The organism is Pseudomonas sp. B7(2017) (genome assembly GCF_002112745.1).
GTDB classification, from domain to species: Bacteria; Pseudomonadota; Gammaproteobacteria; order Pseudomonadales; family Pseudomonadaceae; genus Aquipseudomonas; species Aquipseudomonas ekonensis.
The window spans coordinates 57,672-143,879 of the sequence record NZ_NEIP01000015.1 but is presented as its reverse complement, the minus strand read 5'-3'; the positions used below and the strand labels follow the sequence as shown (position 1 = coordinate 143,879).

The following is an 86,208-nucleotide window of genomic DNA, read 5'->3' as shown; positions in this document are numbered from 1 at the left end:
GCAAACTGGCCCGGATCGTATTCGCCCTGCTCAAAGGACAAAGCGAATATGAACCGAAAGCAGGCTGAGGGCTTTGCCTCAACCATAGAATCTCCCACAATGTCATGCACGGCACGGAACATGTGGAACCGGCCTGCTGGCGACAGCGTCGCTGAAGGCGTCGTTCAGGCCGAACCGACGGGCATATTCATATGCCCTTTCGATCTAGTTGGCGCCCTGATTAGAAGCAGGGCGCTGTGCTAGGATTCGGCCCTCGAACACGGCCCGCTGGCCGTTCATAAGAAAGCTTTCGTGAGTAGCCATGGTCGACAAACTGACGCATCTGAAACAGCTGGAGGCGGAAAGCATCCACATCATCCGCGAGGTGGCCGCCGAGTTCGACAATCCGGTGATGCTGTACTCCATCGGCAAAGATTCCGCCGTGATGCTGCACCTGGCACGCAAGGCGTTCTTCCCGGGCAAGCTGCCGTTTCCGGTGATGCACGTCGACACCCAATGGAAGTTCCAGGAGATGTACAGGTTCCGCGACCGCATGGTCGAGGAAATGGGCCTGGACCTGATCACCCACGTCAACCCGGAAGGCGTGGCGCAGGGCATCAACCCGTTCACCCACGGCAGCGCCAAGCACACCGACATCATGAAGACTCAGGGCCTCAAGCAGGCGCTGGACAAGCACGGCTTCGACGCGGCCTTCGGCGGCGCCCGCCGCGATGAAGAGAAATCCCGCGCCAAGGAGCGCGTGTACTCGTTCCGCGACAGCAAGCACCGCTGGGATCCGAAGAACCAGCGTCCGGAGCTGTGGAACGTCTACAACGGCAAGGTCAACAAGGGCGAGTCGATCCGTGTCTTCCCGCTGTCGAACTGGACCGAGCTGGACATCTGGCAGTACATCTACCTCGAAGGCATCCCGATCGTGCCGCTGTATTTCGCCGCCGAGCGCGAAGTGATCGAGAAGAACGGCACGCTGATCATGATCGACGACGACCGTATCCTCGAACACCTGAGCGACGAGGAGAAGGCACGCATCGTCAAGAAGAAAGTGCGTTTCCGTACCCTTGGCTGCTACCCGTTGACGGGCGCGGTGGAGTCCGAGGCCGAAAGCCTGACGGACATCATTCAGGAAATGCTGCTGACGCGGACTTCCGAGCGCCAGGGCCGGGTCATCGACCACGATGGCGCAGGCTCGATGGAAGACAAGAAACGTCAGGGCTATTTCTAATTAGGGTCGAACCATGTCGCACCAATCCGATTTGATCAGCGAGGACATCCTCGCCTACCTGGGCCAGCACGAACGCAAAGAGCTGCTGCGCTTTCTGACCTGCGGCAATGTCGATGACGGCAAGAGCACCCTGATCGGGCGCCTGCTGCACGACTCCAAGATGATCTACGAAGATCACCTGGAAGCGATCACCCGCGACTCGAAGAAGGTCGGCACCACCGGTGACGACATCGACCTGGCGCTGCTGGTCGACGGCCTGCAGGCCGAGCGCGAGCAGGGCATCACCATCGATGTCGCCTACCGCTACTTCTCCACCGCCAAGCGCAAGTTCATCATCGCCGACACCCCGGGCCACGAGCAGTACACCCGCAACATGGCCACCGGCGCGTCCACCTGCGACCTGGCGATCATCCTGGTCGACGCCCGCTACGGCGTGCAGACCCAGACCCGCCGCCACAGCTTCATCGCGAACCTGTTGGGCATCAAGCACATCGTCGTTGCCGTCAACAAGATGGACCTGAAGGACTTCGACCAGGGCGTGTTCGAGTCGATCAAGGCCGACTACCTGCAGTTCGCCGAAGGCCTGAAGATGAAGCCGTCGAGCATGCACTTCGTGCCGATGTCCGCGCTCAAGGGCGACAACGTGGTGAACAAGTCCGAGCGTTCGCCGTGGTACACCGGCCAGTCGCTGATGGAAATCCTCGAGACCGTGGAAGTGGCGGGCGACCGCAACTTCACCGACCTGCGTTTCCCGGTGCAGTACGTCAACCGTCCGAACCTGAACTTCCGCGGTTTCGCCGGCACCCTGGCCAGCGGCATCGTGCACAAGGGCGACGAAGTCGTGGTGCTGCCGTCGGGCAAGAGCAGCCGCGTCAAATCCATCGTCACCTTCGAGGGCGAGCTGGAGCACGCAGGTCCAGGCCAGGCCGTGACCTTGACCATGGAAGACGAGATCGACATCTCCCGCGGCGACCTGCTGGTGCATGCCGACAACGTGCCGCCGGTCACCGACAGCTTCGAGGCGATGCTGGTGTGGATGGCCGAAGAGCCGATGCTGCCGGGCAAGAAGTACGACATCAAGCGCGCCACCAGCTACGTGCCGGGCTCGATCGCCAGCATCGTCCACAAGGTGGACGTGAACACGCTGGAGGAAGGTTCGGCGAGCGCGTTGCAGCTCAATGAGATCGGCAAGGTGAAGATCGCCCTCGATGCGCCGATCGCCCTGGACGGCTACGACAGCAACCGCACCACCGGCGCGTTCATCGTCATCGACCGCTTGACCAACGGCACCGTCGGCGCCGGCATGATCGTCGCCCAGCCGGTGAGCCACGGCACCGCCACGCAGCACGGCAAGTTGGCCCATGTAGCGACCGAGGAGCGCGCCCAGCGCTTCGGCCAGCAGCCGGCCACCGTACTGTTCAGCGGCCTTTCCGGCGCGGGCAAGAGCACGCTGGCCTATGCGGTCGAGCGCAAGCTGTTCGACATGGGCCGTGCGGTGTTCGTGCTGGACGGCCAGAACCTGCGCCATGACCTGAACAAGGGCTTGCCGCAGGACCGTGCCGGCCGCACCGAGAATTGGCGCCGAGCCGCCCATGTGGCGCGTCAGTTCAACGAAGCCGGCCTGCTGACCCTGGCCGCGTTCGTCGCGCCGAGCGCCGAAGGGCGCGAGCAGGCGAAGGACCTGATCGGCAAGGAGCGTCTGCTGACGGTCTATGTCCAGGCATCGCCGACCGCCTGCGCCGAGCGTGATCCGCAGGGCCTGTACGCGGCGGGTGGCGACAACATTCCGGGCGAGTCCTTCCCGTATGACGTGCCGCTGGATGCCGACCTGGTGGTCGATACCCAGTCCGTGTCCCTGGAGGAGGGCGTCAAGCTCGTGCTGGATCTGCTGCGCGGCCGCGGCGCGATCTGAGCCTTGGCCTGAAACGCAAAGCCCGCCGATGAGCGATCATCGGCGGGCTTTTCGTTTGGGCTGTCCTGATCTCCTGATTCTGCGGGGCTTGGACCGACGTCATCGCCAGCAGGCTGGCTCCCACAGAGGATTCGGCTGAATGCAGAGCCTGCGGCCAACGCAATCCATGTGGGAGCCAGCCTGCTGGCGATGGCGCCGGTCAAGGCGCCGCAGGAACGGAACCTATGCATCGCACGGTCAGCGGCGCCCAGGAAACTCGCGGTTCAACTGCTCCAGCAACGCATCCTTGTCCAGCCACATCTGATTGATCCAGCCCTGGAACTGCAGGCGGTATTCGCCGTCCTGGTCGTAGTTGCGGCCGACGAACTGCGGCGGCACCTTCAGTTCCTCGACATGCACCACCACCTCCTTGACCCGGCCGCACAGCAGGTCGCCGAAGCCGGGGCGCCCGCCCGGGTAGTGGAGGGTCACGTTGACGATCGACTCCAGCTGTTCCCCCATCGCATCGAGCACGAAGGCGATGCCGCCGGCCTTGGGCTTGAGCAGGTGCCTGAACGGCGACTGCTGCTGGGCATGCTTGGCGGCGGTGAAGCGCGTGCCTTCGACGAAGTTGAAGATGCCCACCGGGTTGTCGCGGAACTTCGCGCAGGTCTTGCGGGTGGTCTCCAGATCCTTGCCTTTCTTTTCCGGATGCTTTTCCAGGTAGGCCTTGGAGTAGCGCTTCATGAACGGAAAGCCCAACGTCCACCAGGCCAGTCCGATCACCGGCACCCAGATCAGCTCTTGCTTGAGAAAGAACTTCAGCGGCTGGATGCGCCGGTTGAACACGTACTGCAGCGCCAGGATGTCGACCCAGCTCTGATGGTTGCTGGTGATCAGGTACGAGTGCCGGTAGTCCAGGCCCTGCAGGCCGCTGACGTGCCAGCGGGTGCGGCAGACCAGGTTCATCCAGCCTTTATTGAGGCTGATCCAGGCTTCATGGGTGTGGCTCATCAGCCAGCGGGTCAGGCGTTGGGTGAAGGCGAACGGCAGCACCTTGAACAGCGCCACCACAAACAGGAACGAGCACAGCAGGATCGTGTTCAGCGCCAACAGCAGCGCGGCGATGACGCCGCGCAAGGGAGCGGGAAGAAAGGCCAGCATCGAGTCAGATATCCAGGGTTCGGTTGGCGGCTTGGATCGCGGTCAGGGCAATGGTGTAGACGATGTCGTCGACCTGGGCGCCGCGCGGCAGGTCGTTGACCGGCTTGCGCAGGCCCTGCAGCATCGGGCCGAGGCTGACGCAGTCGGCGCTGCGCTGCACGGCCTTGTGGGTGGTGTTGCCGGTGTTCAGGTCAGGGAACACGAACACCGTGGCGCGGCCGGCCACCTGGCTGTTCGGCGCCAGTTGCCGGGCCACGGTCTCGTTGGCGGCGGCGTCGTACTGCAACGGGCCGTCGATCAGCAGCGCGCGTTGCTGCTCGTGGGCGAGCAGGGTGGCTTCGCGCACCTTCTCGACTTCCTCGCCACTGGCCGATTCGCCGCTGGAGTAGCTGATCATCGCCACCCGCGGCGTGATGCCGAAGGCCGCCGCCGAGTCGGCGCTCTGCAGGGCGATCTCGGCCAGTTCCGCCGCGCTCGGGTGCGGGTTCATCACGCAGTCGCCGTACACCAGCACCTCTTCGGGGAACAGCATGAAGAACACCGACGACACCAGGGTGCAGCCCGGCGCGGTCTTGATCAGTTGCAGGGCCGGGCGGATGGTGTTGGCGGTGGTGTTGATGACACCCGACACCAGGCCGTCCACCTCATCCAGCGCCAGCATCATGGTGCCGATGACCACGGTGTCTTCCAGCTGCTGCTCGGCCATCGGCGCGTTGAGGCTTTTGCTCTTGCGCAGGGCCACCATCGGTTCGACGTAGCGTTCGCGGATCAGGTCCGGGTCAAGGATCTCCAGGCCCGGCGGCAGTTCGATGCCTTGGGCGCGGGCCACGGCCTCGACGTCGGCGGGCTTGGCCAGCAGCACGCAACGGGAGATGCCGCGCTCCTGGCAGATAGCGGCGGCCTGCACGGTGAGCGGTTCGCTGCCTTCGGGCAGGACGATGCGCTTGTTGGCCACCTGGGCCCGCTGGATCAGCTGGTAGCGGAACACCGCCGGCGACAGGCGCATCTCCCGCGGGGTGCCGCAGCGCTGGTGCAGCCAGTTGGCGTCGAGGTGGCTGGCGACGAAGTCGGTGATGATCTCGGCGCGCTCGCGGTCGTCGACGGGGATTTCCTTGTTCAGGCCGTTGAGCAGGTTGGCGGTGTCGTAGGAGCCGGTGCTCACCGACAGCACCGGCAGGCCGGCCTGCAAGGCGCCGCGGCACAGCTCCATGATGCGCGGGTCGGGCAGGGTGTCGCTGGTCAGCAGCAGGCCGGCCAGCGGCACGCCGTTGATGGCCGCGAGGCTGACGGCCAGGATGATGTCGTCGCGGTCGCCGGGGGTCACCACCAGCACGCCGGGCTTGAGCAGGTCCACGGTGTTGCGCATGGTGCGCGCGCAGATGATGGTCTTGGTCATGCGCCGGGTTTCGTAGTCGCCGGCGTTGAGCACCTGGGCGCCCATCAGGTCGGCGACGTCGCGGGTGCGCGGGGCGTTGAGCTCGGGCTGGAACGGGATGCAGCCCAGCAGGCGGAAATCGCCGCTGCGCAGCAACGGCGAATGTTCCTTCAGGCGCGCGGCGAAGGCGTCCATGCTCTCGTCGGTCTTGACCTTGTTGAGGATGACGCCGAGGACCTTCGGATCCTTCGGCCCGCCGAACAGCTGCGCCTGCAGCTCCACCCGGCCGGACAGCTCGGTCAGCACTTCGTTTTCCGGCGCCGAGACCAGGATCACCTCGGCGTCCAGGCTCTTGGCCAGGTGCAGGTTGACCCGTGCGGCGTAGCTGGCGCTGCGGGTCGGCACCATGCCTTCGACGACCAGCACGTCCTTGCCGACGGCGGCCTGCTGATAAAGGGTGATGATCTCTTCCAGCAGCTCGTCGAGCTGACCGTCGCCGAGCATCCGCTCGACATGGGCCAGGCCCAGCGGCTGCGGCGGTTTCAGGCCGTGGGTGCGGGCCACCAGCTCCGTGGAGCGTTCAGGGCCGGTGTCGCCGGGGTGCGGCTGGGCGATCGGTTTGAAGAAGCCGACCTTCAGGCCGGCCCGTTCCAGCGTACGCACCAGCCCGAGGCTGATGGAGGTCAGGCCCACGCCGAAATCGGTGGGCGCGATAAAAAAAGTCTGCATGCGGATTCTCTGAGGGTGCATGGCAATGGCGATCAGCGGCTTTGGGCGATCTGCCTGAATTCAGTCGCCAAGGTTATCGCTAACCGAGCCCTGCGCGCACCAACCGCACGCGAAGGGCCGGCCTATTTTTTCAAGGCGTTGCGCCGGATCCAGCACCCACGCCCGCGACTGCCAGGGCGGCTGGTGGCGCAGGTGCTGGGTATGGCCGCAGGACAGCTCGGCGACCCAGTGGCCGTCCTCGTCCTGGTGGAAGCCGGTGACCGTCGCCGGGGGCGTTTGTTCCCGTCTGTCCGGGTTGTGTTCGCTTTCGGGCAAATCCTTGTTTAGACTTGTCCGTTCTTCATTCTTATGCAAAAGGTCCCGCCTCATGCTGATCGCCGCCAACAAGGCTGTCTCCATCGACTATACCCTGACCAACGACGCTGGTGAGGTCATCGACAGCTCCGCCGGCGGCGCACCGCTGGTTTACCTGCATGGCGCAGGCAACATCATTCCGGGCCTGGAAAAAGCCCTGGAAGGCAAAGGCGCCGGTGACGAACTGAGCGTTTCCGTCGAGCCGGAAGACGCCTACGGCGAATACTCGGCCGAACTGGTCAGCACCCTGAGCGCCAGCATGTTCGAAGGCGTCGACAAGCTGGAAGTCGGCATGCAGTTCCACGCTTCGGCGCCGGACGGGCAGATGCAGATCGTCACCATCCGCGACATCGACGGCGATGACGTCACCGTCGACGGCAACCACCCGCTGGCCGGTCAGCGCCTGAACTTCAAGGTCAAGGTCGTCGCCATCCGTGACGCCAGCCAGGAAGAGGTCGCTCATGGCCACGTCCATGGCGAAGGTGGCCATCACCACTGATTTTCTGCGCTAAGCTTTCGAGTACTGGAGAGGCGCCCTGAGGGCGCCTTTTTAGTCTGCGGCTGTCCTTGGCGCGCTGCCAAGCGGCTGTTTCAAGGGGAACACGGGAATCTGGAGTCCGTCATGAGTGCTTTTCACGACCTTAAGTTGACAGCCCTGGATGGCCAGGAGCTACCGCTGGCGCCCTTCAAGGGCCAAGTCGTGCTGGTGGTCAACGTCGCCTCCAAATGCGGGTTGACGCCACAGTACGCGGCATTGGAAAACCTTCATCAGCAGTACAAAGGCAAGGGCTTCAGCGTGTTGGGCCTGCCGTGCAACCAGTTCGCCGGCCAGGAGCCTGGCTCCGAACAGGAGATCCAGGAGTTCTGCAGCCTGAACTACGGGGTCAGTTTCCCGTTGTCGAGCAAGCTTGAGGTCAACGGCCACGAACGGCATCAGCTCTACCGCTTGCTGGCGGGCGAGGGGGCCGAGTTCCCCGGCGACATTACCTGGAACTTCGAGAAGTTCCTGCTGGGCAAGGACGGCCGCGTACTGGCCAGGTTCTCGCCGCGCACGGCGCCGGACGATCCGGCCGTGATCACCGCGATCGAAAAGGCATTGAGCTGAAACACGAAAATCGCAGCCATCGGACTGCGATTTTTTTTGCCTGCCTTTTGACCCTAAATCATTCAGATCAATAATGCTTTCATGTGGGTGGCGTCACGCATATTATCGCCGTCATATGGCCTCGTGCCTGTCGACAACGTTTTCGTGGAGCTTCCCGATGCCCGTCCAAGCCCTGTTCAAACCGTTCCAGTTAGGTGCCCTCGAACTGCCGACCCGCGTGGTCATGGCCCCCATGACCCGCTCGTTCTCGCCGGGCGGCGTGCCGAACAGCAAGGTCATCGAGTACTACCGTCGCCGTGCGGCGGCCGGGGTCGGCCTGATCATCACCGAAGGCACCACCGTGGGCCACCAGGCCTCCAACGGCTATCCGAACGTGCCGCACTTCTATGGCGAGGCGGCGTTGGCCGGCTGGAAAAAGGTCGTGGACGCGGTGCACGCCGAAGGCGGCAAGATCGTTCCGCAGCTGTGGCACGTGGGCAATGTGCGGCGCCTGGGCACCGAGCCGGACGCCAGCGTGCCGGGCTATGGCCCGTCGGAAAAGCTCAAGGACGGCCAGGTCGTGGTGCACGGCATGAGCAAGCAGGACATCCAGGACGTGATCGGCGCCTTCGCCCAGGCCGCCAAGGATGCGCAAAGCATCGGCATGGATGGCGTGGAGATCCACGGCGCCCACGGCTACCTGATCGACCAGTTCTTCTGGGAAGGCAGCAACCAGCGCACCGATGAGTACGGCGGCGACCTGGCCAACCGTTCGCGGTTCGCCATCGAACTGATCCGCGCCGTGCGTGCGGCGGTCGGCGAAGGTTTCCCGATCATCTTCCGTTTCTCCCAGTGGAAGCAGCAGGACTACACCGCGCGCCTGGTGCAGACCCCCGAGGCGCTGGGCGAATTCCTCAAGCCGCTGGCCGACGCCGGCGTGGACATCTTCCACTGCTCGACCCGCCGTTTCTGGGAACCGGAGTTCGAAGGCTCCGAGCTGAACCTGGCCGGCTGGACCCGCCAGCTGACCGGCAAGCCGACCATCACCGTCGGCAGCGTCGGCCTGGACGGCGAGTTCCTGCAGTTCATGGTCAACACCGACAAGGTCGCGCAGCCCGCCAGCCTGGAGAAACTGCTGGAGCGCCTGAACAACGACGAGTTCGATCTGGTGGCGGTGGGGCGTGCGTTGCTGGTGGATCCGGACTGGGCGCAGAAAGTCCGCGAAGGCCGCGAGCAGGAGATTCTGCCGTTCAGCCGCGAGGCGTTGATGACGCTGGTGTAGGCGGCGCCTTCACTGGCGCCATCGCCAGCAGGCTGGCTCCCACGAAGGGCTCGGTGGCCACCGGGCACCCGAGAAGCCTGTGGGAGCGACCTGGCTTCGGGCGGCGATCCGACGAATAGGGCTGCCCGGATCAGGGCAATGTCTGCGCGTTCGGCATCGCCTGCTCCCCTGAGCACGCCCCGCGCAGATGCCCTTCGAACTGCTCGACGATCGTCGCCCAGCCCTGACGGCTGGCATGCTGGCGCGCATTCAGGCGCACGGAGCGCAGGGTTTCCCGCTCTTCCAGCAACCATGCCGCCGCCTCGCAGAACGCTTCCTCGTCGCCCGGCATCGCCAGCACGCCGTTGTAGCCATGGCGGATGTGCTGCGCCGCCGCAGCCTGGTCGTAGGCCACCACGCCCAGACCTGAGGCCAAGGCTTCGAGCACCACGTTGCCGAAGGTTTCGGTGAGGCTGGGGAACAGAAAGATGTCCCCCGACGCATAGTGCGCCGCCAACGCTTCGCCGCGTTGCGAGCCGCAGAAGATCGCCTCGGGCAGCTGCTTTTCCAGGGCGGTGCGCAGCGGACCGTCGCCGACCACGATCAGCTTCGCGCGGCGTTGTGGATAAGTGCTGCGCAGCCGTTCGAAGCTGCGTCCCAGCAAGCCGAGGTTTTTCTCGGCGGCCAGTCTTCCGACGTAAATCACCGCGATGTCCTGCTCGCTCAGACCCCACTGCGCACGCAAGGCGTCCAGGCGTTTGGCCGGGTGGAACAACTGGCTGTCCACCCCCCGCGACAGCAGCGCCAGCCGGTCGAAGTGCCGGCGCTCCAGTTCCAGGCGTTGGCTGACGCTGGGCACCAGCGTCAGCGCCGAGCGGTTGTGGAACCAGCGCAGGTAATGGGTCAGCAACCGCGTCAGCACGCTGAACCCGTACTGGTGGGTGTACTGCTGGAAATTGGTGTGGAAGCCGCTCACCACCGCGATCCCCAGGCGCCGTGCCGCTCGCAGCGCCGACAGCCCGAGCGGGCCTTCGGTGGCGATGTACAGCACGTCCGGGCGCTGGCGTTTCCAGCGGCGCAGCAGCTTGTGCATCGACGATTGTCCCCATTGCAGCCCGGGATAACCCGGCAACGGCCAGCCCCGGCACAGCAGCACCCCGTCGTCTGCGCTGCGCTGGGGATCGTCGCCCTGGCGCGGGCGCACCAGTTCCACCCGGTGCCCGCGCGCGCGCAGGCCTTCGCACAGGCGACCCAGGGTATTGGCCACCCCGTTGATTTCGGGAGGGTAGGTTTCGCTGATCAGGGTGATGTGCAGAGCTGTCGTCATGGCCCCAGTGTCGGCTGGGGCCATGTCGCGGTTGTGACATCCGGATGATGGATTTGTGACCGACCGCAGCCCGGGTCAGGCAGGGGTGGCCAGACGCTCGGCGCCGCGCTCGCGCACCCAGAACAGCGTCGCGCCGGCCACGGCCGCCGGCATCATCAGGATGTTCACCAGCGGGATCATCAGCGCCAGGTAGACGACCCCGCCGAAGCTCATGCTCTGCCAGCGCTTGTGCCGCAGCCAGGCGAGCATTTCGTTCCAGCCCAGCTTGTGGTTGTCCGCCGGGTAGTCGATGTACTGGATCGCCATCATCCACACCCCGAACAGCAGCCACAGGGGCGCTGCGACGATGTTCACCACCGGAATGAACGAAAGGATGAACAGCCCCACCGCCCGGGGCAGGAAGTAGCCGAGCTTGCGCATCTCCCGGGCCAGGGTGCGCGGCACCATGGCGATCAGTTCGCCCCAGCTGAAGGCCGGGAAGTCGTCGGTGCCGCGCACCACCACTTCGACCTTCTCCGCCAGGAAGCCGTTGAACGGCGCCGCGATGACGTTGGCCAGCATCGTGAAGGTGAAGAACACCATCAAGGCCACCAGCACCACGAACAGGGGCCACAGGATATAGCTGAGAAAGCCCAGCCAGTCGGGCAGCGATGGCATCAGGGCGTCGACCCACAGGCTGAACTGATGGCCGGCCAGGTAGATCAATCCGACGAACAGCACCAGGTTGATCGCCAGCGGCAGCAGCACGAACAGGCGCAGGCCGGGGCTGAGAACCAGCTTCAGGCCTTTGCGCAGGTATTGCGGTCCGGACAGGACAGGGGCGGGCATATCGGGCTCCGAGCAAGGGAAAACGCGCCGACCTTACCGGCTTTGCCCGGCAGGCGAAAGCGCGGCGGTGGGATCGACATTCACTGTAACAAAGACGGCCGGCTCGTCAGCGTGTCCGCATAGAGACCACCTATGAGCTGGATTGTTAAACCGTATTTCCTTAATCTTGCCCCCCTCGATACGCTGCACCCAACTTTTTGCAGGACTGTCGAGCCCATGCCTTCCCCAAGGTTATCCACAGTCCTTTTTTATTCCCGCCGGCAGTCCGGCGTCCGCGCCAGTGGTTCTGGCCGGTCAACAGGAGCAGGTCCATGTCTGAAGTCCGTCATTCGCGAGTGATCATCCTCGGTTCCGGCCCTGCCGGTTACAGCGCTGCGGTGTACGCGGCCCGTGCCAACCTCAAGCCGCTGCTGATCACCGGCATGCAGGCCGGCGGTCAGCTGACCACCACCACCGAGGTGGACAACTGGCCGGGCGACGTCCACGGCCTGACCGGTCCCGTGCTGATGGAGCGCATGCGCGAGCACGCCGAACGCTTCGAGACCGAGATCGTGTTCGACCACATCAACGCCGTGGACTTCGCCTCCAAGCCTTACAGCCTGACCGGTGACAGCGGCACCTACACCTGCGACGCCCTGATCATCGCCACCGGCGCCAGCGCCCGCTACCTGGGCCTGCCGTCGGAAGAGACCTTCATGGGCAAAGGCGTTTCCGCCTGCGCGACCTGCGACGGTTTCTTCTACCGCAACAAGCCGGTGGCCGTGGTCGGCGGCGGCAACACCGCTGTCGAAGAGGCGCTGTACCTGGCCAACATCGCCAGCAAGGTCACCCTGATCCACCGCCGCGACACCTTCCGCGCCGAGAAGATCCTGATCGACAAGCTGCACGCCCGTGTCGCTGAAGGCAAGATCGAGCTGAAACTGAACGCGACCCTGGACGAAGTGCTGGGCGACAACATGGGCGTGACCGGCGCCCGCCTGAAGAACAACGACGGCAGCTTCGACGAAGTGAAGGTCGACGGCGTGTTCATCGCCATCGGCCACACCCCGAACACCTCGCTGTTCGAAGGCCAGTTGGAGCTCAAGGACGGTTACCTGGTGGTGCAGGGCGGCCGTGACGGCAACGCCACCGCGACCAGCGTCGAAGGCGTCTTCGCCGCCGGCGACGTGGCCGACCACGTGTACCGCCAGGCCATCACCTCGGCCGGCGCCGGCTGCATGGCGGCCCTGGACACCGAGCGCTACCTGGACGGTCTGCAGAACGCTGCGCACTAACACCGCAGAAACGAAAAAACCGGCCTTGGCCGGTTTTTTTGTGCCCGCGATTGCTTGGGCGATGCAATCCCGATGTGGCGGATGTTGCTCTGCGGTGGCTTGACTGACGCCATCGCCAGCAGGCTGGCTTCCACAGGGATAGTGTCTTTCGGGACTCAGCGGCGGGTCAGGGGCTGGGCTTCGAACCTCACGCCGGCCAGGCCGTGCTTGATCAGCGCGCGGATGTTGCCGTGGTCGCTGCCTTCCGGAGTCGCGACCACCGAACGGTAGTGCTCGCCGAACGCCAGCAGCGCCTCTTCGTCGCTCAAGCCTTCCAGCAGCGCCAGGCCGAGGGTCTTGCAGGAACCTTCGTTCTGCCCGGCTGCGTTTTCCACGCCGCCGTTGTTGAAGGCCTGCTGGCGATAGTCGTAGCCGGCGTCGATGAACGCCAGGGTGTCGGCGAAGGCGTGTTCGCCGCTCTTGAAGCTGGCGCGCAGGGTGTTCAGGTCACTCATTGGGTTTTCCTTTGGCGAACGCCGCCTGTTGTTCGGCGCTGGCTTCTTGCTGATAGTGGGCTTTCCAGTCGGCGTACGGCATGCCGTAAACCACTTCGCGGGCGTCATCGAGGCTCACCTCGATCTGGCGCTCGTCGGCGGCGGCCTTGTACCACTTGGACAGGCAGTTGCGGCAGAACCCGGCGAGGTTCATCAGGTCGATGTTCTGCACGTCCTTGCGGCTGTCCAGGTGGGCGACCAGCCGGCGGAAGGCGGCGGCTTCGAGTTCGAGGCGTTGTTGCTCGGTCATGATGGGCTCTGTGCAGTCAAATCGTGGCGCGGATGATAAAAGCCTGGCGCCCGATGCGCCAGTTACGCTCAGCGGCTGGCCGCCAGGGTGATCGACACCGATTCGGCGAACCGCAGCGCATGGGGCTTGTCGACCTCGACCTCGGCGTACTGCACCGCCGTGTTGGCCATCACCAGATCGAGCAGCTCCTGGGTCAGGCGTTCGAGCAGGGCGAAGCGGTTGCCTTCCACGTGGGCGATGATGGCCTTGGTGATGGTGCGGTAGTTGAGCGCATGGTCGATGTCGTTGTCGCGCACCGCTTCCTGGGCGGCGTACAGGATGGTCAGGTTGATCAGCACGTCCTGCTTGTTGAGGATCTCGTCCTCGTTGATCCCGATGAAAGTGCGCAGGCGCAGATCCTTGACCCGGATGCGCGCCGTTCCCGGCTGAAGTTGTGGCATTTACGTGCTCCGTCCAATCAATTGCAGGAACTCCTGGCGGGTGTTGCTCGACTCGCGGAAGGCGCCGAGCATGACCGAGGTGTTCATGGTCGAATTCTGTTTTTCGACACCGCGCATCATCATGCACATGTGTCGGGCCTCGATGACCACCGCGACCCCTGCGGCAGCGGTGACCTGTTCGATGGCCTCGGCGATCTGCCGGGTGAGGTTCTCCTGGATCTGCAGGCGGCGGGCGAACATGTCCACCAGCCGTGCGACCTTCGACGGCTCCAGCACCCTGCCTGTCGGAATATAAGCCACATGGGCCTTGCCGATGAAGGGCAGCAGGTGATGTTCGCACAGCGAGTACAGCTCGATGCCGGGCACGATGACCATCTCGTCGGTGTCGGAGGCGACCAGCGCACCGTTGACGATGGCCTCGACGCTTTGCCCGTAGCCGTCGCACAGGTAGCGCATGGCCTTGGCCGCGCGCTCGGGCGTGTCGAGCAGGCCCTCGCGGTCGGGGTCTTCGCCGAGGCCGACGAGGATTTCGCGGTAATGGCCGGACAGGGAAGGCGTCATGGTGATCCTCGCGGGCGCTTATTTGACGTGCCGCCCGCCGTTGACGGTCAGGGTGGTGCCGGTGACGTACGGGTTGTCGAGCAGGTAGCGCAGGCTCTGGTAGACCACCTCGCTGCCGGGCTCGATGCCCAGCGCGGATTTGGCCAGTGCCTTGGCGCGGTACGCCGCGTCGTCGTCCGGGTTGAACAATAGCAGGGCCGGCGCGATGCCGTTGACCTTGATGGCCGGCGCGTAGCGTGCGGCGAAGGACAGGGTCAGGCTGTCGAGGCCGGCCTTGGTGGCGCAGTAGCCGATGTGCTTGCTGCTGCCTCGGCGGGTCACGTCGTCGCTGATATGGACGATGTCGGCCGGGCCGGACCTGCGCAGCAGTTCCTCGCAGTGCAGGTTGATCAGGTACGGCGCGAGCATGTGCACGCCGAACATCCGCGTGAAGTCCTGGCCCTGGCGGGCGTCGCTTTCCTCCAGCCATTCGGAGGCGTTGTGCACGATGCCCCGCAGGCTGTCGGTGCGGGTCTTCAGGTCAGCGATGAAGCTCAGAATGGAGGCTTCGTCGCAGAAGTCCGCCTGCAGGCCGATGGCGCCCAGGTCGCGCAGCGCCTGCACGCCGGGGCGTTCGGTGCGGTAGGTGAACAGGACGCGGTGGCCGTCTTCGAGCAGGCGCTGCGCGCAATGCAGCCCGACACGCTGGCCGGCGCCGGTGATGAGGATCGGGGCGGAGGTGGAGGTCATGAACGGCTCGCGTCGGGGGGAGAGCAAAAACTATAACAGCGGCGCGGGCCCAGACCTACGCATGGATCGGCAGGAGCGGGCCGGCCCGCCCCTACGCCGGGGGTTACGGGTTCTGGGTGGAGGGGGCGGCGGGGGCACGGCGCGCCGGCGTGCCGCTCAGCCAGTTGGCCAGCAGCCTCGTCGACAGCGGAATGAAGAAATAGACCATCAATGGCGTCAGGCACAGCGTGCTGACGAACACCCGCGGCAGCAGGCTCATGTCGGCGAGCAACGGGCCCAGCACGAAATTGAACAGCAGCGACACCGGAAAGAACGCCAGCCAGATCGCCACCGCTTGCTTCCAGCGTGGCGGCCGTTGTCCGGCGGCGCCGAACCAGCCTTCGATGCCGCTGACCCGGTGCTCCTTCGGATGGGCGAACAGATCGCTGCCGCGGGCAAGCCAGGCGGTGCGCGACGCGGAGTGCTCCCAGGCGTGCAGCGTCTGTTCGTCGGCGAAGCGGAAGATGATCTGGAATTCGTTGTCGTCGGGCGGCGGGGCGAGCACGCCGGAACCCAGGTAGCCAGGAAAGTCGGTGGCCAGTTGTTCGCCTTCGCGCAGCCAGGCGATCAACTCCTGATAACGGCCTTCGGCGACGCGGCGGGCGACCATCAGCGTGACGGGTGAAGCAGACATTTTGTATCTCCGTATTACAGATGCGTCGCTCCGGATAGGGGCAACGCCTGAACGCGGCGCCGGGGTGGTGGGCCGCGTTTTTCGACAAGCAAGGATTATTCCGGATTTCCCCGATAAAACCAGCCACATTCGTCGCCGTTCACGGCTTGAACCGGCACCGGGCATCGGGGGTAGAATGGGATCCAACTTTGCAGCCAACGCCAACAAGGACGTGCGCCCGCCAATGCCTGTCATCAACGAGCTTCGCCTTGCCTCGCAGGCCTCTGCCGCGCTCGAGCGCGAAGAGCTGTTCCCCATACGCGAAGTGGCTCGGCTGACCGGCGTCAACCCGGTCACGTTGCGTGCGTGGGAGCGACGCTACGGCCTGATCCAGCCGACACGCACCGAAAGCGGGCACCGCCTGTACTCCGTGACCGATATCGAGCGCGTGCGCAGCATCGTCGATTGGATCGACCGCGGCGTGTCGGTGAGCAAGGTCGGCAAGATCCTGGCCAGGACCGAGCCGAGAAAGGCGTTGGCGCACATCATTCCCGACGAACTGGTGCAGACCGATTACCTTCAGTGGCAAGAACAGGTGCGCCGGGCGGTCAGCTCGTTCGACGATCAGGAGCTGGACCGTGTCTACGGCCAGATCTTCTCTTCCTATGCGTTGCCCGTGGTGTTCCAGGACATCCTGATGCCGCTGTGGCTGCAGATGCTGCAGCGTCAGGACGCGTTCGGGCAGACCAGCGAATGGCTGTTCCTCGATGGCTTCCTGCGCGCCCGGGTGCTGCAGCGTGTCGTCATGCTGCGTGGCTCGCAGCCGCGCAAGGTGATCGTCAGCGCCCTGGCCGGGCAGTGCCGCGAACTCGAACTGCTGGTGGCGGCGCTGTTCCTCAGCGACAGCGATGCGGGGGTGCGGGTGCTGACCACGGGGCAGCCGTTCGACGAACTCACCCTGGTCTGCGAAAAGATCAAGCCTCAGGCGCTGGTGCTGTTCTCCAACCACGCGCCGTCGCCGGAGCTGCCGCGGCGCCTGAACCGCCTGGCCTTGAGCCTGGATTGCCAATTGATGCTGGCCGGTGACGCCGCGGACCTGGCGCAGGACAGCCTGGCAGGGTCGTCCATCGGTTGCCTGGGCAACGAGGGCGCGACCATGCGTCAGCGGATGGTGCAGTTCCTGGCGGGGAACCTGGATACCTGAACCTCAGGTGTGCAGGGCGGGGTGCGACAGACGATGCTGCTGCAGGATGAACTGGCGCAGGCGCTCGGTCTCGTCGGCGTCGCTCTGATTCAGCGCGTAGGCGTAGAAGCCTTGCTCGGTTTCCCGCTCGAAGGTGCCGCGCAGCGAGATCCGCTCATAACCCGACGGGCTGAACCACAGAGCGAAGTGCTTCGGCGGCTTGGTCTTGTTGCGCACTTCGAGCAGGACGCCCTTGTGCGAAACCTCGTGCACCCAGAGCATGCCCGGCTGCCCCTTGGCGTTCTCCAGCGCCACCGGCTCTTCGAGGGCCAGGCGCCACGGACGCACCATGGGGCCGTCCTCGTAGATGCTCGGCACGCCCAGGCGAAGGTGCAGGGCGTGGAACTCATCCTCGACCAGATGCAAAGGGAAGGTCATCTGCTGGTTTTCGAAGTTGGCCTGGATGGTCACCTGCTCATGGGCCGCCAGGCGCGTGAGCAGGTCGCGGATCTGCGAACCGCCGTTGACCATGAGACTCGACGTCGCATCCCGCACGTTCAATTGCGGGTTGTGTTGCATGGTCTGGATGAAATCCAGCTCATCCTGGGTCAGGAGGGCGTCGCGTTGCATGGCTAACTCGAAATAAATAATTACAAAGTCATTGGTGATTGTAGTTAATGACCATTAGTTCGCCGCTTTGTTTGAACCGTTCGTCGCTTTCAGGGCGGCGAGCTCGGCCTCCAGCGCGGCCACCTGGGCCTCCAGCTGGATCACCCGCTGCTGCGCCTTGACCTGAACGGTCACGTCCTTCTGCACGCCGACGAAATACGTCTGCCCGTCTTCGGCGCCCTTGACGGTCGACAGGGACAGCTCGTTGTAGAACGGCGTGCCGTCCTTGCGGTAATTGCGCAGGATCTCGCGGCACGAGCCGCCGTCCCTGAGCGCGTTGCGGATCAGCGTCAGGTTGTCCTGGTCACGGTCGCCGGACTGCAGGAAGCGGCAGTCCTGGTAGAGGATCTCTTCGCTGGTGTAACCGGTCAGGCGTTCGAAGGCCGGGTTCACGTAGATCAGGATGTTGTCCTGTTCACCTTCGCGTTCGGCCACCACGATGCCGTCGTTCGACGCGTTGATCACCATTTGCAGCAGGTTGGCATTGATCATGGTTGAATCCTTTCAGGGTTGTCGACCGCTCGCATTCTAGAAGATCGCCGGGCGCTGTCTACTGGCCATCAGCGCTTGTTGAGAACCAATCGCAGCGTTGTGCGTCCGGCTGTTACTATCGCCGCTCATTTTTCAGTTTCGGGATCAGATTGATGAAAGTCGCCATTCTCTCCGGTTCGGTCTACGGCACCGCCGAAGAAGTCGCCCGCCACGCCCAGAGCCTCATGAAGGCGGCAGGGCTTGAAACCTTCTACAACCCGCGCGCGAACCTGGCCGACCTCCAGGCGTTCGGCCCTGAAGCGCTCCTGGCGGTGACCTCGACCACCGGCATGGGCGAGCTGCCGGACAACCTGCAACCCTTGCATTCGGCGCTGCGCGATCAATTGCCGGCGGCCTGGCGCGGTCTGCCCGGCGCGGTGATCGCCCTGGGCGACGCCAGCTACGGCGAGACTTTCTGCGGCGGCGGCGAGCAGATGCGCGAACTGTTCGCCGAGCTGGGCCTGCGGGAAGTGCAGGACATGCTGCGTCTGGACGCCAGCGAAAGCGTCACCCCGGAAACCGACGCCGAGCCGTGGCTTGAAGGGCTGATCGCCGCACTCAAGGGCTGACCGCCCGCTCGCGCAGCAGCGCCAGCCAGGCCTGCGCCGCTTTCGACAGGTAGGCGCCGCTGCGCCAGATGAACGCGATGTCCCAGCGCAGGGTGTCCGGCGCCCGCAAGGTCAGGCGCACCACGCCCGGGCGCTCCAGGGCGCGGGCCACTACGCTTGGCAGCAGCACCACGCCTTGGCCGGCGGCGACCAGTGCGGCGAGAAAATCCGCCTGGCCGCTGCGTCCGCCTTCCTTCGGGGTGAAGCCCAGTTGCTGGCAGGCCTGAAGCAGGCGGTCGTTGAGCACGAAGCTGCGCTGATACAACAGGAACGGCGTGTCCGCCAGTTCCTCCAGGCCGATGTCTCCCTTGCCGGCCAACGGATGGTCCACCGGCAGCAAGGCATCCAGCGGTTCGTCGCAGAACGGCTGGAAGTCGAACTGCGGATCTTTCGGCAGCAGGCTGCCCCCCAGCTCCAGTTCGCCGCTGAGCACCGCCTGCTCGACATGGCGGCTGCCGCCCTCCAGCAAGTGAATGGCGATGTTCGGATAGCGCCGCCGGTACTCGGCGAACAGCCCGGCGAACAACGCGTCGCTGCCCAGCAGGGGCAGACCCAGGCGCAGCTCGCCGCGGGCCAGTTGGCTGAGGTCGTCCAGTTCGCTGAGCAACTCGTTGCGCAGGCGCAGCATGCCTTCGGCCCGTTGCAGCACCACGCTGCCGGCGGCGGTCAGGCGCAACTGCGATCCGAGCCGTTCCAGCAGCGCCGTGCCCAGGCTCTGCTCCAGCTGGGCGACTTGCTTGCTCACCGCGGACTGGCTGATGTGCAAGGTCTTGGCGGCCTGGGTGAACCCGCCCTGATGCATCACTTCGACGAAACTGCGCAGCTGTTTGAATTCCATGGCCTGATTCCGAATTGGAATGGCTGTGAGTCTAACAATTCGCTTCGGAGATGGCAGGCCGCTTCGTAAAATGGGCGCCTGCGAGGAGCGAAACCATGATCAAGCGTCTTTCCCGTCTATTGGCCGAACTGGCCGTGCTGCTGGGCCTGTATCTGCTCGGCTGCCGGCTGGCCGCGTGGCTGGCTTGGCCGATTCCCGGCGGGGTGATCGGCATGGCGCTGTTGCTGCTGGCGTTCGCGTCCGGCCGGGTCAAGCCGGCGGCGTTGCAGCTGGGCGCCGGGCTGCTGATGGCCGAGATGCTGCTGTTCTTCATTCCCGCGCTGATGAGCCTGCTGGATCACGGCGCCTTGCTGCGCGACGACGGCTGGCGGATCGCGCTGGTGATCGGCGCCAGCACGTTGATGGTGATGCTGGTGACGGCGTTCACCGTGGAGCTGGCCGTGCGCCTGAGGCCTTCCCATGACGTATGAACCGATGCCGATGTTCTGGCTGGCCTTCACGCTGCTCGCGTACCTGTTCAGCCGTTGGCTGTACCGGCGCACCGGGCGCTACGTGCTGTCGCCGCTGATCCTGGTGCCGGCGCTGCTGCTGGCCCTCGCGGTGCCGCTGCACACCGCCTATGCCGAGTACTCCCGCGACACCCGCTGGCTGATGCAGGTGCTGGGGCCGGTCACCGTCGCGTTCGCGGTGCCGATCTGGCAGCAGCGGCGCCTGTTGGTGCGGCATTGGCCGGCCCTGTTGCTGGGCATGCTGGCCGGCAGCGCGGCGTCGGTCGCGACGTCGTTCGGGCTGGCCCGGGCGCTGGCGCTGGACAGCTCGGTGACGCTGTCGCTGGTGCCGCGCTCGATCACCACGCCGTTCGCCATGCCGTTGGCGCAGGATCTGGGCGGCGTGCCGGAGCTGACGGCGGTGTTCGTGATGTTCACCGGGGTGTTCGGGGCCATGCTGGGTGGCGTGCTGCTCAAGTGGCTGCCGCTGCGCAGCGCCCTGGCGCGCGGTGCGCTGTTCGGGGTCGGCGCCCATGGCGCAGGCGTCAGCCGGGCCCGGGAAGTGGGGGGTGAAGAGGGCTCCGTGGCCGGGCTGGTGATGGTGCTGACCGGGCTGCTCAATCTGTTCGCCGCCCCTTTGCTGGCGTCGGTGCTTTGACATGGATCCAAGGCCCTGGCCTTTCTGACCCGCTCAGTCATCAAGCTGGCTACCAATGCAACTACACGATCTTCGGCGGCTGACTAGACTGCTGTCACGTGCAGAACAATAAGAACGCAGAGGTGCATACAGTGAGCGTAGCCCCCGTCCCGTCGTCCCAGAATGTCAAAGACCAGGTCAGTGCCGCGGAGTGGCAGACCCGGGTCGATCTTGCCGCCTGTTACCGTTTGGTCGCCCTGCATGGCTGGGATGACCTGATCTTCACCCACATCTCCGCCAAGGTGCCCGGCACCGAAGATTTCCTGATCAACCCCTTCGGCCTGATGTTCCATGAGATCACGGCGTCGAGCCTGGTGAAGGTCGACCTGGCCGGCCGCAAACTCATGGACAGCCCCTACGAGATCAATCCCGCCGGCTACACCATCCACAGCGCCGTGCACGAAGTGCGGCACGACGTGGCCTGCGTGCTGCACACCCACACCGCGTCCGGCGTGGCGGTGTCGGCGCAGCGGCAGGGGGTGCTGCCGATCAGCCAGCAGTCGCTGTTCGTGCTGTCCAGCCTGGGCTATCACGCCTACGAGGGCGTGGCGCTGAACCACGAGGAAAAGGCCCGGCTGCAGGCCGACCTGGGGGACAGCAGTTTCCTGATGCTGCACAACCACGGCCTGCTGACCTGCGGCGGCACCATCGCCGATACCTTCCTGATGATGTTCACCTTCCAGCGCGCCTGCGACATCCAGGTGATGGCCCAGGCCGGCGGCGCCGAGCTGATTCCCATCGAACCGCAGATCCTGGCCGGTGCCCGGGCGATGATCGCCGGCGTCACCAAGAGCGCCCAGGGCATGGGCGGCGCGCTGGCCTGGCCGGCGCTGCTGCGCAAACTCGATCAACACGACGCGGGATACCGACTCTGATGCCTCTGACCGAGATTCCGCTGAGCGTCTGGCGCAAGCGCAGCCGCACGTTTGTCTTCCGTGGCCAGCCGATCCGTTACTGGACGTGCGGGCAGGGCGAGCCGCTGCTGCTGATCCATGGCTTTCCGACCGCCAGCTGGGACTGGCATTACCTCTGGCAGCCGCTGGCCCAGCGCTACCGGGTGATCGCCTGCGACATGCTCGGTTTCGGCGATTCGGCCAAACCCCTGAACCACACCTACAGCCTGCTGGAGCAGGCCGACCTGCAACAGGCGCTGCTCGCGCACCTGAAGGTCGAACAGCCGATCCACGTGCTGGCCCACGACTACGGCGACAGCGTCGCCCAGGAATTGCTCGCCCGGCACGGCGACGGCCTGATCGAGGTGGCCAGTTGCGTGTTCCTCAACGGCGGCCTGTTCCCGGAGACCCACCGGCCGGTGCTGATGCAAAAGCTGCTGCTCAGCCCGTTGGGCTGGATGATCGGCCGTGCGTTCAGCCGCGAAGGCCTGGCGAAAAGCTTCCGGCAGATCTTCGGGCCGCAGAGCCGTCCCAGCGAAAGCGAGCTGGATGACTTCTGGAGCCTGATCGAGAGCAACCGCGGGCGGCGGATCATGCACAAGCTGATCGGCTACATCCCCGAGCGACGGCTGCAGCGCGACCGTTGGGTCGCGGCCATGCAGCGCGGCGACATCCCGTTGCGAGTGATCGACGGCGAAACCGATCCGATCTCCGGCGGGCACATGGTCGAGCGCTACCGCCAGCTGATTCCGGACGCGGACGCGGTGCTGTTGCCGGGCATCGGCCATTACCCCCAGACCGAAGCGCCGGCGCTGGTGCTCAAGCACTACCTGGCGTTTCGCGACCACCTCGCGCTGCCGCCCCTCAAGGCCGCGTGCTCCTGAACGCCGCGCAGCGGCGCGCGTGCTGCCGCTCGCTGCGCCGCAACGCAAACGCTCCCGTCTGATCATCCTTGCGCCTTATCGGCCGCCATTCAGCGCCAGCCGTGTTCGTTGTGACCGCAGCGCCTGTGCCTGACACTCGGGCTCTCTGTCCCTCAGGCCTGCTGGAGTCCCTGCCATGAATGAAGCTGTGCGTTTCGAAGACAAAGTCGTGATCGTCACCGGAGCCGGCGGCGGCCTGGGGCGGGCCCACGCGTTGCTGTTCGCCAAGCAGGGCGCCAAGGTGCTGGTCAACGACCTCGGCGGCTCGACCCAGGGCGAGGGCGCCAACGCGTCGGCGGCCGACCGCGTGGTTGCGGAGATCCGCGCGGCCGGCGGCATCGCCGAGGCCAACCACGATTCGGTCACCGACGGCGACAAGCTCGTGCAGAACGCGCTGGATGCGTTCGGCCGCGTCGATGTGGTGGTCAACAACGCCGGGATCCTGCGCGACAAGTCCTTCCACAAGATGGAGGACGCCGATTGGGACCTGGTCTACCGCGTCCATGTCGAAGGCGCCTACAAAGTCACCCGCGCTGCCTGGCCGCACCTGCGCGAGCAGAATTACGGACGGGTGATCTTCACCGCGTCCACCTCCGGCATCTACGGCAACTTCGGCCAGTCCAACTACGGCATGGCCAAGCTCGGCCTGTACGGCCTGACCCGCACCCTGGCCATCGAGGGCCGCAAGAACAACATCCTGGTCAACGCCATCGCCCCCACCGGCGGCACCCGCATGACCGAGGGCCTGATCCCGCCGCAGGTGTTCGACCAGCTCAAGCCCGAACTGGTCAGCCCGCTGGTGGTGTACCTGGCCAGCGAGAACTGCCAGGAGACCGCAGGCCTGTTCGAGGTCGGCGGCGGCTGGATGGGCAAGGTGCGCTGGGAGCGCAGCCTGGGCGCCGGGTTCGATCCGAACGCGGGCTTCTCGCCCGAGGATGTCGCGGCGCACTGGCAACAGATCTGCGACTTCGAAGGGGCGGCGCACCCGAAGGACAACATCGAGGCGCTGAAGGAAATGATGGGGAATCTGCAGAAGTATTCGTTGTGATCCAAGCCGGCCACCGGGGTGATCCCTGGTGGCCGTTTGCTGTTGCGCGTACCGGTCGTTCAACATGAATGTTGGCGTTGTCCGGTTCTGCCCCTCCCGCTGACCTGTGCACCCTTCTCAAAAGGCGTCGCGTAGGTTTTCAGCCGTTCACCGCTTGCATTGACCTCGTGCCGTTGGCGTCCGGACATTCTGTCCGGCGACGCCACGGCGGAGCCCCTCCCTGAACACAACACCGATTCCTGCTCACGGGTGCTGAGACCGAACGTGTCCGGTGTGGCAGGAGGACTGATCCGCAGACAAAAAAAAGGCCGCTGCATCAGCAGCGGCCAAGGTAAGACGTTGGATCAAGGAGCTACAAATCAACGTCAGTGAACAGCGGGTCGAGGGAGCGCAAGCGTTGCGCACCGTCTGAAAACGGTTGCCGATGGCCCTCAGGCTACGGACTTCTGGCTTCAAGGCTGTTCGCCTTGAAAGCCCGTTCAGAATAAGCGCACGGGCCTGTGGGAAAAATACCGATTCCGGACATGCACTGTTGCGGGGCATGCAACAGTCCGGTGCACCGCGATGAGCATCATGCCCGGCATTGATCGTAGACCATCCAGCCCGTTCATGATCGGCGAAGAGGCCTGCCCGGCAAAGGCATTCATCCTTTCGGGCGACAGCGTGAATACCTCCTTGGTGCGCTTATCGGGCGCGGCCGCCGGGCAGTAGGGTGGAGCCTCCTGTCACTCACCGGGGAAGACGCATGACAAAAACAACAATGCGCGCCATCTTCACACCGCAGGCGTTGGCCGTTGCGGTGGCCATGGGATGCTGCGCCCAGGCGCAGGCGGTTTCGTTCAACATCGGGGAAATCGAGGGCACGTTCGACTCGTCGCTGTCGGTCGGTGCGAGCTGGGGCCTGCGCGATGCCGACAAGTCGCTGGTGGGGACGGTCAACGGCGGGACGGGGCAGTCCTCGACCGGGGATGACGGGCGCCTGAACTTCAAGAAAGGCGAAACCTTCTCCAAGATCTTCAAGGGCATCCACGACCTTGAACTCAAGTACGGCGACACCGGTGTGTTCGTGCGCGGCAAGTACTGGTACGACTTCGAGCTCAAGGACGAGGACCGCGAGTTCAAGCCGATCAGCGACAAGGGCCGCAAGGAGGGCGCCAAGTCCTCGGGCGCCGAGATCCTCGACGCCTTCGTCTACCACAACTATTCCATCGCCGACCTGCCGGGCACCGTGCGCGCCGGCAAGCAGGTGGTGAGCTGGGGCGAGAGCACCTTCATCGGCAACTCGATCAACAGCATCAACCCCATCGACGTGTCGGCGTTCCGCCGCCCTGGTGCGGAGATCAAGGAAGGCCTGATCCCGGTGAACATGCTGTTCGCTTCCCAGGGCCTGACCGACAAGCTCACGGTCGAAGGCTTCTATCAGCTGGAGTGGGATCAGACGGTGCTGGACAACTGCGGCACGTTCTTCGGCGTCGACGTGGCGGCGGACGGCTGCACCACCGGCTACACCGTCGGCAACCCGGCGATCGCGCCGCTGGCGCCGTTGGCGGCGGCGTTCGGGCAGCCGATCCAGGTGGCCCGCGAAGGCGTGGTGATTCCCCGGGGCGGCGACCGCGACGCGCGGGACTCGGGGCAGTGGGGCACGGCGCTGCGCTGGCTCGGCGAAGACACCGAGTACGGCCTGTACTTCATGAACTACCACAGCCGCACGCCGACCGTCGGCACCACCACCGCCGGGCTCTCGACCCTGGCGGCGTTGCCGGGGATGGTCGGGATCGCCAACGGCATCGCGCCGGGCGCCGGCTCTGGCCTGGCCCAGAGCGTGATGCTCGGCCGCGGCCAGTACTACCTCGAATACCCGGAAGACATCCGCCTCTACGGCGCGAGCTTTTCCACCACGCTGCCCACCGGCACCGCCTGGACCGGGGAGATCAGCTACCGGCCCAACGCCCCGGTGCAGGTCAATACCAACGACCTGACCCTGGCGATGCTCAACCCCATCGCCGGCGGCGCGGCGTCGCCGCTGGCCACCCGCCCCGGCGCCGACAACAAAGGCTACCGGCGCAAGGAAGTGACCCAGGTGCAGAGCACCCTGACCCACTTCTTCGACCAGGTGCTGGGCGCCGAACGCCTGACCGTGGTCGGCGAGGCGGCGGTGGTGCGGGTCGGCGGGCTGGAGCCGCGCAGCAAGCTGCGTTACGGCCGCGACTCGGTGTACGGCCAGTACGGTTTCGGCGGCGACACCGGCGGCTTCGTCACGTCCACCTCGTGGGGCTACCGGGCCCGGGCGATCCTCGACTACGCCAACGTGATCGGCGGCATCAACCTCAAGCCCAACCTGTCCTGGTCCCACGACGTCGCCGGGTACGGCCCCAACGGGCTGTTCAACGAAGGGGCCAAGGCGGTCAGCGTCGGGGTCGATGCCGACTACCGCAACACCTACACCGCGAGCCTGAGCTACACCGACTTTTTCGGCGGCGACTACAACGTCCTCGAAGACCGTGACTTCGTGGCCCTGAGCTTCGGCGTGAACTTCTGACCTGCCCGAATAAGGATGAATCCGATGCGCAAGATGATTCTGCAGTGCGGCGCCCTGGCCTTGAGCCTACTGGCGGCCAACGTGATCGCGGCGGTGTCGCCGGAAGAGGCGAACAAGCTCGGCACCAGCCTGACGCCCCTGGGCGCCGAGAAGGCCGGCAACGCCGACGGCTCGATTCCGGCGTGGACCGGCGGCATCCCGAAGAACGCCGGGGCGGTGGACAGCAAAGGGTTTTTGGCCGATCCGTTCGCCGGCGAGAAGCCGCTGTTCACCATCACCGCCGCCAACGTCGAGCAGTACAAGGGCAAGCTCTCCGACGGCCAGGTGGCGATGTTCAAGCGCTACCCCGAGACCTACAAGATCCCGGTCTACCCGACCCACCGCACCGTCGCCGCGCCGCCGGAGATCTACGAGTCGGCCAAGCGCAGCGCGCTGAACGTGACGACCATCAACGACGGCAACGGCCTGGCCAACTTCACCGGCAACCGCTACTACGCTTTCCCGATCCCCAAAAACGGCGTCGAGGTGCTGTGGAACCACATCACCCGATACCACGGCGGCAACCTGCGGCGGATCATCACCCAGGTGACGCCGCAGACCAACGGCAGCTACACGCCGATCCGCTTCGAGGAAGAGATTGCGGTGCCGCAGTTGATGAAGGATCTGGATCCGGAGAAGGCGGCCAACGTGCTGACCTTCTTCAAGCAGTCGGTGACCGCCCCGGCGCGGCTGGCGGGCAACGTGCTGCTGGTGCACGAGACCCTCGACCAAGTGAAGGAGCCGCGCCTGGCCTGGATCTACAACGCAGGCCAGCGCCGGGTGCGCCGCGCCCCGCAGGTGGCCTACGACGGGCCGGGCACGGCGGCGGACGGCCTGCGCACCTCGGACAACTTCGACATGTTCTCCGGGGCGCCGGACCGCTACGACTGGAAACTGATCGGCAAGAAGGAAATGTACATCCCCTACAACAGCTACAAGCTCGATTCGCCGAGCCTCAAGTACGACGACATCATCAAGGCCGGGCACATCAACCAGGACCTGACCCGCTATGAGCTGCACCGGGTCTGGGAGGTGGTCGGCACGGTCAAGCCGAGCGAGCGGCACATCTACGCCAAGCGCCACATGTACCTGGACGAGGACAGCTGGCAGGTGGCGCTGGTCGACCACTACGACGGCCGCGGCCAACTGTGGCGGGTGGCCGAGGGGCACGCCCAGTACTACTACGATCACCAGGCCCAGGCGTACACCCTCGAAGCGCTCTACGACATCATCGCCGGCCGCTACATCGCCCTAGGCATGAAGAACGAAGAGAAGCACAGTTTCGAGTTCGGCTTCGACGCCAAGGCCGCCGACTACACGCCGTCGGCCCTGCGTTCGGAGGGCGTCCGGTAACGGTCGCGATACACAAGGCGTACAAAAGGCGACCGGGCGGTCGCCTTTTTTATGGGGGCCGATCAGCCGCTTGAATACTTATCAACAAGCGCGCGGGACAGAGCTAGGGTGACGGCACAACGATAAGAAGGCTCGCACGATGACCGCCATGACGCCGTGTCTGGATTCGCCCCGTTTTCTGCCCAGGCTGTCTGCCCATCACCAGTTGCGCAGCCGTCTGAGCGGGCCGCTGCTGGAGACCACGGCACGCATCCGCTTGCTCTGCGCGCCGCCCGGCAGCGGCAAGACGGCGTTGATGAGCGAATGCCTGTTGCAGGCGCCGGCGGGCTGCACGGTGCATTGGCTGCCCTTGGCGGGCGCGGCGTTGTCCGTCGACGGGTTCTGCCGGCGGCTGGCCCAGGCGCTGGGTGCGCAGGGTTCGGACGAGGCTGCGCTCACCGAGGAACTGGCCCGCTGGCGGTCGCCGGCCTGGCTGATGATCGATGACTATTGCCGCCAGCCGGATCCGTTGCTGGACGCCTTGCTCGACCGTTTGCTGGCGGCCAGCGCCCCGACGCTGATCTGGTGGATCGGCACCCGCCGGCGTCCGTCCTGCAATTGGCCGCGCCTACTGCTCGACGACGCGTTGCATGAGTGCGAGGCGGCGGCGCTGGCGCTCACGCCGCAGGAACTGGCCCCGGTGCTGCGGCACCTGCCGCCGGAGCAGGCGGGGCTGGCGGCCGAGCGCATCGTGCGGCGCACCGGTGGCTGGTGTGCCGGCGTGCGCATGGCGTTGCTGCAGAAGTGCGACTGGTCGCAACGGGAACTGCCGCAGCAGCGTGCCGACACCTTGCTCGATTACCTGCAGCGCGAACTGTTCAGTGGCCTCACCCCCGAGCTGGCCGAAGCCTGGCGGGTGCTGGCGCATTTTCCACGGTTCAATGCCGGGCTCTGCGATCACTTGTTCGGCGCCGGGGAAGGCACGCAGTACCTGAGCGACTTGCAGGCGCTCGGTTGCTTCATCGAACCCTGGCAGGGCTCGGCCGACTGGCTGCAGGTGTTCCCGGCGCTGTCCCGGTTGATCATTGACGAGCACTGGCCCCAGGGGCGTTCGTGGCATCGGCGGGCCTGTCAGTGGTTCGCCGCCGAACAGGACTGGAAGTCGGCCTTCGAACAGGCGTTGCTCGCCGAGGAGTTCGAGGTGGCGGTCAGCCTGTTGCAGCATTTCACCTTCGAGCACCTGTTCGAGGACCGGGCCGTGGTGCTCCTGCTGAGCCTGCACGAGCGCCAGGGCGAGGCGCTGATGCTCGGCTCGCCGCAACTGATCGGTCTGATGACCGCCGCCTTGCTGTTTGCCGGGCGATTCAGCCAGGCGACGGCCTGGATCGGGCATCTGGGGCGCTTCCTTCCCCAACCGTCGGCGGTGCGCCAGCAGCAATTGATCGCCCGCTGGCAGGCGCAGCAAGGGTGGCTGCTGCACTTGCAGGGGCACATGGACGCCGCCCGCGAACATTTCGAGCAAGCGTTGGCGGCGTTGGCGGATGACGCCTGGCCGGCGCGCTTGCTGTGCCTGTCCGGGCAGACGCAACAGGCGCTGCTGTGCGCCGAGATGGATCGTGCGCAGGCGATCAACCGCGAGGCCCTGCGTCTGGCCCGGGCCTGCGGGTCACTGCTGTTCGAGGGCTTGCTTGAGCTCGATCACGCCCAATGGCTGGAGCAGCGCGGCGCGCCGGGACGTGCCGACAGCCTGTTGGCGCAGATGGAGCAATTGTTGAGCGCGCGGGACGAACGTCCGACGCCCTTGCTGGGGCGCATCGCCTTGCGGCGGGGGCGGTTGGCGCTGGGCATGGGGCAGCAGGCGCAGGCCGCCGAATGCTTCCGGCAAGGGCTGGACGATTGCCTGCGCAGCCACGACAAACGCGTGCTGTATGGCTTTCTCGGCCAGGCGCAACTGGCCGCCAACGGTGGGGACTATGCCCAGGCCTTCGAACGATTGCGCGACGCGGAACGGCTGATGCAGCAGCGGCAGATTCCGGACACGGTCTACCGCGGCGCGCTGCTGCAGGTCAGCAGCCATTTCTGGTTGCAGCAGGGGCGGGCGGAGCTGGCGTGCGAAGCCTTGAGCCGGGTGCTCAGGCACTATCGCGGCCCGCAGGCATTGCAGGCTCCGCCGGCGACGCTAGAGCTGATTGCGCGGATCGAGTATTTACTGATCCTCGCCATGACCAGATCGCTGTCGGCACCGAGCGATGCGGCGGCGCAACTGGAAGGCTTGATGAACCGGGCGCAGGCGCGGGGCATGTGGGCGCTGTTCACCGAGCTGCAGCTGGCGACGGCCGAACTGTTGTGGGTGGAGGGTCGCCCAGCCGACGCGAAAGCGCGGCTGCGCGAAGGGATGGACAGCGTGACCAGGTACCAGGGGCAGCAGGCGCTGAGCGAACTGCGCCTGCGCGTACCGGCATTGCTGCAGGCCTGCCACGAAGTGCGGGGTGAGGAAACCGACGCGCTGTCGGATCAGGCAGGCACGTTGAGCCAACGGGAGCGGCAAGTCCTGAAGCTGATCGCGCTCGGCCATTCCAATCAACAGATTGCCGATGCGCTGTTCATTTCTCTGCACACCGTCAAGACCCATGCCCGGCGGATCAACGGCAAGTTGGGGGTTCAGCGCAGGACGCAAGCGGTGGCCAAGGCGAAGTCGACGGCGCTATGGCAATGAGCGGGCCAGCCTTTGCGGCGGCGGTGGCCGGATGCTGAAAGGCTGAGTCAACCCTTCAGGCCGTCGCCCTGATAGCCCATCCGCCAGCTCACGGCCCGCGCCGCCGCCAGCAACCGCCGGGCCGCCGGGCCGTTTTCGTCGGCGTGGAACAGCGAGGTCGGGCCGACGATGGTCAGCACGGCGGCGATCTGCCCGACCGCGTTGAACACCGGGGCCGACAGCGCGTCCACCCCCGGCATCAGCAAGCCGTGCACGTGGTGCAGGCCCCGTGCGCGGATCTGCTGGCACAGGTCCGCATAAGCCTTCTCATCCGCCAGCGGATGCTCATCGACAGCGGTTTCCCGCTCGCGCAGTTCGTCGGTTTCGCGGTGCGGCAGGTAGGCGCTGAAGACCAGGCCGGTGGAGGAACTGAGCAGCGGCAGCACCGAGCCCAGTTGCGTCACCACCGTCACCGCCCGCACCGCCGGCTCGATGTGCACCACGGTTGCGCCCTGGTTGCCCCAGACCGCCAGAAAGCAGGTTTCGTTGAGTTCGTCGCGCAGTTCCGACAGCGGCAGGGCGGCGACCTTGAGCACGTCCATGCTGTTGAGGGCGGCCAGGCCCACGCGCAGCGCCTCGCGGCCCAGCCCGTAGTGGTTGGTGGCGGCATCCTGCTCGGCGAACCCCGAGGCGATCAACGCCTGCAGGTAGCGGTGCACCTTGCTCGCCGGCATCTGCACGTGCTCGGCCAGGCGCGACAGCGACGTGGCGGGCGACAGTTCGGCCAGCGCCTTGAGGATGTCGGTGCCGACCTCGGCGGAGCGCACTTTCTGTTTGCCGTTGCTGTCGCTGGTTTTTTCCATGGTGGCGCCGTGTCCCGGATCGAATGGGCGTCTTTATAGCTTGACGCTGGATAGCGAGCAAATTACGTTATGCGTAATCGAATTACGACAATAACAACCCCGGCGTGCCAGCACCTCTGATCCAGAGCGACGGGCCATGCCGACTCCCTGTTCAGGAGGCTCCATGAACCTCGATTCAGCCCTGGCGTACCAGTCGGGTTTCGGCAACGAATTCAGCAGCGAAGCGTTGCCGGGTGCTTTGCCCGTCGGCCAGAACTCCCCGCAGAAAGCCCCCTACGGCCTCTACGCCGAACTGTTTTCCGGCACCGCCTTCACCATGGCCCGCAGCGAAGCGCGGCGCACCTGGATGTACCGGATCAACCCGTCGGCCAATCACCCGGCGTTCGCCAAGCTGGAGCGGCAACTGGCCGGCGGCCCGTTGGGTGAGGTCACGCCCAACCGCCTGCGCTGGAACCCGCTGGACATTCCGTCCGCCCCCACCGATTTCATCGACGGCCTGGTGAGCATGGCCGCCAACGCCGGCGCCGAAAAACCGGCCGGCATCAGCATCTACAGCTATGCCGCCAACCGCTCGATGGAGCGGGTGTTCTTCAATGCCGACGGCGAGCTGCTGCTGGTGCCGCAACTGGGGCGCCTGCGCATCGCCACCGAACTGGGCGTGCTTGAGGTCGAGCCGCTGGAGATCGCCGTGCTGCCGCGGGGCCTGAAGTTCCGCGTCGAGCTGCTGGACGCCCAGGCCCGCGGCTACGTCGCCGAGAACCACGGCGCACCGCTGCGCCTGCCGGACCTGGGGCCGATCGGCAGCAACGGCCTGGCCAACCCCCGTGACTTCCTGACCCCGGTCGCCGCCTACGAGAACCTTCGGCAGCCGACCACCCTGGTGCAGAAGTTCCTCGGCCAGCTGTGGGGCACCGAGCTCGGACACTCGCCGCTGGACGTGGTCGCCTGGCACGGCAACAACGTGCCGTACAAATATGACCTGCGCCGGTTCAACACCATCGGCACGGTCAGTTTCGATCACCCGGATCCGTCGATCTTCACCGTGCTGACCTCGCCGACCAGCGTGCACGGCCTGGCCAACCTCGACTTCGTGATCTTCCCGCCGCGCTGGATGGTGGCCGAGAAGACCTTCCGTCCGCCGTGGTTCCACCGCAACCTGATGAACGAGTTCATGGGCCTGATCCAGGGCGAGTACGACGCCAAGGCCGAAGGCTTCGTGCCCGGCGGCGCGTCCCTGCACAGCTGCATGAGCGCCCACGGCCCGGACGGCGAGACCTGCACCAAGGCCATCAACGCTGACCTCAAGCCTGCGAAGATCGACAACACCATGGCGTTCATGTTCGAGACCAGCCAGGTGCTGCGCCCGAGCCGTTTCGCCCTCGACTGTCCGCAACTGCAATCCAATTACGACGCCTGCTGGGCTACGCTGCCTGTCACGTTCGACCCGACCCGGAGATAACCCATGACTCAGACTTCCATCGCCCGCAGCTGGGTCGCCTCGGCCAACGGCCACGCGGACTTCCCGCTGCAGAACCTGCCGCTGGGCGTGTTCAGCGCCGACGGTTCGGCCCCGCGCAGCGGCGTGGCCATCGGCGACCGCATTTTCGACCTGGAGGCGGCGCTGGACGCCGGCCTGTTCGAAGGCGCCGCCCGCGCGGCGGCCGAAGCCACCCGCGGCGGCCAGTTGAACGCCTTCTTCGCCCTCGGCCGCGAGGCGCGGGTCGCCCTGCGCGCACGCCTGCTGGAGCTGTTCAGCGAAGGCAGCGCCCTGCAGGCGAAGATCGAAGCCCCGGGCGCCAAGCTGCTGCCGCTGGCTGCCGACTGCCAGATGCACCTGCCGGCGCGGATCAGCGACTACACCGACTTCTACGTCGGCATCGAGCACGCGCAGAACGTCGGCAAGCTGTTCCGCCCGGACAACCCGCTGCTGCCCAACTACAAGCACGTGCCGATCGGCTACCACGGCCGGGCGTCCACCGTCCGCGCCTCCGGCACCGATGTGCGCCGTCCGAAAGGGCAGACCCTGCCGGCCGGCGCCAGCGAGCCGACCTTCGGCCCTTGCGCCCGCCTGGACTACGAACTTGAGCTGGGCATCTGGATCGGCCAGGGCAACGAGATGGGCGAGCCGATCGCCATCGGCGACGCCGCCGAGCACATCGCTGGTTTCTGCCTGCTCAACGACTGGTCGGCCCGCGACATCCAGGCCTGGGAATATCAGCCGCTGGGGCCGTTCCTGTCCAAGAGCTTCATCACCAGCGTCTCGCCGTGGGTGGTGACCGCCGAAGCGCTGGAGCCGTTCCGCACCGCGCAGCCGGCGCGTCCGCAAGGTGACCCGCAGCCACTGCCGTACCTGCTCGACAATCGGGATCAGGCCGGCGGCGCGTTCGACATCGAACTGGAAGTGCTGCTGCTCACCGAGGCCATGCGCGAGCAGAACCTGCCGGCCCACCGCCTGACCCTGAGCAACACGAAATACATGTACTGGACCGTCGCACAGATGGTCGCCCACCACAGCGTCAACGGCTGCCAGCTGCAGGCCGGCGACCTGTTCGGTTCGGGCACCTTGTCGGGGCCGGAAAGCGGCCAGTTCGGCAGCCTGCTGGAGATCACCGAGGGCGGCAAGAAACCGGTCGAGCTGGCCACCGGCGAAGTGCGCAAGTTCCTTGAGGACGGTGACGAAATCATCCTGCGCGCCCGTTGCGCCCGTGACGGTTTCGCCTCCATCGGCTTCGGCGAGTGCCGGGGCAAAGTGCTGGCGGCACGCTGACAGGAGCGGCTCATGGATCTCTACACCTACTACCGTTCCACCTCGTCGTACCGGGTGCGCATCGCCCTGGCGCTCAAGGGGCTCGACTACCGGGCGCTGCCGGTCAACCTGATCGCGCCGCCGGGGGGCGAGCACCGGCAACCGGCGTACCTGGCGATCAATCCGCAGGGCCGTGTGCCGGCCTTGCGCACCGATGACGGCGAGCTGCTGATCCAGTCGCCGGCGATCATCGAGTACCTGGAGGAACGTTATCCACAGGTGCCGCTGCTGCCGGAAAACCTTGCCGCCCGCGCCCACGTGCGCGGCGTGGCGTCGGTGATCGGCTGCGACGTGCATCCGCTGCACAACGTCAGCGTGCTCAACCGGCTGCGTCAGTCGGGTCACGACGAATCCCAGGTGACGGAGTGGATCGGCCACTGGATCGGCCAGGGGCTGGCGACGGTGGAGCAACTGATCGGCGACGAAGGCTTCTGCTTCGGCGAATGGCCGTGCCTGGCTGACGTGTACCTGATCCCGCAGCTGTACGCCGCCGAGCGCTTCAACGTCGCGCTCGACGCTTACCCGCGCATCCGCCGGGTGGCGGCGTTGGCCGCTGCGCATCCGGCGTTCGTCAAGGCCCATCCGGCGAACCAGCCGGACACCCCTTGAGGCCTGGCGCCGCTCAGCCGTAGGCGCCGATCTGCTGGCAATCGCGACCTGTCGGATTCATCCGGGATGACTGACATGCCGCCATCGCCAGCAGGCTGGCTCCCACAAGTAACACCGGTTCTGTCGCAGCAAACAACCATAAGAACAAAACAGGTACCTTGCGATGCACAACCAGATTGCCAGCTTCCGGGCGGCGCTCGACGCCCGTCCTGTGTCCCGTTTCCAGTGGTCGCTCCTGATCCTGCTCGCCTTGCTGCTGGTCACCGACGGCTACGACGCCCAGGTGCTCGGCTATGTGGTGCCGGCGCTCGCCCAGGACTGGGGGCTTGAGAAAGCCGCGTTCGGCCCGGTGTTCAGCGCCAACCTGCTCGGCCTCACCCTGGGGTCGCTGGCCGTGACGCCTTTGGCCGACCGCTTCGGCGTGCGGCGGATCCTGCTGGCCTGCGTGCTGATCTACGCCAGCCTGACTGTGCTGATGATGTTCGCCGATTCCCTGGACACCCTGATGGTCGCGCGCTTCATCTGCGGGATCGGCATGGGCGGGGCGATGCCCAGCGCCATGGCGCTGATGTCCGAATATTCACCGCCGCGCCTGCGCACCTTGATGGTGACACTGGCCGCCTGCGGTTTTTCGTTCGGCGGCGCGGCGGGCGGGTTCGTCGCCGCCGGCTTCATCGACCGCTTCGGCTGGCAGGCGGTGTTCCTCGCCGGGGGCGTGACGCCATTGCTGCTGTTCCCGTTCCTGTGGTGGCTGTTGCCCGAATCGCTGCCGCGGCTGCTGCGCGATGCGCCGCCTTACGCACGCCTGCGCAAGGTCACTGCGCGGATGCTCCCGGACTGGCAGCCGCCGGTGGCGTCCGTTGAACAGAACGAGCGCGAGCAGGGCAGCAAGCTGACCGTGGTCGAGCTGTTCCGCAACGGCTATGCACGGCCGACGCTGCTGATCTGGTCGACCTTTTTCGTCAGTCTGATCCTGCTGTATTTCATGATCAGCTGGCTGCCGTCGCTGCTGCTGGAAAGCGGGCTGGCGCTCAAGGAGGCGAACCTGGTGACGTCGATGTTCCTGTTCGCCGGCACCGTGGGGGCGATCTGCATGGCCTGGTTCGCCGACCGCCTCAAGCGCAAGGTGCGCCTGCTGTCCGGCGTGCTGGCCGGGGCGGCGTTGTGCACGGTGCTGCTGGGGCTCAACCACGACAATCCCCGCTATCTGGTGGCGTTCGTCTTTGCGGCCGGGTTCTGCATCATCGGCGGGCAACTGACGCTCAACGCCTTCGCCAGCAACTTCTACCCGGCGCACGTGCGCGCCACCGGCACCGGCTGGGCGCTGGGGGTCGGGCGCTTCGGTTCGATCCTAGGACCGCTGTTCGGCAGCCTGCTGTTGGCGATGCACATTCCGGTGCAGCAGATTTTCTTCTTCTGTGCGGTGCCGGCGGTGATCGCCGCACTGCTGATCATCCAGGTGCGCTCGCCCGCCGAGCCCACCCGATCAGATGTGGGAACCCGCCTGCTGGCGAAGAACGATAACGCGGTTTGACTGACAGTCCGCGGCGCCTGGAATCGCCAGCAGGCTGGCTCCCACAAAGGCTTGCGCCTATAGGGTTCAGTGGACGATGGCGTTGGGCGGCAGGTGGCCCAGGCGTTCGGTCAGGCGCAGCCGCTGGATCGGGTCGTCGCTGAGCAGCAGCGCACGCTCCAGGTCGAAGCGCTCGGCGTTGGGGCAGTCGAGGCGCTGGTACAGGCTGGCGCGGGCCAAGTAGTCGGCGGCGTTGGCGTTGCCCAGTTCGAGCACGCGTTCGGCGTCGATCAGGGCGGCGATGAAGTCGTCGTGGGTCAGGTGCAGCTGGCGCAGGTTGCGCGACAGACGCTGCAGCATCTGCAGCGGCTCGGCGGTCTGCAGGTGCTCGGCGTTCAGTTTCATCTCAGGCCCGTACTGGCGGTGCAGCAGGTCGCGGCAATCGTTGGGGTAGAGCCGACGTCCGCCGCAGGGGTCGAGCAAATGGTCGGCGCCAGGCACCCGCAGCAGGAAGTGCCCGGGAAAGTTGACGCCGGCCAACGGGATGCCCAGCCCGCGGGCCAGCTCCAGGGCGATCAGCGCCAGGGCCAGCGGCTGGCCGCGACCGGTCTGCAGCACCTTGTGCAGCAACGCCGCCTGGGGGCGCAGCGGCGAGAAGTCGTCCTGGGCGAACCCCAGGTCGTTCATCCGCCGCAGCAGCGGCTGCGCCAGTTCGCCGGCCGGCAGCATCGGCAGGCCGGCGCCGACCTTTTGCTGCAGCTCCCTGAAGTCCCGCAGCAGTGCTTGGGGATCGACGCCGTTGTCGTGTTCGGCCGCGATCCACAGCGCGGCTTCGAACAGCGCGGGCGGCGAACGGTACAGGCAGTCGAAGAAACGTTGGCGCGGGTTCATCACAATCTCCGTCGGATGCCTCGTTGTAGCCCCGTCCTCGCCATTCGTCCAGTGCGCCGCCGCTCTGGCGCCGGGTTATGCCGCGAAACATCGGCGCACGCCCGCGCTTATTCCGGCGCGCTTCAGCAATTTTCAGGCGCAAGCCTATACTGGCGACTACCGCAAGTGATTCGGGAGCCCGTCGATGTTCGCTCTCATGCAAAGCACTCGCCTGGAATCGCTGCACCTCAGCGTCGACCCGCAATCCGGGTTGAAGGCGGTGATTGCCATCCACAACAGCCGCCTGGGGCCTGCCTTGGGCGGGTGCCGTTACTTGGCCTACCCCAACGACGAGTCCGCGGTCGAGGACGCCGTGCGCCTGGCCCGGGGAATGAGTTACAAGGCCGCCCTGGCCGGCCTGGCCCAGGGCGGGGGCGTGGCCGTCATCGTGCGGCCGGCCCATGTGGAAAACCGCGCCGCGCTGTTCGAGGCCTTCGGCCGCTGCATCGATCAGTTGGACGGCCGCTACATCACTGCCATCGACAGCGGCACGTCGGTGGCGGACATGGACTGCATCGCCCAGCACACCCAGCACGTCACCAGCACCACGTCCGCCGGCGACCCGGCGCCCCATGCCGCGATGGGCGTGTTCACCGGCATCCGCGCCACGGCCATGGCGCGGCTGGGCAGCGACAACCTCGAAGGCCTGCGTGTGGCGATCCAGGGGCTGGGCAATGTCGGCTTCGCCCTGGCCGAGCAACTGCACGCCGCCGGTGCGGAGCTGCTGGTCAGCGACATCGACCACGGCAAGGTGCAGTTGGCGATGGAGCAGCTCAACGCCCATCCGATCGCCAACGACGCGCTGCTCAGCACCCCGTGCGACATCCTCGCGCCGTGCGGCCTGGGCGGCGTGCTCAACAGCCACACCGTGCCGCAGCTGCGCTGTTCGGCGGTGGCGGGCTCGGCGAACAACCAGTTGTCGCACCTGGACATGGCCGACCAGCTGGAGCGGCGGGGCATCCTGTACGCGCCCGACTACGTGATCAACGCCGGCGGGCTGATCTACGTCTCGCTCAAGCACCGGGGCGAGGAATTGCCCACCATCACCGCGCACCTGTCGAAGATCAGTTCGCGGCTGACCGAAGTGTTCGCCCACGCCCAGGCGGAAAAGCGCTCCCCGGCGCGGGTGGCCGACGAACTGGCGGAAAGGGTGCTCTACCGTTGAAGCTTGGGTTTGCCCGGACATGAAAAGGCCCCCGGACCGTTCGGTCCGAGGGCCTTGTTCAATTCGGGCTGCGGTTACTTGGCGGCCTTCGCTGCCTTGACCGGCTTGGCCGGCGTCTCCACCGGTTCGGCCGCTTCGCTCGGTTCGGCCTCCGGGGCTTTCCCGGCGGGCGCCGCCGGCGCGTTGATCAGTTCCGACAGCGCATCGGGCTGGCTCTTGAACGCCTTGGCGAACACGTCGCGGTTCTTCGCCATGTAGATCCCGACTTCTTCCACTTGCTGCTCGTTCAACGACGGAACGGCCTTCTGCAACACTTCGGACAGCAGTTCCGCCAGTTCGAGCATCTTGTCATGACGGTCAGCTTCGGCTTTATCCATGAACAAGCGCTCCAGGTCTCGGCTGCTGCGGTATACCACTTCGACGGCCATTCACCACCTCACATGCCTTCACGTTGGTTGTACTGTATCTATATACAGCGAAAAGGATAGGCGAATCCCTTCGCTTTGGGTAGTGGCTTTTCAATGTAGACCGGATCCGGTGATTTTCCCGGGCGCAAACGCAACGACCCGCCGTGGGCGGGTCGTCGGGCAGGAAGGGGCCGGGTCAGAACTTGCCGCTGGCGTACCCTCCGTCGATGGGCATGATCACGCCGGTGACGTAGGACGACTGGTCGCTGAGCAGCCAGAGCACCGCGTTCGCCACTTCGTCGGCGGTGCCGAAGCGCTTCATGGAGGTGACGTTGATCTTGCGCTGGGTGTTCTCCGGCGCGGCCTGCAGGCGGGCCTCGCTGTTCATGCCGCCGAGGATCGGGCCGGGGGCCACCGCGTTGACGCGGATGCACCCGCCGTCCGCCAGCCGGGCGTTTTCGATGGACGCCACCTGCGTCATGCCGTTGATCGCCTGCTTGCTGGCGACATAGGCCACCTGGCCGCCGATCGGCACCACGCCGGCGCAGGACGACGTATTGACGATGGAGCCCCGGCCCTGGTCGACCATCAGCCGCAGTTCATGGCGCAGGCTGTGGTAGGTGCCGTTGACGTTGATGCTCATCACTTTCGCCCAGTCGTCCGGGCACGACTCCGCCACGGCGCCGTAGCGGGCCGTCACGCCGGCGTTGTTGAAGGCGCAGTCGAGCCGGCCGTAGAGGGTGCGGATGCGCCCGAAGGCCTGTTCGACCTGCGCCGGGTCGGCGACGTCGCACGGGATGAAGCGGCAACGCTCGCCCAGCCGGTCCGCCACCTGCGCCCCCTTTTCCTCGTCCCGGCCGAACACGATCACTTCGGCTCCGGCCTTGATCAGGCGTTCGCTGACGGCTTCGCCGATCCCGCTGGTCCCGCCTGTCACCAGGCACACTTTTGCTGTGAAGTCGTACATGGTCACGTCCTTATGCCAACGAAGGCCTCAAGTATTTGGGGTTCACGCAGCAATACACCCGGTCCAGGCGCGGATTGCTCTTGTCGCTGAAGCACTGGCTGTCCCAGCGGCATTTGTGGATCTCGGCCGAACGGCCCTGCAGGGTCTTGTTGATCAGGTCGTTGTCGGCGAACAGCGCGCGGGACATCCCCACCCAGTCGCACACGCCTTCGCCCAGCAGGCGTTCGGCCTTGTCCAGGCCGTCGGTGAACCCGGCGTAGCCCACCGGCACCGTCGACACGGCCCTGATCGCCTTGACCCCGGCCTGCAGGTAGTCGTCCATGGCCGAGGAGTGATGGATCAACTGGCCGAAGGTCGCGCCGATGCACATCGAGCATTCCAGCGCCGCCACGCCGGCCTGGCAGAGGGCCTGGACGGTTTCCTTGATGTCCGGGTATTGCAGGCCCTCGTCACCCAACTGGTCGTCGATGCCCAGCCGGATGGTGACGATCAGCTTGCCCTGGGTGCGCTCGCGGATGGCGCGGACCACGTCGAGCAGCAGGCGCGCGCGGTTTTCCTGGCTGCCGCCGTAGCGGTCCGTGCGCTTGTTGGTGTGGGGCGACAGGAAGCTGCTCAGCAGGTAGCCGTTGGACGCCTGCAACTGCACCAATTGCGCACCGTTGATCCAGGCCAGCCAGGCCGAGTGGGCGAACTGCTCGATCACCTGGGCGATGTCCGCTTCGTCCATGACCCGCACCCGGTAATCCGGATCGAGCTTGGACACCCGCGGACAAGGCACGCCGCTGGGCGTCAGCACGGGCACCCCGGTGTTGGTCGTGGTGCCCTGGCCGCCGTAGTGCTGGAGCTGGACGCCCACCGGAGTGCCGACGCGTTCGGCCATCTCGAACATGGCCTTGAGCGATTCGCCCTGGTGCGGCTCGAACAGGGCCAGGCCGGTGCTTTGCAGGCGGGACTGGGGCGACACCGTGGCGTTGCACAGGAACGCCATCGAGCAGCCGCCCTCCATGATGCCCTGGTAGAACTCGACCATGGCGGGCGTCACGCAGCCGCTGTGGTCGGCCAGGTCCACGCCCATCGAGGCGAAGAACAGCCGGTTGCGCAGCGTCAGCCCGCCCTTCAGGTGCAGCGGTTCGAGCACGTTGGGGTAGTGGACGGTCATGGCTCTGTCCTCTGCTCGGGCATCGCCGACGTCGGGTTCAGGTTCATCCACAGCGGTTGCCCGAACTCGGCGGGCGCCACGGTTTCCTCATGGGAGAAGTAGGTGAACTGCTTGAGCACCTCCCGCCACTTGAACCGCAGCTGGGAATCCAGCTCCGCCAGCTGCAGCCGCAGCAGTCCGTCCGTCGAGGCCGCGTGGGCCCTGACGGTCTGCACCGGCAGGCAGACCATGCCTTCGTTTTCCAGGTACAGGTACGCGTGGCCCTGTGCGGGAGCGTCGATCGGGCTGTCGCTGCGCACTTGCAGGCCGCCCATCGACAGCAGCTCCAGACGTCCGGTCAGGTGGCGGCCGGACTCCAGGCGCACCAGCACTTCCTGGCGGATGCCCTTGAGCGGCCGGAACCACAGGGACGGGTCGATTTGGATGTTCCGCATGCGCTTGAACACGGGCATCTTGATGACTTCGCCGTGGAGCCGGATGTCGGCCACCAGTTCGCCGCGCTGGTAGAACCGCGCGCGCTTGTCGACCTTGCGCGCCCGGGCCGGCGCGAGCCCGTCGTAGTCGCCCACCAGCACGTCGACCTGGAAGGACGACTCGGTGTAGCGGGGGAAGCTGGATATCAGGTCGACGATGGAGATCGACACCTCGCCCCGGGCATAGCCGCTGTGCTCGTAGAAGTGCGCGTACATGGCCTGCCGGGCGACTTCGATCAGCATCAGGCCGGGCACGTGCTCGTGGTGCTTGCGGTAGAAGAAGTAGTTGGCGGTGTCGTTGAACAGGGTGAAGCACTGCAAGCCTTGCTGCGGACAGCCGTCCAGCTGCTTGAGCACGTCATGCACCCGCCGCTTCTGGCCGACGTCCAGCGGCGCCTCGCAGCCCGGCAACTGCGCCAGTTTGGCTTCGGTGCTTTCCGGTATCCAGACGCCCGTCAGGATCAGGTGGTCGGTGGCCTTCTCGTAATGGAGCAGCAGCTCCGGGAGTTCCGCCGACAGGCCGGCCTGCTCCAGCTCGTCCAGGCCGACCACCGTCGGCAGCGAGCGCAGCACCAGCCGGTCGCTGTCGGCGCGGTACGCCAGGTCCACGGCCTCGCTCTGCGCCGGCCCCAGGTTCGCCCGTGCGACGATCCCGGCATCCAGCCAGGCCGGCAGCAGGTGGCGGGCGTCGTATATCAGCACGTCGTCATCGTGGCCCTTGTGCACGATGTCCTTTGCGACTTTCCTTTCCATGTCGATCATGATCATCCCTCAGTGTTGAACGTAGGTTTTCGGCAGTTGCTATCCATGTCGCAAGTTCGATCCACACCGACAGGAACCGTTGGGCTCGTTACAGCGGCTTGCTGGGTTTCTTGTTGACTCGGGGCCTCACTGCACCGTGATGCAGCAGGCGCCCAGGATCCGGTTGTCGACCGCCCGGGGCGGCGCCAGCCATTTGAAGTCGATGCCGCCGCGCCGCAGCAGGCGCCCGACGGCAAGCGGGGACACCGACACCAATTGGGAAACGCCGCAGGTGCGGGCGTAGTCCAAGGTGGCCATGAACAGGCCCACGGTGTTCTCGTCGGACATCATCTGTTCGTCCCGGCCGGTCTGGGTGTCCAGGTCCAGGGAGGTGAAGCGCGACAGCTCCCAGATGTCGTCCCGGCTCGGTGCGGGCACATCGTCCAGCAACGAGGTGAACACCTCGCTCAGCAGGTACGGCTGGGTGGTGGGCAACAGGCGGGCACAGCCCTTGATGTTGCCGTCCTCCTCTTCGGCGACGATGTAGTGGGTGCCGCTGTGGTCGAACTGGTCGAACTCGAAGTCGGCGGGCGTCGACAAGTCCCAGCCGAGCCGTTCCACAAACACCTGATACCGATAGTGCGCCAGGCGCTGACGCCCGGCGGGCGTCAATTGGTCGTAACGTCCGGACAAGTAATCCATCACAGTTTCCTTTTAGTGATTGGGCTGGAGTTAATTAGAAGGCACAGCGAGTTCACGAACTACCTGTCACCCTTGACAGCTATCGCAATATTTTGAAATATGTTATGGGCGCCGGCACGAAGCCGCTTGCAATAAGTATGAGAAAGGAATCTCTATGTCGCACTGGCAGGCTGAACTGTTGGAAAAGGCTATGTCCGCCACGGATGTCGAAGTATTGTTCGACAATCTAACCAGCGTGGCCCGACAGTTGGAATTCGATTATCTGGCGTATGGTTCCAGAAGACTTTTCCCGATCACCAAACCCCGTCTTTTTCTCGTCAACAACTATTCGCCCGCCTGGCAGGCTGCCTATTCGGACAATCGTTACCTGGAGATCGACCCGTACGTCATCCGCGCGCTCAGAAGCGTGAAGCCGGTGCTGTGGGACGCCGAACTCAAGGCCCGGGCGCCGGATTTCTGGCAGGAGGCGCACAGCCACGGGCTCTCGGAAGGGTGGGGGCAAACGCTGCTCAACAGCGAGGCCCAGGGGCTGGTGACATTCGCCCGGGGCAGCCAGCCGATCAGCGCGCTAGAGCTTCAGACCAAGCAGGCCGAGCTGTCCTGGCTGGCGCAGATCACCCACCTGGGCCTCACCCGGCTGCAGCTTTTGGGCGCCGAATCGGTGCAGCCGGTGCCCATCGAACTGTCGCAGCGGGAGAAGGAAATCCTGCAGTGGACCGCCGACGGCAAGTCGTCGGACGACGTGTCCATCATCCTCGGCATCTCCAAGCGAACGGTCAATTTCCACATCAACCACTGCCTCAAGAAGCTGGGTTGCCAGAACAAGATCGCGGCGGCGGTCAAGGCCTCGCTCATGGGATTGTTATGGAACTAATGTTAAGTGCCGCACAGTTTTATGGCAGCGCCGATAGTGTGATCTTCCCTCTGCGTCATATCGGTGCATGGCGAAACTAAGTATTGGACGCTTGATCAGTTTTTTATTGAATAAACTTATGCCGTAATCGTATTGGCCGTCGGATGTCATGTAACCGTAAGCCGGATGAAGTTACAGCTTCACAATTAATCAGGCCCGTTTCTCTGTAAATATTTGTAATGGAAACCGGTGTTGCGCCGAACGCCGGTTCAAGTTCGCTGCACATGTTTGCCGTGCGCGGCGCAATGTTCGGCCCTCCCGTTTGCCTCTTCCCGCCACGCCTTTCGCTTCGGCGTGGCCCGGTGCGACCAAACGCCACGGCGCGGGTTTGCCCGCCGCTCGCCATGATGCGTGGCCCTGTTTCTGCATGGCTGGGGCCGCGTGCAGAAAAACCGTCATGTCGACCCCGCATCATCCGCTCGTACCGGGCTAAGGAACCTTCACCGTGAAAATCAACTGGGCCGAAAAACTGCGGCAGAACGTGCATCAACTGGCCGAGTCCCTGGGCAACCTGTTCGTCGAGACGTTCCACTACCTGGCGCTGTTCGCCATCGGTGCGGTGACCGCCTGGGCGGCGGTGATGGAGTTTCTGACGATGGTCGAAGAGGGCCACATCAAGATCGATGACATCCTGCTGCTGTTCATCTACCTGGAACTGGGGGCGATGGTCGGGATTTACTTCAAGACCAACCACATGCCGGTGCGTTTCCTGATCTACGTGGCGATCACCGCGCTGACCCGGTTGCTGATCTCCAACGTCTCGCACCACAACCCGCCGGACATGGGCATCATCTACCTGTGCGGCGGGATCCTGCTGCTGGCGTTCTCGATCCTGGTGGTGCGCTACGCCTCTTCGCAGTTCCCGTCGGTGAAGATCGAGCACCCGCACCGCAAGACCGGCGCGGGTTCCGGCGAACATCCGGAAGTCGAGAAGGGCGAGCTCTAAAGCCGGCTCGCCGGCCGCGCCGGGCCATTGCTGCGGGGCGGCGGCGCAGGCAGGGCGTCGCCGTGGGTCATCGCTTCGAGGATGGCCAGGGCGCTGTGGCCCTGCTCGATGGCGATGCCGAACTGAATGCTCTGCACCAGACGCGCGAGGCGTTTGGGGTCGTTGCGCTGCTCGGCGCTGATCATGCGCTTGGCCGCGACCCGGCCGTTTTTGGAGAGGGTCAGCATGATGCTGCCGTCCAGGCCCTGAATGCTCAGGTTGATCTGATAGTCCGGCGCGAAGGCATCGGTAATGATCTGAAAAGGATTGTCCATGATGCGTCACCGCCTGATTGAACGTGCAGTTGTTGACCGGCCGGGGTCGGGTTGGTTCGCCCGGCCAGACCGTCGGCCTGTCGCTCGCTTGCGTTTGCAAAGTCCGTTTGCAGCGCAAGGGCGGTAGCAAGGGACATGCCGGAACGCGTGCCGAACGCGGTTTGCGGGCAAAAAGAAGGCGAGCCCGGGGCTCGCCTTCTTTTTGGGTGGCCCGTTTCAGGGCAGGAACGAAAAGATGATCGCCGACAGTGCAATCAGGCCGACCAGCACCACGAACACGTTCGAGGCCTGGCCCGAGTACGGGCGCAAGGCCGGCACGCGGCGGATGGCGTACATCGGCATCAGGAACAGCAGGCAGGCGATCACCGGCCCCCCGAGGGTTTCGATCATCCCCAGGATGCTCGGGTTGAACGTCGCCACGGCCCAGCAGCTGAGGATCATGAACAGTGCGGTCGCGCGGTTCAGCCAACCGGCCGACACCGCCCGGCCGCGTCCGCGCAGGCTCTTGACGATCATGCCCTGGAAGCCTTCGCTGGCGCCGATGTAGTGGCCGAGGAAGGACTTGGTGATCGCCACCAGCGCAATCAGCGGCGCGGCGTAAGCGATGACCGGGGTCTGGAAGTGGTTGGCCAGGTACGACAGGATCGAGATGTTCTGCGCCTTGGCCGCCGCCAGGTCCGCCGGCGACAGCGCCAGCACGCAGCTGAAGCAGAAGAACATCACCGTCACCACCATCATGCCGTGGGCCATGGCCAGGATGCCGCTGCTCTTGCGTTCGGCCTGGGCGCCGTAGCGCTGCTTCTGGTCGAGGGCGAAGGCGGAAATGATCGGCGAGTGGTTGAACGAGAACACCATCACCGGGATCGCCAGCCACAGGGTCTTGAGGAACACCGACATCGGCATGGCGTCCTGGGCGCTGGCGAAGAACGCGCCGTTCCAGTTCGGGATCAGGCTCAGGCCCAGCAGCAGCAACGCGGCGACGAACGGATAGACCAGCACGCTCATGGCCTTGACGATCACGCCCTGGCCGCAGCGCACGATGGCCATCAGGCCTAGGATCAACGCCAGCGACAGCACCGCGCGCGGTGGCGGGGCGATGTGCAGCTGGTGTTCGAGGAAGCTGCTCAGGGTGTTGGTCAGCGCCACGCTGTACACCAGCAGGATCGGGAAGATCGCGAAGAAGTACAGAAGGGTGATCAGTTTGCCGGCCCCGGTGCCGAAGTGTTCTTCCACCACTTCGGTGATGTCGCCGGAGCGTCCCGACAGCACGAAGCGGGTCAGGCCGCGGTGGGCGAAGAACGTCATCGGGAAGGCCAGCAACGCCAGGATCAGCATCGGCCAGAAACCGCCGACGCCGGCGTTGATCGGCAGGAACAGCGTGCCGGCGCCGATCGCCGTGCCGTACAGGCCCAGCATCCAGGTGGTGTCGGCCTTGCTCCAGCCCTGGCGGGTGGCGTCGTTGTCGCGGGTAAGGTCTGCGGAGGGGTTTTCGGCAGCGGGTGTACGTACATCGGTCATCGTTTTTGCCTCGTTATTATTCTTGCTCGGGCTCACGGTTGGCCGGCCGCGCGAGGCGGCCGGCCGGGGCGGTCAGGGAAGGCGCGTCAGCACTCCACCCAGCTCACGGCCAGGCCGCCCCGTGAAGTCTCTTTGTATTTGTCATGCATGTCGGCGCCGGTGTCGCGCATGGTGCGGATCACCCGGTCGAGGGAAATGAAGTGTTTGCCGTCACCGCGCAGGGCCATCTGCGTGGCGTTGATCGCCTTCACGGCGGCGATGGCGTTGCGCTCGATGCACGGCACCTGCACCAGGCCGCCGACCGGGTCGCAGGTCAGGCCGAGGTTGTGCTCCAGGCCGATTTCGGCGGCGTTCTCCAGTTGCTCCGGGGTGGCGCCGAGCACTTCGGCCAGGCCTGCGGCGGCCATGGCGCAGGCCGAGCCCACTTCGCCCTGGCAGCCGACTTCGGCGCCGGAGATCGAAGCGTTTTTCTTGCACAGGATGCCGACGGCGGCGGCCCCCAGGAAGAACGCGACCACGTCGTCGTCCGACGCCTGCGGATTGAATTTCATGAAATAGTGCAGGACCGCGGGAATGATCCCCGCCGCGCCGTTGGTGGGCGCGGTGACCATGCGCCCGCCGGCGGCGTTCTCTTCGTTGACGGCGAGGGCGAACAGGTTGACCCATTCCATCGCCGACAGCGTCGAGCTGATCACGTTGGGCTTGCCGATCTCCAGCAGGCTGCGGTGCAGTTTCGCCGCGCGGCGGGGCACGTTCAGGCCGCCGGGCAGCACGCCTTCGTGGCTCAGCCCTTGCTCGACGCATTCGCGCATCACCGACCAGATGTGCAGCAGGCCCTGGCGGATCTCGGCGTCGCTGCGCCAGGCCCGTTCGTTGGCCATCATCAGCTCGGACACCCGCAGGTTGTGCTGCTTGCACAGGGCCAGCAGTTCGACGGCGCTGGAAAAGTCGTAGGGCAGGGTCACCTCGCCGGCCGCCGCCGCGCCGGACTCGACTTCGGCTGCTTCGACGATGAAACCGCCGCCCACCGAATAGTACGTTTGGCTGAACAGCTCGCCCGTCGCGGCAAAGGCTGTCAGCGACATGGCGTTGGGGTGGTAGGGCAGGCTCTCGTCCAGCAGCAGGAGATCGTGTTGCCAGTTGAAGGCGATCGACCGTTGGCCGGCGAGGGGCAGTTGGCCGGTCTCGCGCAGCCGCTGGATGCGCGGTTCGATGGTGGTCGGGTCGATGCTGTCCGGCCATTCGCCCATCAGGCCCATGACGCTGGCGCGGTCGGTGGCGTGGCCGACGCCGGTGGCGGACAGCGAGCCGTAGAGGCGCACTTCCACACGCTCGACATCGTTGAGCAGACGGCGGTCGGTCAGGGCCTGGACGAAGGTCGCGGCGGCGCGCATCGGGCCGACGGTATGGGAACTGGACGGACCGATGCCGACTTTGAACAGATCGAAAACACTGATAGCCATGCTAAACCCTTACAAGCAATGGAGTAGGAATCGCTGCCATTTTTTGTAGGACAAGCGCAATGTCGGCGATACTGCCTACCTAGGTTCAACGTGACCAACGAAACTTCCTAAGAAAGCCTTTAGCAGGACTAAACCATGAGTCGTCAATTGCATGCCCAGACTTACGTCTGGCTGCAGGTGTTTTCCTGTGCCGCCCGGCACCTGTCGTTCACCCGTTGCGCCGAGGAACTGCACATCACCCCGGGGGCGGTGAGCCAGCAGATCCGCCAACTGGAGGAACGCCTGGGACTGCGCCTGTTCCATCGCCGGGCCCGGGGCGTGGAGCTCAGCGCCGAGGGCCAGCGGCTGGCGATGACGGTCAACGAGGCCTACGGCAGCATCGACGCGGAGTTGCGGCGGCTCGATGCGGGCATGATCAGCGGGATCCTGCGGGTGCGCTCGATTCCTTCGTTCCTCAGCAAATGGCTGACGCCGCGCCTGCCGCGCCTGCAGCAGCGCTACCCGGACATCCAGCTGCGGCTGGTGGCGGAGGACAGCAGCGTGCCGCTGCACGAGGGGGATTTCGACCTGGCCATCGACCTGAACGACGGCAGCTATCCGGGGCTGTTGTCCACAGCCCTGCTCGACGAGCAGATCTTTCCGGTGTGCGCGCCGGGCCTGCTGCGCGGGCGGCCGCCGCTGCACGGTCCGGCGGACCTGGTGCATTTTCCGCTGCTGCACGACATCACCGCCTGGCGCGGCAGCTACGAATACGCGGAATGGGAGTTCTACCTCGACGCGATCGGCTTCGAGGGCGCCGATGTGAGGCGGGGGCATACGTTCAACCGCAACCACCTGACCATCGAGGCGGCCATCGCCGGTATGGGGGTGGCCATCGCCCGGCGCACCTTGCTCAACGACGAGCTGGAGCGGGGCACGCTGATCGTGCCGTTCGGCCAGTCGGTGCCCAACCACAAACGTTATGTGCTGCTCTACGCGCCGGGGGCGCTGAGCCATCCGGGCGTGCGTGCGGTGCATGACTGGCTGGTGGAGGAGGCGGGCATTTTCCGGGGCCTGCACCCGTTGAGCGACGGGAGTTTGTGACCGGATTTTTCAGCAAGGCGGGTCGAGGCAATTCCCGACCATACCAGTGCTTTTGCCCGTTGTCCGGCTTTTTTTGCGTACGGATATTTATCTTTTTCAGGGGGTTGAAATGTTCGGCGCACGGGCCGATTGTTGTCATCAAGAGGTCACGGAAATCCTGTTCCGGGCCTCTTGAGAGCAAGCTGAAATAAGGGATGAACTATGCAAATCCAAGTCAACAGCGACAACCATGTTCAAAGCAGCAAGCGACTGGAGGAGTGGGTACGTACAACCATTGAGAGCACGCTCGAACGTTATGAGGAAGACCTGACCCGCGTCGAAGTCCATCTGGGCGACGAGAACGGCGACAAGCCCGGTCCCCATGACATGCGCTGCCAACTGGAAGCGCGGCCAAAAGGCCATCAACCGATTTCCGTGACCCACAAAGCCGATACGCTGGAACAGGCGATCGAAGGGGCCAGCACCAAACTGGAACATGCACTGGAGCACCTGTACGGCAAGCTGCGGGCCAAACGCGCCAATGTGGTGAGGCTCGAACGCGGCACCCATGCCGACCGGCTGCTGGAGGAAGAATTCCTGGAGAACGAACAGGCAGCGATCAACGGCTGATCCGCTGATTCACCTATCCACCCAACGAAAACGGGCCTGCGATTGCAGGCCCGTTTTTTTTGCCCTGTCTGTCAGGGCAAACGGCTGCCTGGCCATGAACCGTGGCGAGGGCGTTTGCTGCGGCTGGGAAGCGCAGCAGCCCCGATCCCGTCCATGTGCAATCACCCTGTCGGACGACTGAAGTCCGCCACACGGAAATCGACCTCCTTTGCACATGAGAATATTTATCATTAATATTGCTCGCCATTGATCCGGCCTTTCGGTCGGACGTTTTCGTTTCAGGGTCGAAACATGAAAGGCAAATTCGCCGCACTTCCCATGTCCTATCGTCTGGCCGTCACCTCCAGGGTGTTGGCGGCGGTGTTGGGCGGCTATCTGGTCGCGGCGCTGGCCAGCGTCACGCTGACGTTGTGGCTGCCGCTGGAGCGCGGCGAAGCCGTGGTGACCGGCATGACCGTCTCGTTCCTCGTCTACCTGGTGGCCGTGCTTTGGTGCTTCGCCTGCCGCACGGCGTGGTCGGCATGGGTCGGGCTGCTGGCGCCGAGCGTGATCCTGGCGACCGTCACCGGCGTGGCCCGGGGCCTGGGCTACGTATGAAGGAAGGTTTCCGGCAGTCGATGGCTTGGCTGCACACTTGGAGCGGCCTGGTGTTCGGCTGGCTGCTGTTCGCGATTTTCCTGACCGGCACCCTGGCCTACTTCAAGGACGAGACCAGCCGCTGGATGCAGCCGGAAATCCCCGTGCGCGCGCTCAACGCCGAGGCGAGCCTGACCCAGGCCCAGCACTACCTGCAACGCCACGCCGCCGACGCCTCGCGCTGGGTGATCGATCTGCCCGACGCCCGGGATCCCGGCCTGACTGTGCGCTGGCAACAGGCGCCGGCGGCTCCCGGCGAGCGCGGCCGTTTCACCCGGGCGACCCTGGACGCGCAGACCGGTGCCGCCGTGCAGCCCCGGGAGAGCGCGGGCGGCGAGTTCTTCTACCGTTTCCACTTTCAGCTGCAGATGCCCTATCCCTGGGGCCGCTGGCTGGCGACCGCCGCAGCCATGGTGATGTTCATCGCCCTGATCACCGGCATCGTCACCCACAAGAAAATCTTCAAGGACTTCTTCACCTTCCGCCCGCGCAAGGGCCAGCGCTCGTGGCTCGACGGCCATAACGCGGTGGGCGTGCTGGTGCTGCCGTTCCATCTGATGATCACCTACAGCAGCCTGGTGATCTTCATGTCGATGGTGATGCCGGCCAGCATCCTGGCCAGCTACGGCAAGGATGTCAGCGCGTTTTACCAAGAGGTGTTTCCGCAGGTGCCGCTCCCCGAACACGCCGGCCAGCCGGCCACGCTGCCAGCGCTGGCGCCGCTGCTGGCCCGGGCCGGCGAATATTGGCCGGGCGGGCAGGTGGCGCGGGTGACGGTGGACAACCCCGGCGATGCGAACGCCGCCGTGGTGATGACGCGCTCCAGCCGCGACCGCGTGGTGTATGACTATGGGCGTGAGCTGAGCTTCAACGGCGTCACCGGGCAACTGCTCGGCCAGACGCCGGAGCAGTCGCTGCCGATGGCGGTCGCCGGCGGCTTCTACGGCCTGCACATGGGCCGGTTCGCCGGGGCGCCGCTGCGCTGGCTGTACTTTTTCTGCGGACTGGCGGGCACGGCGATGATCGGCACCGGGCTGATGATCTGGTTCGGCAAGCGCCAACTCCAGCATGCCAAGAAGGGCACCGCGCCGTTCGGGCTGCGGCTGGTGGAGGTGCTGAACATCGCCGGCATGGCCGGTCTGGTGACGGCGGTGGCGGCGCTCTTCTGGGCCAACCGGGCGTTGCCGCTGGATCTGCCCGCCAGGGCCGGCTGGGAAGTGAATGCCTTCTTCATTGCCTGGGGTTTGAGTGTGGCGCATGCGGCGCTGCGTTGCGGGCGCCAAGCCTGGGTCGAGCAATTGAGCGCGGCCGCCGTGCTGTTCGCCGCGCTGCCGCTGCTCGATTGGGGCACCGCCGGCCGTTACCAGATTGCCGCGCTGGAGCAGGGCGACTGGACGCTGGTCGGGTTCGACCTCACCTGCCTGGTCGCCGGCCTGTTCCTGGCCTGGGCCGCCAGGAAAACGCAACGCGGCGGGCTCGCCGCGAAGGCCGGCAGGCCCCGTCGCGAGACGGTGCGCCCGGCCGTCCTCGAACCGGGGGCGCACTGAATGCTGGCGACGTTCCTGCTGTGCTACGGCGGCTTCACGGCCCTGTGCCTGTCGATGGCGCGTCACCATGACGATCTGCTCGGCCGCAAACCGTCCTTGCGCCGCCGCCGGGGCCTGAAGCTGGCCGGCTGGGGGCTGCTGGGCCTGTCGCTCTGGTCGGCGGTGGCCGGCAAGGGCTGGGGCTTCGGCCTGGTGGACTGGTTTGCCGTGCTGATGGCCAGTGCGTTGGCGCTGGTGTTTCTTCTGCCCTATCGCCCGCGCCTGGCGTTGGCGCTGGCCGCCTTCGGCCTGCTCGCCAGCCCGGCCGCCGTCTGGGGTCTGAGCTGAGATGCTGGTCAGCCTGCCGCCGGAGTCCCGCGACGATGAGCCGCGCGGGGCGCGTGCGCATTTTCTTCAGGTGTTCCTGTCCCAGCGTTCGCAGATGGAAGCGCTGGTGAACCGGCGCGTCGGCTGCCGGGCCACGGCGGCAGACCTGGTGCAGGATCTGTTCCTGCGGTTCTGGCGCCGGCCCCTGGTGCAGGTCGAGGAGCTGAGCACCTACCTGCTGCGTTGCGCCGGCAACATCGCCATCGACCATCTGCGCAGCGAGGGCGCGCGGCTGCGGCACAGCGAAGGCTGGCGGCCGGAAGAGGCGACCGGCAGCGAGCCCCAGGCGGCGCTGGAGGCGGGCAACGACCTGCGCCATGTCGAGGCGGCGTTGCGCGCCTTGCCCGAGCGCACCCGGCAGATCTTCTTGCTCAACCGCATCCACGGGCGCAAGTACGCCGAGATCGCCAAAGCCATGGGCCTGTCCCAAAGCGCCGTGGAAAAACATATGATGCGCGCCCTCGAGGCCTGCAAGGCCAGCCTGCGCGAACCCGCGCCACGCACGCCAGGGAATGCACCGTGAACCCCAACGACCGCGTCACGCCGACGCCCGAGCAGGAACAGACGGCCTTTGCCTGGCTGAGCCTGTTGCACGACCGCCCCAGCACCGGCGACCCACTCACGTTCAGCCAGTGGCTGCGCGCCGACCCTGCCCACGCAGAGGCCTATGCCCGGGCGCAGGTGGTCTGGGAAATGAGCGAGGGGCCGGCGCGTACGCTGGCCGATGAAGAGGCGCTGGCGCTGCAGGGCTATCTCGATGCCATGGACCGCCCGCGCCGTGCGCCGCTGCGGCGTTGGGCCCCCGCGCTGGCGCTGGCCGCGTGCCTGGTGCTGATGGTCGGCCTGGGCAGCGGTTGGCAGCCGCAGCGTTGGGTCGATGACCTGGGCGCGGATTATGTCTCGGCCCCCGGTGAGATCCGCACGGTGACGCTGGCCGACCAATCGCAAGTGACCCTGGACGCCGACAGCGCCATCGCCGTGGATTTCAGCCAGGGCGAACGGCATGTGCAGCTGCGCCGGGGCGCCGGGTTCTTCAGCGTGACCCACACCGGCGAGCCGTTCGTGGTCGACGCCGAAAAAGGCCAGGCGCGGGTGCTCGGCACCCAGTTCGAAGTGCGCCTGCAACCCCATGGCGCGCAGGTCACGGTGCTGTCCGGGCGGGTCGGCGTGACGGCAGGCGGGGAGGCGCCGCAGCAGATCCTCACCGCCGGCCAGCAAACGGCCTACGCCAACGGCACCGCCCAGCCCCTGCGGGCGGTGGACAGCGAAGCGCAACTGGCCTGGCGTCAGGGTTGGCTCAACTACTACAAGGCGAGCCTGGCTGACGTGGTGCAGGACCTGCGGCGCTACTACCCCGGGCGGATCCTGTTGCTCAACGACGGGCTGGCGGCGCGCAAGGTCAGCGGCAGCTTTCCCGGCAAGGATCCGCAGGCGGTGCTCGATTCCCTGCAAGGGGTGCTGGGGTTCGAGCAGCACCGGATCTTGGGGCAACTGATCATCCTGCGCTGAAGTCACCGGCCTCATCGCTTGCAGGCAAGCTCCTACAGGTTCAGCGGTGTACCTGGATTTTGCGGGCGCCGGGAAAACCTGTGGGAGCTGGCTTGCCAGCGCCAAGGCCGGTAATGCCCGCATCTCTGTTGCCTGATCCACCGCCATCGCTGGCAAGCCAGCTCCCACAAGTATCTCGGGTGTTCACAAGATCTATGCACACCACCAAAAACGGTGGGAGCCAGCCTGCTGGCGATGGCGGCAGCACGGCCAACACCTTCTCAGAAAATATTTTCAAGAAACCGGTGAGGTAATTCCGGGCAGCAACCGTGTAGTGACAGAAACTGCGAGTCATTCGCATCCGTTGCGGTTCTACACAGGTCATGAGCAATGAAGTCCAGGGCAAAGTCGGGTTCGGTCAAACAGTGGTTCAGCGTGTCTGCATTGAGTCTTTCGGCATTGGCCTTGCTGCCTTCGGGTGTGGCGCTGGCCGCCGAGGCCGTCGGCAGCCAAGCGCAGCCGTTGTTCAGTTTCAACCTGGCGGCCAAGCCGCTGCCCCAGGCCTTGAGCGACTTCAGCCGCCTCACCGGGCAGAGCGTGGTCTACACCGATGAGGCGCCCTACGGCCTCACCGCGCCGGCGGTCAACGGCCGGATGAGCGCCGAACAGGCCCTGCAACGCCTGCTCAGCGGCTCCGGCATGACCTTGCGCCGCACCGACAGCCACACCCTGGCGCTGGAGCCTGCGCCCACCGAAGGCGCACTGAACCTCGGCGCCACCACCATCACCTCGGTGGCGGCCCAGCCGATGAGCTACCAGCCGCCGGCCACCAGCTCGGTGATGCGCTCGTCCGCGTCGCTGCAGGAGATTCCCCAGACCGTCAACGTGATCCCGGCCCAGGTCATCCGCGACCAGGCGCCGCGCAACCTCGACGACGCGCTGGCCAACGTCAGCGGCATCACCCAGGGCAATACCCTGGGCAGCACCCAGGATTCGGTGATGACCCGTGGCTTCGGCGACAACCGCAACGGCTCGATCATGCGCGACGGCATGCCGCTGGTGCAGGGCCGTGGGATGAACGCCACGGTGGACCGGGTCGAAGTGCTCAAGGGGCCGGCCTCGCTGCTGTACGGGATTCAGGATCCGGGCGGGGTGGTCAACCTGGTCAGCAAGAAACCGGAGCTGACGCCGTACAACGCCCTGACCCTGCGCGGCTCCACCTACGGCGACGGCAAGAACGGCAGCGGCGGCGGCTTCGACAGCACCGGCGCGCTGGGCGAGTCGGGCCTGGCCTACCGCATGGTGCTGGACCATGAGGACGAAGACTACTGGCGCAACTTCGGCACCCACCGCGAAACCCTCATCGCGCCGTCGCTGGCCTGGTTCGGCGAGCGCACCAAGCTGCTGTTCGCCTACGAGCACCGGGAATTCCTCACCCCGTTCGACCGCGGCACGCTGATCGACCCGCGCACCAACCACCCGCTGGACATCTCGCGCAACGAGCGTCTGGACGAGCCGTTCAACAACATGGAAGGCCGCTCCGACCTCTACCACTTCGAGGCCGACCACGAGCTCAACGACGACTGGAAAGCCCACTTCGGCTACAGCTGGAACCGCGAGACCTACGACGCCAGCCAAGTGCGCGTGACCGCCATCGACACCAGGAAAGGCACGCTGACCCGCAGCATGGACGGCACCCAGAACGCGATCAGCACCGACCGCTTCGCCACCGCCAGCCTCGAAGGCAAGGTCAACGTGCTTGGCCTGCAGCACGACCTGGTGTTCGGCGTCGACGACGAGTACCGCAAGATCTACCGCGAAGACCTGATCCGCCAGAAAAGCCGGAGCACCTTCAGCTACGTCGACCCGGTGTACGGCCGCGAGGTCGCGGGCACCACCGTCAGCCCGGCGGACTCGGCCCAGACCGACCTGCTGCGCAGCGATTCGGCGTTCGTGCAGGACTCGATCCACCTCGACGACCAGTGGATCCTGGTGGCCGGCGGGCGCTTCCAGACCTACGACCAGTACGCCGGCAAAGGCGTGCCGTTCAAGGCCAACACCGACAGCAACGGCCAGAAATGGGTGCCGCGCGCCGGGCTGGTGTACCGCTACACCGACGCGCTGTCGTTCTACGGCAGCTACACCGAATCGTTCAAGCCCAACTCGACCATCGCCCCGCTGAGCGGCAGCAGCACCGTGCTCGACGGCAGCATCGCGCCGGAACAGGCCAAGTCCTGGGAGCTGGGCGCGCGCCTTGACATGCCGGGCCGCATCACCGGCAACGTCGCGCTGTTCGACATCAAGAAGCGCAACGTGCTGGTGGCCAACGCCGAAGGCCCGACCACGATCTACAGCGCCGCCGGCGAAGTGCGCTCCCGGGGGCTGGAAGTGGACCTGACCGGTCAGCTGAACGACCGCTGGAGCCTGATCGGCAGCTATGCCTACACCGACGCCGAGGTCACCAAGGACCCGGACTACCAGGGCAACCGCCTGCAGAACGTGGCGAAGAACACAGGGTCGCTGTCGGCGGTGTACGACTTCGGCAGCGTGATCGGCGGCGACCAGCTGCGGGTCGGCGCCGGGGCGCGGTACGTCGGCGAGCGGGCGGGCAACGCGGTGAACGACTTCGAACTGCCGAGCTACACCGTGGCCGATGCCTTCGCCACCTACGACACGCAACTGGACGGGCAGAAGGTCAAGTTCCAGCTCAACGTGAAGAACCTGTTCGACCGCACCTACTACACCTCGGCGGCGAGCCGGTTCTTTGTGTCGATGGGGGATTCGCGGCAGATCTCGCTGTCGAGCACCCTGGAGTTCTGATCCGCGACCGCGTCATCGTTCATCGCGAGCAGGCTCGCTCAGGCAACGGCCCTCCACCGCCTAACGCAAGAACGCCTGACGGTACTCACCCGGCGTTGCGCCGATCACCTGGCGGAACCGGTTGGTGAAGTGGCTGGCGCTGGCGAAACCGCACGCCAGCGCGATCTCGCCCAGCGGCAACCCTGTCCCCCGCAGCAGTTCCCGTGCCCGGCCCAGGCGCCGCGCCAGCACGTACTGGTGCGGCGGCAGGCCGAAGCTGGTGCGGAACATCCGCGCAAAGTGGTATTCGGACAAGGCGCACAGCCCCGCCAGTTGCCCGAGGCTGATGGGGTCGCCCAGGTGGCTGTCGATGAAGCCCACCAGCAGCCGCCGCTGATGCGGCGCCAGCCCGCCCTTGAGCCGCAGCCCAGAACGCGCGCCGACCTGGCTGAGCAAGGTGTGGCTGATCAGTTCGTGGGCCAGGCTGCTGGTCAGCAGGCGCTCGCCGGGCTCGTCCCAGTCGAGGGTGAGCAATTGCCGAAAGCGCAGGGCCTGTTGCGGGTCGTCCAGGAAGGTCTGCTCGCGCAGTTGCATCTCCCGTGGCTCGCGGTCGAGCAGGGTGACGCAACCGAGCGCGAACTGCTCGGCGCTGAAATACAGGTGGGCCAGGCGGATGTCGCCGTTGATCACCCAGCCGGACTCGTGGTCGGCGGGCAGGATGCACAGCTTGTCCGGTGCGCCCTTGTTGCCGGGCTGGCCGCGGCGGAAGGTGCCGGTGCCGCCGGCGATGTAGCAGGACAGGGTGTGGTGGCTGGGCGCCTCGTATTCCTGGGCGTCGTGGTGATTGCTCCACAGCGCGGCGGACAAGCCGTCCCCGAGCTCGGCGCTGTGCTCCAGGCGAGCGTTCGGCGAGCGGCTGAGGGCTTTGAAGACTTGCAGGGTATCGAGTGCGGCCATGTTCGGTTCTCTCCAACGCCTTGCATCCTACTCCGTGGCGCCGGCGCTGCCAGCCCGTCGCCGGACAAAAGCGCAAGTTTATGCAAGCGCCGGTCAAGGGCGGGGCGGACACTGAACGCCCACCGAGGAGAGTCCGCCATGAACCTTTCGCTGTACCTGCTCACCGTGCTGATCTGGGGCACCACCTGGATTGCCTTGAAATGGCAATTGGGCGTGGTGGCGATCCCGGTGTCGATCGTCTATCGCTTCGGCCTGGCGGCACTGGTGCTGTTCGTCCTGCTGCTGCTCAGCCGCCGCCTTCAACCGATGAACCGGCGCGGGCATCTGATCTGCGTGGCGCAGGGCCTGTGCCTGTTCTGCGTCAACTTCATGTGCTTTTTGACGGCCAGCCAATGGATCCCCAGCGGCCTGGTCGCCGTGGTGTTCTCCACCGCGACCCTGTGGAACGCCCTCAACGCCCGGGTGTTCTTCGGCCAGCGGATCGCCCGCAACGTGCTGATGGGCGGCGGGCTCGGCCTGTTCGGGCTGGGGCTGCTGTTCTGGCCGGAACTGGCCGGCCACCACGCCAGCCCGCAGACCTTGCTCGGCCTGGGGCTGGCCCTGTGCGGCACCTTGTGCTTCTCGGCGGGCAACATGCTGTCGAGCCTGCAGCAGAAGGCCGGCCTCAAACCGCTGACCACCAACGCCTGGGGCATGGCCTATGGCGCGGCGATGCTGTCGCTGTGGTGTCTGGTCAAGGGCATTCCGTTCGACATGGAATGGACGCCGCGCTACATCGGCGCGCTGCTGTACCTGGTGATCCCGGGCTCGGTGATCGGCTTCACCGCTTACCTGACGCTGGTCGGCCGCATGGGCCCGGAACGCGCCGCCTATTGCACGGTGCTGTTCCCGGTGGTGGCGCTGAACGTCTCGGCGTTTGCCGAAGGCTACCAGTGGACGGCGCCGGCGCTGGCCGGCCTGGTGCTGGTGATGCTGGGCAACGTGCTGGTGTTTCGCAAACCCAAGCCTGTGAGTGTCGGGTTCGCCAAGCCTGCGCATTGAAACAGCCGCTTCAACTGTCGACTTTCAATACCAGATAGATCAACGCCGGTATCAGAAAGTCGACAATGCTTTGCGCCCACATCATGGCGTTCCAATCATTGGACTGATCCATGTCGAACCACTCGTTGCCAACTACCTGAAGGCAAAAGTAATAAACGAACAGTGCCACCAGGAAACCGAGCACGGCGTATTTCTTGGCTTCGTGAAACTGTTCCGGCGAGGCGTTCAACTGTCGGAAAAGTTGATAGCAGCCCAGCAGGCAGGACGACGTGAATATGGTCTCCAGCGTCATGATCATCCAGTAGATCCGGTGGTGCATCATGTCCGAGGTGATCGCCCGGTAGGTCAGGTGGCTGCCGGTGGTGTCCATGCTGAGGATATGGCCGAGGAAGATGTAGTTGGACTGGTAGTCGGTCAAGTTGCTGAAGACGATCAGCACGCCAAAGGCACCGACCATGAAGACAATGGCAACTTTGCTTCTTCTGATGATTTGCGAGGTTGTAAGGGTTCCCACTTTTTGTTCTCCGTTCATTGTGCCTTTCATAAGTAAGGCTGATGGGCGGAAGTCTATCGGGGCGCAAATCGCAAAGGGGAAGGAGTGATTTTCAAGTTGTGTGGGTCATTGTTCGGTTCAAATCGATAGTTGCCCATCCGATGAGCCGGTGATGCCAGGGCGTGACGCTTGCGCGCAGGCCCTGGCGGCGGCCGTCAGCCTTTCCAGACCTGCGGATTCACCAGATCCTGCGGCCGTTCGCCCATAAGCGCACTGCGCAGGTTGGCCAGCGCACGGTTGGCCATCGCCTCGCGGGTTTCGTGGGTGGCCGAGCCGATGTGCGGCAGTGTCACGGCGTTTTTCAGCTGGAACAGCGGGGATTCGGTCAGCGGTTCCTTTTCGTAGACGTCCAGCCCCGCACCGCGGATGCGGTTGTTCTGCAGCGCCTCGATCAGCGCCGGCTCGTCCACCACCGGGCCTCGGGAAATGTTGACCAGGATCGCGCCCGGCTTCATCAGCGCCAGTTCGCGGTGGCTGATCAAGTGGCGGGTCTGGTCGCTGAGCGGCACCACCAGGCAGACGAAATCGGCTTCGGCGAGCAGTTGATCCAGGCTGCGGAACTGCGCGCCCAGCTCTTGTTCCAGCGCGGTCTTGCGGCTGTTGCCGCTGTAGAGGATCGGCATGTTGAAGCCCAGGCGTGCGCGCCGGGCCACGGCGGCGCCGATGTTGCCCATGCCGACGATGCCCAGGGTCTTGCCGTGCACGTCGCAGCCGAACAGCGGGGCGCCGACGCTGGCCTGCCACTGGCCGGCCTTGGTCCAGGCGTCGAGTTCGGCGACGCGGCGGGCGCTGGCCATGATCAGGGCGAAGGCCAGGTCGGCGGTGCTTTCGGTGAGCACGTCCGGGGTGTTGGTGAGCATGATCCCGCGTTCGTTGAAGTAGGCCAGGTCGTAGTTGTCGTAGCCGACCGACACGCTGGAGACCACTTCGAGTTTCGCCGCGTTTTCCAGTTGGGCCTTGCCGAGCTTGCGGCCGACGCCGATCAGGCCGTGGGCGTGGGGCAGGGCTTCGTTGAACTGGGCGGCGATGTCGCCGTTCTTCGGGTTGGGCACGATGACGTCGAAGTCCTGTTGCAGGCGTTCGATCATGGGCGGGGTGATGCGGCTGAAGGCCAGGACGGTTTTTTTCATTGCTTCGGGCTCGGCGGGGCGGGATTGCTGAGCACGCTAACATTTCTGTTTTGGGTTGTCTTGGAGGGCTCTGGGGGTTGGGCGTTTGGGGTTTTGGGTTTGGGTGAATATCCGTTTCTGCGGGTGTTGCCGCTGGCGGTTCCGCCCTTACGGCGGGTCACTTTTGGCAAACGCCCGGAATGCCGGCCCAGCCCAAAGTAACCAAAAACGCTGGCCCCGGCGTTCGGCCCCTCGCTGAGGCTCGGGGTTCCTTCGCTCCGGGATTCATCCGGGGGCATCGGCTACGGTTTGCTTCGCTGCACCTCCTTCCGATGTGTTTGGCTGCGCCAAACGGCGCTGCGCGCCCACCCCCGGATGAACCCCTCCGCTCAGCCTTCCGAAGGGGCCGGCAGATCAAGATCAAAAGCGAGGCGAGCTGACACTCGGCCTTTTGAGAGGCGCGTGATGGCGGCCTGACAGCCGACCTGTTTCTGACTGCCCGACACAATTCCCTGTGGGAGCTGCGGTGCGACGACTCGACTTGCCAGCGATGGGGCCGGCACTGCCGACATCTGTGGTGACTGACCCACCGCCATCGCCGGCAAGCCGGCTCCCACAGGTTTTTGTGGTGTGCCTGGATTTTGTGGGCACCGGGATACTTGTGGGAGCCAGCCTGCTGGCGATGACGGCCTGCCAACCAACCAATCTCTACCTGATGTGCACAGCCCGCTCCCACAAGGGTGAATCAACTGTGCCCCGGCTGAACCTTCACATTGTCCAGCACCCGGTTCACCGACAGCCCCGCCAGCATGATCACCTGCTGGATCGCCAGGATCGTGTCGCGCTGCGCCGTGCCCAGTTGCTCGGCCAGTTGGCTGGTGAGGGTGCCCGCCGAGGCCAGGGAGGCGCTGGCATGCACCAGCAGGCTTTCGTCGTCCATGGCCGGGTCGACCATGAACATCCGGCCCGGACGGCGGGCGGAAGGCTGGGTGGGGTTGAGGTAGTGGTCGAGCGCACGTTCGGCGGCGTCGTGGAGTTTTCGCGAATCGGTGGATTCGTAGGGGGAGGTGCTGTCGGCGGCAGGTGGGTTCGGTGTGGGTTTGAACATGGTGAAGCTCCATTCGGGATGTGGAGTCCGCCACGCACCGCGACCAAGCAGTGGGGTGGCGAACCGTACGCGGGTTGGTCGACCAGGGAATGGAAACCCGGCAGGGCCGTTAGCCCTCCCACGCACAGCTCGCCATTAAGCAGGCTGAAAAGCGCGCCATTCTAAACCCGGACGACCAAGCCCGGTCACTGAATCTGTCAGCGACCCCCAAAGCCTATCCAGCGCATTTCCGACCGACAACCGTCAAAACCTGTCGGAAACATCCGCCAAAAACACCCCGTCTGTAGGACGCCGAACTCAGTTCGCCAACCGCACGCCGCCCAGGCTGCCGCTCATTTCATAGGCCACCAGTTCCGCCTGGTGCGCCGAGAGGATTTCCGGCAGCGAGCCGCGCAGGTACTCGACCCAGGTCTTGATCTTCGCGTCCAGGTACTGGCGCGACGGGTAGATGGCGTAGAGGTTCAGCTCCTGGGAGCGGTAGTTGGGCATCACCCGCACCAGCGAGCCGTTGCGCAGCGCTTCGATGGCGGCGTACACCGGCAGCACGCCGATGCCCATGCCGCTGATGATCGCGGTTTTCATCGCGTCGGCCGAGTTCACCAGGAACGGCGAGCTGTTGATGGTCACCATCTCCTGGCCTTCCGGGCCGTCGAAGGCCCATTTCTCCAGGGGGATGACCGGGCTCACCAGGCGCAGGCAGGCGTGGTTGAGCAGGTCGCTGGGCTTCTGCGGGCAGCCGTTGGCTTTCACGTAGGCGGGCGAGGCGCAGACGATGCTGTAGGTGATGCCGAGGCGCTGGGAGACGAAGCCGGAGTCCGGCAGTTCGCTGGCCAGCACCAGGGACACGTCGTAGCCCTCGTCGAGCAGGTCCGGCACGCGGTTGGCCAGGGTCAGGTCGAAGGTCACGTCCGGGTGGGTCTTGCGGTAGCGGGCGATGGCGTCGATGACGAAGTGCTGGCCGATGCCGGTCATGGTGTGGACCTTGAGCTGCCCGGCCGGGCGCGAGTGGGCGTCGCTGGCCTCGGCTTCCGCCTCTTCCACGTAGGCCAGGATCTGCTCGCAGCGCAGCAGGTAGCGCTTGCCGGCCTCGGTCAGGGCGATGCGCCGGGTGGTGCGGTTGAGCAGGCGGGTTTGCAGGTGGGCCTCAAGGTTGGAGACCGCGCGCGAGACGTTGGCCGTGGTGGTGTCGAGCTGCACGGCGGCGGCGGTGAAACTGCCGGCCTCGGCCACGCAACTGAAGGCACGCATGTTTTGCAATGTGTCCATGGGGTGCTCTCAAGGGAGATGGCAAATTGTGACATGAAGTTTCAAAGGCGAGACCCCCGACTTAGGGATTATCTCGTTAACGGTAACAAAGATTCACAGGAATCCCAGCTTATCGCGGTCCGGGCGCCCTCATAGAATTGCGCCGAAGTGGGAATGGGGCGTGCTTGCGCATGCGCCAGGTCAACGGATCCGGCGCTCGGGTGTGCTACCGCACCGGCAGGCGACCGCTCCGTCGCCGCTCCCACAGGTTCCCCGCTTTTCCCCTCTTTCAGGAAGTCGCAGCAGTGCCGCGTCGCATCAACAGAGCGCTTTTGCCGCTCAGTGTTCTGGCTTTTACCCTGGGTCTTGGCGGCTGCATCGGAACCGGCGGGATCGCCCCGCAGGGCAAGGCGCTGGAGGCCAACGCACTGGCCACCGACGAGGCCATCGCCCACGCCGCCCGTGACGCAAACTGGCCCGCCGCGCAATGGTGGCAAGCCTTCGGCGACCCGCAACTGAACCGCTGGATCGACCTCGCCGTGCAAGGCAGCCCGAGCCTGGCCATGGCCGCCGCGCGGGTGCGCCAGGCCAAGGCCATGGCCGGTGCGGCCGAAGCCGCCGAGTCGCTGCAGGTCAACGGCCAGTCCACGCTCAAGCGCCACAACTGGCCGACCGATCCGTTCTACGGCCCGGGCGACCTGGCCAACACCACCACCTGGGACAACAACGCCGCGCTGGGCTTCAGCTACGATCTGGACCTCTGGGGCCGCGACCGCAACAGCACGGAACGGGCGGTGGACTTGGCGCACATGACGGCGGCCGAGGCGCAGCAGGCCCGGCTCGAACTGCAGAACAACCTGGTGCTGGCCTACATCGAGCTGTCGCTGCACTACGCCCAGCGCGACATCGTCGCCGCGACGCTGGCCCAGCAACAGCAGATTCTGGACTTGGCGCAAAAACGCCTGAACGGCGGGATCGGCACCCATTTCGAAGTCAGCCAGGCCGAAACGCCGTTGCCGGAAACCCACCGGCAACTGGATGCGCTGGACGAAGCCATCGCCCTGAGCCGCAACCAGATCGCCGCGCTGGCCGGCAAGGGGCCGGGGGAGGGCGCGCAGTTGCAGCGGCCGACCCTGTCCCTGGGCACGGCGCTGAAGCTGCCGTCGGCGCTGCCCGCCGAACTGCTCGGCCAGCGTCCGGACGTGGTCGCCAGCCGCTGGCAGGTGGCGGCGCAGGCCCGGGGCATCGACGTGGCGCACGCCGGGTTCTATCCCAACGTCGACCTGGTCGGCAGCCTCGGCTACATGGCCACCGGCGGCGGGGCGCTGGAGTTCCTGACCGGCAAGAAGCTCAACTACACCGTGGGGCCGGCGATCTCGCTGCCGATCTTCGACGGCGGGCGGCTGCGGGCGGAACTGGGTGAGGCGTCCGCCGGCTACGACATCGCCGTGGCGCACTACAACCAGACCCTGGTCAACGCGCTGAAGAACCTCTCCGACCAGTTGATCCGCCGTGAGTCGATGGACAAGCAGCAGACCTTCGCCGCCGAGTCCGTGGCCGCCGCGCAGAAGACCTACGACATCGCGATGGTCGCCTATCGGCGGGGGCTCACCGACTACCTCAACGTGCTCAACGCCCAGACCCTGCTGTTCAAGCAGCAACAGGTGCAGCAGCAGGTGCAGGCGGCGCGCCTGAGCGCCCATGCGCAATTGGTGACGGCGTTGGGCGGCGGGCTCGGTGCGGGCAACGATGTGCCGACGGCTGCGCAGACCCAGGCCCCGAAAACCCCGGCGCTGCTGCGGTGAACACACCTCGGTGCGGGAGCGGGCTTGCCCGCGAAGGCGGTGGATCAGGCGACCTCACTGTTGAACGTGACGCCGTCTTCGCTGGCAAGCCAGCGCCCACAGGTTTTGAGTCCAGACTGATTTCTTGAGCGTATTCGAATGACTCCCATGCCCGCCCCCCTGCGCTGGCTGCACTCCCTGGAATGGCGCCGGGGCTTCTTTGACTGGGCACGCAGCGACGGCGTGACCTGGGTCTACATCTTCAAGGTGCTGATCGCCGCGTTCCTCACCCTGTGGCTGGCGATGCGCCTGGAACTGCCGCAGCCGCGCACGGCGATGATCACCGTGTTCATCGTCATGCAGCCGCAGAGCGGCCAGGTGTTCGCCAAGAGTTTCTACCGGTTCCTCGGCACGTTGGCCGGGTCGGCGATGATGGTCACGCTGATCGCGCTGTTCGCCCAGAACACCGAACTGTTCCTGGGTTCGCTGGCGATCTGGGTCGGCATCTGCTCGGCCGGCGCCGCCCGTTGCCGCAACTTCCGCGCCTACGGTTTCGTGCTGGCCGGGTACACGGCGGCGATGGTCGGCCTGCCGGCGCTGGCGCACCCGGACGGCGCGTTCATGGCGGCGGTGTGGCGGGTGCTGGAAATCTCCCTGGGGATTCTCTGCTCCACCCTGGTCAGCGCCGCGATCCTGCCGCAGACCGCCAGCGCCGCCATGCGCAACGCGCTGTACCAGCGCTTCGGCGTGTTCGCCCTGTTCGTCACCGACGGCCTGCGCGGGCGCAGCAAGCCTGAGTCGTTCGAGGCCAGCAACGTGCGCTTCATCGCCGAGGCCGTGGGCCTGGAAGGCCTGCGCAGCGTGACCGTGTTCGAAGACCCGCACATGCGCCGGCGCAACGGCCGGCTGAGCCGCCTGAACAGCGAATTCATGGGCATCACCACCCGCTTCAACGCCTTGCATCAGTTGCTTGAGCGCTTGCGCGGCAACGGCGAGGAACACGTCGTGGCGGCGATCAGGCCGGGCCTGCAGGACCTGGCCGAAGTGCTCGACGGCTTCAGCGGCAGGTCCCTGACCAGCCCCGATGCGGCGCGCCTGGCGACGGCGCTCGCAGCCTACAAGGAAGGCTTGCCGACACGGGTGCGCAGCCTGCGGACGGCGTTCCAGGAGACCGGCCCGAGCGAGGCCGAGCTGCTGGATTTCCACACTGCGTACGAATTGCTCTACCGCTTCGTCGACGACCTGCACAGTTATGCACAGACCCACGCGTCCCTGGCCGACCACCGCCACGAACGCGAGCGCTGGGACGAGCCGTTCACCCCGCAGACCAGTTGGTGGGCGGCGGCCGCTTCGGGGATCCGCGCCTCGTTCATCCTGATCGTGCTGGGCAGCTACTGGGTGGCCACCGCGTGGCCGAGCGGCGCGACCATGACCCTGATCGCCGCCGCCACCGTGGGCTTGTCCGCTGCCACGCCGAACCCCAAGCGCATGGCGTTCCAGATGGCCTGCGGCACGTTCCTCGGGGCGCTGATCGGCTTCGTCGAGATGTTCTTCATTTTCCCGTGGATCGACGGTTTCCCGCTCTTGTGCGTGATGCTGGCCCCGGTGATCGTGCTCGGCTCGTTCCTGGCGTCGCGCCCGCAGTACGCCGGGGTCGGCCTCGGGCTGCTGATCTTTTTCAGCACCGGTTCGGTGCCGGACAACCTGACCATCTACAACCCGTACACCTTCATCAACGATTACATCGCCATGGTCATGGGCATGCTGGTGTGCGCCGCTGCCGGGGCGATCATCCTGCCGCCCAACAGCCGTTGGCTGTGGAAGCGCCTGGAGCAGGACCTGCGCGGCCAAGTGGTGTACGCGATCAGCGGCAAGCTCAAGGGCCTGGCCTCGGGCTTCGAAAGCCGCACCCGCGACCTGATGCACCAGGCCTACGGCCTGGCGACCGGCCAGCCGCTGGTGCAGAAAAAACTGCTGCGCTGGATGTTCGTGGTGCTGGAGGTCGGCCACGCGATCATCGAGCTGCGCAAGGAGCAGGCGATCCTGCCGGTGCACCCGGCGTACGCCGAGTCCCAGCCGTGGCGCCAGTCGATCCGCGTGATGGGTCGGGCGCTGGTGCGGCTGTTCCTGCAACCCAACGCCAGTAACCTGGAGCGGGCGCTGGTGGCGGTCGATCACGCGATTGGCCGTGTCGCCGCCACCGACGAGCCGTTCGCGCCGCACTTCGACACCTCGGCGCTGCGCCGGGTGAAAAGCTACCTGCACTTCATCCGCACTTCGTTGCTCGACCCGCAATCACCGCTCGCCGCCTACGCGGCCGCCAAGCCCGAAGGACTTGCCCATGCCCCGTGAAATCGCCTTCCACGGCGTGTACATGCCGACCATGACCCTGATGTTCTTCGTCGCCGCGGCACTGGCCTGGGCGCTGGACCGCTTCCTGTCGGGGTTCGACCTGTACCGCTTCTTCTGGCACCCGGCGCTGCTGCGCCTGAGCCTGTTCACTTGTCTGTTCGGCGCGATGGCGCTGACCGTCTACCGCTGACTCTCCAACTCTGAAGAAGGTCTTGATGAAAAAGTTTTTCAGCCTGCTCGCGACCCTGCTGGTGCTGGCTCTGGCGCTGTGGATCGGCCGCACCTTGTGGGAGCACTACATGAACACCCCGTGGACCCGCGACGGCCGGGTGCGGGCGGACATCATCAACGTCGCCGCCGACGTCACGGGTGAGGTGGTCGATGTGCCGGTGCGCGACAACCAGTTGGTGAAGAAGGGCGACCTGCTGATGCAGATCGACCCCGAGCACTACCGGTTGGCGGTCAAGCAGGCGCAGGCCCTGGTGGCCTCGCGCAAGGCGACGTGGGAGATGCGCAAGGTCAACGCCCACCGCCGCGCCGACCTGGACAACCTGGTGATCTCCAAGGAAAACCGCGACGACGCCAGCAACATCGCCGACGCGGCCCTGGCCGACTACCAGCACGCCCAGGCGCAGCTGGAGGCCGCCGAGCTCAACCTCAAACGCACCGAAGTGCGGGCGGCGGTGGACGGCTACGTGACCAACCTCAACGTTCACCGCGGCGACTACGCACGCATCGGCGAAGCGAAGATGGCCGTGGTCGACATGAACTCGTTCTGGGTCTACGGCTTCTTCGAAGAGACCAAGCTGCCCCACGTGCGCGTGGGCGACCGGGCCGACATGCAACTGATGAGCGGTGAAGTCCTCAAGGGCCATGTGGAGAGCATTTCCCGCGGCATCTACGACCGCGACAACCCGGAAAGCCGCGAGCTCATCGCCGACGTCAACCCGACGTTCAACTGGGTGCGCCTGGCCCAACGGGTGCCGGTGCGGATTCACATCGACGAGGTGCCGGAAGGGGTGCTGCTGGCGGCGGGCATTACCTGCACGGTGGTGGTGAAGCAGACCGACGGCCGTTGATCCGTTGTGTGGCGAGGGTGCTTGCTTCCGCTAGGGCGCGCAGCGGCCCTAAAAACGGGTCTGCTGCGCAGCCCGGCGGGAGCAAGCGCCCTCGCCACAGGGGACAGTAAGATGTGTTGATGAGCGCCAGGGCCGGGTCGACGGTCTGGGCCGGCCGGTTCGGCCATTTCGCCGGCCGCCGTCAGAGGCTTGCGCGCAACCCGAACCGCTTCATCAGCGTCGATTCCAGCAGACCCTTGGGCAGCCAGGTCGCCAGCAACGGCAACGCCCGGCTGCCGTTGCCGATGCGGATCAGCCGGGGCGGCTTGGCCTGCTGCACGGCCTTGAGCAGTTCGGCGGCGAAGTCCCGGGCCGGGGTCGGCTTGTCCTGGGATGCCTTGGCCCGCGCCCGGATCCCTTCGCGCAGCGGAAACCACGGCGACTGTTCGGTGATCAGTTGCTCGGCCTCATGCCCGGCGTTCTTGGCGAAGCTGGATTCGATGGCGCCCGGCTGAACCTCCATCACCCGCACGCCGAACGGCGCCAGCTCCATGCGCAGCGCGTCGCTCAGGGCGTGCACCGCTGCTTTCGAGGCGCAGTAGGCGCCGGCGAACGGCGTGACCAGCACACCCGACACGCTGCCGACGTTCACCACCAGCCCCTTGGCCCGGCGCAGCACCGGGAACAGTGCGCGGGTGACGCCGACGATGGAGAACACGTTGGTCTCGAACTGGCGCTGCATGGCCGCCACGCCGCCGTCGAGCAGCGGGCCCATGGCGCCGTAGCCGGCGTTGTTGATCAGCACGTCGAGGCCGCCGCGCTCGTGGTTGAGCCGCTCGCTCAACTGCTCCAGCGCCGCGCCGTCGTTGACGTCCAGCTGCACGGCGGTGAAGCCGGCGGCGCTCAGCGCGGCGACGTCCTCGGCCTTGCGCGCGCTGGCCCAGACGTCATAGCCGGCGGCCTTGAAGGCGTCGGCGAGGGCGCGGCCGATGCCGCTGGAACAACCGGTGATCAGTGCAACGGGCATGGCGCATTCCTTATGCAGAGGTGAAGGAGGCAGACGTGAAGGGGATCAGTCGGAGAAACTACCCTGCAACCGCTCGGCGCGAAACTCCAGGGTCTGCGGGCGGTAGCCGGGACGCAGCGGCGGCAGCGGCAGGCAGTCTTCCCAGTTGCCGCCGGGCTGTAGTTCGCCGGGGCCGCGGTAGCGCGGGGCGGTGTACTGGTTGTCGGCCAGGTTGACCGTGTCGCCCGGCGCATACGCGGCGATGCGCCAGCGCAGCTCGGTCAGCGGCACGTCGTTGCCGTTGTTCATCTTGAGCTGCAACGGACGGTCGGCGGGACACTGTTCGGGGGCATAGGCGATGCGCAGCTCCAGGCGCGCCAGTTGCTTGACCTCGCGGTTGTCCAGCCACACCACCCACATCGCCACCAGCCCCAGGCCGACGGCCGCCGCCGCCGACACCGGCAAGGCCTTGGCGGGATAGCGCAGCAGCAGGATCAGCCAGGTGATGACCAGCAGGACGCCGATGAACATGTCGCGCAACCTCGCAGGGATGGAAGGCCATCCTACCTAAGCGTAGAGGGGGTTGGCGATTGGCAAGTGGTGTGCGGCGCCAGGTCCGGCCCCTTCGCGGGCAGGCCAAGGAGGCGGCATTCGGCCGAGATTCCCGGTGGGAGCCAGCCTGCTGGCGATGGCGCCGGTCGAGGCTGCGCAGGACCTGACCAGGAACGTTTCTCCGGGCATCGACCCGACGAAGAGGCTGGAACGACACCCCTTTCGGATCGACAACGGGAGCGCCACCGGTCGGGACTGTAATTTCTGACAGTGGCCGTCGCGGCGGAGCCGGTGTTGGATAGCGTACACGGCCGGTACCGGAGGACGTATGGGACGCTATCTGATCTGTTGGGCCTGTCTGCTGCTGGCAGCCTGCCAGTCCTCGACGCTCGACGGACTGTCTTCCGACCCTCGCTCGGCTTTCCAGAAGCAGGGCGAGGCCGTGGCAACGGCGCTGGCCGACCGGTACGCCGACACCCGAAAGGATTGCGGCAGCGCCTCGAAACCGGCGTTCCTGTGCGCCGGCATTCTGTTCCGGGGCACGATCCATTCCACCCAATACCACTTCTGGAACCCCAGCCCGATTGCCGTGGAGAAGGGGGGGCTGTCGTTTTCGTACCTGCGGCGCGACTCGCAGTACCGGCAGATCGATTCCACCTACGACCACGGTTTCGTTTTCCACCCGATCCTGGATACGCCGGTCGGCAAGCGTCACATCGAAGTGCTTTGCGTGTTTCCCATCGACGGCGCCACGTTCGACCGCGAAAACCCCGGCTGCGGTGCCCACCGCGCCTACCCGCAGCAGAGCCGGCGCTGCCAGTCGCAGGGCATCACCACCGCCGAGCAATGGATGGCCCACACGGTGCGGCCCGGCGTCGCGCAGGGCCACTACCAGTGCAGTTTCGATGTGCGCGACCAAATGAACGACGCGGCGGCGGACGCGTTCTACCAGGCCTTGCGCGTGATGACCCTGCACCAGGATGTGGCCTTCCACAGCCGCAACGAGCTGATGCTGGCGACCTGGCCGCAGGACATCCCCGGGGAGTTGCCGATCCAGGCGCTGTACTACACCGGCGGCGGCTTGACGTCGGCTCAGTACGACCAGCAGGACTTCTATGACCGCAGCGGACTGAGGCTGCCGATCATCCGCATCGAGCTGCCGCAGACGCCGGCGCACCAGGCGCGGTTCGTGTTCGATCCCGCCGATCAGGTGTTCGATCCGCAGAGCAAGGTCTTGCGGGTCGCTTCACTGACCGCCTCACCTCAGGCCGATGCCTTCACCTTCGCGGCGGACAGCGGGTTTCCCCGCACCGGCTTCAGCGGTGCGCGCTACAGGCTGAACATGGCCGGCGGGACGCCCCCGTTCGCGTTCAGCAGTGCCGAGCCGGGCCGGGCCGAGATCGGCGCCGGCACCGGCGAGGTCACGCTCAGGGGGCATGGCCCGGTGACGTTCACCATCAAGGATGCCGGGGGCCAGAGCGTGCAGTACACGCAGCCCCAGGCGACGCTCTGGTTCACCGCGTTGGCGTGCCATATGGATTGGGCTTCGGCGGAGCGCTATGCGAACGGTCACGGCGTGGCGCTGCCCAGGCCGCTGGAACTCAACGGTGGCTACCTGCTGCGGTATCCGGGGGCGCTGTACCCGGAATGGGGCGACTTGGTGCGCGGGTACGGTTGGCCGACCGGGGCGTTCGACGCCGCCCACAACTACGACCGTTCGATCCCCGAGTACTGGACGGCTCAGGCTGCCTCGGCGGGAGACTACGCCACGGCGGCGGTCACCCTGGGCTACGCCCATCGGCGGCCAGCGGCCTGGCGGCTCTGTTCGGTGGCGGTGTCACGCAGCCCTTGAGCCCGCGGGGGGCAGACGAAAAGCCCCCGCCTGGCCTGCCGCGGATAGGGGACGCAGCAGGTCGGACGGGGGCTTTTTGTCACAGGAAGGTCACTGTGCGATGGTCTTCACCGACACGCCGCGCTCGACCGGGGTGGAGCGGCCGTAGATGTCTTCGAAGCGTTCGATGTCGTCCTCGCCCAGGTACGAGCCCGATTGCACTTCGATGATCTCCAGCGGGATCTTGCCCGGGTTGCGCAGGCGGTGCACCGAGGCGATCGGGATGTAGGTGGACTGGTTCTCGGTGAGCAGGAACACGTTCTCGTCGCAGGTGACTTCGGCGGTGCCGCTGACCACGATCCAGTGCTCGGCGCGGTGGTGGTGCATCTGCAGCGACAGGCACGCGCCCGGCTTGACCGAGATGTGCTTGACCTGGAACCGGCCGCCCATGTCCACCGAGTCGTAGGAACCCCACGGACGGTAGACCTCGCAGTGGTTCTGGGTCTCGCTGCGGCCCTGTTCGTTGAGGGTGTTGACCATCTGCTTGACGCCTTGGACCTTGTCCTTGTGGGCGATCATCATGGCGTCCTTGGTTTCCACCACGACGATGTTCTCCAGGCCGATCACCGACACCAGCTTGCCGTTGCCGTGGATCATGCAGTTCTTGCTGTCCTGGATCACCACGTCGCCCTTGCTGACGTTGCCGTTGGCGTCCTTCTCGTTGACCTCCCACAGCGACGACCAGCAGCCGACGTCGCTCCAGCCGGCGGTCAGCGGCACCACGCAGGCGCGCTGGGTCTTTTCCATCACCGAGTAGTCGATGGAGTTGTCCGGGCAGCAGGCGAAGGTGGCTTCGTCGAAGGTGATGGTGTCCGGATCCTGGACGCTGCGCTCCAGGGTCAGCAGGCAGGTGTCGTAGATGTCCGGGTCGTGCTTTTTCAGCTCTTCGAGGAAGCGGCTGGCGCGGAACAGGAACATGCCGCTGTTCCAGTAGTAGCCGCCGGACTCGACGTATTCGGTGGCGCGCTTGACGTCGGGCTTCTCCACGAAGTGCGAGACGCGGCTGACGCCTTCGGGCAGCAGCGAATCGCTGACCGACTTGATGTAGCCGTAGCCGGTCTCCGGTTTGGTGGCCGGCACGCCGAACAGCACCATCTCACCGTTTTCCGCCGCCACCGTGGCCAGGGCCAGGGCGCGCTGCAGGGCTTTGCGGTCTTCCAGCACGTGGTCGGCGGGCAGCACCAGCATCAGCTCGTCGCGGCCCTCGTTGACCAGCATCATCGCGGTCAGCGCCACCGCCGGCGCGGTGTTGCGGCCGAACGGCTCCATCAGGATGCGCTGGGCCTCCAGGCTGCGGTTGGCCAACTGCTCGTTGACGATGAAGCGGTGCTCCTTGTTGCAGACCACGATGGGGGTGTCCATGCCGTCGAACACCAGGCGCTCGACGGTCTGCTGGAACAGGGTGTGTTCGCCGGTCAGGGCGAGGAACTGCTTGGGGAACTGCTTGCGCGAAAGCGGCCAGAGACGGGAACCGCTACCACCTGACAAGATCACCGGAATCATAATGTTTACTCCATAAAATCAATTGGGTTAGAGCCACGAACCTGCGTCGTTTCACTCTTGTTGTTGTCTCGTGTCCGAATGCCCGCCTCGGTTCCTGTGGGAGCTGGCTCGCCAGCGATCGCATCACCTCGGTGTATCTGCGCAACCGAGTTGTCCGCATCGCCGGCAAGCCGGCTCCCACAGGGATTCGGGTCAGTTCGGGAAATGTGTCAGCGGGTCGACACCGGGCGCTTCACCCACACCGGCGACAGGCTGCTGCCCGTGCCGGTGACGTACAGCACCGCCGCTTCGCCGCGCTCCAGGGCGACCGGCTTCACGTCGCCGACCTTCTTGTCGCCTTCGTACAGCGCCAGGCTGACCTTCACCGGGTTGATCTCGCGTTCGCCGCGGCCCTTGGCGGCCACGTTCGGCACCACCTCGGTCTTGCCGTCGGCGGTCTTGAGGGTCAGCGGCTTGTCGCTGAGGTTCTGCACGCGCACCAGGGATTTCTGCTTGTTCTTGAACGGCGGCTCTTCGATCAGCTGCGGCGCACCGGAGGCGTTGTTGACCAGGGTGTAGTAGTGGTCGCCGGCCAGTTTCACCGGCAGGGTCTGGCTGCCGACCTTGGCGCTGTAGTCGCCGCCGGGCATGAAGCTGAAGTCGCTGCTGGCCAGCGGGGCGACGTCGCTCAGGCTGGTGCTGCCGACGGTGGCGCTGACTTCGGCATTGCTGGCGTTGTAGACGCGCACGAAGGTCGAGCCTTTGGGCGCGGTCGGGCCGTAGAGCGCGGCGTCGCCGCCGGCGAATGCCTGCACCGACAGCACGCTCAGGCCGGCGACCAGGGCAAGGCGTTGGGCGAGACGACGCGGAGTTGGAGTGAAAGTCATGGTGTACCTCTCTTTCAGTTTTGCGCCCGGTCGGGCGTCTCGGATGAAGTGTTCACAGCTACGTTCTGTTGGCGCGCGCCGGCTTGTTTGAGCTCTGCGACCCACTGCGGGTCGGCGTCGCCGATTTCGTTGTTCACAGGCAGATATCGTTCAGGGAACTCCCAGATCAGCACCTGGGGCGGGCTGTTCTTGAAGTCGTCGCTTTTCAGGTAACTGAGCATCGGCAGGATCGGGCCGTGGCCGTCTTCGGCGTAACTGACCACGTCGCTGTTGAGCGCCTGCTTGAGCGCGCCGACGAAGTTCCAGTTGGGGTTGGCGCTGTAGCTGGTGCCGATCAGCGCCACCGGCACTTCGCGGCTGGCGAACAGGGCGTCGTCGCCGGCCGGCTGCGCGTCGGCGGCCACGGTGTTGCGCTTCTGCAGCGGCTCCTTGGCCGGCATCAGGTTCTCGAACAGCGGATCCAGCGGCAGGAACAGGCGCAGGTCGCCCTTGTGCGTGACCTGCTCGGCCGGCGTGGTGACGAAGCGCTGCGGCTCACCGCTGAGCGGGAACTTGTCGGCGATGGTCTTGGCCAGGGTGTCGGCGGCGATCTCGGCGCCTTCCGGGGTCCAGTGGGTGTCGGTGCGCAAGAACACTTGCTGACCGTTCTGCTTGGCCTTCTGCAGCGGGCCGAGCAGGTCGGGGGCGAGGATCTTGTCCGCGGCGACGCGGGCGTGGAAGTCCTGATACAGGTTGGCGTGGATGCTCGCAGGCTTCACTTCGCCCAGGTGTTCCGGGTACAGACGCACCTTGGCCGGCACGATGGCCATCACCAGTTTCACGCCTTTCGCTTTGAGGGTCTGGCGCACGCCTTCGACCAGCGCGTAGTTGCCTTGCAGGTTCAGCTCTTCGTTGACGATCGGGTTGAATTCCTCGTCGCTGTACAGCCACTGGTCACGGCCGAGCACCACGCCCGGACGGCCTTCGTTGAACAGCTTGAAGTCCAGAGCGGCCCACAGATTGGTGCCCAGGCGCTTGATCGGGAACTCGTCGTCGTAGTGGGTTTCCACGGCTTTGGTCCAGCGGCCGTTGAGCACCGTGGCGTCGGCGTTGGTGCTGAAGCCGAAGAAGCTGCGCAGCGACCACAGGCCGAGCACCAGCAGGGTCAGCAGAAACAGGGCGATGTAGAACATGCGTAATGAGCGGGTCATGGCAGATCCCTCAGAACTGGAAGTAAAGGAACGGCGAGAAGCTCTGCGCCGAGAGTTTGAGAATCGAGGCGATGAACAGCAGCAGCACCAGGGCGCGCATCGCGTAGCGTGGCCAGTCGGCGCTCCAGTAGGCCGGCTGCACTTGGGCGGGCGCGCCGACGGTGTAGCCGGGCTCGCGGATGGCCGCCGGGTTTTCGCCGGGGGCGGCCTTGATCAGGCCGGGCTGCGCGCCGGCCGGGCCGTCTTGCCCGGCGTCGGCGCAAGGTTTGGTCTTGACCGGTGGCGTGCTGGTGTACAGGTCGCGCAGGCCGAAGAACGCCAGGGTTGCGTACGCCACCACCAGGGTCGCCACTTGCAGGCCGGTGAGGCTGGCGCGGTTGAGTTCCGACAGCGACCAGTCGCCGAAGCTGAACATCGCGCCGTACATGCGCCCGGCCACGTGCAGGTTCTCGGCGCGGAAGATCACCCAGCCCATGACCACGAGCAGGAAGGTCAGGGCCCAGCGGACCGGATTGAGGCGGCGCGGCGAGGTGTTGATGCCGAGCATTTTCTCGATCGCCAGCCACATGCCGTGCCAGGCGCCCCAGACGATGTAGGTGATGTTCGCGCCGTGCCACAGGCCGCCCAGCAGCATGGTCAGGAACAGGTTGCGATAAGTCATCAGCGTGCCGCGGCGGTTGCCGCCCAGGGTGATGTACAGGTAGTCGCGCAGCCAGGTGGACAGGCTGATGTGCCAGCGCCGCCAGAACTCGGTGATCGACTGGCTGACGTAGGGCTGCTTGAAGTTCTCCATGAAGCGAAAGCCCATCATCAAGCCCAGGCCGATGGCCATGTCGCTGTAGCCGGAGAAGTCGAAGTACAGCTGCGCGGTGTAGGCCAGCGCACCGAGCCAGGCATCGCCGGTGGTCGGGTGCTGCAGGGCGAAGCAATGGTCGGCGACCACCGCCAGGGTGTCGGCGATGAACACCTTCTTGATGAAGCCCTGCATGAACCGGGTGCAGCCCTCGGAGAACTTGTCGAGGGTGTGGGTGCGGTGGTTGAACTGGTCGGCCAGGTCACGGAAGCGCAGCACGGGGCCTGCGATCAGGTGCGGGAAGATCGCCACGAACGCCGCGAAGTCGATCAGGTTGCGGGTGGCCGGGGTGTCGCCGCGGTACACGTCGATGATGTAGCTGATGGACTCGAAGATGTAGAACGAGATGCCGATCGGCAACAGCACGTGGGTGAGGATGAACGGCTCCAGGCCGAACGACGTCATGATCGCGTTGAGGCTGTCTACGCCGAAGTTGGCGTACTTGAAGTAGCCCAGGATGCACAGGTCCACTGCCACGCCGAGCAGCAGCCAGCGCTGGGCCGGCTTGCTCCTCACACCGGCGGCGCCGACCTTCAGGCCGATCCAGTAGTTCCACAGGGTGACACCGGCGAACAGCGCCAGGAAGTCCACCCGCCACCAGGCGTAGAACACGTAGCTGGCGATCAGCAGCAGCAGGTTGCGGTAGCGTTGCCCGCTCAGGTAGTACAGGCCGAGGAAGATCGGCAAGAACAGGAACAGGAACACGTTGGATGAAAAGACCATCCCGGTTTCTCCATGTTTGAAGCCACAGTCAAGGGCCAAGGCCCCCCCAAACCCCCCACGAAAAGTCCGGGGGATGTATTGCATCCAGATTCACCGCAACCCTTGTGGGCGCTGGCTTGTCGGGTCGCCGCACCGCAGCGATAGCGTCGGGTCAGTCGACATCAGTGTTGAATGTCAGATTGCAATCGCTGGCAAGCCAGCTCCCACAGGGGTTCGTGTTCTGCCTTACGAACCCTTGTTGCCCTTCTCGTGCGACGGGTCGTAGACCTTGGTCAGGTCGCCGCCCAGGCGGAAGGTCTTGAACGGCTGCATGCCGTGTTTCTTCTCCAGCACATCCGGCGCACAGGCGTAGAGGCTGCAGAACGGTTCGAGCCAGGCGAATTTCATGTCCTCCTTCAGGTCGGTCATGTCCTGCTTCTTGCCGTTCTTCGCCTCGAAGGCGTCGGGATCCTTCACGCCGGCCAGCACCCGGTCGCCCAGGCGCTTGAGGGCGCCGTTGTTCTCCTGGCGCAGATCCACGCCGTTGACCTGAGCGAAGCTGGCGATCATCGCCAGCGGCGGCAGGGCGTAGTTGTGGTACGCCAGGGCGCGCTGCTGGCGCTTGAGTTCGTTGGGCAGGTAGCCGTCGGCGTCGACTTGGCCGGCGCCGACCTTGTATTCCTTCACCGCCCAGTCGAACAGGTCGCGGCGGTCGGTGGCGATGGCCGTCGCCATCACCGACCACGCGGCCCAATAGGAGTGGTTGTTGGTCTGCGCCAGCGGCAGGTTGTCCCAGTCGCTCACCACCTGGTCGGCCAGTTTGCCGAACCAGGCCTCGATCTCCCGGGCCTCCTGCTGATGCTGGGCCAGCGGGTGCGAGTCGGAGAACTTCAGGCGGATGTACGAGGACGCCATGCTGCCCAGCGCCCATTTGCGCATCGACTTGCCGGTGTGGTTGAAGTCCTTGGACATCAACGCATCCGCCCGTGCCCAGGACGTCAGCCAGTTGAGCGTGCAGTCGAGCTGCTCCGGGCGACCGTCGCGCATGAACTGCATCACCCGCTTGGCGGTGCCGCGCTCAAGCTTGGTGATGTCGGCGGTGCTGTCGCGGAAGGCTTTCTCCGACTGCACGTTGAGGGTGGCGCGGGCCTTGTCCGAGCCTTCGTACTTGCTGCGAAACTGCAGCGGGCCGGTGTAGGGCGCCGGCATGGCGTCGCAGCCTTCGCTCTTGTCGCCGGTCTTGAACTTGTCCACAGGTGCGAAGTAGCCCTGGGGCGGACGCAGCGGCGCGGCGGCCTGGGTGGCCCCGGCGAACATCGCCAGGGTCAGCAGGGACGGCGCAAGCAGGTGTTTGATCGTTCGGTTTCGCATGGCAGACCTCATTGCCCGAGCTGGGCGGTTTGCGGCCCAGCGCCCGGGAATACGTTGCGTTTGCAGATTTTCGCTTCGACCTTCTGCGGCTCGGCGCCCGCGTCCGGGCCCTGGACTTCGACGGCCAGCAGGTTCTGCGTGGCCCAGTCCTCGTCCGTGCGCAATTCGAAGGCGAAACGCCCGTCGGTGTCGGAGGTTTCCGGCTTCTCGATCTTGATGTCCTCGTGGCGGCCGTTCATGTACCAGAGGGTGGCGTGCAGGGTCTTCACCGAGGTGTCGGCGAAGCGGATGTCGACCTGATGGCCGTTGTTCTGCAGGTTCAGGTTCTTGCTGTTGACCAGCAGTTCGTTCTTGCCCGGCTTGAGCGTCGCGCTGGCGCTCATCTGCGCGTCCTTGCCCTCGCAGCCGTTGTCCAGCAGCGCCATCATCTGGCGGTAGATGGTCTCCTGGTCGAGGCGGTACAGCGGCGAGAACTCCCAGATGAGGATCTTGGGCGGCGACTTCTGGAACTCGTCGCTGCCCAGGTACTGCAGCATCGAGCCTTCCAGGCCGCCGCCGGGGAACGCGACGTTGAGGATGTCGGCGCCGATGGCCTCTTCGAGGAAGCCGGCGAAGTTGTAGTTCTTGCCGCTGTGGGAGGTGCCCACCAGGGTGATCTGCGGGTTGCCGCTGTCGCCGAACAGGTCGCCGTCGCCGGCCTCGCCCTTGGGCTCGGTGGTGAACTGGTCCATGTACTGGATCGCGTAGCTGGTGCCGCACAGTTGCCCGGCCATGTTGTGCAGGGTGCCGGTCTTGCCCATGCGCCCGGAGCGCTTGGTCTCGAACTCGCGCTTGGGGATGTCGGCGAAGGCCGGGATCCGCTTGACCTGCTCGGCGACGATCTTCGCCGTGCGCTGGGCGCCGTAGGGCGTCCAGTGCTGGTCGCCGCGGAAGTAGAAGTCGTGGGCCGGCAGGGTCTCGGGCAGCGATTCGTTGGTGAGCGGCGACAGGTCCGGCACCACGTAGCCCATCTTGGCGAAGCGGCCGAGCATGGTCTTGTAGTTGCCCAGCGCCTTCTCGTAGTCGAAGGCGGCCTTGTCCTGCGGGTTGAGCTTGTTGCGGTTCACCAGGCCACGGGTCGGCTGGTAGACGATCACCAGTTCCACGCCCTTGCTCTTGAACGCATCGTGCAGTTGCTGCAGGCGGCGGTAGCCGGCGGGGGTGGTGTCGAACTCGGTGCGCAGGTCTTCCCGGGTGCGGAACAGCCAGTCGCCCTGCGCCTGCACCAGGGTGGTGAAGTTTTGCTGGTAGCGGGTGGTGTAGTTCTTCGGGTCGTGGGCGGCGGGGCACAGGCTGCAGCACGGCTCGGCGGTGAACGCGGGGGCTTGGGCCTGGTCCGCGCCGGCGCCGTCGCTGGCCGCCAGGATGCCCACGGTCAGGGCCGACAGGCTGAGCAGTTTGATCAGGTGTGGGTGCATAAAGAGGTCCTCAGTCCCGCAGTTCGGTCTGGCGTTCGACGGGGTCGATCAGCACGGCTTTCTGCTGGCGCACCAGCAGGTCGAGAATTTCGTCCTGGCGCTCGCCCAGGACGCCGTTGAAGCTGATGCCGCTGGATTTGGTCGGCGCCAGCATCGAGACGCGGTACAGCTCTACGCTCAGCGGCGAGTCGATGGCCATCGGGCCGCTGCCGTTGGCCGCCAGTTCGCCGCCGACCACGATCAGCGAGACCTGGGCGTCAAACGGGTCGAGCTTGATGTCGCGGTCGGTGTCGGTCAGATCCTTGATGTGGCCGTAGACGCCGGTCAGGCCGTTGGCCATGGCGACGTTCTCGTACAGGCGGATGTTCACGCTGTTGCGGATGCGGATGCCGTGGCGCTTGTTGCTGATGACCTTGTTGCCCCACAAAAGGTTGTCGGCGGACTCGTAGAGGGTGATGCCGTCGGTGTGGTTGCGGTAGATCTCGTTGTGGGCGATCACGTTGTTCACGCTGTTGCGGTCGATCACCAGCCCCGAGAGGTGGTTGTCGAAGCTCTTGTTGTTGAAGATGAAGCTGTCGTTCACTTCGCGGGAGATGATGATCCCGTGCTTCTTCTTCGTCCCGTGGACGGTGTTCTCGGCGATGACCAGGCCGTGGGAGCGGTCGTGGGGGTCGATGCCGTAGACGATGTTGTCCTTGTAGGTGTTGCCCTTGACCACGAAGTCGCGGGTCTCGTAGCAGTAGAAGCCGTACCACATGTCCGAGAACTCGGAGCCGACGATCCAGCCGGTCGGCTCGGGGCGCTTGAGCACCTTGGCCATGTTCGGCGTGTACTGGGAAATGCTCACGCCGTAGGACTTGCTGTTGGCGTAGCCGAAGCTGGCCATCTTGCTGTTGACGATGTAGGTCTCGGTGCCGCCCCAGGCGAGCAGGAACGGACGGAATTCCTTGGGCGAACGGAAGGTCGCCGGGCCGTTGTCCTTCTCGCGCCAGCCGGTGACCTTGGTGTCACGCACGAACAGCTGGCCGTCGTTGACCAGGAACGAGCCGGCCTCCTGGGACAGGCGCAGCTCCTGGGTCTGGCCGTCGATCTCGAGGATGCCTTTGCGGCCGACGACGATCGGCAGCTTGGCCAGGTATACGCCGGGCGCGGTTTCGCTGAAGTACTGCTTGGGCAGCTTCTGCGCCAGCTCCTTGAGGTTCAGGTAGCCGTCGTCGACGAAGATCGCCTGGGGGATGCCGTGCTGGCGCACCACCCATTCGGCCATCTTGTTGTCGCCGCCGATGAAGTCCTTCAGGGCGTCTTCCTGCATCATCCGGCGCACGCTGACCTTGCCCGGCTTGCTGCGCACGATCTTCGCGGCGGCGGCCTCGGCGGTGTAGCCGGAGAGGTCGGGCAGCTTCGGTTCGGCCAGCTCCAGCGCCTCGGTCGGGGCGCTGCTGACGGTGTAGGTCTTGGCCTGCTGCAGCCCTTTGGCCAGGGTCACCGGCTTCGCCGGCTCGACCGTGGCGAAGGCGCCGGCGCTGGCCAGCAGCAGGGCGCCGGCCAACAGGCTGAGCGAGCCTTTCCTTGAGTTGTTCATGTCGGGCACTCCCTTGGCGGTCCGCATCAGAAGCGCCAGATCACGTCGATGAACGCGCGGTGCATGTACGAATCGACCTGGCTGCCGTAGGCATCGCCGGGCTTGAACACGCCGCCGCGAAAGCGCACCAGCGCCGACGGCTCGTCGATGGACTGGCTCAGCGCCGCCGGCAGCAGGCCTTGCTTGAAGTACTTGGTGACCACCAGATCCATCTCCTGGCCCATGTCCTTCTTGCCGTCGTCCAGCGGCAGGGAGGTGCTGGACAGGATCGCGCCGGTCACGTCGTCGGTGTTGTTCTCGACGGCGTTGATGCCGTTGCTGCCCACCGGCTTGTTGCCGTCCACGCGCCAGAACTTGTGGTAGATCAGGCTGGCGTCGTACTGGTCGTTGAGCATCCAGGAGCCGAACAGGGTGGCGGTCTGCAAGTTGTTCATCTCGCCGCGGAACGCTTCGCCGAAACGGTGCACCCGCGAGCGGGTGCCGGTGAAGTTCGAGCGGTTGCTTTCCAGGCCGTTCTGTTCGTAGTCGGCGCTGGCGCGGGCATAGGCGGCGCCGACCTGCCATTGCGGGTCGAGGCGCAGGCGCACGCCAAGGTCGGTGGCCCAGCCGTTGACGCTGTCGCTGCGCTTGGCCTCGGCCGGGCGGCTGCCGTCGGCGTTGAGCGGGTTGACCTTGTCGCGGTCGCCGCTCATGCCGGTGATGCTGCCCCAGTAGTTGACCGTGTTGGTGTTGCGCCAGTTGTAGGCGTCGCTGTCGGCGGTCAGGCCGAGCCAGCTGATGTCGCCGTTCTCGGTCTTGTCCAGGGTGTCGCGGGGCACGCCCGGCTCGGCGTAGTCGAGCTTGCCGTTGTCGTGGGTGTGGTGGCCGCGGATGCCGACCCACTGGCCCGGCGTCCACTGGTAGGCGGCGTCGGCGTAGGCGTGCAGGCGGTCCTTGTCCTTGGGCGCCAGTTCCTTGAGGTCGGTGCGGTATTCGCTGAAGCGTTCGGCGACGCCGGCGTTGGCCCGCAGCAGGGTGGTGTCGAACGTCCAGTTCAGCGCCTCGATGTTGGTGTCGCGCCATTGGCCGTCGTCGTTGCGCAGGCGCTGGCGGCCGAACTTGAGGATCTCGCCGGGGTAGGGCGTGAAGCCGCTGTAGCCGACCCAGAACTCGCGCATGGCCAGGTAGTTCTTCTTGGTCTGGCGGTCGCCGCTGTCGGTGGCCTGGGCGCCGTCGGACTGCTGCAGGGTGTCGGTCTCGATGATGTCGGTGGAGGTCACGGCCTGGCCCATGGCGTAGGCGCTCCACGCGCCGCTCTCGCCGTAGACCCACGGGCGCAGGTCGAGGCCCACGCCGTTGACGTCGCCGCCGCGGGCGGTGCCCAGGTCGCGGTCGTCCTCGGACTGGCCGGTGATCTTCACTTCCAGGCCGAAATTCTTGGTTTCGGTGATCGCGGCCAGCGTCGGGCACGACCAGATCAGGGCGAAGGACAGGCCGATGCCGGCCTTCACGAATGGATTCAACTTCATAGGGATTCCTCGCCTTCTTCTTCTGGCAGGGCATGCAGCGGCAGCGCATTGCGGTTCAGGGCGCCGCGGCTGGCCTGTTCCTGTTGCAGCAGGCGTTGGGCCTGGGCCAGGCGTTCGGGGGGCAGCTGCGCGGCGAGGGTGGTCGCCAGCTCATCGGCCTGCGGGGTGTTCTGGGCCTTGGCCAACTGACTGAACACGTAGGCGTTGACCGGGTCGGGCCGGGTGCCCTTGCCTTGGGAGAACAGTTGGGCGATGGCGAAGTCGGCGCTGTTCTGGCCGTTGCGCGCAGCGGTCAGCAGGTGGTCGAGGGCCTTCTGCGGATAGACCTTGCCCAGGTAGCCACGGCGGTAGATCTGGCCGAGGTAGTAGTCGGCCGCCACTTCGCGGCCGACGGCCTTCTCGAAGTGCTGCTCGGCGACCTTCGCGTCGGCCGGCACCAGTTTGCCTTCGTAGTAGAGCTTGCCCAGCAGCAGTTCGGCGCGGGGTTGGTCGGCGGCACGGCCGTTGTCCAGGTACTTCATCATCTGGTCGGTGTCGCCCAGTTCCGGGAAGTCGTAGAGCAATTGCGCCAACGTGACCCACGATGCCGGATAGCCCGGCGCGATGGGTTCGAGCAGCGCTTGCGCGGTCTTCTCGTCGGTCTTGCCCAGGGTCGGGTCGGCCAGCACCCGGGCGACGGAATCGACCCGTTGCGCGCTGACGGTGCCGCGGCTGTGGCCGGCCTGCAGTTGTTTGATCAGTTCGGCCTGTTGCTCTGGCTGTGCACGTTTCTGATAGACCGTGGCCAGTTCGACGTAGCAGATGTCGGTGGTGTGGAGCGCGGCCTTGCAGATCTTTTCCACGTCATCCAGGTGCTGGTCGTAGGTGCCCTGGGTGCGATAGAGCAGCACTTGGGCCAGGCCCGCTTCCGGGTAGCCGGACTGGCGCCATTGATCGATCTGCTGCTGGGCGTCGATGTTCGGGAAACTGTGTGGGTATTGCAGATACAGCATCGCCAGCGGGATCAAGGTATTGCCTTCGCCTTGGGCGGCGGCTTTCTTCAGCAGGCTTTCGGCCTCCTGGTGCTCGGCTTCGGTGGCGCCGGGCTTGGCCACCAGCAAGCGGCCGAGGCGCGCCTGGGCCCGCGGCGAAACGCTGGCCGCGGCGCGGTAGGTGGCTTCGGCCTGTTTCATCTGCTCGGGGTCGCGGCTGTCGACCTGAATGTCGGCAAGGCCCACTTGCGCCTCGCTGTAGCCCAGGTCCGCCAGCGCCCGGTAGTTCTGCGCGGCGGTCGCGGTGTCGCCGCGCTTGAGGGCTTCGTTGGCCAGGCGCTGGTCGGGCAGGCCGGCGCAACCGGCCAGGGAGACCGCCAGCGCCAGCGAGCACACCATCAGGCCCTTGTGGGAGCCAGCCTGCTGGCGATGCGGGCGGCTCGGTGCATCAGGCAGACCGCGTTGATGCAATCGCTGGCAAGCCAGCTCCCACAGGGACTGCGGCGTGTTCGGGAGAGTTGGAGTGGTCACAGGCGTGTCCTCGACTTAAAGGCCGTGGGCCATGGCTTTGTCGATCAGCCAGTTCAGGTTCGGGCCGCGGTCGCTGTTCACTTCCACCGGGCGGCCGGCGAAGGTGCTGTCCAGCGGCTCGTCCGGCTGGATCTGCACGCGGATGTCCGAGGACAGGTCTTCGCTCTTGAGGCTGGCGCTGCGCACGATCTTGCCGCTGCGGACCTTGTCGTCGCCGGCGATCTGGAAGCTCACCGGGGTGCCCGGACGCACGTCGCCGAACTGGCGGTAGGAGAAGCGCGCATCGACGGTGGCCTGGGTGTTGCGCGGCACCAGTTCGAAGATCACGTCGCCTTTGCTGGCGTACTGACCGTCGGCCACCAGTTGCCGCGCCACGGTGCAGTCGCACGGCGAGGTGAGGGTGCCGGTCATCTGCTTGCCGAACAGTTCTTCCACCTTGGCCGGCTGCAGTTGGTCTTCGTCCAGGTGGCCTTTGAGCACGTCGAGCATGCTGGTGCTGAAGGTCGCCAGCGGCGCGCCCTTGGCGGCGACGCCGTCGGATTTCACCAGGCTCTGCACGGTGCCGTCGCGGGGCATGGTGATGTTCATGGCCGGCACGCTGACCAGGCCGGCCTGGGCGTGGCTGACGAAGTACATGCCGTACACCGATTTGGCGACGAAGCCGAACGCCGCCAGGCCGACGACGAACACGCCGAGGCTGAAGGTCACCGCCTTCAGTCGCCCGAACGGGGTCATGCCGTGGCCGCCGTCCTTGGTCTTGCGTGCCTTGGTGAAGTTGTCGCGCTGCAGGGTCGCCAGCACTTCGCCGATGCTGACGATGTCGCCGGCCAGGTGCGAGGTGATCAGGTGGCGCAGGGTGGCGATGTCCCGCGGCTCCAGATTCTGGAACTGGCAGCCGGTGCGGCCGGTCTGGCGGTCGTGGGAGCGCACCTGCATCTCGACGTCCATCGCCAGGCCGAGGTTGTCGATGACGAACTGCAGGCGCGCCTTGTGCACGTCGCCGACCTTGAGCGGCAACTGACCGGCGTTGAACGCCAGGCCGCCGGCCGACAGGTCGATGACCCGCGCCTCGACCGGTGTGCGGTCGGGGCCGAAGAAGCGCAGCTTGGCCGGGATCTTCACCCGCGCATGCTGGCGCTGGGCTTCGGATTCATGGACTACGTTGACGTTGACGGCGGTATTCATGGGAGCGGTTTCCTTGTTAATCCAAGAGAGGCGGGTCAGACCATCATCAGCAGCACGGCGACGAAAATGCTGCCGGCGGAGAAGGTCATGGTCCGAGACGACCAGGTGTTGAACCAACGTTGAAAGCTGGCGAGGTCACGGGACAGCGAGGTGGGTTGGCGGGTCCAGGACTGTTGGTCGAGGCGGAAGAACACGTAGATCTTCACCAGCGCGCCGACGATCTGGTTGTAATAGAGGATCGCGGGGTAGGCCGGGCCGATCCGGTGGCCGGAGCACGACAGCAGCAGGGTCAGGATCAGGCGGGTGATGCCGATCCACAGCAGGTACACGAGGATGAACGCGGTGCCGTACTTGACGCTGGCGATGACCGCCACGGTCAGGCCCAGCAGGGACGTCCACATCGACACGCGCTGGTCGAACAGCACCACCGAGGTGAACAGCCCCAGGCGGCGGATGCCCAGTCCGAGGGCGCGGGAGTTCTGCCGCAGGTTGTTGCCGTACCAGCGGAACATCAGTTTGCGGCTGGCCTTGATGAAGCTCTTCTCCGGCGGATGCTCGACGGTGTTGATCGCCGCGTCCGGCACGTAGAAGGTGTCGTAGCCCAGGCGCATCAGGCTGAACCAGCTCGACTTGTCGTCGCCGGTGAGGAACTTGAAGCGGCCCAGGCGCCAGTGCTGCAGCGAGTCGCTCTCGACGTCGGCGATGAACTCCGGGTTGGTGACCACGCTGGCGCGGAACACCGACATGCGCCCGGTCATGGTCAGCACGCGCTTGGACAGGGCCATCGAGCACATGTTGATGTGGCGTTGGGCGAAGCGCAGCTTGTGCCATTCGCTCATGATGTAGCCGCCGCGCACTTCGCAGAATTCGTTGGTGGTCAGGCCGCCGACGTTGCCGAACAGCTGGAACCACGGCACGGTCTTGCGCACCACGCCTTCGCCCAGCACGGTGTCGCCGTCGATCACGGCCACCACGGCGCGGTCGTCCGGCAGGTGGCGGGAGATCGCACGGAAACCGTAGGCCAGGCCGTCGCGCTTGCCGGTGCCGGGGATACGCACGAAGTCGAGCTTGACCCGCTCCGGCGGGTTCATCCGCGCCCACAGGCTCTTGACCAGCAGTTCATCGGACATCTCGACGATGGAGCAGACCACGGTGGTCGGCAGGCCGCAGTCGATGGCCTCGCGGATCACCGAGCCGTAGACCTGGGCGGTGGTCAGCGCGTCGATGCGGAAGCTGGTGACCATCAGGAACACGTGGGACGGATCGGCCGCCTCGCCCAGCTTGCGCACCTTGCGCCGCAGGTGCGGGTAGACGATGTACAGGAAAATCATGCCGCGCACGAAGTGGGTGGCGCCCATCGAATAGCGCCAGATGCCCACGGCGCCGATCAGGAAAATGAAGTCCTTCGACTCGGCGTCGAACGTGGACACGGGCAGCATCAGGGCCAGGCCCATCAGCAGGCCCAGAAACAAAAGCCAACCGGCCGCTTGCAGAAAAAAATGATTGAGCTTGGACATGACCGTCATTCATCCGAAGGTGAAGGAGGCTCCGGGCCGCAGGCGGCCCGGAGCTTGGGGCTGCCTTACCAGCAGATGCCTTCGGTGCGGCTGCCGGCGCGGGTGGCCCGGGACATGAAGCCCACCAGGTCGATGACCTGCTTGC

General features: G+C 65.7%; 81 protein-coding genes and 1 pseudogene (1 of these 82 cut by a window edge). 38 read left to right on the top strand and 44 right to left on the bottom strand.

Annotated elements, in window-relative coordinates; translation table 11 throughout:
* The first annotated feature begins 301 nt into the window (after positions 1-301).
* Both cysD and cysN read left to right on the top strand, forming a co-directional pair.
* Positions 302-1,219: a sulfate adenylyltransferase subunit CysD gene (gene cysD / locus CAG29_RS22990; RefSeq protein WP_085578633.1), complete on the top strand. Its 918-nt coding sequence runs from the start codon at positions 302-304 to the stop codon at positions 1,217-1,219.
* A gap of 13 nt (positions 1,220-1,232) precedes the next feature.
* Positions 1,233-3,131, top strand: coding sequence for a sulfate adenylyltransferase subunit CysN (gene cysN, locus CAG29_RS22985; protein WP_085695187.1), 1,899 nt, complete (start codon positions 1,233-1,235; stop codon positions 3,129-3,131).
* Positions 3,132-3,368: 237 nt separating this feature from the next.
* Here cysN and CAG29_RS22980 read toward each other — a convergent pair whose 3' ends face one another.
* The 3 genes from CAG29_RS22980 to CAG29_RS22970 are packed head-to-tail and all read right to left on the bottom strand — an operon-like array spanning position 3,369 to position 6,747.
* Entirely contained in the window at positions 3,369-4,274 is a 906-nt protein-coding gene (locus CAG29_RS22980; protein WP_085695186.1) for an acyltransferase, read from the bottom strand.
* Positions 4,275-4,278: 4 nt separating this feature from the next.
* Positions 4,279-6,378: a phosphate acetyltransferase gene (pta, locus tag CAG29_RS22975; RefSeq protein WP_085695185.1), complete on the bottom strand. Its 2,100-nt coding sequence runs from the start codon at positions 6,376-6,378 to the stop codon at positions 4,279-4,281.
* A 60-nt stretch (positions 6,379-6,438) separates the two neighbouring features.
* Positions 6,439-6,747, bottom strand: a complete 309-nt coding sequence (locus CAG29_RS22970; RefSeq protein WP_085631680.1) for a DUF3565 domain-containing protein — start codon at positions 6,745-6,747, stop codon at positions 6,439-6,441.
* Between CAG29_RS22970 and CAG29_RS22965 the strand changes: the two genes are divergently transcribed.
* The 3 genes from CAG29_RS22965 to CAG29_RS22955 all read left to right on the top strand — a co-directional run bounded on the left by CAG29_RS22965 (position 6,746) and on the right by CAG29_RS22955 (position 9,098).
* Positions 6,746-7,231, top strand: a complete 486-nt coding sequence (locus tag CAG29_RS22965; protein WP_085578640.1) for a peptidylprolyl isomerase — start codon at positions 6,746-6,748, stop codon at positions 7,229-7,231. The two genes, CAG29_RS22970 and CAG29_RS22965, sit on opposite strands and share 2 nt — an antisense overlap.
* A gap of 123 nt (positions 7,232-7,354) precedes the next feature.
* Positions 7,355-7,837 carry a glutathione peroxidase gene (locus CAG29_RS22960; RefSeq protein ID WP_085578642.1) on the top strand — a complete coding sequence of 161 codons (483 nt, stop codon included), beginning with the start codon at positions 7,355-7,357 and terminating at the stop codon, positions 7,835-7,837.
* 157 nt (positions 7,838-7,994) lie between these two features.
* Positions 7,995-9,098 (top strand): NADH:flavin oxidoreductase, encoded by a 1,104-nt coding sequence (locus CAG29_RS22955; RefSeq protein ID WP_085638432.1) that lies wholly within the window; start codon positions 7,995-7,997, stop codon positions 9,096-9,098.
* Between the two features lie 130 nt (positions 9,099-9,228).
* Here CAG29_RS22955 and CAG29_RS22950 read toward each other — a convergent pair whose 3' ends face one another.
* Both CAG29_RS22950 and cysZ read right to left on the bottom strand, forming a co-directional pair.
* A complete protein-coding gene (locus CAG29_RS22950; RefSeq protein WP_085695184.1) occupies positions 9,229-10,428 on the bottom strand; it encodes a glycosyltransferase family 1 protein in 1,200 nt (399 codons plus the stop codon).
* A gap of 51 nt (positions 10,429-10,479) precedes the next feature.
* Positions 10,480-11,232, bottom strand: a complete 753-nt coding sequence (gene cysZ / locus CAG29_RS22945) for a sulfate transporter CysZ (protein ID WP_085695183.1) — start codon at positions 11,230-11,232, stop codon at positions 10,480-10,482.
* Positions 11,233-11,543: 311 nt separating this feature from the next.
* Between cysZ and trxB the strand changes: the two genes are divergently transcribed.
* Entirely contained in the window at positions 11,544-12,506 is a 963-nt protein-coding gene (gene trxB, locus CAG29_RS22935) for a thioredoxin-disulfide reductase (protein WP_085578650.1), read from the top strand.
* A 155-nt stretch (positions 12,507-12,661) separates the two neighbouring features.
* On the opposite strand, the gene CAG29_RS22930 is transcribed toward trxB, so the two are convergent.
* The 6 genes from CAG29_RS22930 to CAG29_RS22905 form a co-directional block, all read right to left on the bottom strand.
* Positions 12,662-13,000: a HopJ type III effector protein gene (locus CAG29_RS22930; protein WP_085695182.1), complete on the bottom strand. Its 339-nt coding sequence runs from the start codon at positions 12,998-13,000 to the stop codon at positions 12,662-12,664.
* Positions 12,993-13,289 carry a DUF1244 domain-containing protein gene (locus CAG29_RS22925; RefSeq protein WP_085578654.1) on the bottom strand — a complete coding sequence of 99 codons (297 nt, stop codon included), beginning with the start codon at positions 13,287-13,289 and terminating at the stop codon, positions 12,993-12,995. The genes CAG29_RS22930 and CAG29_RS22925 overlap by 8 nt, the downstream gene beginning before the upstream one ends.
* 68 nt (positions 13,290-13,357) lie before the next feature.
* Positions 13,358-13,729 carry a dihydroneopterin triphosphate 2'-epimerase gene (folX, locus tag CAG29_RS22920; RefSeq protein WP_085578656.1) on the bottom strand — a complete coding sequence of 124 codons (372 nt, stop codon included), beginning with the start codon at positions 13,727-13,729 and terminating at the stop codon, positions 13,358-13,360.
* A complete protein-coding gene (gene folE / locus CAG29_RS22915; protein ID WP_085578658.1) occupies positions 13,730-14,290 on the bottom strand; it encodes a GTP cyclohydrolase I FolE in 561 nt (186 codons plus the stop codon).
* A gap of 18 nt (positions 14,291-14,308) precedes the next feature.
* Positions 14,309-15,019 (bottom strand): dihydromonapterin reductase, encoded by a 711-nt coding sequence (gene folM, locus CAG29_RS22910; RefSeq protein WP_085695181.1) that lies wholly within the window; start codon positions 15,017-15,019, stop codon positions 14,309-14,311.
* Between the two features lie 103 nt (positions 15,020-15,122).
* Positions 15,123-15,692, bottom strand: coding sequence for an antibiotic biosynthesis monooxygenase (locus CAG29_RS22905; RefSeq protein ID WP_085578662.1), 570 nt, complete (start codon positions 15,690-15,692; stop codon positions 15,123-15,125).
* 223 nt (positions 15,693-15,915) lie between these two features.
* Between CAG29_RS22905 and CAG29_RS22900 the strand changes: the two genes are divergently transcribed.
* Positions 15,916-16,875 carry a MerR family transcriptional regulator gene (locus CAG29_RS22900; protein ID WP_085578664.1) on the top strand — a complete coding sequence of 320 codons (960 nt, stop codon included), beginning with the start codon at positions 15,916-15,918 and terminating at the stop codon, positions 16,873-16,875.
* Between the two features lie 3 nt (positions 16,876-16,878).
* Here the strand turns inward: CAG29_RS22900 and CAG29_RS22895 are convergent, their stop codons facing one another.
* Positions 16,879-17,484 carry a hypothetical protein gene (locus CAG29_RS22895; protein WP_085578666.1) on the bottom strand — a complete coding sequence of 202 codons (606 nt, stop codon included), beginning with the start codon at positions 17,482-17,484 and terminating at the stop codon, positions 16,879-16,881.
* Positions 17,485-17,538: 54 nt separating this feature from the next.
* Positions 17,539-18,015 carry a PAS domain-containing protein gene (locus CAG29_RS22890; RefSeq protein WP_085578668.1) on the bottom strand — a complete coding sequence of 159 codons (477 nt, stop codon included), beginning with the start codon at positions 18,013-18,015 and terminating at the stop codon, positions 17,539-17,541.
* Between the two features lie 152 nt (positions 18,016-18,167).
* Here CAG29_RS22890 and CAG29_RS22885 point away from each other — a divergent pair, with 152 nt between their 5' ends.
* A complete protein-coding gene (locus CAG29_RS22885) occupies positions 18,168-18,623 on the top strand; it encodes a flavodoxin (protein WP_085578670.1) in 456 nt (151 codons plus the stop codon).
* Here CAG29_RS22885 and CAG29_RS22880 read toward each other — a convergent pair.
* On the bottom strand, positions 18,613-19,500 hold the full coding sequence (locus CAG29_RS22880; RefSeq protein WP_085631670.1) for a LysR family transcriptional regulator: 888 nt from the start codon (positions 19,498-19,500) through the stop codon (positions 18,613-18,615). The genes CAG29_RS22885 and CAG29_RS22880 overlap by 11 nt on opposite strands.
* A 95-nt stretch (positions 19,501-19,595) precedes the next feature.
* Here CAG29_RS22880 and CAG29_RS22875 point away from each other — a divergent pair, with 95 nt between their 5' ends.
* The 9 genes from CAG29_RS22875 to CAG29_RS22840 all read left to right on the top strand — a co-directional run bounded on the left by CAG29_RS22875 (position 19,596) and on the right by CAG29_RS22840 (position 30,175).
* Positions 19,596-19,970, top strand: a complete 375-nt coding sequence (locus CAG29_RS22875) for a CidA/LrgA family protein (protein ID WP_085631668.1) — start codon at positions 19,596-19,598, stop codon at positions 19,968-19,970.
* A complete protein-coding gene (locus tag CAG29_RS22870) occupies positions 19,960-20,646 on the top strand; it encodes an LrgB family protein (protein WP_085631666.1) in 687 nt (228 codons plus the stop codon). Before CAG29_RS22875 ends, CAG29_RS22870 begins: the two co-directional genes overlap by 11 nt.
* Before the next feature lie 131 nt (positions 20,647-20,777).
* On the top strand, positions 20,778-21,560 hold the full coding sequence (locus tag CAG29_RS22865) for a class II aldolase/adducin family protein (RefSeq protein WP_085578678.1): 783 nt from the start codon (positions 20,778-20,780) through the stop codon (positions 21,558-21,560).
* Positions 21,560-22,462, top strand: coding sequence for an alpha/beta fold hydrolase (locus CAG29_RS22860; protein ID WP_085578680.1), 903 nt, complete (start codon positions 21,560-21,562; stop codon positions 22,460-22,462). Before CAG29_RS22865 ends, CAG29_RS22860 begins: the two co-directional genes overlap by 1 nt.
* Positions 22,463-22,637: 175 nt before the next feature.
* Complete coding sequence (locus tag CAG29_RS22855; protein WP_085578682.1) at positions 22,638-23,549, top strand: SDR family oxidoreductase; 912 nt, start codon at positions 22,638-22,640, stop codon at positions 23,547-23,549.
* 564 nt (positions 23,550-24,113) lie between these two features.
* On the top strand, positions 24,114-24,260 hold the full coding sequence (locus CAG29_RS28565) for a hypothetical protein (RefSeq protein ID WP_170930392.1): 147 nt from the start codon (positions 24,114-24,116) through the stop codon (positions 24,258-24,260).
* A gap of 34 nt (positions 24,261-24,294) precedes the next feature.
* A complete protein-coding gene (locus tag CAG29_RS22850; protein WP_085695180.1) occupies positions 24,295-26,088 on the top strand; it encodes a DUF1302 domain-containing protein in 1,794 nt (597 codons plus the stop codon).
* A gap of 24 nt (positions 26,089-26,112) precedes the next feature.
* Positions 26,113-27,480, top strand: coding sequence for a DUF1329 domain-containing protein (locus tag CAG29_RS22845; protein ID WP_085695179.1), 1,368 nt, complete (start codon positions 26,113-26,115; stop codon positions 27,478-27,480).
* Positions 27,481-27,619: 139 nt separating this feature from the next.
* Complete coding sequence (locus tag CAG29_RS22840) at positions 27,620-30,175, top strand: LuxR C-terminal-related transcriptional regulator (protein ID WP_085695178.1); 2,556 nt, start codon at positions 27,620-27,622, stop codon at positions 30,173-30,175.
* 47 nt (positions 30,176-30,222) lie between these two features.
* Here the strand turns inward: CAG29_RS22840 and CAG29_RS22835 are convergent, their stop codons facing one another.
* Entirely contained in the window at positions 30,223-31,017 is a 795-nt protein-coding gene (locus CAG29_RS22835; RefSeq protein ID WP_085578690.1) for an IclR family transcriptional regulator, read from the bottom strand.
* A 163-nt stretch (positions 31,018-31,180) separates the two neighbouring features.
* Here CAG29_RS22835 and hmgA point away from each other — a divergent pair, with 163 nt between their 5' ends.
* The 4 genes from hmgA to CAG29_RS22815 all read left to right on the top strand — a co-directional run bounded on the left by hmgA (position 31,181) and on the right by CAG29_RS22815 (position 35,966).
* A complete protein-coding gene (hmgA, locus tag CAG29_RS22830; RefSeq protein WP_085695177.1) occupies positions 31,181-32,476 on the top strand; it encodes a homogentisate 1,2-dioxygenase in 1,296 nt (431 codons plus the stop codon).
* A gap of 3 nt (positions 32,477-32,479) precedes the next feature.
* Positions 32,480-33,784 (top strand): fumarylacetoacetase, encoded by a 1,305-nt coding sequence (gene fahA / locus CAG29_RS22825; RefSeq protein WP_085578694.1) that lies wholly within the window; start codon positions 32,480-32,482, stop codon positions 33,782-33,784.
* Positions 33,785-33,796: 12 nt separating this feature from the next.
* Positions 33,797-34,432 (top strand): maleylacetoacetate isomerase, encoded by a 636-nt coding sequence (maiA, locus tag CAG29_RS22820; protein ID WP_085578696.1) that lies wholly within the window; start codon positions 33,797-33,799, stop codon positions 34,430-34,432.
* A 163-nt stretch (positions 34,433-34,595) separates the two neighbouring features.
* Positions 34,596-35,966 (top strand): aromatic acid/H+ symport family MFS transporter, encoded by a 1,371-nt coding sequence (locus tag CAG29_RS22815; RefSeq protein ID WP_085695176.1) that lies wholly within the window; start codon positions 34,596-34,598, stop codon positions 35,964-35,966.
* A gap of 66 nt (positions 35,967-36,032) precedes the next feature.
* Here the strand turns inward: CAG29_RS22815 and CAG29_RS22810 are convergent, their stop codons facing one another.
* Positions 36,033-36,836 (bottom strand): SirB1 family protein, encoded by an 804-nt coding sequence (locus tag CAG29_RS22810; RefSeq protein WP_085695175.1) that lies wholly within the window; start codon positions 36,834-36,836, stop codon positions 36,033-36,035.
* Between the two features lie 184 nt (positions 36,837-37,020).
* Here CAG29_RS22810 and CAG29_RS22805 point away from each other — a divergent pair, with 184 nt between their 5' ends.
* Positions 37,021-38,040: a Glu/Leu/Phe/Val dehydrogenase dimerization domain-containing protein gene (locus tag CAG29_RS22805; RefSeq protein ID WP_085578702.1), complete on the top strand. Its 1,020-nt coding sequence runs from the start codon at positions 37,021-37,023 to the stop codon at positions 38,038-38,040.
* A gap of 170 nt (positions 38,041-38,210) precedes the next feature.
* Here CAG29_RS22805 and CAG29_RS22800 read toward each other — a convergent pair.
* The 5 genes and pseudogenes from CAG29_RS22800 to CAG29_RS22780 form a co-directional block, all read right to left on the bottom strand.
* Positions 38,211-38,468, bottom strand: a pseudogene (locus tag CAG29_RS22800) (YebG family protein); the annotation flags it as partial.
* Between the two features lie 175 nt (positions 38,469-38,643).
* Positions 38,644-39,414 (bottom strand): SDR family NAD(P)-dependent oxidoreductase, encoded by a 771-nt coding sequence (locus CAG29_RS22795; protein ID WP_085695174.1) that lies wholly within the window; start codon positions 39,412-39,414, stop codon positions 38,644-38,646.
* A 10-nt stretch (positions 39,415-39,424) separates the two neighbouring features.
* Positions 39,425-40,573 (bottom strand): NADH:flavin oxidoreductase, encoded by a 1,149-nt coding sequence (locus CAG29_RS22790; protein ID WP_085695173.1) that lies wholly within the window; start codon positions 40,571-40,573, stop codon positions 39,425-39,427.
* Positions 40,570-41,808, bottom strand: a complete 1,239-nt coding sequence (locus tag CAG29_RS22785; protein ID WP_085578896.1) for an AfsA-related hotdog domain-containing protein — start codon at positions 41,806-41,808, stop codon at positions 40,570-40,572. The genes CAG29_RS22790 and CAG29_RS22785 overlap by 4 nt, the downstream gene beginning before the upstream one ends.
* 126 nt (positions 41,809-41,934) lie before the next feature.
* On the bottom strand, positions 41,935-42,489 hold the full coding sequence (locus CAG29_RS22780) for an acyl-homoserine-lactone synthase (protein WP_085578710.1): 555 nt from the start codon (positions 42,487-42,489) through the stop codon (positions 41,935-41,937).
* 190 nt (positions 42,490-42,679) lie between these two features.
* Between CAG29_RS22780 and CAG29_RS22775 the strand changes: the two genes are divergently transcribed.
* Both CAG29_RS22775 and CAG29_RS22770 read left to right on the top strand, forming a co-directional pair.
* On the top strand, positions 42,680-43,363 hold the full coding sequence (locus tag CAG29_RS22775) for an autoinducer binding domain-containing protein (RefSeq protein ID WP_256575505.1): 684 nt from the start codon (positions 42,680-42,682) through the stop codon (positions 43,361-43,363).
* Positions 43,364-43,847: 484 nt separating this feature from the next.
* Positions 43,848-44,348, top strand: a complete 501-nt coding sequence (locus CAG29_RS22770) for a phosphate-starvation-inducible protein PsiE (protein WP_085578714.1) — start codon at positions 43,848-43,850, stop codon at positions 44,346-44,348.
* On the opposite strand, the gene CAG29_RS22765 is transcribed toward CAG29_RS22770, so the two are convergent.
* The 3 genes from CAG29_RS22765 to CAG29_RS22755 all read right to left on the bottom strand — a co-directional run bounded on the left by CAG29_RS22765 (position 44,345) and on the right by CAG29_RS22755 (position 47,643).
* A complete protein-coding gene (locus CAG29_RS22765; protein WP_085578717.1) occupies positions 44,345-44,662 on the bottom strand; it encodes a DUF3509 domain-containing protein in 318 nt (105 codons plus the stop codon). The two genes, CAG29_RS22770 and CAG29_RS22765, sit on opposite strands and share 4 nt — an antisense overlap.
* Before the next feature lie 216 nt (positions 44,663-44,878).
* Entirely contained in the window at positions 44,879-46,180 is a 1,302-nt protein-coding gene (locus CAG29_RS22760; protein WP_085638474.1) for an HAAAP family serine/threonine permease, read from the bottom strand.
* 86 nt (positions 46,181-46,266) lie between these two features.
* Positions 46,267-47,643: an L-serine ammonia-lyase gene (locus CAG29_RS22755; protein WP_085578721.1), complete on the bottom strand. Its 1,377-nt coding sequence runs from the start codon at positions 47,641-47,643 to the stop codon at positions 46,267-46,269.
* A 135-nt stretch (positions 47,644-47,778) separates the two neighbouring features.
* Here CAG29_RS22755 and CAG29_RS22750 point away from each other — a divergent pair, with 135 nt between their 5' ends.
* From CAG29_RS22750 to CAG29_RS22720, 7 genes are all read left to right on the top strand, one after another.
* Positions 47,779-48,726 carry a LysR substrate-binding domain-containing protein gene (locus tag CAG29_RS22750; RefSeq protein ID WP_085578723.1) on the top strand — a complete coding sequence of 316 codons (948 nt, stop codon included), beginning with the start codon at positions 47,779-47,781 and terminating at the stop codon, positions 48,724-48,726.
* A 201-nt stretch (positions 48,727-48,927) separates the two neighbouring features.
* Positions 48,928-49,335: an HPF/RaiA family ribosome-associated protein gene (locus CAG29_RS22745; RefSeq protein WP_085578725.1), complete on the top strand. Its 408-nt coding sequence runs from the start codon at positions 48,928-48,930 to the stop codon at positions 49,333-49,335.
* Positions 49,336-49,626: 291 nt separating this feature from the next.
* Complete coding sequence (locus CAG29_RS22740) at positions 49,627-49,932, top strand: DUF3649 domain-containing protein (protein WP_085578727.1); 306 nt, start codon at positions 49,627-49,629, stop codon at positions 49,930-49,932.
* Positions 49,929-51,518 carry a PepSY domain-containing protein gene (locus CAG29_RS22735; RefSeq protein ID WP_085695172.1) on the top strand — a complete coding sequence of 530 codons (1,590 nt, stop codon included), beginning with the start codon at positions 49,929-49,931 and terminating at the stop codon, positions 51,516-51,518. The genes CAG29_RS22740 and CAG29_RS22735 overlap by 4 nt, the downstream gene beginning before the upstream one ends.
* On the top strand, positions 51,519-51,845 hold the full coding sequence (locus tag CAG29_RS22730; RefSeq protein WP_085695171.1) for a DUF3325 domain-containing protein: 327 nt from the start codon (positions 51,519-51,521) through the stop codon (positions 51,843-51,845).
* Position 51,846: 1 nt separating this feature from the next.
* On the top strand, positions 51,847-52,407 hold the full coding sequence (locus CAG29_RS22725) for an RNA polymerase sigma factor (RefSeq protein WP_085695170.1): 561 nt from the start codon (positions 51,847-51,849) through the stop codon (positions 52,405-52,407).
* Complete coding sequence (locus tag CAG29_RS22720) at positions 52,404-53,393, top strand: FecR family protein (protein WP_085695169.1); 990 nt, start codon at positions 52,404-52,406, stop codon at positions 53,391-53,393. The genes CAG29_RS22725 and CAG29_RS22720 overlap by 4 nt, the downstream gene beginning before the upstream one ends.
* A 40-nt stretch (positions 53,394-53,433) precedes the next feature.
* Here the strand turns inward: CAG29_RS22720 and CAG29_RS28670 are convergent, their stop codons facing one another.
* Entirely contained in the window at positions 53,434-53,727 is a 294-nt protein-coding gene (locus CAG29_RS28670) for a hypothetical protein (protein ID WP_139831526.1), read from the bottom strand.
* Between the two features lie 35 nt (positions 53,728-53,762).
* On the opposite strand from CAG29_RS28670, the gene CAG29_RS22715 reads away from it, so the two are divergent.
* Positions 53,763-56,192, top strand: a complete 2,430-nt coding sequence (locus CAG29_RS22715; RefSeq protein WP_085631641.1) for a TonB-dependent receptor — start codon at positions 53,763-53,765, stop codon at positions 56,190-56,192.
* A gap of 60 nt (positions 56,193-56,252) precedes the next feature.
* Here the strand turns inward: CAG29_RS22715 and CAG29_RS22710 are convergent, their stop codons facing one another.
* Complete coding sequence (locus CAG29_RS22710; RefSeq protein ID WP_085578739.1) at positions 56,253-57,128, bottom strand: AraC family transcriptional regulator; 876 nt, start codon at positions 57,126-57,128, stop codon at positions 56,253-56,255.
* Between the two features lie 138 nt (positions 57,129-57,266).
* Between CAG29_RS22710 and CAG29_RS22705 the strand changes: the two genes are divergently transcribed.
* Positions 57,267-58,169, top strand: coding sequence for a DMT family transporter (locus CAG29_RS22705; protein ID WP_085578741.1), 903 nt, complete (start codon positions 57,267-57,269; stop codon positions 58,167-58,169).
* A gap of 10 nt (positions 58,170-58,179) precedes the next feature.
* Here the strand turns inward: CAG29_RS22705 and CAG29_RS22700 are convergent, their stop codons facing one another.
* The 4 genes from CAG29_RS22700 to CAG29_RS22685 all read right to left on the bottom strand — a co-directional run bounded on the left by CAG29_RS22700 (position 58,180) and on the right by CAG29_RS22685 (position 62,205).
* A complete protein-coding gene (locus CAG29_RS22700; protein WP_085695168.1) occupies positions 58,180-58,701 on the bottom strand; it encodes a DUF2165 domain-containing protein in 522 nt (173 codons plus the stop codon).
* 176 nt (positions 58,702-58,877) lie between these two features.
* Positions 58,878-59,852, bottom strand: coding sequence for a D-glycerate dehydrogenase (locus CAG29_RS22695; RefSeq protein ID WP_085695167.1), 975 nt, complete (start codon positions 59,850-59,852; stop codon positions 58,878-58,880).
* A 724-nt stretch (positions 59,853-60,576) separates the two neighbouring features.
* Entirely contained in the window at positions 60,577-60,939 is a 363-nt protein-coding gene (locus tag CAG29_RS22690; RefSeq protein ID WP_085578747.1) for a DUF6124 family protein, read from the bottom strand.
* Between the two features lie 297 nt (positions 60,940-61,236).
* On the bottom strand, positions 61,237-62,205 hold the full coding sequence (locus tag CAG29_RS22685) for a LysR family transcriptional regulator (protein WP_085631637.1): 969 nt from the start codon (positions 62,203-62,205) through the stop codon (positions 61,237-61,239).
* A 284-nt stretch (positions 62,206-62,489) separates the two neighbouring features.
* On the opposite strand from CAG29_RS22685, the gene CAG29_RS22680 reads away from it, so the two are divergent.
* The 4 genes from CAG29_RS22680 to CAG29_RS22665 all read left to right on the top strand — a co-directional run bounded on the left by CAG29_RS22680 (position 62,490) and on the right by CAG29_RS22665 (position 67,399).
* Positions 62,490-63,989 carry an efflux transporter outer membrane subunit gene (locus CAG29_RS22680; protein WP_085578751.1) on the top strand — a complete coding sequence of 500 codons (1,500 nt, stop codon included), beginning with the start codon at positions 62,490-62,492 and terminating at the stop codon, positions 63,987-63,989.
* A 138-nt stretch (positions 63,990-64,127) separates the two neighbouring features.
* Positions 64,128-66,320, top strand: a complete 2,193-nt coding sequence (locus CAG29_RS22675) for an FUSC family protein (protein ID WP_085578753.1) — start codon at positions 64,128-64,130, stop codon at positions 66,318-66,320.
* The gene (locus CAG29_RS22670) at positions 66,310-66,510 is read left to right on the top strand and encodes a DUF1656 domain-containing protein (protein ID WP_003221811.1); all 201 of its coding nucleotides are present in this window, start codon (positions 66,310-66,312) and stop codon (positions 66,508-66,510) included. The genes CAG29_RS22675 and CAG29_RS22670 overlap by 11 nt, the downstream gene beginning before the upstream one ends.
* Before the next feature lie 25 nt (positions 66,511-66,535).
* Entirely contained in the window at positions 66,536-67,399 is an 864-nt protein-coding gene (locus CAG29_RS22665) for an HlyD family secretion protein (RefSeq protein WP_085695166.1), read from the top strand.
* A 181-nt stretch (positions 67,400-67,580) separates the two neighbouring features.
* On the opposite strand, the gene CAG29_RS22660 is transcribed toward CAG29_RS22665, so the two are convergent.
* Together CAG29_RS22660 and CAG29_RS22655 are read right to left on the bottom strand one after the other, a co-directional pair.
* The gene (locus CAG29_RS22660) at positions 67,581-68,405 is read right to left on the bottom strand and encodes an SDR family oxidoreductase (RefSeq protein WP_085578757.1); all 825 of its coding nucleotides are present in this window, start codon (positions 68,403-68,405) and stop codon (positions 67,581-67,583) included.
* Positions 68,406-68,450: 45 nt separating this feature from the next.
* Positions 68,451-68,915 (bottom strand): multidrug transporter, encoded by a 465-nt coding sequence (locus CAG29_RS22655; RefSeq protein WP_085578759.1) that lies wholly within the window; start codon positions 68,913-68,915, stop codon positions 68,451-68,453.
* Between the two features lie 349 nt (positions 68,916-69,264).
* Between CAG29_RS22655 and CAG29_RS28345 the strand changes: the two genes are divergently transcribed.
* Positions 69,265-70,788 carry a hypothetical protein gene (locus CAG29_RS28345; protein WP_139831524.1) on the top strand — a complete coding sequence of 508 codons (1,524 nt, stop codon included), beginning with the start codon at positions 69,265-69,267 and terminating at the stop codon, positions 70,786-70,788.
* A gap of 90 nt (positions 70,789-70,878) precedes the next feature.
* Here the strand turns inward: CAG29_RS28345 and CAG29_RS22645 are convergent, their stop codons facing one another.
* From CAG29_RS22645 to CAG29_RS22585, 12 genes are all read right to left on the bottom strand, one after another.
* The gene (locus CAG29_RS22645) at positions 70,879-72,330 is read right to left on the bottom strand and encodes a mannose-1-phosphate guanylyltransferase/mannose-6-phosphate isomerase (RefSeq protein WP_085578761.1); all 1,452 of its coding nucleotides are present in this window, start codon (positions 72,328-72,330) and stop codon (positions 70,879-70,881) included.
* 209 nt (positions 72,331-72,539) lie between these two features.
* Entirely contained in the window at positions 72,540-73,196 is a 657-nt protein-coding gene (locus tag CAG29_RS22640; protein WP_085578763.1) for an alginate O-acetyltransferase AlgF, read from the bottom strand.
* Between the two features lie 14 nt (positions 73,197-73,210).
* Positions 73,211-74,386 (bottom strand): alginate O-acetyltransferase, encoded by a 1,176-nt coding sequence (locus CAG29_RS22635; protein ID WP_085656224.1) that lies wholly within the window; start codon positions 74,384-74,386, stop codon positions 73,211-73,213.
* 10 nt (positions 74,387-74,396) lie between these two features.
* Complete coding sequence (locus tag CAG29_RS22630; RefSeq protein WP_085578767.1) at positions 74,397-75,962, bottom strand: MBOAT family protein; 1,566 nt, start codon at positions 75,960-75,962, stop codon at positions 74,397-74,399.
* A gap of 225 nt (positions 75,963-76,187) precedes the next feature.
* Entirely contained in the window at positions 76,188-77,312 is a 1,125-nt protein-coding gene (locus CAG29_RS22625) for a mannuronate-specific alginate lyase (RefSeq protein ID WP_085578769.1), read from the bottom strand.
* 8 nt (positions 77,313-77,320) lie between these two features.
* Positions 77,321-78,769, bottom strand: a complete 1,449-nt coding sequence (locus tag CAG29_RS22620) for an alginate O-acetyltransferase (protein WP_085578771.1) — start codon at positions 78,767-78,769, stop codon at positions 77,321-77,323.
* A gap of 10 nt (positions 78,770-78,779) precedes the next feature.
* On the bottom strand, positions 78,780-80,351 hold the full coding sequence (gene algG / locus CAG29_RS22615) for a mannuronan 5-epimerase AlgG (protein ID WP_085578773.1): 1,572 nt from the start codon (positions 80,349-80,351) through the stop codon (positions 78,780-78,782).
* Positions 80,352-80,377: 26 nt separating this feature from the next.
* On the bottom strand, positions 80,378-81,859 hold the full coding sequence (locus CAG29_RS22610) for an alginate export family protein (RefSeq protein WP_085578775.1): 1,482 nt from the start codon (positions 81,857-81,859) through the stop codon (positions 80,378-80,380).
* Entirely contained in the window at positions 81,856-83,361 is a 1,506-nt protein-coding gene (gene algK / locus CAG29_RS22605; protein WP_085695165.1) for an alginate biosynthesis TPR repeat lipoprotein AlgK, read from the bottom strand. Before algK ends, CAG29_RS22610 begins: the two co-directional genes overlap by 4 nt.
* A 15-nt stretch (positions 83,362-83,376) precedes the next feature.
* Complete coding sequence (locus CAG29_RS22600) at positions 83,377-84,546, bottom strand: alginate biosynthesis protein Alg44 (RefSeq protein ID WP_085578780.1); 1,170 nt, start codon at positions 84,544-84,546, stop codon at positions 83,377-83,379.
* A gap of 35 nt (positions 84,547-84,581) precedes the next feature.
* A complete protein-coding gene (alg8, locus tag CAG29_RS22590; protein ID WP_170929985.1) occupies positions 84,582-86,063 on the bottom strand; it encodes a mannuronan synthase in 1,482 nt (493 codons plus the stop codon).
* A gap of 65 nt (positions 86,064-86,128) precedes the next feature.
* Positions 86,129-86,208: the 3' portion of a nucleotide sugar dehydrogenase gene (locus tag CAG29_RS22585; protein ID WP_085578784.1), read on the bottom strand. The gene runs 1,237 nt beyond the window's last position; only the last 80 of its 1,317 coding nucleotides appear in the window; its start codon lies beyond the right edge, outside the window — the gene reads right to left on this strand; its stop codon occupies positions 86,129-86,131.

Bases quoted from the DNA above. Each gene is read 5' to 3' on its own strand.
- CAG29_RS22805 (WP_085578702.1), top strand. From the start codon at position 37,021: ATGTTCGCTCTCATGCAAAGCACTCGCCTGGAATCGCTGCACCTCAGC.
- CAG29_RS22630 (WP_085578767.1), bottom strand. From the start codon at position 75,962: ATGGTCTTTTCATCCAACGTGTTCCTGTTCCTGTTCTTGCCGATCTTC.
- CAG29_RS22885 (WP_085578670.1), top strand. From the start codon at position 18,168: ATGAAAGTCGCCATTCTCTCCGGTTCGGTCTACGGCACCGCCGAAGAA.
- CAG29_RS22690 (WP_085578747.1), bottom strand. From the start codon at position 60,939: ATGTTCAAACCCACACCGAACCCACCTGCCGCCGACAGCACCTCCCCC.
- CAG29_RS22755 (WP_085578721.1), bottom strand. From the start codon at position 47,643: ATGGCTATCAGTGTTTTCGATCTGTTCAAAGTCGGCATCGGTCCGTCC.
- CAG29_RS28345 (WP_139831524.1), top strand. From the start codon at position 69,265: ATGGGACGCTATCTGATCTGTTGGGCCTGTCTGCTGCTGGCAGCCTGC.
- CAG29_RS22980 (WP_085695186.1), bottom strand. From the start codon at position 4,274: ATGCTGGCCTTTCTTCCCGCTCCCTTGCGCGGCGTCATCGCCGCGCTG.
- CAG29_RS28670 (WP_139831526.1), bottom strand. From the start codon at position 53,727: ATGACTCGCAGTTTCTGTCACTACACGGTTGCTGCCCGGAATTACCTC.
- CAG29_RS22665 (WP_085695166.1), top strand. From the start codon at position 66,536: ATGAAAAAGTTTTTCAGCCTGCTCGCGACCCTGCTGGTGCTGGCTCTG.
- CAG29_RS22930 (WP_085695182.1), bottom strand. From the start codon at position 13,000: ATGAGTGACCTGAACACCCTGCGCGCCAGCTTCAAGAGCGGCGAACAC.
- CAG29_RS22880 (WP_085631670.1), bottom strand. From the start codon at position 19,500: ATGGAATTCAAACAGCTGCGCAGTTTCGTCGAAGTGATGCATCAGGGC.
- CAG29_RS22610 (WP_085578775.1), bottom strand. From the start codon at position 81,859: ATGAAGTTGAATCCATTCGTGAAGGCCGGCATCGGCCTGTCCTTCGCC.
- CAG29_RS22660 (WP_085578757.1), bottom strand. From the start codon at position 68,405: ATGCCCGTTGCACTGATCACCGGTTGTTCCAGCGGCATCGGCCGCGCC.
- CAG29_RS22955 (WP_085638432.1), top strand. From the start codon at position 7,995: ATGCCCGTCCAAGCCCTGTTCAAACCGTTCCAGTTAGGTGCCCTCGAA.
- CAG29_RS22750 (WP_085578723.1), top strand. From the start codon at position 47,779: ATGAGTCGTCAATTGCATGCCCAGACTTACGTCTGGCTGCAGGTGTTT.
- CAG29_RS22710 (WP_085578739.1), bottom strand. From the start codon at position 57,128: ATGGCCGCACTCGATACCCTGCAAGTCTTCAAAGCCCTCAGCCGCTCG.
- CAG29_RS22735 (WP_085695172.1), top strand. From the start codon at position 49,929: ATGAAGGAAGGTTTCCGGCAGTCGATGGCTTGGCTGCACACTTGGAGC.
- CAG29_RS22925 (WP_085578654.1), bottom strand. From the start codon at position 13,289: ATGACCGAGCAACAACGCCTCGAACTCGAAGCCGCCGCCTTCCGCCGG.
- CAG29_RS22815 (WP_085695176.1), top strand. From the start codon at position 34,596: ATGCACAACCAGATTGCCAGCTTCCGGGCGGCGCTCGACGCCCGTCCT.
- algG (WP_085578773.1), bottom strand. From the start codon at position 80,351: ATGAACAACTCAAGGAAAGGCTCGCTCAGCCTGTTGGCCGGCGCCCTG.
- CAG29_RS22850 (WP_085695180.1), top strand. From the start codon at position 24,295: ATGACAAAAACAACAATGCGCGCCATCTTCACACCGCAGGCGTTGGCC.
- hmgA (WP_085695177.1), top strand. From the start codon at position 31,181: ATGAACCTCGATTCAGCCCTGGCGTACCAGTCGGGTTTCGGCAACGAA.
- CAG29_RS22715 (WP_085631641.1), top strand. From the start codon at position 53,763: ATGAAGTCCAGGGCAAAGTCGGGTTCGGTCAAACAGTGGTTCAGCGTG.
- CAG29_RS22740 (WP_085578727.1), top strand. From the start codon at position 49,627: ATGAAAGGCAAATTCGCCGCACTTCCCATGTCCTATCGTCTGGCCGTC.
- CAG29_RS22890 (WP_085578668.1), bottom strand. From the start codon at position 18,015: ATGATCAATGCCAACCTGCTGCAAATGGTGATCAACGCGTCGAACGAC.
- CAG29_RS22790 (WP_085695173.1), bottom strand. From the start codon at position 40,573: ATGACCGTCCACTACCCCAACGTGCTCGAACCGCTGCACCTGAAGGGC.
- CAG29_RS22700 (WP_085695168.1), bottom strand. From the start codon at position 58,701: ATGAACGGAGAACAAAAAGTGGGAACCCTTACAACCTCGCAAATCATC.
- folE (WP_085578658.1), bottom strand. From the start codon at position 14,290: ATGACGCCTTCCCTGTCCGGCCATTACCGCGAAATCCTCGTCGGCCTC.
- CAG29_RS22705 (WP_085578741.1), top strand. From the start codon at position 57,267: ATGAACCTTTCGCTGTACCTGCTCACCGTGCTGATCTGGGGCACCACC.
- CAG29_RS22895 (WP_085578666.1), bottom strand. From the start codon at position 17,484: ATGCAACGCGACGCCCTCCTGACCCAGGATGAGCTGGATTTCATCCAG.
- CAG29_RS22745 (WP_085578725.1), top strand. From the start codon at position 48,928: ATGCAAATCCAAGTCAACAGCGACAACCATGTTCAAAGCAGCAAGCGA.
- CAG29_RS28565 (WP_170930392.1), top strand. From the start codon at position 24,114: ATGAGCATCATGCCCGGCATTGATCGTAGACCATCCAGCCCGTTCATG.
- CAG29_RS22675 (WP_085578753.1), top strand. From the start codon at position 64,128: ATGACTCCCATGCCCGCCCCCCTGCGCTGGCTGCACTCCCTGGAATGG.
- CAG29_RS22795 (WP_085695174.1), bottom strand. From the start codon at position 39,414: ATGTACGACTTCACAGCAAAAGTGTGCCTGGTGACAGGCGGGACCAGC.
- CAG29_RS22620 (WP_085578771.1), bottom strand. From the start codon at position 78,769: ATGCACCCACACCTGATCAAACTGCTCAGCCTGTCGGCCCTGACCGTG.
- CAG29_RS22875 (WP_085631668.1), top strand. From the start codon at position 19,596: ATGATCAAGCGTCTTTCCCGTCTATTGGCCGAACTGGCCGTGCTGCTG.
- CAG29_RS22625 (WP_085578769.1), bottom strand. From the start codon at position 77,312: ATGCGAAACCGAACGATCAAACACCTGCTTGCGCCGTCCCTGCTGACC.
- CAG29_RS22950 (WP_085695184.1), bottom strand. From the start codon at position 10,428: ATGGCCCCAGCCGACACTGGGGCCATGACGACAGCTCTGCACATCACC.
- CAG29_RS22655 (WP_085578759.1), bottom strand. From the start codon at position 68,915: ATGTTCATCGGCGTCCTGCTGGTCATCACCTGGCTGATCCTGCTGCTG.
- CAG29_RS22845 (WP_085695179.1), top strand. From the start codon at position 26,113: ATGCGCAAGATGATTCTGCAGTGCGGCGCCCTGGCCTTGAGCCTACTG.
- CAG29_RS22905 (WP_085578662.1), bottom strand. From the start codon at position 15,692: ATGTCTGCTTCACCCGTCACGCTGATGGTCGCCCGCCGCGTCGCCGAA.
- pta (WP_085695185.1), bottom strand. From the start codon at position 6,378: ATGCAGACTTTTTTTATCGCGCCCACCGATTTCGGCGTGGGCCTGACC.
- alg8 (WP_170929985.1), bottom strand. From the start codon at position 86,063: ATGTCCAAGCTCAATCATTTTTTTCTGCAAGCGGCCGGTTGGCTTTTG.
- cysD (WP_085578633.1), top strand. From the start codon at position 302: ATGGTCGACAAACTGACGCATCTGAAACAGCTGGAGGCGGAAAGCATC.
- CAG29_RS22725 (WP_085695170.1), top strand. From the start codon at position 51,847: ATGCTGGTCAGCCTGCCGCCGGAGTCCCGCGACGATGAGCCGCGCGGG.
- maiA (WP_085578696.1), top strand. From the start codon at position 33,797: ATGGATCTCTACACCTACTACCGTTCCACCTCGTCGTACCGGGTGCGC.
- CAG29_RS22855 (WP_085578682.1), top strand. From the start codon at position 22,638: ATGAATGAAGCTGTGCGTTTCGAAGACAAAGTCGTGATCGTCACCGGA.
- CAG29_RS22835 (WP_085578690.1), bottom strand. From the start codon at position 31,017: ATGGAAAAAACCAGCGACAGCAACGGCAAACAGAAAGTGCGCTCCGCC.
- CAG29_RS22645 (WP_085578761.1), bottom strand. From the start codon at position 72,330: ATGATTCCGGTGATCTTGTCAGGTGGTAGCGGTTCCCGTCTCTGGCCG.
- cysN (WP_085695187.1), top strand. From the start codon at position 1,233: ATGTCGCACCAATCCGATTTGATCAGCGAGGACATCCTCGCCTACCTG.
- CAG29_RS22670 (WP_003221811.1), top strand. From the start codon at position 66,310: ATGCCCCGTGAAATCGCCTTCCACGGCGTGTACATGCCGACCATGACC.
- CAG29_RS22840 (WP_085695178.1), top strand. From the start codon at position 27,620: ATGACCGCCATGACGCCGTGTCTGGATTCGCCCCGTTTTCTGCCCAGG.
- cysZ (WP_085695183.1), bottom strand. From the start codon at position 11,232: ATGCCCGCCCCTGTCCTGTCCGGACCGCAATACCTGCGCAAAGGCCTG.
- fahA (WP_085578694.1), top strand. From the start codon at position 32,480: ATGACTCAGACTTCCATCGCCCGCAGCTGGGTCGCCTCGGCCAACGGC.
- CAG29_RS22775 (WP_256575505.1), top strand. From the start codon at position 42,680: ATGTCCGCCACGGATGTCGAAGTATTGTTCGACAATCTAACCAGCGTG.
- CAG29_RS22810 (WP_085695175.1), bottom strand. From the start codon at position 36,836: ATGAACCCGCGCCAACGTTTCTTCGACTGCCTGTACCGTTCGCCGCCC.
- CAG29_RS22685 (WP_085631637.1), bottom strand. From the start codon at position 62,205: ATGGACACATTGCAAAACATGCGTGCCTTCAGTTGCGTGGCCGAGGCC.
- CAG29_RS22965 (WP_085578640.1), top strand. From the start codon at position 6,746: ATGCTGATCGCCGCCAACAAGGCTGTCTCCATCGACTATACCCTGACC.
- CAG29_RS22870 (WP_085631666.1), top strand. From the start codon at position 19,960: ATGACGTATGAACCGATGCCGATGTTCTGGCTGGCCTTCACGCTGCTC.
- CAG29_RS22695 (WP_085695167.1), bottom strand. From the start codon at position 59,852: ATGAAAAAAACCGTCCTGGCCTTCAGCCGCATCACCCCGCCCATGATC.
- CAG29_RS22600 (WP_085578780.1), bottom strand. From the start codon at position 84,546: ATGAATACCGCCGTCAACGTCAACGTAGTCCATGAATCCGAAGCCCAG.
- trxB (WP_085578650.1), top strand. From the start codon at position 11,544: ATGTCTGAAGTCCGTCATTCGCGAGTGATCATCCTCGGTTCCGGCCCT.
- CAG29_RS22900 (WP_085578664.1), top strand. From the start codon at position 15,916: ATGCCTGTCATCAACGAGCTTCGCCTTGCCTCGCAGGCCTCTGCCGCG.
- CAG29_RS22785 (WP_085578896.1), bottom strand. From the start codon at position 41,808: ATGATCGACATGGAAAGGAAAGTCGCAAAGGACATCGTGCACAAGGGC.
- folM (WP_085695181.1), bottom strand. From the start codon at position 15,019: ATGACCTCCACCTCCGCCCCGATCCTCATCACCGGCGCCGGCCAGCGT.
- CAG29_RS22640 (WP_085578763.1), bottom strand. From the start codon at position 73,196: ATGACTTTCACTCCAACTCCGCGTCGTCTCGCCCAACGCCTTGCCCTG.
- CAG29_RS22760 (WP_085638474.1), bottom strand. From the start codon at position 46,180: ATGACCGATGTACGTACACCCGCTGCCGAAAACCCCTCCGCAGACCTT.
- CAG29_RS22960 (WP_085578642.1), top strand. From the start codon at position 7,355: ATGAGTGCTTTTCACGACCTTAAGTTGACAGCCCTGGATGGCCAGGAG.
- CAG29_RS22970 (WP_085631680.1), bottom strand. From the start codon at position 6,747: ATGAGGCGGGACCTTTTGCATAAGAATGAAGAACGGACAAGTCTAAAC.
- folX (WP_085578656.1), bottom strand. From the start codon at position 13,729: ATGCCACAACTTCAGCCGGGAACGGCGCGCATCCGGGTCAAGGATCTG.
- CAG29_RS22860 (WP_085578680.1), top strand. From the start codon at position 21,560: ATGCCTCTGACCGAGATTCCGCTGAGCGTCTGGCGCAAGCGCAGCCGC.
- CAG29_RS22765 (WP_085578717.1), bottom strand. From the start codon at position 44,662: ATGGACAATCCTTTTCAGATCATTACCGATGCCTTCGCGCCGGACTAT.
- CAG29_RS22780 (WP_085578710.1), bottom strand. From the start codon at position 42,489: ATGGATTACTTGTCCGGACGTTACGACCAATTGACGCCCGCCGGGCGT.
- CAG29_RS22730 (WP_085695171.1), top strand. From the start codon at position 51,519: ATGCTGGCGACGTTCCTGCTGTGCTACGGCGGCTTCACGGCCCTGTGC.
- CAG29_RS22635 (WP_085656224.1), bottom strand. From the start codon at position 74,386: ATGACCCGCTCATTACGCATGTTCTACATCGCCCTGTTTCTGCTGACC.